The organism is Streptomyces sp. NPDC052101 (assembly GCF_040680235.1).
Taxonomy (GTDB): domain Bacteria; phylum Actinomycetota; class Actinomycetes; order Streptomycetales; family Streptomycetaceae; genus Streptomyces.
The window spans coordinates 744,883-860,225 of sequence record NZ_JBFAWH010000001.1 but is presented as its reverse complement, the minus strand read 5'-3'; the positions used below and the strand labels follow the sequence as shown (position 1 = coordinate 860,225).

The window sequence follows — 115,343 nt, the reverse complement described above, 5'->3', positions numbered from 1 at the left end:
TCGCCCCAGAGGACCGTGAGCGCGTCTTCGAACGCTTCGTCCGCCTCGACGAGGCCCGCAGCCGCGATGACGGCGGGGCCGGCCTGGGCCTCGCCATCGCCCGCGACGTCGTACGACGGCATGGCGGAACGCTCACCCTCACGGAGGGGCCCGACGGCGGTGCCGCCTTCCGCGTCACTCTGCCGCAGGCGCGCCACTGACTGATCGATCCACGTCCTGGGTTCCTTTACGGCAACCCTGGATTCAGGAAGATCACGACGGCGATCACCCCTCCTGCCTGCGGATACACTTCCGCTCACCCCACGCGGTCCGATCCCGAACTCGCAGGGCCGCCTATCCCCAACTCCCCGAAGAAGAGCCGCAGATGACCCGGACCGATTTCCCGTCCCCGTTCCCTTTCTCCCGGCGCCGCCTGATGGCCGCTGTCGGGGCGGCGGTAGCGCTGGGAGCGATGCTGTCGCTGTTCGTCATGGTCGCCGACCTGCTGGCGGAGCGTCATGCCGGGCTGATCGACCGGACGGTGCTGGGTGAGGCCGTCGAGCACCGCAGCCCGGCGCTGACCTGGTTCATGCAGGGGGTGTCCACGGCGGCGGAGGTGCCGCTGCTGGCGCTTCTGGTCCTGGCGGCCTTGGGCCTGGCCTGGCGCGGGCGGACCTGGCGTCCGCTCGTCCTGGGCGCTGCCGCGACCGGACTGTCCGTGCTGCTGGCCACGCTGGTGAAGAACGTCGCGGCACGGACCCGGCCTCCGGTGGCCACCGCGGTCGTCCACGAGACCGGCTACTCCTTCCCGTCCCGGCACACCACCGTGGCCACCGCCCTCCTGTTCATCCTCGCGTATCTCCTGGCACGGCACATCCGCTCCCGCCTTGCCGCCGTGGCGCTGTGGGTCGGCGCAGCGGGCCTGGCCTGGCTCGTGGCGGCCAGCAGGGTCTATCTCGGTGTGCACTGGTCCACCGACGTCACCGCAGGCTTCGCCCTCGGCGCCGCCGCGACGCTCACCCTGGTCACCCTCGACCAGGGCCGCCACCTGCTCACTCGCGACCCGTCACGGCCCGCCGCCTGACTCGGGAACCCGCACACCACCACCGCCCGCGAGCCGCTGACCACGGCTGGCACCCCATCAACAACCGGGGCCACTGCCACTGGACCCTTTTGCTCGCGCCGCGTGCTCCGGTCCTCCGGTCCGCGGCGGGAGTGGCAGGGCTCTGTCGGCGGCTCAGCTCAGGCCGACGGCCTGGAGCGCGGTGGTCCAGTCGGTGGCGATGGCCCTCTGCGCCGGGGCGAGCCGGATCGTTCCTGCGCAGACCGCCTTGTACAGCTTGTACTCGACGGTGTCCTTGTCGGTGGCGGCGTACCCGCCCACGTCGTAACGGGGTTCGGGCCACAGGTTCTGCGCACTGGTCGGGTTGCCGCCCAGTGACAGCGGTATGAGGTGGTCTTCCTCGTAGTCGGCCGTGCTGGTGTCGCTGTAGCCGTACTCGGCGATCTGCTTCACCTTCAGGGCGTTGGTGTAGCTCGTGGAGGGGCGGATCGAGGAGCTGTAACCGGGCACGCAGATCGTGGAGTTGATCGTGGACTGGGTGACCGCGGAGTTGAGCGCGCCGGGCTGGCAGGCGGCGTCCTGTATCGGCAGGTAGGACTGCGAGCAGCTGGCCGCATGGGCGGTGCCGGTGGTGGTGATGATCAGACCACCCGTGGCAAGGGCCAACGACGATACAGCTACGGCGAGTTGACGCATGCGGGGCATGGGGTCTCCCGGTGTAGGACGCACCCCGACGAGGCATCGGAGTGTCGCCGACATGACAACACCGGATCATCTATGCGGGTAGATAGTTGAAGTGAACAATTCATTGCCGACTGGTTACTTCACCCGGGTCGGCGCACCACGCGTCCGATCGTCGCGTCCTGTGCCCAGACTTGTGCCCTTGCGACAGGGGTCCGAGTTCTTCTTGACGAGTGTGCGGGCGGTGTCCACCACCTCCCCCGACGTTGCCCGGCGCACCCTCCCCCCTCCCGCCCCGTAGAACCGTCTCGCCGGCGGGACAAGGCAAGTTCGGTGGGGGCTCGGCTTCGTCGGCATCGGGGATGTCTTGACCGGGTGGTTCGGGTCCGTGAACGTGGAGGGGATTCAGGGACGTCAGAGGCGCAGTGGAAGGTAGGGGGAAGCGACGTGGGACACACCGGCATGGACGCGGACGTGGTGATCGCGGGCGCCGGGCCGACGGGCTTGATGCTTGCCTGCGAGCTGCGGCTGGCGGGCCTCGACGTGATCGTGGTCGAGCGGCTCGCGGAGCCGACGGGCGAGTCGCGAGCCGGCGGGATGCACTCCCGCACCCTGGAGGTGCTGGACCAGCGCGGAGTCCTGGACCGCTTCCTGGCGCTCGGCGAACTGCAGTCGGTGGGGCACTTCTCCGGACTCTGGCTGGACTTCGACGAGTCCGACTCCAGGCACCCCCGCCCGCTGATGATCCTGCAGAACGTCGTCGAGCGACTGCTGGAGGAGTGGGGCACCGAGCTGGGCGTGCGGGTGCGCCGTTCGTCCGAGGTGAGCGGGATCCGCCAGGACGGGGACGGTGTGACGGTCGAGCTGCAGACGGGGGAGGCGGCACCTGCGACGCTGCGCGCCAGCTACCTCGTGGGCTGCGACGGCGGGCGCAGCACGGTGCGCAAGCTGGCGGGCATCGACTTCCCCGGAACCCCGGCGACGATGACCGCGCTGATCGGTGACGTCGAACTCCCCGATCTGCCCGAGGACTACATCTGGGTGCGGCGCGTTCCCGGCGGCGACTTCTCGGTGATCGCCTTCGAGCCGGGCTGGTACCGGGTCATCACATCCGAGTACGACCACGTCGTGAACCGCGACGAACCCGCGACGTTCGAGCAGCTCCGGGACTCGCTGATCAGGCTCGCCGGCACCGACTACGGCATGCACAGCCCGCGGTGGGTCTCCCAGTTCGGCGACGCCGCACGGCAGGCCGCCCGGTACCGGGACGGCAGGGTGCTGCTCGCGGGCGACGCCGCGCACATCCACTTCCCGGCCGGCGGGCAGGGGCTGAACATGGGGGTCCAGGACGCGGTCAACCTCGGCTGGAAGCTCGCCTCGGTGGTCCGCGGCCAGGCGCCGGAGAGCCTGCTGGACAGCTACCACGCCGAGCGCCACCCCGTGGCGGAGCGCGTTCTGCACAACACCCGGGCGCAGGCGGCCCTGAACCGCCCCGGCATCGACACGGACGCGCTGCGCGACGTGTTCGGCTCGCTCATGGTGTTCGACGACGTCAACCGGTATCTGGTCGGCATGCTCACGGCGCTGGACATCCGGTACGCGGTCGACGGCGATCACCCGCTGGCGGGCCGCCGGGTCCCCGACGCCGACCTCAAGACGCCCGACGGCGACACCTGCGTCTACGAGCTGCTGCACGCCGCCCGTCCCGTACTGCTCGACCTGCGCGGCAGTGCCGCGGTCGCGGCGGCCGCCGAGGGCTGGGCCGATCGCGTCGACCTCGTCGAGGCGCGGAGCGAGGACGACCGCTGGACGGTCCCGGCCGTCGGTGAGATCCCCGCTCCCGATGCGCTCCTCGTCCGCCCCGACGGCCATGTCGCCTGGGTGGCCGCCGCCGGCGGCGCGCCCGACGTCTCCGCGCTGCGGACCGCCCTCACCACCTGGTTCGGCCCGGCCCTGAAGGGGTGAGGCACCCGCCCTCCTGCCCCCGGCCGAAATAGACGGTCGGGGGCAGTTCTCATTGTGCAATCAGGCCGTCGCGCAATCAGGCCGTCGTGCAATCCGGGCGACGGCTTTATGCGGCTATATTCTCTCGGTGTAGAAATCAGGTTTCCATTGCATTGGGTCATGCAGGTAATGGTATTCTGAATAGGTCTTCGGGCAGTAATTCGGCGTACTGGGCCGACTGTCCCGTCACCAGGACAGGGCTGGTCAGAGTGGGTGCCCTTCTGGGAATTTCGCATTCGATGCCATGAAATGCGATGCGCCACGGAATCACGTCACTGTCCACAGTCGAGCGCGAGGAAAGGGGATCCGAGTGCGCCAGAACAGCAACGGCGGCGGAACCAATCAGAAGCGGCAGGCCCGTTCGCGGCACTACCTCATGTGCGAGCCGACATTCTTTGACGTCACCTATTCCATCAATCCGTGGATGGACCCGTCGCTCCCCACGTCCACGGAGCGTGGACTCTCCCAGTGGAAGACGCTGCACGACCTGCTGGTCGACCTGGGGCACACCGTTGAGCTGATCGAGCCCGTCGCCGGGCTGCTGGACATGGTGTACTCCGCCAACGGCGCGACGGTCGTGGACGGCCGTGCGCTGGTCGCCCGCTTCCGGCACGAGGAGCGCGCGGACGAGTCGGCGGCGTATCTGGACTGGTTCCGGGTGCAAGGCTGGGAAGCGCAGCAGGCCGAGTGCGTCAACGAGGGCGAGGGAGACTTCCTGTGCGCGGGTGACGTCATCCTGGCGGGCACCGGATTCCGCAGCGAGCCGAAGTCGCACGACGAGGTACGGGAGTTCTTCGGCAAGCCCGTGCTGGGCCTGACGCTGGTCGACGACAGGTACTACCACCTCGACACGGCGCTCGCCGTGCTCGACGGCGACGAGATCATGTACCACCCCGAGGCGTTCTCGCCCGAGAGCAGGGCGCTGCTCGCGGAGCGGTTCCCGGACGCCGTCCTGGTGGACGCGCCCGACGCGGCGGTCTTCGGTCTCAACGCCGTGTCCGACGGCCTGCATGTGATCATCCCGCAGCAGGCCGAGCGGCTGCCGGACCAGCTCAGGGAGCGCGGCTTCGAGCCCATCGGCGTCGACATGACCGAACTGCTCAAGGGCGGCGGCAGTTCGAAGTGCTGCACCCTGGAACTCCGCCCGCGTCCCTGAGAAGAGGCCGCACCGACAGCCTGCGCAGGCTCTCGGGCCCGCTGACGGAACGCAGCCGTCAGCGCGACTCGGGAAGCCTCCGCAGGCTGTCGGCGTTGCCGTTGGCGTGCTCCGACACACCGGCACCACCGGGCCGGCGCCGGACGTGGAAGGCCCCGGTGTCCGTGCCGGACACTGGGGCCGCTTCCTGTCGCCCCCTCGGGACGGTCAGAGAGGGTTCACGCGGTACATCGGGAAGTACGAGCCGATCCTGCCGTTCGCGTAGTCGTCGGCCAGCTCCGGCACCCGGTCGAAGTCGTAGATCACGTCCGAATCCTTCGGCGCCATCCAGCCCTCGGCCTCCTGGAAGTCCCGGATGCCCTCGGAGTCCTGCAGCCGCCACACATGCGTGTTCACATGGATGTGCCGGCTGATGCACTCGGCGCCCCGCAGATGCGACAGGCGCATCCCCGCCTTCCAGCCGCACGTGGTGACGACTCCCTCGCGGGCCAGGGTCGTCAGGGTGATGTCGTACAGGGGCTCGCCGATGTTGTCCACGAAGATCCCGACTCCGTGGCCGTCGGTGAGGTCGTTGACGAGGTCCTGGAAGGCCGCGACCGATGTGCGGCGCCGCTGGTGGCGGTCCCGGTCCGTCCGCTGCCGCCGGGTGGGCAGCGAGAGGTCGGGGAACAGGCGGCGGTCCACCGGGGTGATGCCGTTCTCCCGCAGGAACTCGACCCGCTCGTCCGAGCCCGCCGTCATCGCCACCCGGAACCCGTACCGCTTGGCCAGCATCAGCTCGGCGAAGGCCACACCGCCGCCCCACCCGAAGACCAGGTGGTTGGCCGGATCGTCGTCGGGGACCTGCGTCCGCCAGCACCCGTACGCCTTGCGCCAGTTGTCCCAGGCGGTGAAGTACCGCCCGTACGTGGCCCACTGGGGCAGCGAGTACGCCGTGCCGTCCGGGATGGGCAGGAGCAGCCGTGCGTCCATCTTCGACCGCTTGGCGAGCAGGCCGATGGTGTGGGGGGCGTCGTAGGCGTAGGCGAGTTCGGCATAGCCGAAGCGGTCGAGCACGCCGAACGGCAGGAGCAGGCACAGGTCGCCCTCGCGGACCTGGACGTCCCGGCTGCTCGCGTTCACCTTGAGCACGCGCACCACGCCCAGGTTGCCTAGGACCACCGCGTCCTCGCCGCGGCTGCTGCACACGTCGATCGGTGAACGGGCCATCGCATGGTCGATGTTGGCCTCCCAGGAGCCGAGGATCGGCTCCACCAGCGCCTCACCCTCATCCAGCGGGCCGAAGGTGAACTGTTCATGTCGCAGCACGCTGCCGAGGCCGCCGTCGTGACGGCCGGCCAGCGCACCGGAGCGCAGGACCCAGGCTTCTGGCGAGTAGATGACAACCTCCTGTGATCGAGTACGTTCCCGGGTTCCCCGCCCGTCAGGCGGTCGTGACGGCCGGCACCCGGTAGTCCACCGAGATGCCGCCCCACGCCTCACCGGCGCCGTAGGCCACGGCCCCGAGCCGGCCCGCGGCGGGCAGGGAACCGGCGTCCAGTTCCTCGGCGAACGCCAGCGGGATCGAGGCGGACGACGTGTTCCCGGAGTTCTCGATCCGGTTCACGAAGGGCACGCCGAGATGGGTGGTGAAGCTGCGGACCTGTTCCAGGATGCGGCCGTTCGCCTGGTGGCCGACCAGGACGGTCGGTGCCGGGCCGTTGTCGAAGAGGTACTGCGCGGACTCCGACATCCGGCGCACGGCGCGGTCGTAGACCTGCGTCCCGTCGAGATGGATGCCGCCCTCGTCGGTCTCCCGCATGAGCGCCTCCTGGGTGCCGTCGCAGCCGGCGACCTGGCGGAAGTCCTCGAACTCAGCGCGGTCCTGGAGCAGGACGGCCGCGGAGCCGTCGCCGAAGATGCACGCCGTCTGCCGGTCCGTGCGGTCCACCAGCCGGGACATGGCCTCCACCGAGCACACCAGGACCGACCGGGCCTGTCCGGCCTCGCAGAGTGAGAGGCCGGTGATCAGCCCGTAGACGAAGCCGCTGCAGGCCGCGTTCATGTCGAAGGCCAGCACCGAGGGGCCGAGCCCGATGAGCTGTGCCACCTTCTGCGCGATGCCCGGCACGCGCTGCCGTACCGACGTGCTGACGACGACCAGGGCGCCGATCGAGGAGGGGTCGTCCATCCTGGTCACGATCGGCGCGCAGGCCTCCGCCGCCACCTCCGCCAGCGGGGTCTCGTCCGGCAGCCAGCAGCGGGAGGCGATGCCGCTGCGGCGCCGGATCCACTCGTCCGTGAGACCGATCGACGCGAAGTGGTCGTTGTCGATCACCCGGCCCGGCTTCGCGGTGGCGATGTCGACGATGCCAGCGCTCATCGCTGGGTCGCCAGCTTCACGAAATAGGTGCTGAAGTCGTCCAGGAAGGCGAAGCCGGCGGTCTCCCTCAGGTCGCCCTTGACCTGGAGTTCGCGCTCCAGCTGCTGGTGCAGCTCGACCAGGTCGAGGGAGTCGAGGTCGAGGTCGCCGACCGGCCGGGCGAGGTCGTCGGGGCCCAACGACGGGTCACGCTCGCGCAGCTTGGCCAGCATGGTGTCCGCGATACGGCTTTCGATGTCGCTCATGTTCCTTCTCCGTTCAAGTGGCGGGGTCTGTGGGTCTCGGCGGGGGGGCTAATCAGCCGCCAACTGGTACAGCACCTCGCCGGACCTGAGGATCGTGCCGGTCGTCGCGGAGTGGGCCGTGACCTGTCCGCCGCGCTCCGCCACGATCTCCGTGCTGGCCTTGTCGGTCTCGACGACCGCGATGACGTCCCCCCGCTCGACCCGGTCACCGACTTCGGCGACCCACTCGATGAGCAGGGCCTCGCCGAGGCTCTGCCCGAAGCTGGGAACGTGCATGTCCACCGGGGATTCGCTCACTTCGTCATCTCCAGCACCTCGTCCTTGATCTCCTGCACACCGATCAGGTAGTCCTTCTCGAAGTCCGCCGGGGGATAGACACGGCGCTCGGGCGCCAGCCGGCGGACCGGTCCCCGCAGCGAGTCGAAGCCGCGCTCGGCCACGGACGCGGCGATCTCGGCACCGATGCCGACGTCCTTGGACCCCTCGTGCACGACCAGCAGCCGCCCGGTGCGGGCGACGGACTCCAGGACCGTGTCCATGTCGAGCGGGGCCACCCAGCGCAGGTCCACCACCTCGACGTCCACCTCGGGGCTGAGCGCCTGCGCCGCTTCCAGCACCTCGTTGGTGATCGCGCCGAACGTGGCGACGGTCAGGTCCGTGCCACGCCGTACGACCCGGGCCGCGCTCGGCGACCTCGCTGGCTCGGGGTCCCGGGCGGGCGTGCTCCGCCGCCAGTACAGGCGGATCGGCTCGTACATCACCACGGGTGAACCGAGGGTCACCGCGTACCGCAGGATCTGGTCGGCGTCCTCGCCCGTGGAGGGGCATGCCACCGAGATCCCCGGGAAGTGCGCGAAGAGCGCCTCGTTGGACTCGCTGTGGTGCTCGACGCCCCGGCCCCCGCCGCCGGTCGGGATCCGCACCACCAGGCTCGGGCTGACCTGCCCGTTCCACCGCTCGCCGATCCGGGCCGCCTGGGTCACCAGCTGGTTCACCGCGGGATAGGTGAACCCGTCGAACTGGATCTCGCAGATCGGCACCAGACCGCTCATCGCCATGCCGACGGCCTGGCCGATGATGGTGGACTCGGCCAGCAGCGAGTCGCGCACCCGGTCCGCGCCGAAGCGCTCTCGCAGCCCCCGGGTCACCCGGAACACGCCGCCCATGCGTCCGACGTCCTCGCCGAGCACCAGCAGTCTCGGATCCTGTTCGAGCAGGTCGGCGAGGGTCGCGTTGATCGACTCCGCCAGACGGGCGGACTGCACGGTGCTCATCACGCGTACTCCTTCATCAACCGCTCGCGCAGCTCCCGCACTTCCGCGTCGACGGCGTCGAACCACGCGGTGTCCACCAGGCCCAGGTCGCGCAGCCGGGCCGCATAGGCGGTCACCGGGTCCGCGGCCTTGCTCCGCGCGATGTCGTCGCGGCTGCGGTACACCTCCTGGGCGTCGGAGGTCGAATGGCCTTGGATGCGGTCCACTTGGATCTCGACGAGATACGGCGCCCGCTCGCCGCGGATATGGGCGGCGGCCCGGGAACAGGCCGAGAAAACGGTTTCCGGGTCCTGCCCCGGGATCCGCACCGACTCGATGCCGAAACCCCGGGCGCGCTCGGCCAGCGAGGTGCGCATCTGCTCCCCGGCCGGTTTCGAGATGGCCCAGCCGTTGTTCTGGCAGACGAACATGACGGACGCCGACTCGACGGCGGCGAGGTTCATCGCCTCCGACATGTCGCCCTCGCTGGTGGCGCCGTCGCCGATGTACACGACGACGAAGTCCTCCCGCCCCTGCAGCCGCTGCCCGATCGAGTAGCCGACGCCGTGCAGCGTCTGCGCGGCCAGGACCAGCGTGTAGGGGAAGAACCGCACCCGGCGCGGGTCCCATCCGCAGAAAGTGCGGCCGGCCCACTGCTCGAGCAGCTCGTCCGGTGCCACACCGCGCAGGAGGGCGACCGCGTGCTCGCGGTAACTGGGAAAGATCGTCGGGGCCGGGCCCACGGCGAGCGCGGAGCCCACCTGCGCGGCCTCGTGACCCATGCAGGACGGCCAGAGGTCGAGTGCGCCCTGCTTCTGCAGCTGATGGGCCTCCTCGTCGACGCCTCGCGTCACCAGCATGTGGCGCAGCAGCGATCGCCGTGTGTCGTCGTCTGGATCTGTTCCGTACTCGGATTCTGACTTCAGGACCATTGATCACCAGTCGCAGGTTCGTCGATGAGCTTTCTGTGGTCGAAGGCGAGCCGCACACCGGCGGCCCTGTCAGGCACGTCCGCCCGGGCCGGTTCGTCCGCCCGGGCCGGTTCGTCAGGCGAAGCACCCGCGAGCACGGCTTCGGCCCATGCGTCCATCAGGAATTCCTTTGCCCTCGTTGTGGCGTAGGCGGGGTCGCGCTGCGCGACGGTGTTCGGCTGGGGTGGGGCTTTTCCGTCGGTTCTCCACTCGGGAGACCGGGCCTTGGCGGGCCGGCCGCGCAGGACCGTAATCGACCGCGCGCTCCCGATCGCCTCGGCGGGAGGAGAATGGCTGAACCCGAATTCGAGCAGGCCCGTCCACGGGCCACTGCCCGGCCATCGTGGCACAGGACCACAGTGGGGTACAGGTGCGGCCCGACGACCGGCAACCGGTCGACCGGCGGTCTAGCCGCCCTTGTGGCGTCGGTGCTCGGGCTCTTAGCGTGGCGTCAGCGACCAGGCCGGCTGCGGATGCCGGGTGTCCTGTCGACAGGACGACGCCGAACGGCGAACCCCCGTCCGGCACCGGTGATTTGCAATTCCGAGTCGCTCCATGACGGTCCGGGGTCGCCCGGACCCCGGCGAATTGCAATCCTGAGTTGTCCCGTGATGGATAGGGGCCACTCGGTCCTGGTGTTTTCCAATCCCGAGTTACGGCGTGACGATTAAGGACGGTGCGCGTGAGCACGAACCCCTTCGACGACGAAGACGGCCGTTTCTACGTCGTGATCAACGACGAGGAGCAGCACTCCCTGTGGCCGGCGTTCGCCGAGGTGCCCGAGGGCTGGCGAGTGGTCTTCGGCGAGGCGGCCAGGGCCGAGTGCCTGGAGTACGTCGAGCAGAACTGGACCGACATGCGTCCGAAGAGCCTGCAGGAGGCCATGGCGGCGGACTGACCGCCGTTCGGATCCACCGGGGGAGTGGAACACGATGTCCGTATCTCGCATGTGCCCAGAGCCCGCCGCACAGCGGGTCGTCCAGTCCGTGCGGCGAAACCCGCCGGACCCGCGGCTGCCCGGGCGGCCGGTCGGTCTACGCGCAGGCAAACACTCTGGTGGGGAGATGACGGTTGTGGGTGGCGTCCTGTGAGCACGGTGAGCAGCTACAAGGCGCGGCCGGTGCGCACCAGCGGTGAGCCCGTGCAGCGCGACGGGGTTCTGTCCTTTGTGGAGAAGGAAGCAAAGGTGCAGAAGTCGGGGATGACCTTCCCGCAGAACCTGTCGGAGCGGGCCTGGGAGCGGATCGGGACCGGCCTGCGCGAACTCACCAATTCCTCGGCCTGGTGGCTCGCCGACTGGCTGATCTTCGGGGAGGCCGCCTACGGGTTGCGGCGGTACCGGGAGGCGATCGAGAGGACGGGGCTCGACTACCAGACCCTGCGCAACTACGCGTGGGTGGCCCGGCGGTTCGAGCACCACCGCAGGCGGGACAGCCTCAGCTTCGCCCACCACGCCGAGGTGACCCGGCTGTCGCCGGCCGAGCAGGACTACTGGCTGCGCAAGGCCGAGCAGCAGAAGTGGTCGCGCAACGAACTCCGCAAGGCGGTCCGTGCCAGCCTGGCCGAGCAGTCCGGGCAGTCCGACACTCCCCCGAGTGGCGGCAACGAGAAGCAAGAGGTGCCCCGGCCGGTCGAGTTGGCGGGCGCCGACCAGCGCCGGCGGAAGGTCACCACGCTCACCATCGAGCTGGACGCCGGCCAGCTGGACTACTACTCGAAGGTGGCTGCCGCGCACGGTCTGCCCGTCGACAAGTGGGTGACCCAGGTGCTCGACGCAGCCGAGCGGCGCACCGCCTAGCGGCGTACCGCCGAGCGGCGTACCGCGGAGTGGCACATCGCCCACGGGCGTACCGCCCACAGGGGACATGTGGCCCACAGGGACACCGTCCACAGGCACACGGCCCGGAGGCGCCGGACAAGCCCCGTTTTCGTGGTGTGCCGGCGGCCCGGCCCACCGGACACCCGTCACATCGGAGTCAGTTGATGATCCTTCAGGGAAAGCGGGTCGCCCTGCCCTCGGCGCCCGTCGTCCACAGGCAGTTCGAGGCCCATGCGCAGGCCGCCCCCGACGCCGTAGCCGTCGTCTGCGCCGGACAGCAGGTGACGTACGCGGAACTGGACGCGAGGGCCAACCGGTTCGCGCACTTCCTCATCGCGCGCGGACACGGCCGGGGTGCGAAGGTCGGTGTCTGCCTCGACTACTCGATCGACATGGTCGTCGCAATCCTCGGCACGCTCAAGGCCGGTGCGGCCTATGTGCCGTTCGACCCGGCCTACCCGGCGGCGCGGCTCCAGCTGCTGCTGGGGCAGATCCCCGATCTCGCCCTGATCGTGACCTCCCCGGCCACGGCCGCACTGGTCGAGTCGGCGTCCGCCGAGGCCATCGACCTGGAGCAGCTCTCCGATCACCTGGCGGGCCTGTCGGCGACCGGCCCCGACGTCCAGGTCACCGGGGACGACGTGTGCTACGCGGTCTTCACGTCCGGGTCCACCGGTACACCGAAGCTGACCGCGGTGCGGCACGAGGGCTGGTTCAACCTGATGAACTGGCTGATGCTCGAGTACGGCCTGCATTCCGGGTCGAACAACCTGGTCGTCAGCGCGTTCGGGTTCGACCTCTCCCAGCGCGCCCTGATGACGCCGCTGTTCTGCGGTGCCACCCAGCACCTGCTGGCGAGCCGGAACTTCGACGCCGCGATGGCCTACCGCATACTGACCAAGCACGGGATCCGCACGGTGCACTGCGCCTCCAGCACGCTGTACCTGCTGGTGGACTGGGAGACCGCGCGGGGCGGCGAAGCGCTCACCCGGCTCGACTACGTGCTGTTCGGCGGCGAGCCGCTGCACGTCGAACGGGTCGCGGACTGGGCCCGGCGCGAGGGAAACACCTGCGTTCTGCTGCACCAGTACGGCGTCGCCGAGTGCACGGACGTCGCCTCGTCGTACGACCTCGCCGACTACCGTCCCGGTGAGCACGACATCGCTCCGGTCGGCAAGCCGGTCTACAACACCGAGATCCACATCCTCGACGAGGGGATGCGCGGTGTCGCGCCGGGGGAGTCCGGGGAGATCTGCATCTCCGGGGCCAGCGTCGGCGCGGGCTACCTCAACGGCACCGGTCCCGAGTCCGAGCGGTTCACGACGGTCGAGGTCGACGGCGTACCGCGCCGGCTGTACCGCACGGGTGACCGCGGCCATGTGAACGAGGCCGGTGACCTCGTCGTCGCCGGCCGGATGGACGCGCAGGTGAAGGTGCGGGGCATGCGTATCGACCCCACCGACATCGAGCGCGCGCTCGGCAGGCTGGCCGGGGTCCGGCAGGCCGCCGTGGTGGTCGGCCACACCGACTCCGGCGACACCGAGCTGATCGCGTTCATCGTCCCGGCCGGGGACGACCTCGCCGAGAACGACGTGCGCACCCGCCTCCTCGAAACACTGCCGCGGAACATGGTTCCGGCGCGGTTCGTCAACATCCCGCGGATTCCGCTGAGTCCGCACGGGAAAGTGGACCGCGCGGCGCTGGCCGAGGAGTTCCGGAAGCAGTACGCCGAGAGCGCGACGACGGCATAGTCGACGGACCTTGATGACCAACGAAAGGACTGTGATGATTGCCGAAAGGGTGCGCACCATCTGGTGCCGGGAACTCCAGCGCAATGACATATCGGTCGACGACAACTTCTTCGCCCTGGGCGGCCAGTCCGTAATCATGGCCAAAATCCAAGGGGCCTTCATCGAGGAACTGGACGTCGAAGTCCCGGTGGACCAGATGTTCCTCAACCCGACCGTGGCGTCGATATCCGCGTACATCGAATCCCTCGGTGTGACCACCTCATAGCGCACGAAGGCACTTCCGGCTGCGGCCGCATTGGGATCCAGAAAACTACCGGTTAGAGAGGCGCCATGTACGACGTCATTGTCATAGGTGCCCGTTGTGCGGGTTCGCCAGCGGCCATGTTGTTCGCGCGGCAGGGATATCGCGTCCTGCTCCTGGAGAAAGCGCGGTTCCCGCAGGACACGCTGTCCTCGCATTACATCCACCAGCCGGGCGTGGCGCTGCTCGGCCGCTGGGGGCTGCTCGACAAGCTCGCGGCGACCGGCTGCACGCCGATCAACCAGGAGAGCTACGAGGGCCCCGACGTCCAGCTGAAGGGCTTCTCCGTGCCGGTCGACGGCTACCGGACGACCTATGCGCCGAGGCGGTTCGTGCTCGACCCGATCCTCGCCGACGGCGCCGTGGCGGCCGGCGTGGATTTCCGGGAGTCCTGCGCGGTCACCGACCTGGTGTTCGAGGGCGACCGGGTCGTCGGGGTGCAGTACACGACGCCCGAGGGCACCGCGGCGACGGAGCGGGCGCGGCTGGTCGTCGGCGCGGACGGCATGCGCTCCCTGGTGGCCCGCAAGGCCGGTGCGCAGAACGTCATCGAGCACCCGCGGATGACCTGCGTCTACTACAGCTACTGGGCCGGGGTCCCCGCGGGCTTCGAGCTGTACGAGCGGCCGGGGCGCTGGGTCGCGACCCTGCCCACCAACAACGACCTCACGCTGATCATGACGTACTTCCCGCAGGACGAGTACAACGAGGTCCGCAAGGCGGTGGAACCCGCCTATCTCGAAGCCGTCCGCACGACGGCCCCCGAGCTGTACGAGCGGATGTCCGCGGGCGAGCGCGTGGAGCAGATGTACGGCACGGGGCACCAGGAGAACTACTTCCGCAAGGCCTACGGGCCGGGGTGGGTGCTGGTCGGTGACGCGGTGCACCACAAGGACTCCATCACCGCACGCGGTATCACCGACGCCTTCATCCAGGCGCAGTCGCTCATCGACCACATCGGGGAGGGACTGCACGACGACGCCGCGCTCAACGCGGCGCTGAGGCGCTACGAGAACGACCTGAGCAACAACTTCCTCAACCTCTACCAGGGCGTGCTCAACGTGGCCGAGCTGAAGCCCGAGGGGCGGACGGAGATGCTGCGGAAGCTGGTCGGTCACCAGGAGCTGATCGACCGGTACTTCTCGACGGTGTCGGGCGCGTGCTCCCTCGACGACTTCTACAACGCCGACCTCTTGACGGTACTCGATCAGGACTGAGTGGCGGATTGCTCACTGGTAGCTCTGCCGATTTGGAGACACAATGATCCCGTTGTCGTTCGCGCAGCGCCGGCTGTGGTTCGTGGACCGGTTCGAAGGCCCGTCGCCGACCTACAACGGCGCTTTCGCCCTGCGGCTGACCGGTGAGCTGAGCGTGAGTGCGCTGCAGGCGGCGCTCCGCGATGTCATCGACAGGCACGAGGCCCTGCGCACGGTGATCGTCGAGGACGACGACGGGGTCCCGCACCAGCAGGTGCTGCCCTCCGATCAGAAGCCGTTCGACCTGCCGGTCGTCGAGGTCACGGAGGAGGAGCGGGCCGCGGCGGTCGACGCGGTGGCCACCGAGTGCTTCGACCTGGCCGCCGACATCCCGATCCGCGCCAGGCTGGTGCGCTGCGGACCGCAGGACAACACCCTGGTCCTGGTGGCACATCACATCGCCGTGGACGGCGAGTCCTTCGGGCCGCTGTTCCGCGATCTCACCACGGCCTTCGCGGCCCGCAGTGAGGGCATGGCCCCGGCGTGGGAGCCGCTCCCGGTGCAGTACGCGGACTACACGCTGTGGCAGCGGGACCTGCTCGGTGAGGAGTCCGATCCGAAGAGCATGGCTGCCAAGCAGCTGGAGTACTGGCGGCAGGCGCTGGCCGACATGGCACAGCCGCTGGCCATACCGACCGATCACCCGCGCCCGAAGGTGATGAGCCAGCGCGGCGATCTGGTCCGGTTCTCGATCGACCCCGACCTGCTCCGGTCCGTGGAGAAGCTGGCCGCGCAGGCGGACACCACCGTCTCCATGGTCATGCACTCCACGCTGGCGGTCCTTCTGCACCACCTCGGCTGCGGTGACGACGTGCCCATCGGCGCACCGATCGCGGGGCGCACCGACGAGGAACTGCGGGACCTCATCGGGTTCTTCGTCAACACCTGGGTGCTGCGTATCGACCTCTCCGGGAACCCGACCTTCCGCCAGCTGCTCCAGCGGGTGCGGGACACGTCCCTCGCCGCGTACGACAACCAGGACATGCCGTTCGAGCGGCTGGTGGAGCTGCTGAACCCGGACCGGTCCACCGCCTACCACCCGTTCTTCCAGGTGATGCTCTCCTGGCAGCCCCCCGTGCCGGATCTGGAACTCCCCGGCCTCGGTGTCGAGGCCGTGAAGCTGGAGACCCAGACGGCCAAGTTCGACCTGTTCTTCGACATGCTCCCGAACAACTCGGGCGGGGCCGAGTGCCGTCTGGAGTACGTCGCCGACCTGTTCGACCGGGACACGGCCGAGGCCATCGCGGACCGGTTCGTCCGCGTCCTGGGCCGGCTCGTGGCCGACTCGGGGCACCGGATCGGCGGCATCGACGTGCTCGACGCGGCCGAGCGGGACCTGTTGCTCAACCGGTTCAACGACACCGCCACAGCGGTGCCCGAGCTGACGGTCCCGGCCCTGTTCGAGAGGCAGGTGGCCAGGACGCCGGACGCCGAGGCGATCGTGTGCGGCGACCGGACGCTGACCTACCGGGAACTCGACGACCGGGCGAACAGCGTCGCGTGGGAGCTGGTCCGGCGCGGTGCCGGGCCGGAAGACCTGGTGGTGCTGGCGCTGCCGCGCACGGAGGACCTGGTGGTCGGCCTGCTCGGCATCCTCAAGTCGGGTGCCGGGTACCTGCCGATGGACCCGCAGTACCTCGGCGGGCGCGCGGAGAGCGTGCTGTCCGAGGCACGCCCGCGTTTCGTCGTCACCGACACCGCGACCTCGCAGGACCTGCCGCAGAACGACATGGCGAGCATCAACCTCGACCACCGCGCGGAGTGGGACCCGGCCACGGGGACGCTGGACGACGCGGGCCGGATCGCGCCGCTGGGACCGGACAACCTGGCGTACGTGATGTACACCTCCGGCTCCACCGGCAAGCCGAAGGGCGCGGCGATCACCCACCGCAACGTCGTCAACGGCGTGCAGGAGCTGGTGCGCGTCCTCGACGCACCGCCCGGATGGCGGATGCTGGCCGGCACCTCGGTGAACTTCGACGTCTCCGTCTTCGAGCTGCTGACCACCCTGTCCACCGGCGGCACGGCCGAGGTGGTGCCGAACGCGCTGGCGCTCGGCGAGCGGGACAGCTGGGACGGCCATGTGATCAGCGCGGTCCCCTCGGTGCTCGGCGAACTGGTGGGTCACCTGGAGAAGGCGACCGACGTGCGCACGGTCGTGTTCGCGGGCGATGTGCTCCCGGCCCGACTGGTGCAGCAGGTGCGTGAGGCCCTGCCCGGGGTGCAGGTCGTGAACTCCTACGGGCAGAGCGAGAGCTTCTACGCCACCACGTTCTCCCTCGCGGCGTCCGAGGAGTGGGCGGAGAACGACGTCGCGCCGATCGGCACCCCGCTGGGCAACATGCGTGCCTACGTGCTGGGCCCGGGACTCGCCCCGGTGCCGCAGGGCGTGATCGGTGAGCTGTACGTCGTCGGGACCTGCCTCGGCCGCGGCTACCACGGCCGCCCGGGCCTGACCGCCGAGCGCTATGTGGCGAACCCGTTCGGCCCCGCGGGCGAGCGGATGTACCGCACGGGCGACCTGGCCCGCTGGAACGCGCGTGGCCGGCTGGAGTGCGTCGGCAGGGCCGACGGCCAGGTGAAGGTGCGCGGCTTCCGCATCGAGACCGCCGAGGTCGAGGCGGCATGCCTGCAGCACCCCGGCATCAGCCAGGCGGTGGTCATCAGCCGGGAGGTGCCCTCGGGCGGGCGGCGGCTCGTCGCGTACGTGGTGCACACCGGCGAGGGAGCCGTCGGTGACGACGGCGCCGGTGGCATCGGCGATGTGGATGTGCTGGCCGGAGCCTCGTCCGCCGAGCTGCGCAAGTTCGTCGCGGCCCGGCTGCCCGACTACATGGTGCCGTCGGCCTTCGTGGCCCTCGGCCGGATGCCGCTCGGGCCCACCGGCAAGCTGGACCGTTCGGCGCTGCCCGAACCGGAGTTCCTGGGCGAGGCCTACCGGGAGCCGCGTACCGAGGCCGAGAAGGTCATCACCGCGGCGTACGCGGACGTGCTCGGTGTGGACCGGGTCGGTGTCGACGACGACTTCTTCGCGGTGGGCGGGGACAGCCTGCGCTCGATCCAGGTGGTCGCGCGGGCCCGGGCCCGCGGCCTGGACCTCACCACGCGGGAGATCTTCGAGTGCCGCACGGCGGCCCGGCTGGCCGAGGTGGCCGCCGCCCGCAAGGACCGGGTGCCCGTGCTCGCGGAGGATGAGAGCGGCGGCGTGGGCCCGATGCCGCTGCAGCCGGTGGCGCGGCATGTGTTCGAGCACGGCGGCGGGACGAACCGTTTCGCCATGGCGATGGCGCTGGAACTCCCCGCCGGCATCGACGCGGACGGGCTGGCCGCGACGCTGGACGCCGTGCTCGACCGGCACGACCTGCTGCGCGCGCAGCTGGTGCGCGGCGACGAGCTGTCCCTCGTCGTGCGTCCGGCGGGCACCGTGCGGGCCGCGGACCTGATCCGCCGGGTCGCCTGCGACGACCGGTGGGACGAGCCGTCCTCGCTGCGGACGGCGAAGGCGGAGCTGGACGACGCGGTCGGGCGGCTCGACCCGGAGGCCGGGACCATGGCGGACTTCGTCTGGTTCGCCGCGGACTCGGGTGCGGGCCGGCTGCTGGTGGTGCTGCACCACCTGGTGGTGGACGGTGTCTCCTGGCGCATCCTCATGTCGGACTTCGCCGAGGCGTGGCAGCAGGTCCGCTTGGGCAAGGAGCCCGAGCTGCCCGCGGTCGGCACGTCGGCCCGCCGCTGGGCGTCGGCGCTCGAGACGGAGGCGCTGACCCCGGAGCGGGAGGCGGAACTGGCGTACTGGCGGGACCTGCTCGCCGCGCCGAACCCGCCGCTGGGCGCGCGGGCGTTCGACCCGGCGGTGGATGTGTGGTCCACGGTCGACACCGTGCAGGTGGAGCTGCCCGCGGAGGTCACCGAGGCGGTGCTGACCAGGCTGCCCGCGGCGGTCAAGGGCACCGGCACCGATGTGCTGCTCGCCGCGCTCGCCCTGGCGGTGAACCGGTGGGCCGGTGCGGACCGCTCGACCCTGGTCCGCCTGGAGGGACACGGCCGTGAGGAGGACGTCGTCCCCGGGGCCGACCTCTCCCGGACCGTCGGATGGTTCACCAGCATGTACCCGGCCCGGGTCGACGTGGGCGGGGTGGACCTGGCCGAGGTGCTGGCCGGCGGCCCCGCCGCCGGTAAGGCGGTCAAGCTGGTCAAGGAGCAGCTGCGCGGGGTCCCGGACAAGGGCGTGGGCTACGGACTGCTGCGCCACCTGAACCCGGAGACCGCCTCGCAGCTCGCCGAGTACCCGGTGCCGCAGATCGGCTTCAACTACCTCGGCCGGATCTCCGACAGCGACGTGCCCGAGCACCTGCGTGCCGACGGGTGGGGACCGGCGTCCTGGTCCACCGAGCTGATCCCGGCGCCCGACCCGGACCTGCCGGCGCTGTCCGCGCTGGAGGTCAACTCGGTCGCCACGGACACCGCCGACGGCACCCGGCTGCAGGCGGCCTTCATGTTCCCCACCGGGGTGCTGTCCCGCGAGCGGACCTCCGAACTGGCCGAGCTGTGGGTCGAGGTGCTGCACGGCATGGCCGCGCACGCCGCACAGCCGGAGGCCGGCGGGCTGACGCCCTCGGACGCCCCGCTGGTCTCGGTGCGGCAGGACGAGATCGAGGCCTGGGAGCAGCGCTACGGCCGCCTGGTCGAGGTGTGGCCGCAGGCCCCGGGGCAGTCCGGGATCCAGTTCCAGGCCGCGCTCGCCGACGGCTCCTTCGACGTCTACCACATGCAGTTCGTACTGCATCTGTCCGGGCAGGTGGACCCGGCGCGCATGCGGTCGGCCGGGCAGGCACTGCTCGACCGGTACCCGAACCTGCGCTCCGCGTTCCTCGCCGGAGCCGGCGGCGATCCGGTGCAGGTCGTGGCGGAGCATGTCGCCCTGCCCTGGCGGCACATCGACCTGACCGGTCGGACCGAGGCCGAGCAGGACGCGGCGCTCGACACCTTCCTCGCCGAGGACCGGGCCGCCCAGCTCGACCCCACCCGGCCGCCGCTGATCCGCCTGGCTCTGCTCAGCTGCGGGCCGCAGCAGGCGAAGCTCATCATCACGGCGCATCACACCCTGTTCGACGGCTGGTCGTCGCCGCTGGTGATCACGGACCTGATCCGGCTGTACTCCGGGACCTACGAGCTTCCCCCGGTGCGCAGTTACGGCGACTACCTGGCCTGGCTGTCCACGCGAGACCGGGAGGAGTCGGCCGCCCGGTGGGCCGCCGAGCTGGCCGGATTCGACCAGCCGACCCTCGTGGCGCCGAACGCCCCGGTCCAGGAGGCGGCGTCCGCCCTCGGGCGGGTCGAGGTACCGCTCTCGATCGACAAGGGACGTGAACTCGCCCGGCGCGCCGCGGAACTCGGGGTCACGCTGAACACGCTCCTGCAGGGCGCGTGGGGGATCCTGGTCTCGAAGCTGACCGGACAGCAGGACGTGGTGTTCGGCGCCGCCGTCAACGGTCGCCCGGCCGATCTCCTCGGTTCGGACGAAATGGTCGGCCTGTTCATCAACACCCTGCCGACCAGGGTGTTCTGCCGGCCGGACCAGAGCTTCGGCGAGGTCATCACCGAGCTGCAGGACCGGCAGACCGCTCTGCTCGACCACCACTACTACGGCCTTGCCGACATCCAGCGCGGCGTCGGGCTGCCCGCCCTGTTCGACACGATCGTCGTGTTCGAGAACTACCCGGTCGACCGTGAGGGCATGGTCGACGCGAACCTCTCGGCGGGCTTCACGATCGACGCCATCCGGCCGTTCGCCGGCTCGCACTACCCGCTCACCCTCAACGCCTCCGACCCCTACCTGAGGCTCTCCCTCGACTACCAGAACAACCTCTACGACCGCGACGCGGCCGAGGAGATCGCCGCCCGCCTCGTCCGGGTGCTGGAGCAGCTGCTCGACGACCCGACGGTGCCGGTGCGTGCCGTCGAGGTGCTCGCGGAGGACGAGCGGGACTGGCTGGTGCGGCGGGTCAACGACACGGCGCATCCGGTGGCCGCGGACACTCTGCCCGGCGCGTTCGAGGCTCAGGTGGAGCGCGACCCCGATCGCGTGGCACTGATCGGCGAGCAGGAGACGCTGACCTACCGGGAGTTCGACCGGCGCGCCAATCAGCTGGCGCACTGGCTGGTCGAACAGGGTGCGGGCCCCGAACAGCTGGTCGCGGTGCGGATCCCCCGTTCCGTGGACCTGATGGTGGCGATCTACGCGGTGGGCAAGGCGGGTGCGGCGTATCTGCCGGTGGACACCGACCTGCCCGAGGACCGGGTGCGGCACGTGCTGGACAGTGCCAAGCCGCTGCTGGTGCTCGACGAGGAGCTTCCGGACGTGTCCGGGTACCCGGTGGTGCGGCCGGAGCGCGCGCTGTCGCCGGACAACGCCGCGTACGTCATCTACACCTCCGGGTCCACCGGTGGCCCCAAGGGCGTGCAGGTGGCGCACCGGTCGATCATGAACCGGCTGAAGTGGGGTCTGGCGCACTTCGACGTCGGCGTCGAGGACCGCGTGCTGCTCAGCACGTCGGCGAGCTTCGACGTGTCGGTGCCGGAGCTGTTCGCCCCCCTCCAGGTCGGTGCGGCTGTGGTGATCGCGCGTCCGGACGGGCGCCGCGACCCGGCGTATCTGGCCGAGCTGATCCGGCGGGAGCGGGTGACCGGCGCGGACTTCGTGCCCTCCCTGCTGGAGGCGTTCCTCGCCGAGCCCTCGGCCAAGGAGTGCACCAGCCTGCGCTGGATCGAGGTCGCGGGCGAGGCGTTCCCGCCGGCGCTGGCCAACAGGGCCACCGACGTGCTGCCCGACTGCGGTGTGCACAACCTGTACGGTCCCACCGAGGCGTCGGTGGAGGTCACGGCGTGGCAGCACGTGCCGGGCGCGGACCGGGTGCCGATCGGCGCACCGGTCTGGAACACCCAGGTGTACGTGCTGGACACGGACCTGCGTCCGGTCGCGCCCGGGGTCGCCGGCGAGCTGTATCTGGCCGGCGCCGGCCTGGCGAGGGGTTACCTCGGGCAGACCGCGCTGACCGCGAACCGGTTCGTCGCCTGCCCCTACGGCGCGCCGGGGACCCGGATGTACCGCACCGGCGATGTCGTGCGCTGGAACCAGGACGGCCAGGTCGAGTACATCGGGCGGTCCGACTACCAGGTCAAGGTCCGCGGGTTCCGTATCGAGCTGGCCGAGGTGGAGTCGGCGCTGACCGCGCACCCGGACGTCGACAGCGCGGTGGCCGTGGTGCGCGAGGACCGCGCCGATGACCAGCGGCTCGTCGCGTACGTGGTGCCGGGCAACGGCGGGACGGACGCGGGCGGGCTGGACATCGCGGCCCTGACGGACCTGGTCCGGGAGCATCTGCCGGAGTACATGGTCCCCTCGGCGATCGTGCCGCTCGCCGCGTTCCCCACGACACCGAGCGGGAAGCTCGACCGCAACGCGCTGCCCGCACCGGACCACGCGGAAGCCGCGACCGGCCGAGGGCCGCGCAACCCCACCGAGGAAGTCCTCTGCCGGCTGTTCGCCGAGCTGCTCGGTGTGGAGGAAGTCGGCATCGACGTCGACTTCTTCGACCATGGCGGGCATTCGCTGCTGGCCACCCGGCTGACCGGCCGCGTCCGCAGCGAGCTCAACGTCGACGTGAAGGTCACGACGGTGTTCCGCAACCCGACCGTCGCCCAGCTGGCGGCTCAGCTCCAGAAGCTGGCCACGTCGAAGCGCCCCCAGCTGCGACCGATGAACGTGCAGGAGTAGCGTCGATGATCCCGTTGTCCTTTGCCCAGCGTCGGATGTGGTTCCTCCACCGTCTGGAGGGCCCGTCCGCGACCTACAACATCCCGTTCGTGCTGCGCCTGGAAGGGCCGCTGGACACGGCGGCCCTGGCCGCGGCGGTGACGGATGTCGTCACCCGGCACGAGAGCCTGCGTACCCTGATCGTGGAGGACGCGGACGGAACGCCGGAGCAGCGGGTCCTGACCCCGCAGGAGGCGGACCTCCGGGTCCCGGTGGTCGACATGGCCGCGGACGCGGTGGACGCCGCGCTGCACGAACTCGCGTCCCGGGGCTTCGAGCTGGACACGGACCTCCCCCTGCGGGCGACCGTCTTCCGGGTCGCCCCGCAGGAGCACGTGCTGGTGTTCGTGTTCCACCACATCGCCGCGGACGGGTCGTCGATGGCGCCCTTCCTGCGGGATCTGATGTCGGCGTACGCCGCCCGCCACCGGGGGAGTGCGCCGCAGTGGACACCCCTCGCGGTGCAGTACAAGGACTACACGCTGTGGCAGCAGCAGCTGCTGGGCGACGAGGACGACCCGGAGAGCGTGGCCGCGGAGCAACTGGCGTACTGGAGCCAGGAGCTGGCCGAGGTGCCGCAGCCGCTGCAGCTGCCGCTGGACCGGCCGCGGCCGACGGTGGCCGGCCACCGGGGCGGCCATGTCTCCTTCGAGCTGGAACCCGAACTGGTCGCCCGGCTGGGCAAGCTGGCCGCCGACCGCGGCGCCACGGCGCCGATGGTGGCCCAGGCCGCGCTCGCGGTGCTGCTGCAGAAGCTGGGCGGCGGCGAGGACGTGACGATCGGCAGCCCGATCGAGGGGCGCACCGACGAGGCGCTGGCCGATCTGGTCGGGTTCTTCATCAACACCTGGGTGCTGCGCGCCGACCTGTCGCGCAACCCGTCCTTCGGCGAACTGCTGGAGCAGGTGCGGGACAAGTCCCTCGCCGCGTACGACAACCAGGACGTCCCGTTCGAGCGGCTGGTGGAGCTGCTCAACCTGGAGCGTTCCACCGCGTACACACCGCTGTTCCAGGTCATGCTGGCCTGGCAGTTCGTGTGGCCGGAGATCGAGATGCCGGGACTGCGGGTCACACCTGTCCCGGCGGGCACCGAGACGGCCATGTACGACCTGTACTTCAACATCGTCCCGGACGCGACCGGGCGCGCGCACGGGCGGCTGGAGTACGCGACGGAGCTGTTCGACCACAGCACGGCCGTCGACATCGTCGACCGTTTCGTGCGCATCCTGGAGCAGGCGGTCGCCGATCCGGGTGTGCGTGCCGCAGACGTCGACGTGCTCGGCGGGGACGAGCAGGAGTGGTTGCTGCGCACGGCGAACGACACGGTCGAGCCGACGCTGGACGCGGGCCTGGTGGAGACGGTGCGCCGGCACGCGGAGGCGACACCGGACGCGCTCGCCGTCATCGGCGAGGAGAAGTCGCTGACCTACGGGCAGCTGGACGCGCGGGCCGACCGGCTCGCGCACTGGCTCATCGGTCGCGGCGTGCGGCCGGAGTCGCTGGTCGCCGTCTGCCTGCCCCGGTCCACGGACCTCGTGGTCGCGCTGCTGGCGGTGCTGAAGACGGGTGCGGCGTACATCCCGATCGACCCGGACCACCCGCGCTCCCGGATCGACTACATCCTTCAGGACTCCCGCCCGGCGCTCGTGCTGGACGCCGACGCGCTGGCCGGCGCCGGTGCCGATGACGCCGCATGCGCGGAGTCGGCGCCGGCGGTGCACGTCGCGCCGGAGAACACCGCCTACGTCATCTACACCTCCGGTTCGACCGGGAACCCGAAGGGTGTCGCGGTCCCGCGCGGCGCGCTGGCGAACTTCCTGGCCACGATGGGCCGACGGGTCCCGCTGTCGCCCGCGGACCGCTTGCTCGCGGTGACCACGGTGTCGTTCGACATCGCGGCACTGGAGCTGTACCTCCCGCTGGTCTCCGGAGCGGCGGTGGTGCTCGCGGGCAAGGACACCCTTTCCGATCCGTCGGCCGTCGTGGCGGTGATGCGCCGCCACGAGGTCACCGCGGTACAGGCGACTCCGGCCTTCTGGCAGATGCTGGTGACGCACGAGCCGGGCGCCGCCGAGGGCCTGCGGGTCCTGGTCGGCGGCGAGGCCCTGCCGACCCGGCTGGCCGAGACACTGGCCGACCAGGCCGCCGAGGTGTCCAACGTGTACGGCCCGACCGAGACGACGATCTGGTCGACCATGGCGGCCGTCGAGGCCGGAGCGGGCGTGACGATCGGGGCGCCGATCGGCAACACCCAGGTGTACGTGCTCGACTCCGTGCTGCGCCCGGTCCCGCGTGGGGTGCAGGGCGACCTGTACATCGCGGGCGACGGCCTGGCCCGGGGCTATTTCGGCCGCCCCGGGTTGACCTCGGAGCGGTTCGTGGCCTGCCCGTTCGGTCCTCCCGGTGCGCGGATGTACCGCACCGGCGACCTGGTGCGCTGGAGCAGGGACGGCCGGCTGGAGTACGTCGGACGGAGCGACTTCCAGGTGAAGGTCCGGGGTTTCCGGATCGAGCTGGGCGAGATCGAACATGTGCTGGCCGGGCACCCCGGTGTGGCACAGGCCGTGGTCGTGGTGCGCGAGGACCAGCAGGACGACAAGCGCCTCGTCGGCTATGTGGTGCCCGAGTCGGACGCTGAGGCGGCCGACCGGCCGGACGGGATCAGCGCGCTGCTCGCCGAGCTGCCCGAGTACGTGCGCGGGCGCCTTCCGGACTACATGGTGCCTTCCGCGCTGGTGCCGCTGGCCAAGATCCCGCTGACGCCGAACGGGAAGCTGAACCGGCGGGCGCTGCCGGTGCCGGACTACGCCCAGGTCTCGACCGGCCGCGCGCCGCGCAACCAGCGTGAGGAGACCCTCTGCGCGCTGTTCGCCGAAGTGCTCGGTATCGAGAGCGTCGGCATCGACGACGACTACTTCGCACTCGGCGGGGACAGCATCCGTTCCGTCCAGGTCGTCGCGCGGGCCAAGGCCCGCGGCATGGCGGTCAGCGTGCGGCAGATCTTCGAGCACCGCACGGTCGCCCGGCTCGCGGAACTGGTCGAGGGGCAGGAGGAGGACCGCCTGACCCTGGCCGAGCTGCCCGGTGGCGGCGTCGGCTGGGTCCCGCTGCCGCCGATGGCGGCGCATGTGCTCGCGCTGGGCGGTGACATCGGCCGGTTCTCCATGGCCGGGATGCTGACCCTGCCCGAGGGCGTCGACCGTGCGGGGCTGCTCGCCACCGTGCAGTCCGTGCTGGACCGGCACGACGCGTTGCGTTCCCGGTACGACCGGGCGCGGCCGGGCCTGTGGATCGAGCCGCCCGGCAGCGTGGACGCCGGCCCGCTGCTGCGGGAAGTCCCCGGCGACGGCGCCGATGTGAACGCCGAGCTGGACGCGGCCGCGGGCCGGCTGGACCCGGACGCGGCCGTCATGGCGCAGTTCGTGTGGTTCACCTCCGGCACGGGGGTGGACCGGCTGCTGATCGTGCTGCACCACCTGGTCGTCGACGGGGTGTCGTGGCGGATCCTGGTCCCGGACCTGATCGCTGCCTGGCAGCGGGTCCGGGAGGGCCGCACCCCGCAACCGGCGGCGGGTACCTCGCTGCGCCGGTGGGCGCATGCCCTGGTCGACGAGGCGGCCCGTCCGGAGCGCGTGGCGGAACTGCCGGTGTGGCAGGAGATCCTGCGCGGGGACGAGCCCGTGCTGGGAGCGCGGGAGCTGGACCGGACGCGCGATGTCGCGGCCACCGTGGACACGGTGCGGGTCCAGGTGCCGGCGGAGGTCACCCAGACCCTGCTGGACGTGCTGCCCTCGGTGTTCCGTGCCGGTGCCGACGACGGCCTGCTCACCGGACTGGCGCTGGCGCTGGCCCGCTGGCGCCGGACGCGGGGCGTGTCCGGCTCCTCGGCGCTGGTGCGCAGGGAAGGGCACGGCCGGGAGGAGCACGTGGTGCCCGGCGCGGACGTGTCGAGCACGCTCGGATGGCTCACCTCGCTGTTCCCGGTCCGCCTCGACCTGGCCGGCATCGACGTGGCGGACGCGTTCGCCGGCGGTCCGGCCGCCGGCCGGGCCGTCAAGGCCGTCAAGGAGCAGCTGCGGGCGGTGCCGGACAACGGCATCGGCTACGGCCTGCTCCGCCACCTCAACCCGGAGACCGCCGGCGTGCTGGCCGCGGAACGGGAACCGCAGATCGGGTTCAACTACCTCGGCCGGACCTCCCGTGCGGACATCCCCGAGGACCTGCGTGGCCTGGGCTGGGCACCGGACACCACGCACCAGGACCTGATCGCCGCGCCGGACGAGGACATGCCGGTGCTGTCGGCCCTGGAGATCAACGCGGTCGCCACCGCCACCGCCACCGGCGCAGACGAGCTGACCGCCTACTTCGCCTTCCCCACCGGTGTGCTCACCCGTGAGGAGGTGACCGAGCTGGCCGGGCTGTGGGTCCAGGCGCTCACCGCCCTGGCCCGGCACGCCGCGACACCTGACGCCGGCGGGCTGACGCCGACCGACGCCCCCCTGATCGAGGTGCGCCAGGACGAGATCGACACCTGGGAGGCCCGGTTCGGCAGGCTGACCGAGATATGGCCGGTGACCCCGGCCCAGTCCGGGATGCTGTTCCACACCACGATGCTGGCTGGAACGTCGTTCGACCCGTACCACATGCAGTTGGTGTTCCACCTCTCCGGCCCGGTCGATCCGGACCGGATGCGCCGGGCCGGAGAGGCACTGCTGGATCGCTACACCAACCTCCGCGCGGCATTCGTCAACCGGAGCGACGGCGACGTCGTGCAGGTGGTGACGGCGTCGGGGGCGACCCTGCCCTGGCAGCACCTCGACCTGACGGCGGTCGGCGAGGCGGAGCGGACCGAGGCCTTCGAGCGGTTCCTCGCCCAGGACCGGGCCGCCCACTTCGACGTGGGCACCACACCGCTGATCCGGCTGGCACTCGTCGTCCTGGAGCCCGGCCGCGCCGAACTCGTGATGACCTGCCACCACGTGCTGCTCGACGGCTGGTCCATGCCGTTGCTGATGCGGGACATGCTGCTGCTCTACGCGTCCCACGGCGACCCCGCCGGTCTGCCCGGCACGCGCGGCTACGGCGAGTTCCTGGCCTGGCGCGCCCAGCAGGACGAGGAGGAGTCCGCACGCGTGTGGGCGGCCGAACTCGACGGGGTCGAGGAGCCGACCCTGCTCGTACCCGGCGCCGCGGACACCGGCGAGGAGGGCATCGCCGAGGTCGAGGTCCCGCTCCCGCTCGACGAGGCGGTCGAACTGGCCCGGTGTGCGGCCCAGTTGGGCGTCACGGTCAACACCCTGGTGCAGGGTGCCTGGGCGCTGCTGCTCGGCCAGCTCACCGGCCGCCAGGACGTGGTGTTCGGCGCCACCGTCTCCGGGCGCCCGCCCGCGGTGACGGACGTCGACTCGATGGTCGGCAACTTCATCAACACCCTTCCCGTACGCGTCCAGTACGCGCCCGGCGACACCCTCGCCGAGGTCCTCACCCGGCTGCAGAGCCGGCAGGCCGGTCTGGTGGAGCACCACCACTACGGGCTCACCCAGATCCAGCAGTCCGTCGGCCTGCAGTCCCTCTTCGACACGCTGGTCGTCTTCGAGTCGTACCCGATCGACCGGGAGGGGATCAGCGCCGCCACCGACGCCGCGGACGGGATCGCCTTCACCGGCCTCCGCCCGTCCACGGCGACCAACTACCCGCTGGCCCTGATGGCGGCGGTGGACCCGCACCTCCAGCTCATCCTCCAGTACGCGCCGGGTGTCTTCGGCCGGGACCGGGTGGAGCTGCTCGCGGCCCGCCTCGTCCGCGTCCTGCGGCAGCTGGCGGCCACCCCCGGGCTGAAGGTCGCACAGGTCGACGTCCTGGAGCCGGCCGAACGCGGCCGGCTGCTCGCCGAGTTCAACGACACGGCCGTACCGACCCCGGACGTCACGATCAACGGGCTCGTCGAGGCACAGACGGCGCGGACCCCGGACGAGGTCGCCGTGGTCAGCGAGGGCGAGACGCTCACGTACCGCGAGCTGGACACCCGGGCGGTCCGCCTGGCGCGCGAACTGGCCGGACGCGGTGTGGGCCCGGAGTCGGTGGTCGCGCTGTCGCTGCCCCGCTCGGCGGACCTGGTCGTCGCACTGCTCGCGATCCTGAAGGCGGGCGGCGCGTATCTGCCGGTCGACCCCAAGTACCCGAGCCACCGCCTCGCGGCCATCTTCAAGGAGGCGCGGCCGCACCTCGTCCTGACGGACTCCGCGACCGTCGCGGTGCTGCCGGAGCACGACGCCCCGGACGTCCTCCTGGACACGCTCGACCTGTCCGGTGACGAAGACGGGCTCGAACTGCCGGTCCACGCGGAGCAGTTGGCGTACGTGATGTACACCTCCGGCTCCACGGGCAAGCCCAAGGGCGTCGCCATCACCCACGCGAACGTGGTCAACGGCGTGCTGCGGCTCGCCTCCACGGTGCGCATGGAGCAGGGCAAGCGGCTCCTCGCGGGCACGTCGATCAACTTCGACGTCTCGGTGTTCGAGATCGTCACGACCCTCGCCACCGGAGGCGTCGTCGAACTGGTCCGGGACGTCCTGGTCCTCGGCGAGCGGAAGGGCTGGAGCGGCAGCGTCATCTCCACCGTGCCCTCGGCCTTCGCCGAACTCGTCGACGACATCTCCGGCCGCACCAGCGTGGAGACCGTCGTCTTCGCGGGCGAGGCCCTGCCCTCGTCGCTCATCGAGAAGGTGCGAGGCGCCTTCCCGGGCGTCCGGGTCGTCAACGCCTACGGGCAGAGCGAGTCGTTCTACGCCACCACCTACACCGTCTCCGGTGAGACGCGGAGCCAGGCGGGCAGCGCGCCCGTCGGCACCCCGCTCGGCAACATGCGGGCCTACGTCCTCGGTCCGGGCCTGGCTCCGGTGCCGCCGGGCGCGGTCGGCGAGCTGTACGTCGGCGGCAACGTGGGCCGCGGCTACCAGGGCCGCGCCGAGCTGACCGCCGAGCGCTTCGTCGCCGACCCGTTCGGCCCCTCCGGCTCGCGCATGTACCGCACCGGTGACCTGGCCCGCTGGAACGGCGAGGGTCAGCTGGAGTACGTGGGCCGCGGAGACGCGCAGGTCAAGGTGCGCGGCTTCCGTATCGAGCCCGGCGAGGTCGAGGCCGCGCTCACCGCGCACCCCGAGGTCGCCCAGGCCGCCGTCATCGCCCGGCAGGCGGCGGGCAACAGCAAGCAGCTCGTCGCGTACGCGGTGCCGTCGGGGGAGACCGACTCCGACGAGATCCGCCGGTTCGTCGCCGAGCGGCTGCCCGAGTTCATGGTGCCGTCCGCCTTCGTGCTCCTGGACCGGCTGCCGCTGATGCCCAACGGCAAGCTGGACCGGGCCGCGCTGCCCGAGCCGCAGTACGCCGGCACCGCCTACCGCGCGCCCCGCAACCCCCGCGAGGAGGCCCTGGCCGGGCTGTTCGCCGAGGTGCTCGGCCTGGACCGGGTCGGTATCGACGACAGCTTCTTCGCGCTCGGCGGGCACTCCCTGCTCGCCACCCGGCTGATCAGCCGCATCCGCGCCGAGATGGGGATCGAGATACCCATCCGAAAGATCTTCGACCTGCCGACGGTGGCCGCGCTCGCGCCGTGGTCGGAACAACCGACCGCTCCCCGTCGCCCCCGTCTGCGCAAGATGATCGTAGAGGAGTAAAGCAATGATCCCGCTGTCATTCTCACAACGCCGTTACTGGTTTCTGCACCAGCTGGAGGGCGGGGAGACCTGGAACATGTCGGCGGCGTTCCGGCTGACCGGGTCACTGGACCAGGACGCCCTCGCCGCGGCGATCCGCGACGTGGTCGAGCGGCACGAGATCCTGCGCACCACCTACGTGGCGGATGACGACGGTGAGCCCCATCAGCGGATCCTGCCGGTGGCGGAGGCGTTCGAGCAGGCACAGCTGCCGGTGGTCGAGGTGGCGTCCGAAGACGTGTCAGGCGCGGTAGACGAAGCCGTCGCGCACGGATTCGACCTGGCGACCGAAATCCCCTTCCGGGCGAGCCTGTTGCGCTGCTCGCCCCAGGAACACGTCCTCGTCATGGTCATCCACCACATCGCCACGGACGGCAGCTCGGGCGCGCCGCTGGCCCGGGACCTGGCCACGGCCTACACCGCCCGCCGGGACGGCCGGGCGCCGGAGTGGGAACCGCTGCCCGTGCAGTACAAGGACTACACGCTGTGGCAGCGCGAGGTGCTCGGCGACCTGGCCGATCCGGACAGCCTCGCCTCGGCGCAGCTCGCGTACTGGCGCAGGGAGCTGGCCGGGATCCCGCAGCCGCTGAGCCTGCCGCTGGACCGCCCGCGGACCGACGACGTCAACACCCAGGGCGACGCGGTCGGCTTCACGGTGGATCCGGAGGTGGCGGCCGGGCTGGAGAAGCTGTCCGCCGAGCGCGGAACGTCCATGTCGATGATCCTGCAGGCCGCGCTGGCGGTGCTGCTGTGCAAGCTCGGTAGCGGCGAGGACGTGCCGATCGCCACCCCGATCGCCGGGCGGACCGACGAAGCGATGGCCGACCTGATCGGCTGCTTCGTCAACAACCTGGTGCTGCGCGTGGACCTCTCCGGTGACCCGTCGTTCGCCGACCTGCTCACGCAGGTGCGGGACAAGGCGCTGGCGGCCTACGAGCACCAGGACCTGCCGTTCGACGTGCTGGTCGAGTCGATCAACCCGGACCGCTTCCTCTCGCACCGGCCGCTGTTCCAGGTGATGTCCGGCTGGCAGAACTACGAGAGGCCGACCCTCCGGCTCCCCGGGCTCGAGGTGGAGTTCCAGCAGGCCCTCACCGCGAAGACCATGGTCGACATCTACTTCAGCATGGGCCTGGACGAGTCGGGCACGGTGCACGGCGACATCCAGTACGGGACCGACCTGTTCGACCGGGACACGGTCGAATCCATGGCCGCTCGGTTCGAGCGTGTCCTGGAGCAGCTGGTTGCCGATCCGGATGTGTGCGTCGGGGATGTCGACGTGCTGACCGCGGCCGAGCGGGAGCGGCTGCTGGTGGAGGTGAACGACACCGCCGAGCCGACCCTGGAGCCGGGGCTGGTGGAGGCCGTGCGCCGGCAGGTCCAGGCGACACCGGACGCGCTCGCCATCATCGGTGTGGAGGAGTCGCTCACCTACCAGGAGCTGGACGCGCGCTCGAACAGGCTGGCGCACTGGCTGGTCGACTGCGGTGTGCGGGCCGAGTCGCTGGTGGCCGTGTGCCTGCCGCGGACCGTGAATCTGCTGGTGGCGCTGTTCGCGGTGCTGAAGGCCGGCGGGGCCTACGTCCCGATCGATCCGGACCACCCGCGTTCCCGGATCGACTACGTCCTCCAGCAGGCGGATCCGGTGCTGGTGCTCGACGCCGACATGCTGGCCGGCGCGGACTACGAGGACTATCCGGATTCGGCGCCGGAGGTGGTCGTCCGTCCGGAGAACACCCAGTACGTGATCTACACGTCCGGTTCGACGGGGGCCCCGAAGGGCGTGGCGATCCCGCGCGGCGCGGTGGCGAACTTCCTGGCCTCGGTGCAGCGGCGGTTCCCGCTCACGCCGCAGGACCGGATGCTGTTCAGCACGACGGTGTCCTTCGACATGGCGAACACCGAGTTGTACCTCCCGTTCATTTCCGGCGCGACCATGGTGATGGCGAGGAAGGGCACGGTCACCGACCCGAAGTCGGTGGTCGAGCTGACGCGCCGCCACGGGGTCACCGTGGTGCAGGCCACGCCCGCGTTCTGGCAGATGATGCTGACGCGTGAGCCGGAGGCCGCGAAGGGCCTGCGGATCATCACCGGCGCGGAGGCCGTGCCGCTGCGGCTGGCCGAGGCACTGGCGGACCAGGCCGCCGAGGTGGGCAACTGGTACGGCCCGACCGAGACGACGACATGGTCGACCATGGCGCCGGTGAAGGCGGGAGCGGGGGTCGCGATCGGAACGCCCCTAGGGAACACCCAGGTGTACGTGCTCGACTCGCGGTTGTGCCCGGTTCCGCCCGGGGCGCAGGGCGAGCTGTACATCGCCGGCGACGGGATGGCCCGCGGATACCAGGGCCGGCCGGACATGACCGCGGAGCGGTTCGTGGCGTGCCCGTTCGGGCCTTCGGGCGCGCGGATGTACCGCACCGGAGACCTGGTGCGCTGGAACAAGAACGGCCAGCTGGAATACGTCGCCCGTTCCGACTTCCAGGTGAAGATCCGCGGTTTCCGGATCGAGCTGGGCGAGATCGAGCATGTGCTGGCCGGGCACCCCGGTGTGACCCAGGCCGTGGTCGTGGTGCGTGAGGACCAGCCGGACGACAAGCGCATCGTGGGCTACGTGGTGCCCGAGGCGGACGCTGCGGCGGCTGATGCCGGCCCGCTGCTCGCCGAGCTGTCCGAGTACCTGCGTGGGCGTCTCCCGGACTACATGGTGCCGTCCGCGCTGATTCCGCTGGCGGAGATCCCGCTGACCCCGAACGGGAAGCTCGACAAGCGGGCACTGCCCGCGGAGTACACGGACACCGTGGTCAGCGAAGGGCCGCGCGACGCTCACGAAGAGAAGCTGTGCGCCCTGTTCGCCGAGTTGCTCGGCAAGGAGGAGGTCGGTATCCACGACGACTTCTTCGGGCTCGGCGGGCACTCGCTCATGGCCACCCGGCTCAGCGTCCGCATCCGCAACGAGTTCGGCGTCGACATGCCGCTCAGGACGATCATCAAGTACCCCACGGTGGCCGAGCTGGCCTCGCTGGTGCTGATCGGCGGCATCCCGGTGGACAACCCCGACCCGTTCGCGGTCGTGCTGCCGTTGAACACCGACCCCGGCACGGGGAAGGAGCCCCTGTGGTTCTTCCACGGGGGAGGTGGCCTGGGCTGGGCGTACTTCAGCTTTGTGACGCATGTGCAGGACCGGCCGGCCTACGCCCTGCAGTCCCGCGGCTCCGACGGCGCGGACAATCTGGCGGGGTCGGTGGAGGAGATGGTCGACGACTACATTTCCGAGATGCTGAAGATCCAGCCGGAAGGGCCCTTCTACCTCATCGGCTGGTCCTACGGCGGCACGCTGGTGCAGGCCGTCGCGGAGGGCCTCGACCGGCGTGGTCACCAGGTCGCCCTCGCGGCCATCCTGGACTCCATGCCGGGCGGGCACGGGTTCACGGAGGTGCACGCCGGCAAGACCCTGCCGGACTACCGGGAGGAACTCGAGGAGTTCTTCGGCCAGTACATCGGCACCGACAACCAGCAGGACTTCCTGGACAGGATGTCGAAGGTCCTGGCCAACAACACGAACCACATCATGCACTTCGAATCGCCGGTCTACCGCGGCGATGTGCTGTTCTTCAGCGCGACCAACAAGGACGAGTTGTACGGGCACCTGTGGCGGCCGCACGTCCTCGGCGAGATCGAGGTGCATGACGTGTACGCCATGCATCACGACATGAACATGCCCGCACCCGTGGCGGAAGTCATGGAGGTCATCAACCGCAAGCTGGCGGCGCAATGACCGGACATCGCTCTCCCGGAACCGGTTCAAGGAACCATCGAATGGATGATTGGGGTTGGTCGGGATGAGAGAACCCGGCATGTCCGCGAAGGACCAGGACCGGACCACGCTGCTGTGCGTGCCGTTCGCGGGAGCAGGACCGTCGTTCTTCCACCCGTGGCGGGACCTGGCCGGCGACCGCTGGCGGGTGGCCTCGGTCGAACTGCCCGGCAGGGAACGGCGGATCCTGGAGACGCCGTACCGGAACGTGGTCGAGGCGGCCAAGAACTCGATCGACGACATCGTCGCGGACCTCGGCCCGGGGGCGCGGACCGTGCTGTTCGGGCACAGCCTGGGCGCGGTGCTCGCGTACGAGCTGGCGCATCTGCTGAGCACGCGTGATGTGCACGTCGAGCGGCTGGTCGTCAGCGGCTCGCCCGGGCCGTGGACACAGCGCGAGAGGCGGGCGACGGGACTCCCGGACGAGGAATTCCTCGCCAGGGTCGAGGAGTTCGCGGGATTCCGGCACGAAGCCCTTGACCACCCGGAGATGCGGGAACTGATTCTCCCCGTGCTGCAGGCCGACTGCGAGATGCACGAGAACTACGTCCCGAGCACCGACGAACTGGTGTCGGTGCCGATCTGCTCGCTGCGGGGCAGCTCCGACGGCCTGGTCACCGCGGAGGAGGCGCAGCAGTGGCGGGACGCGACCACGAGTGAATTCAGCTACGTCGAGTTCCCGGGCGATCACATGTACCTGGTCGATCTCGGCCGGGAGGTGCTGGACGTGATCGAGGCGCAGTCCGCAGACGGTCGTTAGCGCGTTGGAGGGCTGTCACCCGCGTTCTGCGTACCGCTCTGACCAGGGGCGATGCAAGGGAATGCGGTGTCAGCGGCCGTGTCAGCGGTGTGACAGGCGGGTGACAGGCCCGATGGGAACGGTGGACACATGAGAAGTTCAGCAATCGCAGTTTCAGGGCTGCGCAAGGCATACGGCGACAAGGTCGTGCTCGACGGCATCGACTTCGAAGTCGCCGCGGGAACCATTTTCTCCATGCTCGGCCCCAACGGGGCGGGCAAGACGACGACGGTGAACGTCCTGGCGACGTTGCTGAAACCCGACGCCGGGACGGTGCACGTCGCCGGGCACGACGTGGCGACCGCGACCAAGCAGGTGCGCTCGGCCATCGGCGTGACCGGTCAGTTCGCCGCGGTGGACGAGCTGCTGTCGGGCCGGGAGAACCTGCAGCTGATGGCGGCCCTGAAGCGCGTGCGCTCCGCTGACCAGGTGGTCACGCGGCTGCTGGAGCGGTTCGACCTGGCGGAGTCGGCGGACAAGAGGGCGTCGGCCTACTCCGGCGGTATGCGCCGCAAGCTGGACCTGGCGATGACCCTGGTCGGCAACCCGCAGATCATCTTCCTGGACGAGCCGACGACGGGTCTGGACCCGCGCAGCCGGCGCACGATGTGGGGGATCGTCCGCGAGTTGGTGGCCGACGGCACCACCATCTTCCTCACCACCCAGTACCTGGAGGAAGCCGACCAGCTCGCCGACCGGATCGTGGTGCTCGACCAGGGCCGCCTGGTCGCCCAGGGCACTCCCGAGGAGCTCAAGCGCCAGGTGCCCGGTACCCACGTCCGGCTCCGGTTCTCCGACCTCGACGAACTCGACGCGGCGGCACGGATCCTGGCCGGGGCCACCAGGGACGACCAGGAGCTGACCCTGCGGGTGCCCAGCGACGGTCAGTCGAGGACGTTGCGGGCCCTGCTGGACCGGCTCGACCAACACATGATCAATGCCCAGGAGTTCTCCGTGCACACGCCGGACCTGGACGATGTCTTCCTCGCCCTGACCGGGCGTACGAGCGCAGAGGTGGTCGCACAGTGAGCAGCGTCTCGACGGCGTTTGCCGACTCGGCGATCATGTTGCGCCGCAACCTGAAGCACACCTTCCGGAACCCGCTCGTGCTGTTCAACGCGGTCCTGTTCCCGATTGTGATCATGGTGATGTTCGTCAAGGTGTTCGGTGGCGCCTTCAGCGTCGGCGAACACTACGTCGACTACGCGACGCCGGGCATGCTCGTGATGGCCGTCAGCTACGGGCTGGGGTCCACGGCGACGGCCGTGAACGACGACATGAGCAAGGGCATCATCAACCGGTTCAAGACCATGGACGTCTCCCGCGGCGCCGTGCTGACCGGGCAGGTCTTCGTCACCACGGTGCGCTGCCTGCTGGCCAACGCGGCCATCATCGGGGTGGCCTTCGCGATGGGCTTCGACCCGGGCGCGAGCGCCCTCGACTGGCTCGGCGTGCTCGGTCTCGTCGTACTGCTCACCGTCGCGGCCAGCTGGCTCACCGTCGCCCTGGGACTTGCCTCGAAGACCGCGGAGTCGGCGGGCCTGGCCACCGTGCCGCTGATCATGCTGCCCTTCCTGAGCAGCGCGTTCGTGCCCGCCGACACGATGGGCGCCGGCGTGCGGCAGTTCGCCGAGTACCAGCCCTTCACCCCGATCATCGAGACGCTGCGCGGGCTGCTGTCGGGCCACCACGCGTCGACCGGGCACACGGTCGCGGCCCTCGCCTGGTGCGCCGGGTTCGCGATCGTCGGGTACCTGTGGGCGATCTCCACGTTCAAGAAGCGAGCGTGACCTCGACCAGCTGAGACCAGCTGGTCCGCGTCCCCTCCCGAGCCGCCTCGGCGAACCGCGCGTCGCCGAGGCGGCGCCGTGCGGTCTGCTCGATCCGGGCCACGTCCGGATGGGAGCGGTCCTGCAGCCCGCGTACGCCCGCGCTCGCCGCGAGCAGCCGCGCGGCCTGCTCGTGCTCGTCGCGGCGCAGCGCCAGGTCCGCGACCCCGACGATCACCTGCGCGATCAGCGGTGCGTGGCCCGCCTCGGACGCCGCCTCGCACGCCGCCGCGCGGTACGCCCGGGCCTCGTCGAGGTCGTCGACGAGATAGCCGAGCAGGTCGTGCGTCACCGCGCGGATGCTCGCCTGCTCCGCCTCGTCGCCCAATATGGCCGTCGCGACACCGAGTTGCTTGAGCGCCTCCTCGGCATCGCCGCCCCACCGGGCCAGTTCCGCCTTCGACAGGGCCAGCTCGGCCAGCGCATCCGGCCAGGCCACCCGCTCCGCGTACCGTTGCGCCTCGGCGATGGCGGCCGCGCTGGCGTCCTCGTCGCCCAGCAGCCAGTACAGCTGCGCCTGCCGCGACCGCATCCGGATGACGTCCTCGGTGGCACCGACCTCGGTGACGACCGCGATCGCCTGCTCGTAGTGCTCGCACGCGCCGGCGAACTCGCCGCGCACGGCTATCCGGTCCGCCAGCTCCGTCAGGGCGAACGAGATCCCGAACCGCTCACCGAGAGCCCGGAATTCGGCGAGCGCTCTCTCCAGGTACGCGTCCGCGTCCCGCCCGTCCTGGCCGAGCATGATCCGCATCTTGCCCAGGTGCAGCCGGGCCAGCGCACGCGCCCAGGGGTCCTCGTCGTCCAGCAGCGGTTCGAACGCGGGCAGGAACGCGTCCGGCGCCTGCAGCATGCGTTCCAGCGGGGCGACGAACCCCAGCAGAGGGTGGCTGCGCCGGCTGCGCTGGCTGAACTGGTAGGCCTTGTGGATCCACTCCGCGGCCTGGTGCTCGTCACCCCGGCCGGAGTTCACGAACATCGTGACCAGGGCGTACACCGTGGCCCGGACCTCGTCGGTCACCTCGCCGGGCGTTCTGGTGGCCGCGGTGAGCAGCTCCATGCCCTCGGTCTTGTGCCCGCTGAGCCACCAGTACCAGCCGGCGCCCGCCGCGAGCCGCATCGCGCCCTGCGCCGCGCCCGCCGCCAGCGCGCCGCGCATCGCCGCGCCGATGTTGTCGTGCTCGGCCTCGAGCGTGGCCAGCCAGTCCAGCTGCTCGGCGCGGCGCAGGTGCGGCTCCGCGGTCTCGGCCAGCTCGGTGAAGTAGGCCAGGTGCGCGTTGCGCGCCCGGTCCGTTTCTCCCGCTTCCGCTAGCCGGTGCCGGGCGTACTCCTTGATCGTGCCGATCATGCGGTAGCGCGGGGCGCCGTCGCCCTCGGCGAGCAGCAGCGACTTCTCGGCCAGCGCGGTGAGCAGTTCGAGCACCTGCTCCTGCTCGACCGCGTCGCCCGTGCAGACCCGTTCGGCCGCCTCCAGGCTCGCCCCGCCGGAGAACACCGAGAGCCTGCGCAGGACCATCCGCTCGGCCTGGGCGAGCAGCTCCCAGCTCCAGTCGACCGCCGCGCGCAGCGTCTTGTGCCGCGGCAGCGCGGTCCGGCTGCCGCTGGTCAGTAGGCGGAACCGGTCGTCGAGCCGGTTGGCGAGCTGCTCGATGGACATGGTGCGCAACCGGGCCGCGGCCAGTTCGATCGCCAGCGGCATCCCGTCCAGCGCCCGGCAGATACGCGCCATCGTCGCCAGCGTGTGGGCGTCGACCCCGAGATCCCGGCGCACCTTCCCGGCCCGGTCCCGCAGCAGCTGGACGGCGGGCGAGGACTCGATCTCGCCGGGGCTCGCGTCCGCCTCCGGCAGGCTCAGCGGCTCGACCAGCCACAGCGCCTCCCCGGTGATGCCGAGCGGTTCCCGGCTCGTCGCCAGGATCCGCAGCCGCCGGCACTCCCCGAGCACCCGGTGGGCGAACACCGCCGCGGACTCGATCACGTGCTCGCAGTTGTCCAGGATCAGCAGCGCGTCCCGCTCGCGGATCGCGGCGATGAGCCGGTCCGTCAGCTCCGCGTTCGGGGCCCCGCCGAGCAGGGCGTCCCGCAGGCCGAGCCCGGCGAGCGTCGACTGCGCCACGTCGGCCAGGTCGCCGTTCGCGCGGATGGCGGCGAGTTCCACCAGCCAGGCCCCGTCCGGCAGATCGCCGAGCAGCATGCGCGCGGTCTCCGTGGCCAGCCTGGACTTCCCCGCGCCGGCCGGCCCGATCACGGTGGTCAGCCGGTGCTCGGCGATGAGCCCGCGGACCGCGGCGACATCGGCGCCCCGGCCGACCAGGGTGGTCAGCTCGGCGCGCAGGTTGGTCCTGCGGCTCTCCTCCCGCCGCCCCAGCTCGCCCCGCAGCAGCGCGACATGCAGCGCGGCCAGCTCCGGCGAGGGGTCGACGCCCAGCGCGTCGGCCAGGGCCTCCCGCGCGCGCTCGTACACCAGCAGCGCCTCGCTGTCGCGGCCGGCCGCCGCGAGGGAGCGCATCAGCGCGGCGACGAGCCGTTCCCGCATCGGGTGCGCGGCCACCAGGTCGGTCAGCTCCGTGACCATCTCGGCGCCGCGCCCGAGGGCCACCTCGGCCTCGACCCGCTCCTCGGTGGCGGTCAGGCGCAGTCCGTCGAGCCGTACGACCGCGGCGTCGAACGCGGCGCTGTCCTCCAGGCCGACGTCCTGCATGGCCGCACCGCGCCACAGCTCCAGGGCCTCGCGCAGCAGCTGCGCCCGCCGGGAGGAGTTCTCGGCGCGGGCCTGGCCCGCGACGACGAGGCGTTCGAACCGCACGGCGTCCACGGCGTCGGGCTCCACCGCCAGGCGGTAGCCGTCCGTCTGCCCCTCGATCACGCCGTCCGGCAGTGCCTTGCGCAGCCGGGAGGCCAGGCGCTGCAGGGCGTTCGTCGCATCGGCGGGCGGGTGCTCGCCCCAGATCCAGTCGACGAGCGACGCCTTCGGGACCGCGTGCCCGGGTCTGAGCGCGAGGGCGATCAGCAGTCCGCGCAGTCGTGCGCCCGGTACGTCGACCAAGCCGCCGTCGTCCGCGCGAACCTCGAATGGACCCAGTATCCCGATGTGCACCTGCTGATTTTGCCATGGTCATTCGACAGGCATGCACGTGCCGAGGTGCCGCGGGAAATTGGCGGGATATCGATGGTGAACTGGTGTGGGAGAAGGCTGGAACCCGGCGCCGGAAAAGCAACAAGTCCGGGAAAGTGTGCGAATTGGACGCCGCTGAAAGGTTTGTGCGTCATGCCCGGAGTTCGAGCGTGCAGCACTTGACGCTTCCCCCCGCCTTCAACAGCTCGGTGAGATCGGCGCCGATGGGGTGGTATCCGCGCTCGCGGAGCTGCGCCGCGAGGCCGGTGGCCGCCCGGGGCAGGACGACGTTGCGGCCGTCCGACACCGCGTTGAGGCCGAACGCGGTGGCATCGGCCTCCGAGGCGAGGATCGCGTCCGGGTACCGCTCGGCCAGCTCGCCCCGGCTCTGCGGGGAGAACGCCCCCGGGTAGTACATGACCTCCTCGTCGCCGAGCACCGCCAGTGCCGTGTCGAGGTGGTAGAACCGCGGATCGACGAGGGTCAGGCCGAGCACGGGACGGCCGAAGAACTCGCGCACCTCGTCATGGGCCCGCGGGTCGGAGCGGAATCCGGTGCCGGCCAGGATCTCCTTGCCCGTGCAGGCGAAGTCGCCCTCGCACTCGTTGACGTACTCCGCCTGCCGGACCGCGGACCAGTCGCCGCGGCCGAACCACTCCAGATAGGCCGCGGACTCCTCCTGGCGCTGGGCGTGCCGGAAGCGCGCGACGAGCACCTTGCCGTCCACGACGAGGGCGCCGTTGGCGGCGAAGACCATGTCGGGAAGTCCCGGTACGGGCTCGATCAGCTGTATGTCATGGCCCAGCTCGACGAAGGTGTCGAACAGCCCCTTCCACTGGGCCAGTCCGGTCTCCGCCGAGGTGGGGCTGTCCGGATCCATCCACGGATTGATCGAGTAGGTGACGTCGAAGTATGTGGGGCGGCACATCACGTACTGTCGGGGCGACGCCTTTCGCTGTTCCTGCGCCGTCGTCTCCGGCTGTATGTGCGACACCTTGACTCCCTTGTGCTGAGGAAATGCCGAGAATTCCGGAATCCATTCCGGAGCGGTCCAGGATGAGCATGGAATAACGCGGCGACACCGGAGTCAACGTGCCCAGGGGTGTCCGCGGCAGTGGCCGCCCGCCACGCTCGACAACACCGCCGAGCAGATCCCGGACGAGTACGGGACCACGGCAACGGCACGGCCATAGACGCAGGTCGGCGACGTCCGGCCTGTCCTGTCGGCGGGACAGCCGGTGCCCGGCGGGGGGTCCGCACTGCCGTCCCTTGCACTGGGTTTCCCCGGCCAATTACCGTGGCGTCGCGAGAATGCTTCAACAGCCGCTCACCGCGGCGTTCTTCGAGCGGCAGCCCGCCTACGGCTGACAGACCTCACAAATATGCTGCCTGCGAGTGGGGTCACCATGCCGGTTCGCTGCGTGAGCGGACAAAGAATCACGACACATTCGTTTCGGTCCGGAATGGGGCCGGCACCGGCGTGGGCAGGCGCGCACTCCCGTTCGGCGGAGGAAAGAGAGGCTGGCAATGGAAAAGATGTCGGAGGGACAGGCCGCGCCGTCGAGTCTGCCGACGACCCTCGTGCAGGAGATGTCGGCACTGTGGGAAGAGCATCTCGACGGTCGCGAAGTCGGGGCGGACGACGACTTCTTCGAGCTGGGCGGCAATTCGCTCATCGGGATCAAAATCATCGACCGGGTGTCCCAGGACTACGGCGTCCAGCTGTCGGTACGCGACTTCTACCTGGCGCAGACCCCGACCCGGGTCGCCGAGCTGGTCGAGCAGGGGAGGGCACGGACGTGAGGTTGACGCCGGGTGACGGGCGCGACGTCGACCTCGACCGCGTCGACCTGTTCGACCTGGACCTCTACACGTCGGGCGATCCGCACCCGGTCTGGGACGTGATGCGGGCGAAGGCGCCTCTGCACCACCAAGTCCTGCCGGACGGCCGCGAGTTCTGGTCGGTCACCCGCTACGACGACGTCTGCCGCGTGCTCGGCGACCACCGGGAGTTCACCTCGGAGCGCGGCACCGTGGTCACCCACCTCGGCGTGGACGACCCCGCGGCCGGCGTGCTGATGACGTCCACCGACCCGCCGCGGCACACCGAGGTGCGCCGCCCGCTCGGCTCCAAGCTCACCGCGCGTGCGGTGAAGTCCTGGGAGGACCGGATCCGCGGCACGATCGTGCGCTTCCTGGAACCGGCGCTCGACGGTGGGACCTTCGACCTGGCCGAGCGGGCGCTGCTCCTCCCGGCGATGGTCACGGGCCCGCTGCTCGGCATCCCGGAGAAGGACTGGGAAGAACTCGTCCAGCTGACCGCGATGGTGACGGCCCCCTCGGACCCGCACTTCAAGACGGGCAGCGAGGCCGCGACCCTGGCCATCTCCCACCATGAGCTGGTCACCTATGTCAAGGAGTGGGTGAAGCGCCGGCGGGCCACCGGCGACGAGGACGAGAGCCTGCTCCACCACCTCATGAGCGTCCGCCCGGCAGGCGAGCCGCTGACCGACGAGGAGATCGCCCTCGACGGCTACAGCATTCTCCTGGGCGCCAACGTGACGACGCCGCACACCGTCTCGGGCACGGTGCACGCGCTCATCGAGCGGCCCGAGCAGTTCCGAAAGGCGCAGGCCGACCCGTCGCTGATCCCGAACCTGGTCGAGGAAGGGCTGCGCTGGACTTCGGCCGCCTGTAACTTCATGCGGTACGCGGTGAGCGACGTCGAGATCGCCGGGGGCACGATCCCGGCCGGCGGGGCGGCCGTCGCATGGATCGGGTCGGCCAACCGGGACGAGTCCCAGTTCACCGATCCGCACACCTTCGACATCACGCGCAGCGGCGCGAACCGACAGGTCGCCTTCGGGTTCGGCGCGCACTACTGCATCGGGGCCCCGCTGGCCCGGATGACCCTGCGCATCTTCTTCGAGGAACTGCTCCAGCGGTTCGAATCGCTCGAACTCGACGGCGAGCCGCAGCATCTGCGGTCGTACTTCATCGCCGGGATGACCCACCTCCCCATCGTCGCCAAGAAACGAATGACGCCATGACATCCGGCTCCACCACCGCCACGTCGCCGTGGTTCGTCCGGCCGCCGTCCACCGACCACGCCGCCCGGGTCTTCTGCTTCCCCTACTCCGGGTCCGGGGCTTCGGCCTTCAGCGCCTGGCCGGCCGCGATCGACGACGTCGAGGTCTGCCCGCTGCAGTTCCCCGGCCGCGAGAACCGGCTGGCCGAACCCCACTACGGCACCTACGAGAACCTCGCCGCCGGCCTGGTCGACCCCCTGGTGCCCTGGCTCGACCGGCCGTTCGCGTTCTTCGGGCACTGCGCGGGCGCGCTGCCGGCGTTCGAGACCGTGGTCCGGCTCGCCGAACTGGGCCTGCCCGGGCCGGAGTTCCTCTTCGTGTCGGGCCAGGCCGCACCGCACGACGCCGCGAGCGACCGTATGCTCACCATGAGCGAGGCCGAACTCCGCGCCGAGCTGGAGTCCGTCATCCGCAGCCGGGGGATCGAGCCGCGGCCGGACATGATCGAACTGGGCATGGTCGTGCTGCTCCGCGACCTCGCCGCCGCGCGTGAGTACCGCCGCGCGGAGCCGGTCAAGGTGCGCTGCCCCATCGTCGTACTGCACTGGCGGGACGACCCCGATGTCAGCCTCGACCAGCTGGAGGAGTGGCGTCAGTACGCGGATTCGGTCGAGATCCAGGTTGTCGACGGCGGCCACCACGACTTCATGAACGCGCCGGACGAACTGCTGAAGCTGCTGTCCTCCTGGCGGTGAGAGCAGCGCAGTCCGACAGAGCCGTACGCCGAGGAAACCGGAAGGAATTCGTATGAGTGGCGCAGCCACCGATATTGCCGTGATCGGGATGTCGTGCCGCTTTCCCGGCGTGCACAACCTGGGCGACTTCTGGCGCTTGCTGCTCGACGGGAAGTCGACCGTCGGAACGTTTCCCGAGCAGCGGGCCGTCGACCCGAAGCACCCGTCCCACCCCGACGCCGCCACCGTGAACGCGGGGTCGTTCTTCGACTCCATCGACGGGTTCGACGCGGAGTTCTTCGGTATGGGTGCGGCGGAGGCGGCCGCCATGGACCCCGTGCAGCGGCTGGGGCTGGAGTTGGCCTGGGAGGCCGTCGAGGACGCCCGCGTCCCGGCGGCAGCGCTCGCGGGCCGCGAGATCGATGTCGTGGTCGGCGCCGCGCCCTCCGGGTATGAGCTGCTGCGCAGGCAGTCCGGCAGCGACGAGGACGACCACTACGCCGCGCTCGGCTCCAGCGCCGCGCTGATCGCGAACCGGATCTCGAACCTGTTCGACGTCCGCGGCATGAGCCTGTGCGCGGACTCGGGCCAGTCCTCCTCCCTCGTGTCGGTGGCGCTGGCGTGCGACCGGATCCGCAGCGGCGCGGTCGACATGGCGCTCGCGGGCGGCGTGCACCTGATCGTCGACCCGGAAGCGGGCCTCGGCCTGGCGAACCTGGGTGCCCTGTCGCCCGACGGCCGCTGCTTCACCTTCGACGAACGCGCCAGCGGTTTCGTCCGGGGAGAGGGCGGGGGATTCGCCCTGCTGAAGCGGCTCGACCTCGCCGTCGCCGACGGTGATCACATCTACGCGGTGGTCCGTGGCTGGAGCGTCGGCAGCGGTGGCGCGTCCTCCCGGATGCCGGATCCCAGCCCCGGTGCGCAGGCGGCAACCGTGCTGTCCGCTCTCGATCGCGCGGCCGTCGCGTTCGACGGCGTCGACTACGTCGAGGCCCACGGCACCGGTACCCGACTCGGCGACCCGGCTGAGATATCCGGCCTGCGCGAGGTGTTCCGGGAGACCGGCCGAAGCCGTCCCCTGGTCATCGGCTCGGCCAAGACGAATGTCGGGCACCTGGAGCCGGCCGCGGGAATCGTCGGCTTCGTGAAGGCGGCCCTGTGCGTGGACCGTGCCCAGCTGGTGCCGAGCCTGAACTTCCGCGCCCCGAACCCCGGCATCCCCGACTTCCAGCAGGACTTCGACGTCCCGCAGGCCGTGCGGCCCTGGCCGGGCGAGCCCGGCCGGCCGCGGCGGGCCGGGGTGTCGGCGTTCGGCCTGGGCGGCACCAACGCGCATGTGATCCTGGAGCAGGCCCCCGACGGACAGCCGGAACTCCGCGCCACAGGTAAAGACGTGGACCCTGCGGGCGCTTTCGGGGTGGTGCCGTGGGTGCTGTCGGCGCGGAGCGAGCCGGCACTGCGGGAGCAGGCGGCGCGGCTGCGGGACCTCGTGGCCGCGGACGCGTCGCTGTCGGCGGCCGACGTGGGGCACTCGCTGATGTCGACCCGGTCGTCGTTCGAGCACCGTGCGGTGGTGCTGAGCGGTGGCCGCGAGGAGGCGCTGGCCGGTCTCGACCTGGTGGCGGCGGGCGGTGATTCCGCGCGGGCGGTTCGCGGGACGGCCGGCGGGTCGGCGGGCCCGGTCGTCTTCGTCTTCCCCGGCCAGGGCTCGCAGTGGCTGGGCATGGGCCGGCAGTTGTACGCCGAGTCGGAGGTGTTCGCGCGCGCGATCGACGAGTGCGCGCAGGCTCTGGCGCCCTGGCTGGACTGGTCTTTGGTGGACCTGGTGACCGGCGCGGAGTCGGCGCCGTCCCTGGAGCGCGGGGACGCGGTGGTCCAGCCGGCGCTGTTCGCGATGATGGTGTCCCTGGCGCGGGTGTGGCGGTCGCTCGGAGTGGTCCCCGACGCGGTGGTGGGGCACTCGCAGGGAGAGATCGCCGCGGCCTGTGTGTCGGGTGCGCTCTCCCTCAAGGACGCGGCGCGGATTGTCGCCCTGCGCAGCCAGGCACTGACCGAACTGGCCGCCCTGGGCGGCATGAACGCGGTGTTCGCGACCCCCGCGTGGGTCGAGGAGCGGTTGGGGAAGTGGTCCGGGCGGCTCTCCGTGGCCGCGGTCAACGGGCCGGCTTCCGTGGTGATCTCCGGGGACCTGGAGGCACTGGACGAGTTCGCCGCGACGGCGGCCGAGGACGGTGTCCGGGTGCGCCGGGTCAGAATCGAGTACGCGTCCCACTCCCACCAGGTGGAACGCATCCGTGACCGGGTACTTGAGGCCGCCGCGGGTGTGTCGCCGAGGGACACACCGGTGGAGTTCCACTCCACGGTGACCGGGGGACTGCTCGACCCCCGCCGGCTCGACAGCTCGTACTGGTACGACAACCTGCGCTCGAAGGTGCGGTTCGGCGAGGTCGTCGCCTACCTGATGCGTGACCGCGGTGGTGTGTTCGTGGAGGTCAGTCCGCATCCGGTGCTCGCGGTGGCGATGGCGGAGACAGCCGACGCGCTGACGGCCTCGCCGGTCGTGGTGGGCACCCTGCACAAGGACGACGGCAGCGCGGGCAAGGTCCTGGCGTCGCTGGCCGAGCTGCATGTGCGCGGGGTACCGGTGGACTGGGCGGCGGTGTTCGCCACGGACCGGCCCCGCCGGATCGGCCTGCCGACCTACGCGTTCCAGCGGCAGCGGTACTGGCTGACAGCACCCGACGGCACCGGCACCACGCACGCGGACTCCCCCGGGCAGGCCGGCGGACGGGGCCCCGGCACCAGGGCGGCGGAGCTGGGTTCGGAACTGGCGGTCCGCAATCTCGTGTGCGCCGAGACGGCGGCGGTGCTGAGCGCGAAGGACACGGAGCTGACGGGCGCCGATCTCGCCGCGCGGTCGACCGAGACCTTCAAGGATCTGGGGTTCGACTCCTCGATGGCGGTGCGCCTCCGCAACCGGCTCACCGCGGCGGCCGGAGTACGGCTCCCGGCCACCGTCGCGTTCACCTACCCCACTCCGCACACGCTCGGTCGCCACCTCTTCTCCCTCCTTGAGCCGGAGGCACCCGATGCCCCGGAGACGGTGGAGGAAACAGGCCTGGAAAGTCGCAGTGATGATGATCTGTACGAATTGATCGACCGCGGATACGTGTAGCCACACCCGTTCTTCTGAGCAACCTTTGGGGGAGGCCCTGGTGGAGGATGTCGACAAGCTCCGGTCCTACCTGCGACGCGCCGTCGGCGACGCGCAGACGCTCCGCGAGCGAGTACGCGAGCTGGAGCAGTCCGCTCGCGAGCCGATCGCGGTCGTGGGTGCGGGGTGTCGCTTCCCGGGTGGAGTGACGTCCCCCGAAGGGCTGTGGGACGTCGTGTCCGACGGTGTGGACGCGATGGGGGACTTCCCGCGGGACCGTGGGTGGGACCTGGATGGGCTGTACGACCCGGATCCCGAGGCACAGGGGAAGACGTACACGCGCTCGGGCGGATTCCTGCCCGACGCCGCCGAGTTCGACGCGGCGTTCTTCGGGATCAGCCCGCGAGAGGCGCTGGCGATGGATCCCCAGCAGCGGCTGATGCTGGAGACGTCGTGGGAGGCGCTGGAACGGGCGGGTATCGACCCGGCCGCCTTGCGCGGTTCGGCGACCGCGGTGTTCACCGGGATCTACGGCGTCGACTACGGCCCGCGGCTCGGCGGCGGGGCGGCCGGCGAGGTGGAGGGCTTCGCGATCGCGGGGACGTACACCAGTGTGGCCTCGGGCCGGGTGGCGTACGTGCTGGGCCTGGAGGGCCCGGCGGTGTCCACCGACACCGCCTGCTCCTCGTCGCTGGTCGCGGTGCACCAGGCCGTGCGGTCCCTGCGTTCCGGGGAGTGCACGCTGGCGTTGGCCGGCGGGGTGTCGGTGATGCCGACCCCGGGGATGTTCGTGGAGGTCGCCCGCCAGCGGGGCCTGTCGGCCGACGGACGGTGCAAGTCGTTCGCGGAGGCGGCCGACGGCACCGGCTGGGGCGAGGGCGCCGGCGTGCTGGTGCTGGAGCGGTTGTCGGACGCGCTGCGCCACGGGCGTCGGGTCCTGGCGGTGATCCGGGGCTCGGCGATCAACCAGGACGGGGCGTCCAACGGGCTGACCGCGCCGAGCGAACTGGCGCAGCAGCGGGTCATCCGGGCAGCCCTGGCCGATGCCGGGCTGTCGTCCGGCGAGGTGGACGCGGTGGAGGCGCACGGGACCGGCACCAAGCTGGGTGACCCCATCGAGGCGGAGGCGCTGCTGGCCACCTACGGGCAGGACCGGGATCCCGGCAGCCCGCTGTGGCTGGGCTCGCTGAAGTCGAACATCGGGCACACGCAGGCGGCCGCGGGCGTCGGCGGCATCATCAAGATGATCATGGCGATGCGCCACGGGGTGCTGCCCAGGACGCTGCACGTGGACCGTCCGACCCCGCATGTCGACTGGTCGTCCGGGGCGGTTGAGCTGCTCACCGAGGCCAGGGAGTGGCCCAGCACACCGGGGCGGCCCCGGCGCGCGGGCGTGTCGTCCTTCGGAGTCAGCGGCACGAACGCTCACCTCATCCTTGAGCAGGCACCCGGGACCGAGACCCACGAGCAGGCACCGGAGGCCTCCGGCCAGGCACCCGAGGCGGAGGCGGCCCCGGCTCGCCCGGCCGTGGACTCCGCCACCGGCCTGGTCTCCGCCGATGCCGCCGGGACGGTGCCGTTGGTGCTGTCGGCGCGGTCCGCGCAGGCGTTGCGGGAGCAGGCGCTGCGGCTGCGGGACCACGTGGCCGCGGACACGGACCTGCCCGTCGCGGGCGTGGGGCATGCGCTGGTGGCGACCCGATCGCTGTTCGACCACCGCCAGGTGGTGATCGGCGCGGACCGGGACGAGCTGCTCGTCGGCCTGACCGCCGTCGCCGAGGGGACCAGGCCGCCCGCCGGTGTGGTCTCCGGCGTCGCGAAGCCGGTCGGCAGGACGGTGTTCGTGTTCCCGGGCCAGGGGTGTCAGTGGGTCGGCATGGGGCGGGAGTTGTGGGACACGAGCCCGGTCTTCGCCGAGCAGATGCGCGCGTGCGCGCAGGCCCTGGAGCCGTGGGCGGACTGGTCGCTCATCGACACCGTGACCGGGGGACCGGAGGCGGCTGACCTGGACCGGGTCGACGTCGTCCAGCCCGTGCTGTTCGCGGTGATGGTGTCGCTGGCACAGGTGTGGCGCTCGCTGGGCGTGACACCGGACGCGGTGATCGGCCACTCCCAGGGTGAGATCGCCGCGGCCTGCGCCGCGGGCGCCCTGACCCTGCAGGACGCGACCAAGATCGTGGCCCTGCGGTCCCGGCTGCTGGCCACGGCCACCCAGGACGGCGGCATGGCCGGGATCGTGGCGACCGAGCAGCGGGTGCGGGAGCTGCTGGAGCGGACGGGGAACCGGGCCGCGATCGCCGCGGTCAACGGACCGTACTCGACGACGGTCTCGGGTGAGGCCTCGGCGGTCAGGGAGCTGGTCGCGACCTGTGAGGCCGAGGGCATTCGCGCGCGCTGGATCCCGGCGAGCGTCCCCGGGCACTCACCCGTGATGGACCAGTTCGAGGACAGGCTCCGCGACGAGCTGGGCCGGATCACGCCCCAGCCCACGCCGGTGGCGTTCTACTCGACGGTGACCGGCGGGCTGATCGACACCGTGGAGCTGGACGCGGCCTACTGGTTCCGCAACATGCGGGAACCGGTCCAGTTCGAAGCCACCATGAAGAGCCTCCTCGACCAGGACCACGGCGCGTTCATCGAGGTCAGCCCGCACCCGCTGCTCACGGTCAACATCCAGGGGATGCTCGACACCACCCCCGGCGCCGCCCGGGTCGTGGTGGGTTCGCTGCGCCGCGGCAACGGCGGTCTCGCCCGGTTGTACCGGTCGGCGGCCGAGGCCTTCGTGGCGGGCGTCGCGGTGTCGTGGGAGCCGGCGTTCCCGGGCCGGGACGGCCGGTGGGTCGAGCTGCCCACGTACGCCTTCCAGCGGCAGCGCTACTGGATGAGCACACCCCGCGAGACCACCTCCGAGAGCACCTCGGACCACCCGCTGCTCGACGCCGTGATCGATCTGCCCGACGACGCGGAGCGCGGCGGAGTGGTGGGCAGCGGACGCCTGTCGCTGGAGCGTCACCCGTGGCTCGCCGACCATGTCGTCCACGGCGCCGTCCTCGTGCCGGGAACCGTGCTGGTGGAGATGGCGGCGTGGGCGGCGCGCAAGGCGGGCTGCGACGTCGTCGACGAACTCACGCTGGAGACACCGCTGGTGCTGTCCCGTACGGCCGATCGCGAGATCCGCGTGGTGGTCGACGGCAAGCGGGTGATCAGCGTGCACTCACGGGGTGAGGGCGAACCCGAGTGGACGCGCAACGCCATCGGGGTCGTCGGTTCCGGCACCGCGGCGGCCCGCCGTGCGGACGACCTCGTCGCATGGCCTCCCGCGGGCGCGGTCGGCGTGCCCTTCGAGGACGAGTACGCCCGGTTGTCCGACCTCGGGTTCAGCCACGGGCCCCTGTTCCGCGGCCTGAAGGAGGTGTGGCGGCGCGACGACACCCTGTTCGCGGAGGTGGAGCTGCCCGCGCACGACGGCGCGGACCAGGGCCGGTTCCGGATCCACCCGGCGCTGCTGCACGCCGCGCTGCTCCCGACCGGCCTCGGGCGGATCGCCGACGGCTCCGAAGGCTTGCTGCCGCACCGCTGGACGGGGATCCGCCTGGACTCGGCCGAGCCGAACCTGCTGCGCGTCCGGCTCACGCCCACCGGGGAGAACACGCTGTCCGTGGCCATCGCGGACCGGAGCGGAGCACCCGTCGGCGGCGTCGAGTCGCTGACCCTGCGGCCCGTGGACGTCGGCAAGCTGACCGAGCTGAGCTTCGACCACCAGGACTCGCTGTTCCAGGTGGACTGGGTTCCCTTCCCGATCCCGTCCGGCACAGCCGCCGGCCGGTACGCGGTGCTCGGCGCGGACGGCGCGGTCACCGCATCCCTGGGACGGGGCGGACCGGTCTTCGCCGGCCTAGAGGAACTCGCCGCCTCCGGTGAGGCGATACCCCCGGTCGTGATCGCCGCCGTCGAACGGGCGGACGTGGGCGCGGGCGCCGGCGACACGCCCGCGGCCGTCGAGCGGAACCTCCACCGTGTGCTGCGGTGGACGCAGGGCTGGCTCTCCGACGACCGGTTCTCCGACTCCCGCCTGGTCATCGTGACGCGGCAGGCGATCCACGACGACCAGGTCCCCCACACCGACCCCGCGACGGCCGCGGTCTGGGGACTCGTACGCACCGCGCAGACCGAGAACCCGGACCGGCTCACGCTCGTGGACACCGACGACCAGCCCGCTTCGTGGGCGGGCATCCCGGCGGCGGCCGCGACCGGAGAACCCCAGCTCAAGATCCGGGCCGGCCTCGTGACCACCCCCCGACTGGCCCACGCCTCCGGCGCGTCCGCCGGTCGCGGATCCCTCGGTGAGGCGGCGGACGGCCCCGGTCTCGGGTCCGGGACGGTGCTGATCACAGGCGGTACCAGCGGCCTCGGGGCGATGCTGGCCCGGCACCTCGTGCAGCGGCACGGCGTGCGCCGGCTGTTGCTGACCAGCAGGCGAGGTCCGGCGGCCCCGGCGGCGGCCGGGCTGCGCGAGGAGCTGACCGCGGCGGGCGCGCGGGTCGAGGTCGTGGCGTGCGATGTCACGAACCGCGACTCCGTCGCCGAACTGATCGCCGCGGTACCGGACGAGTACCCGCTGACCGGGGTGATCCACTGCGCGGCCGCGCTGGACGACGGCGTCGTCGAGGCGCTGACCGAGGACCGCGTGGACGCGGTGCTGGCGCCGAAGGCGCACGGCGCCTGGCACCTGCACGAACTGACCCGACACCTGGACCTGTCCGCGTTCGTGCTGTTCTCCTCGATCGCGAGCGTGCTCGGTACGGCGGGCCAGGCCAACTACGCGGCGGCCAACGCGTTCCTCAACGGCCTGGCGGAGGCCCGCCGCGCCGAGGGGCTGGCGGCCAGCTCCTTGTGCTGGGGTTACTGGGCCGAACGCAGTGAACTGGGCGCCGGCCTCGGTGCGGCGGACATCGTGCGCCTGCAACGCCAGGGCGTGCAGCCGATGGCGTCGCACGAGGGGCTCGCGCTCTTCGACGCGGCGATCTCGCGGGACGAGCCGGTGCTGGTGCCGGCGCGGCTGAACCTCTCGGCGCTGGGCGCGTCGCAGGCCGGCCAGGCGGGTTCACCGCTGCTGCGCGATCTGGTCGGGGCGCCCGCGGGCCAAGGCGGCCCGGCGAGCCGGGAGGCCACCGAGGCCGACATCGCGGAACAGGTCAGGTCGCTGTCGCCGGCCGACGCGGAGATGGTGCTGCTCGATGCCGTACGGGCGCAGACCGCGGTCGTCCTCGGCATCGCCGACACCGGGCGGGTCGGTCCCGTCGTGGCGTTCAAGGATCTCGGGATCGACTCGCTGATGGCGCTGGAGCTGCGGAACAAGCTGGCGGCGGTGACCGGCCTGAAGCTGCCCGCCACGCTCGCGTTCGACTACCCGAACCCGAGCAGCCTCGCGCAGTTCCTGAGCGCGAGCATCACCCCCGACTCCGCAGGCGCCCCGGAATCTCCGGCCGACCGCCTGACCAAGGAGATCGAGGGACTGGGCGCTCGGCTGGAGGACGCGTTCCTCACACTCGCGGACGAGGACAAGGCCACCATCTCCACGCTGCTCGGCGAACTGCAGGGCCGCGTGCGTTCGATGGCGGGAGATGGATCACCGGCCGGCATCGTCGACCGGATCAGTTCGGCATCAGCTGGAGAGCTTCTCTCCCTGCTGGACAAAGAGCTCGGCTAGGGGAGAACGATGACAAACGACAACAACGCCGATGTTCTCGACTACCTCAAGCGGACATCGATCGAGCTGATCGAGACACGTCGGCGCCTGAACGAGCTGACGGAGGCCGCGGCCGAGCCCATCGCGGTCGTGGGTGTCGCCTGCCGTTACCCCGGCGGGGCGGCGTCCCCGGAGGCGCTGTGGGACCTGGTGCAGGAAGGCCGGGACGCGGTGTCGGACTTCCCGGACGACCGCAACTGGAACCTGGAGACCCTGTTCGACCCGGACCCGGACCGGCCCAACTCCTGCACCACGCGCTCGGGCGGGTTCCTGTACGACGCGGGTGACTTCGACGCCGAGTTCTTCGGGATCAGCCCGCGCGAGGCGCTGGCCGCCGACCCGCAGCAGCGGTTGCTGCTGGAGTCCTCGTGGGAGTCCCTGGAACGGGCCGGTATCGACCCCCATACGCTGCGCGGCAGCGACACCGGTGTCTTCGCCGGCCTGGCGTACTTCGGGTACGGCAACCACTTCTTCACCCCCGAGGCCATCTCGGGCTACGGACAGACCGGCGCCCTGCTGAGCATGGCGTCCGGGCGTGTGGCGTACGCACTGGGCCTGGAGGGCCCGGCGGTGTCGACCGACACCGCGTGCTCGTCGTCGCTGGTGGCGGTGCACCAGGCGGTGCAGTCGCTGCGGCAGGGCGAGTGCGCGCTGGCTCTGGCCGGGGGCGTCACCGTCCTGGGGACGACGCAGGTGTTCCGGGAGATGTCGCGGAACCGGGGCCTGGCGGAGGACGGCCGGTGCAAGGCGTTCGCCGACGCGGCGGACGGCACCGGCTTCTCCGAAGGCGTCGGCGTCCTGGTCCTGGAGCGGCTGTCGGACGCGCGGCGCAACGGGCGCCGGATCTGGGCGGTGATCCGCGGCACGGCGATCAACCAGGACGGCGCGTCCAACGGGTTGACCGCGCCGAACGGCCCGGCGCAGCAGCGGGTGATCCGCGCGGCGCTGGCGAACGCGCGGGTGCAGGCGACCGACGTGGATGTGGTGGAGGCCCACGGAACGGGTACGACGCTGGGCGATCCGATCGAGGCGCAGGCGCTGCTGGCCACCTACGGGCAGGACCGGGATCCCGGCAGCCCGCTGTGGCTCGGGTCGTTGAAGTCGAACATCGGGCACACGCAGGCGGCCGCGGGCGTCGGCGGCATGATCAAGATGATCATGGCGATGCGGCACGGGCTGCTGCCCAGGACGCTGCACGTGGACCGCCCGTCGACGCATGTGGACTGGTCGTCCGGGGCGGTGGAGCTGCTCACCGAGGACCGGCAGTGGCCGAGCACACCGGGGCGGCCCCGGCGGGCCGGCGTGTCCGCCTTCGGCGCCAGCGGCACCAACGCGCACGTGATCCTGGAGGAGGCGCCCGAGGAGGAGACGACGCCCGACACGGCCGCTCAGGCGCCCGGCGCCGCCGGCGGGCTGGTGCCGTGGGTCGTCTCGGCGCGCTCGGAGGGGGCGCTGCGGGCCCAGGCGGAGAAGCTGCGCGCATTCGCCGCCGCCGATGCGGACCTGGACGTCGTGGACGTCGCGTCGTCGCTGGTGTCCAGCCGGGCGCGGTTCGAGCACCGTGCGGTGGTGCTGGGCCGCGGCCGGGACGAACTGCTGGGCGGCCTGGCGGCGTTGGGCGACGGCGCCGAGTCCGCCGCCGTGGTGCGCGGTGTCGCCGGCGGCCTCGGTGGCACGGTCTTCATGTTCCCGGGGCAGGGATCGCAGTGGGTCGGCGTGGCACGGCAGCTGTACGACGCCTTCCCCGTCTTCGCGCAGAGCCTCGACGAGGTCTGCGAGCGCTTCGACACCCATCTGCCCTACGTCCTGAAGCCCCTGCTCCTCGCCGGTGAACTCGCACCGGACCAGGCCCAGCGGACCGACATCGCGCAGCCGGCGCTGTTCGCCCTGCAGGTCGCCCTGTACCGGCTCATCGCGCGGTACTGCGGGCAGCCGAACCACCTGATCGGCCACTCGGTCGGCGAGATCGCCGCCGCGCATGTGTCCGGCGCCCTCGACCTGGACGGCGCGACCAGGCTCGTGGCCGCCCGCGGGCGGGTCATGCAGACGGTCACCGAGCAGGGCGCCATGCTGGCGGTGCGCGCCTCGGAGGACGCGGTGAACGCGCTGCTCGGCTCGTCCGACCGCATCGGCGTCGCCGCCGTCAACGGCCCGGAATCGGTGGTGGTCTCGGGCAACCGCGACGAGGTCCACGCACTGCGGGACCGGCTCGTCGCCGATGGCACGTCGGCGAAGCTGCTCGACGTCGACCACGCGTTCCACTCCCCGCTCATGGACCCGATCCTGGACGAGTTCGCGGGATCGGTCGACGAGCTGCCCGCGGGCCGCCTCTCGATCCCGGTCATCTCGACCAGGCTGGGCCGCGAGGCCACCATCGAGGAGCTGACGTCGGTCACCCACTGGGTGAACCACGTCCGCGAACCCGTTCGCTTCTTCGCCGCGGTGGAGTGCGCCCGTGCGGCCGGTGCGAGCGTGTTCCTCGAAACGGGGCCGGGGTCGGCCCTCGCGAGCATCACCAAAGAGGCATTCGCCAGTGTGGGCGTGGACGACGCGGTGGTCCTGTCGTCGTCGCGGCGGGGCCGCGGGGCGGTGGAGACGCTGGTCGGCTCGCTGGCCCAGTTCCATGTCCGGGGCGGGGCCGTGGACTGGAGCGCCCTGTTCGGGGCGCGCCGGTCGGTGGACCTCCCCACGTACGCGTTCCAGCGGCACCGGTACTGGCTGGACCTCCTGGCCGGGATGGGCAGGGCGGACGTGGCCTCGGCCGGGCTGTCGACCCCGGAGCACCCGCTGCTGGGCGCCGTGGTGGACCACCCCGGTACCGACGAGGTGGTCTTCACCGACCTGTGGTCCCTGCGGACCCACGACTGGCTGGCCGACCACGCCGTGTTCGGCGCGGTCGTCGTACCGGCGACCGCCTACATGGACCTGGCGCTGTCGGTGGGCGACTTCGTCGGATGCGCGGCGATCGAGGAACTCTCCCTGGAAGTTCCCCTGATCCTTCCCGACTCGGGCGATGTGCAGGTGCGGATCGTCGTCGGCGCGGCGGACGAGACGGGACACCGCTCCCTGGACGTGTACTCGCGTCCCGGCGGCGACGACCGTACGACCGGCGGCTGGACCCGGCACGCGACGGGAAGCCTGGCACCGAGCACGGCGCGGACGGCCGGCTGGCCCGAGGACGCGCAGTCGCTCGCCGTGTGGCCGCCGGCCGGGGCGGGGCAGCTCGACTTCGGCGGTCTCTACGACGACTTCGCGGACGCGGGCTTCGACTACGGGCCGGCCTTCCGCGGGCTGCGAGAGGTGTGGCAGCGCGGTGACGACCTCTTCGCCACGGCCACGCTGCCGATGGGCGAGGACGGCTCGGCCGGTGCCGGGTTCGCCCTGCACCCGGCGCTGATGGACTCCGTGCTGCACGCGGTGGTGGTCGCCGGTGTCCTCGAGGTCACAGGCGACCAGGGCTGGATGCCCTTCTCCTGGTCCGGGGTGGACCTGGCCGGGCAGTCCGGATCGACCGTGCGGATCAAGGTCTCCCGGGCCGGCGACGCCGCCGTGTCGGTGGCCGTCGCCGACGAGCACGGCCGCAAGATCGCTCACATCGGGGCGCTGACGTTCCGGCCGGCGAGCCCCGAGCAGCTGCGCGCGGCGCGCGGCGGACACGGCCACCCGCTGTACGAACTGGCATGGCGGCCGGTCCAGCACAGCGAGCGGGAAACCCACCGCGGGCGGTGGGGCGTTCTCGGCGCGAAGGACGGCCAGGCCTCGCGCCTTGCCGAGACGGGTGACGACAGCGTCGAGTTCTACGCGTCGCTCGACGACGTCCTCGCAGGGGAGGCACCCCGGCACCTCGTCCTCTGCCTGGACGATCTCGTGGACGACGGCCCCGATCTGCTCGCCGCGGTCGCCGGCGCGGACACCCAGGTGCTGGGCCTGGTCCAGCGGTTCCTCGCCGAGGAGCCGCTCGCCGGATCCACGCTGGTGGTCCTCACCCGCCTGGCCCTCGCCACCGGTGGCGAGGAGAGCGTCGAAAGCCTCCCCGGCGCGTCCGTATGGGGCCTGATCCGGTCCGCCCAGACCGAGCACCCCGGCAGGTTCCGGCTCGTGGACGTCGACGACGAGGAGGCGTCCTGGGCGAACCTCCCGGGCGCGCCCGCCCTCGGCGAGGACCAACTGGCCCTGCGGGGCGGCGCGTACCTCGTGCCCCGTATGACGGCGACCTCACCCGCGCACCACCAGATCGAGCCCCCGGCGGCAGGCGCCCACCGGCTGGGCATCCCGAGCAAGGGGACGCTGGAGAACCTGATGTGGGTCCCCTGCCCCGAGGTGGAGGCGCCCCTGACGAGCGGCCAGGTACGCATCGCCGTACACGCCGCGGGACTCAACTTCCGGGACGTCACCATCGCCCTGGGACTGGTGGACAGGACGGCCATCGACGCCGGGATCGGCAGCGAGGGCGCCGGAACCGTGCTGGAGGTGGCGGACGACGTCACCGGCCTCGCACCGGGTGACCGGGTGATGGGCATCTTCACCGGCGCCTTCGGCCGGGTGGCCGTGGCGGACCACCGCCTGCTCATGCCCGTCCCCGAGGGATGGACCTACACCGAGGCGGCGTCCGTGCCGGGCGCCTTCCTCACCGCGTACTACGCCCTCTTCCGGGTGGCGAACCTCGACAAGGGCCAGCGGATCCTCATCCACGCCGCGGCAGGCGGTGTGGGCATGGCCGCCGTCCAGCTGGCGAAACACGCCGGTGCCGAGATCTACGGAACCGCGAGCCCCGCCAAGTGGCCCACCCTGCGCGCTCTGGGTCTGGACGACGCGCACCTGGCGTCGTCGCGCGACCTGGACTTCGCGGACACCCTCCTGGAGTCCACGGACGGCCGCGGTGTGGACCTCGTCCTGAACTCCCTCGCGCACAAGTTCGTCGACGCCTCACTGCGGCTGCTCCCTGAGGGCGGCAGCTTCGTCGAGATGGGGAAGACGGACATCCGCGATCCCCAGCAGGTGGCGGCCGACCACCCCGGAGTCGACTACCAGGCCTTCGACCTCTACGAGGCGGGCCCGGACGTCATCCACGAGATGTTCCGCGCCGTCATGGAGCTGTTCGCCGACGGGCGGGTGCACCTGAACCCGGTCGCCGTCTGGAACATCCGCGACGCGCGCAAGGCGTTCCGCGAGATGAGCCAGGGCCGCCACGTCGGGAAGATCATTTTCGATATGGGCAGCGGCTTCGGCGGCGGCACCGTACTGGTCACCGGCGGCACCGGGGGAGTGGGCTCCCTGGTGGCACGGCACCTCGTCGCCGAGCACGGCGTGCGCAGCCTGGTGCTGGCGAGCCGTCGGGGCCCGGCCGCCGACGGGGCCCCCGAGCTGGTCTCGGACCTGGAAGGGGCGGGCGCGGCCGTGAAGGTCGTGGCATGCGACGTCGCGGACCGGGCCGCCGTGGCGGACCTGCTCGCGGACATGCCCCCCGCGCACCCGCTGACGGCGGTCGTGCACGCGGCGGGCGTGCTGGCGGACGGCACCGTCGAGTCGCTGACCGCGGAGAGCCTCGACCGCGTGCTGGGCGCCAAAGCCGGCGGCGCCGTCCACCTGCACGAGCTGACCCGGGATCAGAACCTCTCGGCGTTCGTCCTGTTCTCCGCGCTGGCGGGCACGCTCGGCACCGGAGGACAGGCGAACTACGCCGCGGCGAACGGTTTCCTGGACGGCCTGGCGGCACAGCGCAGGGCATCCGGCCTGGTCGGTACCTCGCTGTGCTGGGGCTGGTGGGAGGAGAGCAGCGGCATGACCGCGGAGCTGGACCAGGTCGACCTCTCGCGGGTCCGGCGGCTCGGCCTCACCGCGATGCCGACACCCGAGGCACTGGCCCTGTTCGACTCGGCGTGCGCGCTCAACGACCCGGTCATGATCCCGGCCCGGGTGGACGTCGCCGCGCTGCGGAACAAGACCGGCGACGAACTGCCGCTCCTGCTGCGCGACCTCGTCGACGCCGGTCGTCCGCTCCGCAGCAGGCCGGGCACGACCCGGGACGCCGGCCCGCTCGGCCTGCCCGCCAGGCTGGTCACGCTGTCCGAGGGCGAGGCGGAGGCGGCCGTACAGGACTGGGTCCGTGACCAGGTCGCCATCGTGCTCGGACACCCGTCCAGTGCGGCCATCGACGCCGACCAGGCCTTCACCCACCTCGGGTTCGACTCGCTGACCTCGGTGGAACTGTGCAACCGGCTGGCGTCCTCGACCGGACTGCGCCTGCCGTCCACGCTCGTCTTCAGCTACCCGACACCACGCCAGCTGAGCGAGCACCTCTTCGGCCTGCTGCGTCCGGAGCCGGCGACCCGCACCGGCCCGGACGAGGACGCGGAGATCAGGGAAGCGCTGCGGAACGTCTCGATCGACAGGCTGCGCAGCGCGGGCATCTTGGAGCTGGTTCTGGAGTGCGCCGACCCGTCCGGTGCGGACGGCGGCGGTCAGGTGCCGGACGCGGACACCGGCGCGGACGAACTGGCGGCCCTGGACCTGGACGCACTGGTCGACCTGGCTCTGGACGAGAGGGGTAACTGACATGGGCAACTCCGCCGACAGCACAGCGGACAACCGGGTCGAACGGGCGCTGCGCGCACTGCTGGAGGAGCGCGACCGCCTCCGGCAGGAGAACGACGCCCTGAAAGCCGGCCGCGGCGAGCCGATCGCCCTGGTGGCCATGGCCTGCCGCTACCCGGGAGGCGTGTCCTCGCCCGAGGACCTGTGGAACATGGTCCGCGACGGCGTGGACGCCGTGGACGAGTTCCCGGCGGACCGCGGGTGGCGGGACGTGTACAACCCGGATCCGGACGTGGTCGGCAGCTCCTACGTCCGCCAGGGCGGGTTCCTGACCGACGTCGCCGACTTCGACGCGGACTTCTTCGGCATCAGCCCGCGCGAGGCGCTGGCGGTCGACCCGCAGCACCGCCTGCTGCTGGAGACGTCGTGGGAGGTCTTCGAGCGGGCCGGCATCGTTCCCGCCGGTGTGCGCGAGACCGACGTCGGAGTCTTCACCGGCGTCAGCTCCTCCGAGTACGGCGCGCGCTTCCTGGAGGGAAGCAAGAGCGAGTTGGAGGGCTACCTGCTGCACGGCAGCGCGATGAGCGTCGCGTCCGGTCGGGTGGCGTACGAAATGGGACTGACCGGGCCGGCGGTGTCGGTGGACACGGCATGTTCGTCGTCGCTGGTGGCGCTGCACCTGGCGGTGCAGTCACTGCGCTCGGGCGAGTGCTCGCTCGCGCTGGCGGGCGGGGTGTCGGTGATGTCGACGCCCGCGATCTTCGTGGAGTTCGCCCGGCAGCGCGGGCTGTCGGCCGACGGCCGCTGCAAGTCCTTCGCGGACTCGGCCGACGGAACCGGCTGGGCCGAGGGAGTGGGCGTGCTGCTGCTGGAGCGGCTGTCCGACGCCCGCCGCAACGGCCACCCCGTGCTGGCCGTCGTCCGCGGTTCCGCGGTGAACCAGGACGGCGCCAGCAACGGGCTGACCGCTCCCAACGGCCTCGCCCAGGAGAAGGTGATCCGGCAGGCCCTGACGAACTCGGGGGTCGCGGCCGGCGAGGTGGACGTGGTCGAGGCCCACGGCACCGGAACCGTGCTGGGCGACCCCATCGAGGCGGGTGCCCTGTTCGCGACCTACGGGCGGGACCGGAGCGAGGGCAGGCCGCTCTGGCTGGGGTCCATGAAGTCGAACATCGGTCACGCCCAGGCCGCCGCCGGGGTCGCCGGCGTGATCAAGATGGTCATGGCCATGCGCCACGGGTTCCTGCCGAAGACCCTGCACGTGGACACGCCCTCACAGCATGTGGACTGGTCCTCCGGCACGGTCGAACTGCTGGTGGACGGACGGGAGTGGCCCCGGCCGGACGGTCCGCGGCGGGCCGGGGTGTCGTCGTTCGGCGTCAGCGGCACCAACGCGCATGTGATCCTGGAGGAGGAACCGGCGCCGGAGCGGGCGGACGAGCGCGGCCCGGGCGCGGCGGTGCCCGGCGGCCTGGTGCCGTGGGTGCTGTCGGGCAAGAGCGCGGCGGCTGTGGAACGCCAGGCACGCAGGCTGCGCGATTTCGCCGCCGCCGATGAGGGCCTCGATCTCGCCGATGCCGGCTGGTCGTTGGTGTCGAGCCGGACGGCGTTCGAGCACCGCGCGGTGGTGCTGGGCCCCGGCCGGGACGAGCTGCTGAGCGGTCTGACGGCGTTGGGCGAGGGCGCGGAGTCCCCCGCGGTGGTGCGCGGTGTCGCCGGGAACCTCGGTGGCACGGTCTTCATGTTCCCGGGGCAGGGATCGCAGTGGGTCGGCATGGGCCGGCAGCTGTACGAGGCCTTCCCCGTCTTCGCGCAGAGCCTCGACGCGTGCGCGGCCGCGTTGGCCGAGTTCGTCGACTGGTCGCTGCTCGACGTGGTGCGCGGTGTGGCGGGGGCTGCCTCGCTGGACCGGGTGGACGTGGTGCAGCCGGCGTTGTTCGCGGTGATGGTGTCCACGGCCGCCCTGTGGCGGTCCTGGGGTGTGGAACCGGCCGCCGTGGTGGGACACAGCCAGGGCGAGATAGCCGCCGCCTACGTCTGCGGTGCGCTGTCGCTGAGCGACGCCGCCAAGGTCGTGGCGCTCCGCAGCAAGGCGCTGCTGGATCTGATCGGGCACGGCGGGATGGCGTCGGTCGCGGAGTCCGCGGACTTCGTGGCCGCGCATCTCGCTCCGTGGAAGGACCGGGTGAGCGTCGCCGTCGTCAACGGACCCCGCTCCGTTGTCGTGTCCGGGGAGCCCGAAGCACTCGACGAATTCGTCGAGAAGATGAAGGCCGAAGGCGTACAGGCCCGGAGAATCCCGGTCGACTACGCCTCCCATTCGGCGCAGGTGGCCCGGGTGCGCGACCAGGTGCTCGAAGCGCTGTCCGACGTACGCCCGAAAACCTCGACGCTGCCCTTCTATTCGACCCTGGCCGGCGAAATCATCGACACCGCCCGGCTGAACGGCGAGTACTGGTACACCAATCTGCGCGAGAAGGTCCTTTTCGAAACAGCCGTCCGGCAGCTGGCCGAGGACGGTTTCCGGGTGTTCATCGAGATGAGTCCGCACCCCGTGCTGACCGTCCCGGTGCAGGAGATCGTCGAGGACGTCGGCGACGCGGTGGTCCTGTCCTCGTCGCGGCGGGACCGGGGCGAGGTGGAGGCCGTCCTCGGCTCGCTGGCCCAGCTGCACGTCCGGGGCGGGACCGTGGACTGGGACGCCCTGCTCGGGGCCCGCCGGCGCGTGGACCTTCCGACGTACGCCTTCCAGCGGCAGCGGTACTGGCTGAACTCCACGCACGCGGCAGTGGTGGCGGAGGTGCCCCCGACGGAGCCGCCCGCAGGCGAGGAGGAGCCCGTCGCCCTGCCGGACCAGCTCTCCGCCCTCCCCGACGACGAGGCGGCGGCACTCGTCCTGGACCACGTCCTCCAGAAGGTCGCCGTCGTGCTCGGACACCCGTCCAGCGAGACCATCGACCCCGACCAGGAGTTCAGGAACATCGGGTTCGACTCGCTGCTCTCGGTGGAGCTGAGCAAGCGCCTGGCCGCGACGACCGGGCTCCGGCTGCGGGCCAACCTGGTGCTGCGCAACCCGACACCGAGACAGGTCGCCGGGCACATCATGACCGCGATGGCCGGCCGCGACCGGCAGTGATCCCGTCGCGTTCCGGGCGCCGCGTGCGCCATGGGGCCGTCCCGCCGGCGGGACGCAAGGCCGGCAGCGGCCGGCCCCGTCCCGCCACCCGGTTGCGTTGACCGGTTGTTCCACTTCCGTGAGGGTGGAGGCCATCTGTGAATTCCTCCAATTCCTCGCCTGTTTGCTGAGGGGATGATCTCTTTGCGTTCGTTCGGTGCGTCGTCTGCGCATGAAGGGTTGTGGCGGGCGCAGAAAATGACTCCCGACACGCTGAACCATGCGACGGCCATGTGGGATGTGGACGGCGAGCTCGACGTGGCGGTCATGGAATCCGCATTCCGCCATGTGCTCGGCGAGGCGGAGATATTGCGCGTCAATTTCGTCGACGACGGCAACGGACTGCGGCAGGTGGTCCGGGAACCGGGGGACTGGCAGCCCTTCTTCCTGGATGTCAGCACCGCGGCCGATCCCGAGCAGGCGGCACGCGAAGCGCTGGCCGAAGTGCTGCGGCAGCCGTTCGACCTGGAGCGGGATCTGCTGCTCCGGCTGGGCGTGGTGAAGCTCGGGGCGGCCCGCTCTCTCATGGTGATCGTCTACCACCACCTCGTGTCGGACGGTTACGGCGCGGGCGGCCTGCTGTCGCGGCGCCTCGCCGAGGTGTACACGGCGCTGGCGCGGAACGCGCAGGTGCCGGAGCTGCCGCACCCGTGGGACGCGGAGTCGTTCGCGGCGGAGGCGGCCGAGTACCGCGCCTCCGAGGAGTTCACCGAGGACACGGCGTTCTGGCGGGAGTACCTGGCGGACGCTCCGCCGCCCGCGCAGGTTCCGCGCGTCCACCTGCCCGAGGAGACCCGGTCCGCGCTCTCCGAGCCGACGGGCAGGGCCGACCGCTGGTGCCAACTGGCCGACGCCATCGGCATAGCGAGCCGGACGCTGAGCGTTCCGCGCGCCGAGGCGGACGCCTGGACCGAGACCGCGAAGTCCCTGGGCGTGTGGATGTCGACGCTGTGGACCACCGCGGCGGCGGTGGTCTTCCGGCACCGCTGCGATCACCCGGAGTTCCTCCTCTCGCTGGCCGTGGCCAACCGGTCCGGGGCGGCGAGCAGGACGCCCGGCCTGGCGGTGAACGTGGTGCCGGTGCGGGTGAAGGTTCCGCTCGGCGCGACCTTCGCCGAGATCGCCGACGCGGTGGTGGACGAGACGTACGAGATCTTCGATCACACCGCCTGCCACTACTCGGAGATCCAGCGCGCGAGCGGCACCGGCCTGAGCGGTCGCGGCAGCTTCGGCGCCGTCGTCAACGTCGTCGAGTTCGCGGAGCAGCTCGACTTCGCGGGCAGCACGGCACGCCACCTCGCCGGGACGACCGGGGCCTTCGACGAACTGTCGATCGGCGTCTACACCGACGGGACCGCCGACAGCGACCTGTACCTCCGGCTCGACGCCCCCGCGGGCCTGTACTCCGGCGCGGAGCTGCGCTTCATCGGCGAGGAGCTGATCGCGTACATCCGTGCCGTGATGGCCACCGAGGGGCAGCTGCCGGTCGGTGCCCTGGACGTGCTGGGCGGTGCCGAGCGGGACCGGGTGCTGACGGCACCGAACGACACGGATGTGCCGCTGCCGGGGCTGACGGTCCCGGAGCTGTTCGCCCGCCAGGTGGAGCGCGCCTCCGACGCCGTCGCGGTGGTGTCCGGGGACTCGGAGGTCTCGTACCGGGAGCTGGACGAGCGGTCGAGCCGGCTGGCCGAGGCGCTGCGGCGCCGGGGCGTCGGACCCGAGACGGTCGTGGCGGTGGCACTGCCCCGCTCGACGGAGCTGGTCGTCGCCCTGCTGGGTGTGGTGAAGGCGGGCGGAGCCTATCTGCCGGTCGACCCGGCGTCCCCGGCGGAGCGGATCACGCCGGTGGTGAGCGACGCCTCGGTGCGCGCACTGCTCACCGATGCCGCGACGGCCGACATGCTCCCCGCCGGCCTGGACGTTCCGGCGATCCTGCTCGACGACATCCGGCCGGAGACCGCCGACGGCGGCGACGGGGTGCGGGAGGCTTCGGTCCCGGTGCACCGGGACGGCCTGCTGGCCGTGACGCACGGCTCCGCAACGACCGGCGCGGCCACGGGAGTTGCCGTGACGCACCGGAACATGGAGCGGTTCGTCCTGGACCGCCAGTGGCAGGAGGGCGGCCGCGGCGCCGTGCTGTGGCACGCGCCGCACACCTCCGACGCGCTCGCCCTTCAGGTGTGGGTGCCGCTGCTGAACGGCGGCCGGGTGGTCGTGGCTCCCTCGGGGGAGCTGGACGCCGCCGCGCTGACCGAGGCGCGAGCGACGCACGAGATCTCCGCGGTGTGGCTGCCCGCCGACCGGTTCTCGGCAATCGCGGCCGAACGCCCCGAGGCCCTGGCCGGGTTGCGCGAGGTGTGGACCGGTGGCGACCGGGTGTCCGCGGCCACGGTGCGACGGGTACGGGAGGCCGGCCCCGAGCTGACGATCGTGGGCGGCCACGGTCCGACGGAGACGACCGGGTTCGCCGCGTGCCGGCGCCTGGCGGCGGGCGAACCGGCGCACCACAGCGGCGTGCTCGGCCGCCCGATGGACAACACCGCCCTCTACGTGCTGGGCCCCGGGCTGGCCCCGGTCCCCGTCGGCGTGGCCGGAGAGCTGTACGTGGCCGGACCCGGCGTGGCTCGGGGTTGTCCGGGCCGCCCCGGGCGGACCGCGGAGCGCTTCGTGCCCTGTCCCTTCGGTCCGGCGGGCGGGCTCATGTACCGCACCGGGGACCGGGTGCGGTGGGGTACCGACGGCCGCCTGGAGTACGTCGGCCAGGTCGAGGCCCAGGCACAGATACGCGGTGTCCCGATCGAGCCGGCCGAGGTCGAGGCGGTGCTGTCCGAGCACCCCGGCCTCGCACAGAACGTGGTGGTCGTCCGGGCGGACGACTCCGGGCAGCAGCGGCTGGTGGCCTATGCGGTCCCGCTGGACCCCGGGTCCGGCCTCTCGGACGAGGAGCTGCGCCGGTTCGCCACGGAACGGCTGCCGGACTTCATGGTGCCGTCGGTGTTCGCGGTGCTGGAACGCCTCCCGGCGACGGCGGACGGGAGGGTGGACCGGGCGTCGCTACCGGAGCCCGAGTTCGGTGACGGACGGTACCGGGCGCCGCGCAACCGCACCGAGCGGGTGCTGGCCGAGGCGTTCGCCGACGTGCTCGAGATGGAGCGGGTGGGCATCGACGAGGACTTCTTCGATCTCGGTGGCAACTCGCTGCGGGCGATCAGGCTGGTCGGCCTGATCCGGGCGGAACTGAACCAAGAGGTGTCCATCCGCCGGTTGTTCGCGGCACGCACCATCGCCGGTCTGTCGGACATGTGGAAGGACCTCGACCAGTCGAGCAGGCCGACTCTTCGCAGGAGGACGAGGGACGGCCAAGTCCTCTGAGCGTTGTACGGGTTCTGTCGGCCCATGTGCGCGACACGAAGGGCTCCGGAGAGATCCCGGAGCAGAAGATTGCCGGTCGAAGATGCGAACAGCGCATCGCGAAGCCATGCCAGCGGGAGAATCTCTATGAGTAATCGTGAACACGAGACCTACGACGTGGTCGGCATCGGGTTCGGTCCGTCCAACCTGTCGCTCGCCATCGCCCTGGAGGAACACCGGGCGCATGGTCTGGAGAACGACGTCAGCAGCCTGTTCTTCGAGCGCCAGTCCTCCTTCGGCTGGCACCGCAACATGCTGCTGCCGACGGCGACCATGCAGATATCCTTCCTCAAGGACCTGGTCACCTTCCGCAACCCGACCTCGCGTTTCAGCTTCATCGCGTACCTGCACGCGTCGGGGCGGCTCCCGCAGTTCGTCAACAACCAGGACTTCTTCCCCACGCGCCAGGAGTTCCACCAGTACCTGGAGTGGGCGCAGGCACAGGTGGCCGATCACGTCGCGTACGGCTCGGAGGTGACGTCGATCCGGCTGGCGCCGGGCACCGATCCGGAGTCCTCGGACCGTCTGCGCCTGGAGGTGGCGGATGCCACCGGCCGGCCCGGGCGCGTGGTCGAGGCACGGAACGTGGTGATCTCGACGGGCCTGGTCCCGAGCATGCCCGAGGGAGCCGAGCGCGACGAACGGGTGTGGCACAGCTCCGAGTTCCTGGAGAAGTACCGCCGGATGAACCCCGGGGAGCTGCGCCGGGTGGCGGTGGTCGGTGCGGGCCAGAGCGCGGCCGAGATCACCAGGTTCCTGCACGACGAGCTTCCGCACGCCGAGGTGTGGGCGATCATCCCGTCCTACGGCTACTCCGTCGCGGACGACACCCCCTTCGCCAACCAGATCTTCGACCCGGCGGCCGTCGACGACTACTACTTCGGCACCGACCAGACACGGGAGGCGTTCTGGCGGTACCACCGCAACACCAACTACTCGGTCGTCGACGACGACGTGATCAGGGACCTGTACCGCAGGTCGTACGACGAAGAGGTGCGCGGCGACAGGCGCCTGCAGTTCCTCAACCTGACGAGGGTCACCGGCGTGAAGCGCGCCGGCGCCGAGACCCGCGTCTCGCTGCAGGTGGGCCCCGACGCCGAGGTGCGTGAGGTCGACTTCGACGCGCTCGTCTGCGCGACCGGCTACCACGGCATGGAGCCCACGCGCCTGCTCGGCGACCTCGACCGGTACTGCCTGCGCGACGAGGAGGGCCGATACCGGGTGGAGCGGGACTACCGCATCGTCACCGAACCCGAGATGCGGTGCGGCATCTATCTCCAGGGCGGCACCGAGCACACCCACGGCCTGACCTCCTCGCTGCTGTCGAACATCGCTGTACGAAGCGGTGAGATCGCCGACTCGATCGTCACCCGGCGTGCGGGGCAGAGCGCCGAGCACGCCGTCCTCGCCAAGGCCGGAAGCGACGTCCTTCGATGACAAGTGCGGTGGAAGAGCTGTGGGTACGCCGCTTCCGTGACGACGACGGGTGCGAGACGAAGCTCGTCTGCTTTCCCCACGCCGGCGGCTGGGCGAGCGCGTACCGCACCTGGGCTGCGGGACTGCCCTCGGACATCGGCGTGCTCGCCGTCCGGTACCCGGGCCGGGAGGACCGGCTCAGCGATCCGTTCCCGACCGGGCTGGAGAGCCTCGCGGACGACATAGCCGAGGCGCTCGGCGAGCTGACGCGGCACCGGCTGGTGCTGTTCGGCCACAGCATGGGGGCTTCGGTGGCGCACGAGGTGGCGCTGCGCCTGAAGGCGCGGGGATGTCCGCCGGCCGCCCTGTGCGTGTCCGGCCGACGGCCGCCGCACGCGCTGGACGGCATGCGCAGGCTCTCCGGCACGGACGAGGAGATCATCGCGGATGTCGTGCGCTTCGACGCGAGCCGTGCCGCGGTCTTCGCGGACCCGGGCCTGCGGGAGGTCGTGCTTCCCGCGGTCCGCGCGGACTACCGCCTGGTGGACGACTATCCCGGTGGCCGCCGTCCTCCGCTCGACTGCCCGGTGTACGGCTACACCGGTGACAGCGACTCCGAAGTGACCCCGGAGCAGATGCGCGGCTGGGCGGACATCACGCATGGCTCCTTCCGGCTGCGGGTGCTGCCCGGTGGGCACTTCTACCTCAGGCCCGAGGAGGACGCGCTGCTGGCGGACCTGAGCGAGGTACTGGGCCACGTCACCTCCCGTACGAAGGCCGCCTGATGATGTCGAAGCCCTGATTCCTCGTACCGCACACCGCGAGCGGCACCGCGGGCGCCTCCCATGGCATGGATCGCCATGGGGGCGCCCGCGGTGCCGCTCGCGTCGTGTTTCCGGTCCTGGTGGCTTGTTCGGTCACCCACAAGGCTTGAATGGCACCTCCGGTGGTGCAGCAACTTGTGATGGCGCAACTTATGCGCCATGATGGCGCCATGGATGTAAGCCCGTTCGTAGACAGACTCGGGCGCGAGTTCGTGGCGCTTGCTCGGATCGACAGTGAAGATGCCCGTGCGCTGGCGGCACAGCTTGAGTCGGCGATCCGACTCACGTTGGTCGACACGCTGGCAGCCGCCGCGGACGAGATCAATCGTGACCTCGCCCAAGGCTCCGTTGAACTTCGTCTCCGTGGAGACGAACCGAACTTCGTCGTGACGCCATCGTCGCCCGACCGGTCGTCCGAGACCGCGGCGGCCAGCGACGTGCCGACCGCCGAAGAAGGTGCCACCGCACTTGTCACCGTGCGCTTCCCCCAGCAGCTGAAGGCGGCCATCGAGCGGGCCGCAGGCTACGAAGGGCGTTCGGTGGACGCGTGGTTGGCACAGAGGGCCTCCTCCGTGGTGCAGAAGGACCGCGCCTCCTGTACCGCCCATCGGCGCGGCAAGCGGTGCCGGCAGCGCTACACCGCCTGGGTGCGCTGAAGCAACCCGAGCGTCAGCTCACTCGTCCCGATGTGCGGGGACGCCCGACAGAATTCATGAGAGGGGCAGCCATGCCTGTGTTCGACACTCCTGGACCGATCTCCGTCACGCTCGAAATCGGTGCCGGTGACGTGCAGATCACCGCCGAGGACCGCACCGACACCGTTGTCGAGGTACGGCCGACCGACGAGAACGACGACTCGGATGTGAAGGCCGCCAAGCAGTCGAGCGTCGAGTACGCCGACGGCGTACTGGTGGTCAGGACGCCGAAGCCCCGGGTCATGGACTTCTCCCGGAAGAGCCGCTCGGCGGATGTGTCGATCGTGCTGCCCATCGGCTCTCATGTGCGTGGCGAGGCCTCGATGGGGGACCTGCGCTCCTCCGGCCGTCTCGGCGAGTGCACGTACAAGACCCCCACGGGGCACATCCAGGTCGAGCACGTCGGTCCGTCCCGCCTCAAGACATCGGCCGGGCACATCACCGTGGGCCGCATCGAGGGTGACGCCGAGGTCAGGACGGGCACCGGGCAGATCCGCATCGGAGAGATCGGCGGCGCGTCCGTGGTCAAGAACTCCAACGGCAACACGGAGATCGGCAAGGTCTTCGGCGACGTCCAGGTCCGCGTCTCCAACGGCGACATCTCCGTCGAGCAGGCATCGGGTTCCAGGATCGACGCCCAGACCGCCAATGGCAGCATCAGTGTGGGCGCGGCGACCCGCGGCGCGGTCGTGCTCAAGACCGGGAACGGTGACCTGGAGATCGGCATCGGTGCGGGTCACCCGGCGAAGCTGGATCTGACCACCGGGTTCGGGCGGGTGCACAACATGCTGGAGAGTGACGCCGAGCCGGCAGAGAAGTCGCTCGGGTCGCCCGAGGAGTCGATCGACGTGCGGGCGCAGACCTCGTTCGGGGACATCACGATCCACCGCATCTGAGGGAGGGTCCCCTGCGCGGTCCCCCTCGATGGGGACGACGGGCCCCCGCTGTCGGCGGAAACGGCAGCGGGGGCCCGTCTGTGTCGCTACGGCTACCGCACCCAGCCGTTGAACTGCTGCCTGCCGCGAGGGGATCGCCTGCTGTTGGCCAGCGCTGCGGCAGAGGCCCGGACCATCCACGCGTTGACCGAGATGCCCTGCCTGGACGCCGCCTCCTCGATCTGCTCCTTCATCGCCTGCGGAGGCCGGAAGTTGATCCGGGCCGTGGCGCCGCTCATGGCGCCACTGAGCGCTCCGGTCGACCAGTCGCTCGCCGCGTCACCGGTCTCATCCGCGGTGTCCTCGACCTGGCTGTCGTCGCCCGAGGGCGGGGTCACCACAAAGCTGGGCTCCATGCCCCGCAGGCGCAGGTCCACCGATCCAGGCGCCAGGTCCTGAGTGATCTCCTCGGCCGCGGCAGACAGCACCTTGAGCAGCGTGAGCCGGACGGCCGAGTCCAGCGGAGCGACGAGTCGCTCGGCAACCGCGCGGGTCTCGGCATCTCCTGCTGCACAGGCTGCGACCAACTCATCGCGCAGCGCCTCGACGTACTCCCGTAGTTCCACGAAACCATCATGGCACATAGGTTGCGCCGTGCGGCGCCTGCTCGGCCCAACAATCACACGCGACCCTTAGTCCAGGTGAAGCAAGGGATGTTTCGCGTGGCATGGGTCCACTTGTCACAGTGGGTTCGAGTGATGCGCCGCCATGGGGGCTCGGTCTAGCGCCAGAATGGCGCCGGATCGGGGCGCGTGAAAAAGGTGCAGGCCCCGGAGAGCGGGGGATTTTTCCTCTCCGGGGCCCGCTGAGGCGGCACCGATGACCGACGGGGGACGGCATCGGTGCCGTGATCGTGGCCAGCTCTCAGCTGGTGGTGCCATCGGCCGCAGTGTCGGTCGGTGTCGGTCGTGACCTGGGCCGGGCCGCCGGCCGCTCGGAGAGAAGGTCACCCTCGCTCTCCGCCTCGCCGGCGACTGGGATCTCGCACTCGGATTGCCGTGTAACGGCGGTGGATCCTGTGGCGCCAGTATGGCATCGCTTTGGCTCCGATGCAAGCCTCGGCTTGCGCCCCACGGGGGAAGGGCAAAGCCCTGACCGGACGAACAGCGCCCGAACAGCGGCCGAGCGGCGGCGAAGTGCCGCTGGCGCCATGGGTGTGGCGATGTGGCGCTATGCCGGGTGGGAAGCTCCTGGCGCAAGCGTGCGCCCGGCTGCGATCGGGTTCATCCCCCGCAGGAGCGCTCCACGACGACGTCACCGATCACGGTCCGGGCCTGGACGCGCACGACGTCGTCGGCCGGCTCGTGCGCGCCGAGGAGCGAGAGGGACGTGTAGACCGTGCCCGCGGCGGAGTCGAGGGACAGATGGGCGCTGCTGGTCGCGGCCACACCGACCCGGATGCTGCCGAACGTGGTGGCGGCGACCACGGATCCCTGCACCACTTCCCCGACGTCGATGTCACCGTCGGTCGTCCGGGCCTCCGCGTCGGCGTGTGCCCGGCCGATCCTGATGGCCCCCTTCTCGGCCTGCAGGCTGGCGACGCCCGACACCTCTCCCACGGTGACGTCGCCCTCGCCCTTCGCGCTGACCGTGGCCCTGCCCTCGATCCGCCCCAGGTGGACGTCGCCGCAGTCCGCCGTGGCCTCGACGGTGCCGACCGCGCGGTCGACCGTGATGTCGCCGAGGGCGGCGGTCAGTTGCAGGCTGCCGGTATGGTGGAGCCTGATGTGTCCCAGGCCCGTGCTGAGCCGGCACTCGCCCAGCTCTCCCACTCCGAGGAAGTCCGCCGCCGTACCCCGGCCGCGCAGGCTCGATCCGGTGGGCACGGCTATCACCACGATGACCGCGCCACCGTTCCCACCCGGCTCCGGGACGTCCACGAGCAGCCGGCCGTCGGCGTAGTCGATGCGCAGCTGCTCGGCGGTCCGCACGTCGTTCTGGTCGTCGTGGTCGCGCGGGTACGCCTCGACCATCGTCTGGGCGCGGTCACTCGCGAGGATCCGGACCTGGCCGAACACCAGGCTGAGCACCACCCTGACAGGTGAGGGCGTGTCGAACGTCGGCATGGCGGGCCGCCTTCGGAATGTCTGCGGCCGCCGGTCTGGTCCAGACGGCAGCCCGAACGACGCAGATGCGCGCTTCGTCGCGGGGGCTCGTCCTGGGCCCCGGGACGCGAGCCACCGGGGCACGGGCCCGTACCGCCGGGGAACACAGCAGATCCTGTCCCGCCCTCACCACGTCGGACACCTCGTCCTTCGCCCTTCGCCGTGCGCGCGTCGCGTCGGACCGCGCGTCCTGTGCTGGCTGTTTCTCGATCGCCCAGCGTGCGAGTTCCCTATGGCACTGGGGGGAGGGAACCGGTGGGGGCGCCCCGCGGTTCGGGGCGCAATTCTCCGCCGATGCCATAAGGGGCCACATTAACGCCATGGCGGGATGTCCGCGCAGGGAGTGGCTTTGAACTCCCTGTGACAGCGACCGGAATGGGTCACGGGCGCTCGGGCGTCGCCCCGCCGGTTCATGCATCGACGGGTCTCGGCAGCCCGGTAGTTGGTTGCCCGCGAAATTTGCGCACTGCCGAGTTTACGCGAGCAGACAGGCCTTTGGGGTGTCATCGAGCGATGAGATGACGCCAAAGTCAGGTGGTCCGGCCTGCCCTGGTTCCCGAGTGCTAACGGCGGCGCCGGACCACCGCCACACCCCGCGGCGCCATCCTTGTACGACACGGCCCCACGAGGGCGTCACGGAGGGCCTGCGCCTGCTGTCGTTCGCCTGGTCAGGCGGCGGCTCCGATGCCTTCCGGCCAACGTGAGGCGGTGGCCGACCCACCGTCCACTCTGTCCTGTCGAGGCGTATCCGCAGGTCACAGCGGTGGAGTCAAGGTGAGTCGCCCGCCCGGTGTCCCGGCGCCGCCGGTCGCGCGCCAGGGTGGCACAGGTCGGCGATGGACATGGCGCCAAAGTGATGCCATCATGACGCTATGGCTGCTTCCTTCCGGCTCCCCGAGAGCCGGCCCGCCGGGCCGGGCGAGCACAAGGAGCAACACGAAGAGACGGAACACGAAGAGGAGGGACCGGGCGTGCGGAACATCCACGGATACCCCCGAACCCCCGGCTGCCTCCCCGCTCCGGGAGAGTTCCGCACCGAGCAGGTGGCGCCGTGAGCCAGGCAGCGACCGCCGCGGGGCCGCACCCCCCGCTCCCCGGAGCGCAGGGCCCCTCGGCCATCCAGGTCCGGGGGCTGCGGAAGTCGTACGGAAGGACGACCGCCATCGATGACTTCCACCTGGACGTCCCCCACGGCACCGTCTTCGCCCTGCTGGGGCTCGACGACGCCGGCAAGACCACCGTGATGCGGATCCTCTCGGCGCGCACCGCCGCCGACGGCGGAGACATACGCGTCGCCGGGTACGACCTGCCCGCGGACGCCGCTGCGGTACGCGCCGCCGTCGGACTTGTCGGCCGGACCTCGGCGGTCAACACCCGCCGCACCGCTGAGGAGAACGTGCGGCTGACACCGGCTCTGCGCCGGCTGCCGGCCCACGAGGGCAGGTCGCGGGCGGCCGAACTCCTGGCACGGCTCGGCCTGTCACGGGTCGCCGCCGAGCCCGCGGCCGCACTCTCCAGCGGCCAGCGGCGCCAGCTCGACCTGGCGATGGTGCTGGCCGGGGATCCGGGAGTGCTCCTGATGGACGAGCCCACCGCGGATCTCGACCCGGTGGGCCGCCGCATCGTGCGGGACGTGGTGCGTGAACTCGCCGCGGACGGCATCACGGTGCTGTTCACCACTTGCTCGCCGCAGGAGGCGGGCCTGCTCGCCGACCGGATCGGCGTCCTGCACCGCGGTCGGCTCGTCGCCGAGGGCACGCAGGACGCTCTGCTGCGGCTGGTCCCCGGTGGTCACATCCGGCTGCACTTCGCCGACGCAGCCGAACTGGCCACCGCCGCCGCGCTGTTCAGCCTGGACACGGCCGTCCGGGACGACACCGCGCTCAGCCTGCAGATCCCCGGCGACGGCAGCGTCGGCCTGATGCGCGCCGTCCTCGACATCCTGGACGGCGCCGGTGTGGAGCCCCTGCGGCTCGCGGTGCACAGTCCCGGCCTGGAGGACGTCTTCACCGCGCTCGTGGACGGCGGCTCGCAGGGTCCGCAGCCCACCGACCGCGCCGTGCACCCGCCCGGGGAGGAACCGCGCGACAGCAGGTCCATGTGGCAGGAGTCCCTGCCCGTCCTGGCCGCGGCGCTGCTGCTCCCCGCGTACGTCGCGGAGGTCGGGCTCGCCGCCCTGCCCGGCGTGCTTCTGACGGTCCTCGTATGCGTCGCGCTGGCGCTCTCGGGGTGCCGCAGACGCGCCGGCCGCCGCGCGCCGCAACGCCGCGGCCCCCTCGCGTAGCCCGGACCGGCCCGGTGTGTGACCGAGCCGGCCTCGTCCGCCCCGCCCAAGTCCTTTTCACAGACCTTGTCTTCGGCACGTACTCACAGGAGTTGGATCACCTTGGCCACCTTGCTCTACAGAATCGGCCGCTTCGCCTTCCGGCGACGAGGCCTCACCCTGCTGCTCTGGATCCTGGTCCTCGGCGGGGTCGCGGTCGCCGCGTCGACCGCGCCGCCGCCGCCCACCGACACCTTCTCCATGCCGGGCACGGAGTCCCAGAAGGCCCTCGACCTGCTGAAGGACAAGTTCCCGGCCGTGAGCGCCGACGGCGCCTCGGCCCGGGTCGTGGTCCGCGCACCGGCGCACGAGAAGATCTCGGATCCCGCGCCGAAGACGAAGGTGGCCGCTCTCGTCGCCCAGCTGTCCAAGGGCCCACAGGTCGTCGGGACCTCCGATCCGTTCACCACGGGCGCCGTCAGCAAGGACGGCACCACGGCCTACGCGATCGTCACGTACAAGGTCACCGCCCTGAAGGTGTCCGACGCGGCGCACAAAGCCCTGACCAAAGCCGCCGACGACGCCCGCGCTCAGGGGCTCAAGGTCGAGATGGGCGGTGACGCGGTCCCCGTGAAGCAGGACGCCGGCGGTTCCTCCGAGGCCATCGGCATCGGCATCGCCGCCCTGATCCTGCTGACCACCTTCGGTTCGCTGGTGGCGGCGGGCATGCCGCTGATCACCGCCATCATGGGGGTCGGTATCGGCGTCGCCTCGATCGGCGCCCTCGGCAGCACGCTCGGCCTGTCCACGACCACCACCACCCTGGCCATGATGATCGGCCTGGCCGTGGGAATCGACTACGCCCTCTTCATCATCTCCCGCTACCGCGCCGAGATGGCCGAGGGCCGGGAGCGGCAGGAGGCCGCCGGCCGGGCGGTCGGCACCGCGGGCTCCGCCGTGGTCTTCGCCGGTCTCACCGTCATCGTCGCCCTCGCGGGTCTCACCGTCGTCAATGTCCCGATGCTGACGAAGATGGGCCTGGCCGCGGCGGGCACCGTCGCGATCGCCGTCCTGGTCGCCGTCACGCTGGTGCCGGCGCTGCTCGGCTTCGCCCCGTTCAAGGTGCTGCGCCGCAGGGACCGCAAGCTGATCGCGGGCAAGCCGCTCTCCGATCGCCAGCGCCGCAAGGCCGAGAAGCGGGCTGCGCGGCAGCGGCCGAACCTGGGTGCCCGGTGGGCGAGTTTCGTCGTGCGCCGTCCCGTCCTCGTCCTGCTGTTCGGTGTGCTCAGCCTCGGCGCCGTCGCCGCTCCCGCGGCCCGGCTGGAGCTGGGCCTGCCCGGCGAGGGCACCATGGCCCCCGACACCACCCAGCGCAAGGCGTACGACATGTTGTCGGACTCCTTCGGCCCCGGCTTCAACGGCCCCCTGATGATCACCATCTCGGCCCATGACGCCAAGTCCGTGGGCAAGGTCGTCGCCACCAGGCTGTCCCACGAGCCCGGCGTCGCCGACGTGGGCGCGGTGACCCCGAACCAGACGGGCGACACCGCGATCGTCAACGTCGTACCGGACAAGGGACCGCAGGACGACAAGACGAAACAGCTGGTCAAGAACTTGCGGGGCGACCTCCACGGTCTCGGGCGGGCCAATGGCGCCGAGGTCCTGGTGAGCGGGCAGACGGCCATGTTCATCGACTTCTCGCAGACCCTCCAGGACGCGTTGCTGCCCTATCTCGGCCTCGTGGTCGGTCTCGCCTTCGTGCTGCTGATCCTCGTCTTCAGGTCGTTCCTCGTGCCGCTGAAGGCGGCCCTCGGATTCCTGCTGTCGGTGTCGGCGTCCCTCGGTGCCCTGGTGGCGATCTTCCAGTGGGGCTGGTTCGCCGACATCGTGGGGGTCGACCAGCCTGGCCCGATCATGAGCCAGCTGCCGATCATCATGATCGGCGTGGTCTTCGGTCTCGCCATGGACTACGAGGTCTTCCTGGTGACCCGGATGCGCGAGGCCTACGTCCACGGGGAGTCGACCCACCAGGCGGTCGTCACCGGCTTCCGGCACGGTGGCCGCGTGGTCAGCGCGGCCGCGCTCATCATGACGAGCGTGTTCTCCGGCTTCATCATGCAGGACAACGTCTTCGTCCGGATGATCGGCCTCGGCCTGGCCTTCGCGGTCGTCTTCGACGCCTTCGTCGTCCGCATGGCCATCATCCCGGCGCTCTTCGCCCTCCTCGGCAACCGCGCCTGGTGGCTGCCGAGGTGGCTCGACCGCATCCTGCCCGACATGGATGTCGAGGGCGAGAAGCTGTCGCGCCGGCTCGCGGCCCCGCAGAACCAGGGCCCGGTGTACGAGCACGAGTACAGCCGCTGATGCCCGAAGTGGGGGGCCGGTACCGGGATCGGACCGGCCCTTCACGCTCGGGCGGGCCGCGTGCCGTGCCGCTACGGCACTCGCTGTGCCGTGTCGCGGGACGGCACAGCGGTGAGTCCGTGCAGGCGCCCGTAGGTGTACGCGGCCGAGACGAGGGCCATGTGGTGGTACCAGCCGGGGAACGAGCGCCCCTCGAAGTCCAGCAGTCCGAAGTCCTGCTCCATGGAAGCGATCGCGTCCGTCGTGCCGGTGTTCAGCGCGGCGATCGAGCCGACCTCCGCGAGGGTGTCGTGCGCGAGGCTGGTGAGCCACAGCGGACCCGGGGCCTGGGTGGGGTCCACTTCGGTGAAGAGCCGGTAGGGAGGTCCGGGGGAGCGCCCCTGGGAGCCGCCCGGCAGATAGACCAGCGATGTCTGGAGGTGGGTGATGCGCCGTCGTCCGTCGGGCAGCGGGACGACGGCCGTCTCCAGGCTCTGCGCGGAGACCAGGGTCCTCGCGCTCACCGGTGCCGAGGCGCCCTCGCCGGCGGGCAGCACCGCCAGGTGCGGCGGCACCGCTACGACGAAGTCCCGGCGGCGCTTGGCGAGTCCGAACAGCAGGTGCCCCACGTCGGGTTCGTCGCTCATGTCGACGAGGACGACGGAGGACGTGGAGTGCGTGCGGGCCGACAGCCGGTCGACGAGTCGGAGCGTGTGCGCCCACAGCGGCCGGTACTGCTCGGCGTCCGGTATGCGTGCGTCCCTGCGCCGCCCGGAGTCCTGCGTCCAGGTCGTCGGCAGGTGCAGGCACCAGTCGACGGGAACCTGCGCGTCGCCCAGGCACAGAAAAGAGCCCAGTCCCAGCTGGCAGTTGAGGGTGCGGCCCGAGGAGAGGTCGAAGTAGCGGTGGACACCCACCGACCGGTCACCGCGCTTGGGCAGGACGGCCCGGCCGAGGGACCACACGGGGTCGGGTCGTCGGCCGGCCACCCAGTGGGTGAGTTCCTCCATGATCTCATCGAAGTCCCACGGACTGAGACTCACGAACTGGCGCAGCGACTGCACGACGGACGGGTCGTGGGAGACCGCGGTGGCAAGCCGGCGCACCGACTTCTTGCCCGACGTGACGAGCAGCGCTTTCAGATAGGCGTGCGCCCACTTGCGTTGATCGACCCGACGTAAGCTCTTGAAGATCGTGCTGCTGAAATGGTCCAGAGGCAAGTCCGAGTTGCTGGCGTACGTCGCGTCCTGTGAAGTCGACGACGTGTCCGCTTGGGTCAGGTGCATGCCGCAATAACTCCCCCGACGTTACTGAGCGTTGTGCAGAGAGAGTGTAGGTCGCCGTCCAGCGTGGCACCACTGCCGGTGGCTGGATGACTTGTTGTGGCGCCTCGAGTGGCACATCGCCTCGCGGGCGCCTGGCGACAGGATGAAGGCTGGATTCCGCTGATGTCGCCAAGAGGTAAGCTACTCGGTCTCAACGGCGGTGGTGATCTCGGTACTTCGCAGCCGTGGGGCTATGACCTGCAAGGATGTCAGGTGTGTGGGCCCTGTCGAGGCAGTGGCGGAAAGGGGCGTGGGTGGCGTCCGGGGATGTCGTGACGCATCGCGGCGCCTGGTCCAGGGTGGCGCCGACCCCACCGGCACACGCAAATCACGCCAAGAAGTGGACTAGACCACTGAGGGAGCGTGTGTTCGAACTCTGCAAAGTAGTGCTCGATGGCGCCAAGATCCTTGAACTGGTATCGATGTCAGGATCTACTCGAGAGCGCGGCAGTTGGCCATACCGACCTCAATGAGTAACCGAGCAATGCTCAGTTCATTCGAGGTTCATTCAAGTCGGGCGCACTACTCTGCGTGCGGTGGTCGCTGCGTGCCAAAAAACGGGGTGAACGCGCTTTCTTTATTCGATGAGGGTACCGCGGAGCCGCCCAGTCGATACGCGCGTTGATACGGAGGCGTGATGATGAATCAGGTCGAGGACTGCAAAGACTCCAAGGCGCTCTTGTTCGGCAGGACCGCAGAGGCTGTGTCGAGAACCCAAAGAGTCAGCGGGGTGGAGGCGCGACGCGATCAAGTACTCACCACGAAGGTGGGGTTGCATATACCCACGGGGCTCGCCTTCGAGGAGTGGGAGAAGGCCGGACGCCAGCTCTCCGGGCTGCTCAACTCGTCGTCCTGGTGGCTCGGAGACTGGCTCGTGTACGGAAAGGACCACTACCAGGACCGCTATGAACGCGGCATCCGCGCGGCCGGGCTGCAGTACCAGACGCTGCGCAACTACGCCTGGGTCTCCCGGCGGTTCGAGCTGCACCGGCGGCGGCCCGCGCTCAGCTTCCAGCACCACGCCGAGCTGGCGTCGCTGCCGGCCGACGAGCAGGAATCCTGGCTCGATCGCACCGAGCGGATGAAGTGGAGCACCAAGCAACTGCGCAACGCCATCCGGGCCCAGCGCGAGGGCACCTCGGAGCAGTCGGACGCCGTGGCGGCGACGCGCCGGCTCGCCGTGCCCGACAACCGGCTTCAGTGGTGGCACAAGGCGGCGGCCCAAGCCGGCACCGAGTTGGGGGAGTGGGTGATGGCCACGCTCGACGCCGCTGCCGACCAGGTACTGAAGGAGGCTGACGGGCAACCGCCGCTCGCCTGACCGGTTCATCGGTACCGGCTGCTGCGACGGTCGCGCCGGAGACGGGCGGGGGAGTCCGTCCGGGGCGGTGAAGTCACGGGGTCCGCACTCGTCAAGGGGTGCGGACCCCGAGTCGCAGGGAAAGCCATTACGGCAGACGGTTCATGAGATCCGCTGTCTGTTCGTGCCGGGTGCATCCGCGTCCGGCGAACGACTTCACCACCCGCTCGCGCACCTCGGGGCGCTGTTCCTGGCTGAGTTTGAACATTCCCTCGGCCTTGGTCACCTGGACGCGGAAGGCGCCGACGTCGGGCACTATCTTGCGGAAATACTCAAGGGATTCGGTCATGTCCCAGCTGTCGCCGAATTTCCCCTCGTAGGCCCGCACCGTCGCCTTTACGACATCCAGCGTCTCCTCCAGCGACTCGATCTTCTCCACCACTCCGTGTACGTGCACCGAGGTGAAGTTCCAGGTCGGGGCGGCGGGCGTGATGTCGTAGACGGTGGGCGAGACATAGGCGTGCGGACCGGTGAACGTCAGCAGGATCACCGTACCCGTGTCCAGTGCCGCCCAGTGCGGATTGTTGCGATTCATGTGGCCCAGCAGCGGCATACCGGCCAGGTCCGGAGCGGCTTGTCCGTCCCACCCGGGCTCGGTGATGACCGGAAGGTGGGTGGCGAACGGCCCGTCGGCGGGAGCCCCGTTGCTGGCCATCAGCGCCAGCGGGTTCCCACGCATCAGATCGACCATCCATGACGCGTCCGGTTCCCGGTAGTGGCTGGGGACGAACATACGGCACTCACCTTTCGTGGTGTGACGGAAACAGGCCTGCCCGGCATCGAGGCCTTGGGGTGCGGCAATGATGCGGCGAATGGTCGACGACACCGCCGTACTGTCCTGTTGGCAGGACAACGGGGTCCTCCATCGTGGCCCGCTGTCGGCTCCGGCGCAATGAAGCGAGGAACCAGACCTGGAAACTCCCGCCGGGAACGGAAAGAAAAGGCCCCATTTAGCGCTCGGGAGTAATTGAAACGCGATGCGGTGACCGAACTGCGGTGCTTTTTGGGTCTGTTGGCGCCGCCGTCGTGGCTTTACCGGGCGTCCTGGCCGCGGGTGGTGAGTACCGCATGGACGGCGGCGCGGACCCTGGCGTCGACGGCGGCGGGGTCGGTGGCGTCGAGTTCGCCGTCCAGGTGCAGGAAGGCCAGGCCGTGGACCAGGGCCCAGACCGCCGTGGCCAGGGCGTCGGGCGCGGTGGCGCCGGGGAAGGTGTTCTGGACCAGTGCGGTGACGTACGCGGAGAAGGTGGCCGTCGCGGCGGCCCGCTCGGCGTCGCCCGGATCGCAGGGCTCCGCGAACATCACCCGGAACAGCGCCGGATGCGCGAGCGCGAACCGGACGTAGGCGACGGCGACGGCGGTCAGGTCGTCCGGGGCCGCCGGTGCCGGGTGCGCCGCGGCCAGGAACCCGGCGAGTTCGCCGTAGCCCTCGCTCGCCACGGCCGTGAGCAGTGCGTCGCGGTCGGCGTAGTGGCGGTAGGGGGCGGTGGGGGAGACACCGGCCCGGCGGGCCACCGCGCGCAGCGACAGCCCCGCGCTGCCGTCCTCCTCCAGCAGCTCCCGGGCCGCACGCAGGCATGCGCCCCGCAGGTCGCCGTGGTGGTACGGGCTGCTCGGCTTCGGCATGGAGCACCTCATGAGGTTGGCGCTGCTTACATTCGCGGCCCCAATGTGAGCGGTGTATACATTCAGCGGGGGAGCGGAGGTCCTGGGCAACCGGATCGCCAAGGCGGCCATGGAGGCAGGGATGGCCGGCGCCGGGCTGTTGCGGCGCGCGCCGAGCAGGCCGGATTCGGCGGCGTGGAGATCCACGCCGCCCACGGCTACCTGCTGTCACAGTTCCTGTGATCGGGCTGCTCGCACCGCTCGGCGTCGACCTGGTCGAGTTGTCCGGCGGCAGTGATGAGAGCCCGGCCATGTCGGGCCGCCCGGCGGACTCCCGCACACAGGCACGCGAGGCCTACTTCCTGGACATGGCGACCGACCCGGTCGCCAGCAGTCCGCTCCCGCTGATGCTGACAGGCGGGATCACCCGGTGGGAGCCCGCCGAGCAGGTGCTCCCCGGCGGCCCGCCCTCGCACTCACCCCCTGGCGCTGGTCCCCCACCAGATGCACCGCCTCGCCCGCGGCGCCGAACCGGCCCCGGCCACCGCGTCCGCCCTACGCCCTCGTCTCCGACCAGGTCGTCCAGCGCCGCGCCCGCCTCAGGCCCCGCCCGGAGGAGCCGTACGCCTCTCGAACGCCTCCAGGATGCGTTCCGCCGCCAGGGTCGCGGTCAACTGGCCCTCCCTGACCTGCCGTTCGAGGTCCGGGGCGGCGTCGCGCACCGCCGGGTCGGCGTGCAGCCGGCCGAGGAGTTCGTCACGGACCATCGCCCAGGTCCAGCCGACCTGCTGATCGCGCCGCTTGGCGGTCAGCCGCCCGGCGGAGTCGAGCAGCGCACGGTGCTGTTCGAGGCGCTCCCAGACCAGTTCGAGGCCTGTCGACTCACGGGCGCTGCAGCTGAGCACCGGCGGAGTCCAGAACGCTTCCTTGCCGTGCATCAGCCGGAGCGCGCCCGCCAACTCCCGTGCCGCACCCCGAGCGTCGCGCTCGTGCGGACCGTCCGCCTTGTTGACGGCGATCACGTCGGCCAGCTCCAGGACGCCCTTCTTGATGCCCTGCAGCTGGTCGCCGGTGCGGGCCAGGGTCAGCAGGAGGAAGGAGTCGACCATGTCGGCGACCGCTGTCTCCGACTGCCCGACTCCGACGGTCTCCACCAGGATCACGTCGTAGCCCGCCGCCTCCATCACGACCATCGACTCCCGTGTCGCCTTCGCGACCCCGCCCAGCGTGCCCGCGCTGGGGGACGGCCGCACGAAGGCGTTCGGGTCGACCGCGAGGCGCTCCATCCGGGTCTTGTCACCCAGGATGGAGCCACCGGTGCGCGTCGAGGACGGGTCCACGGCGAGGACGGCGACCCGATGGCCCAGTGAGGTCAGCAGGGTGCCGAACGCGTCGATGAACGTCGACTTACCGACACCCGGCACCCCGCTGATGCCGATCCGCCGCGCCCGGCCGCTGTGCGGAAGGAGCTGTGTCAGCAACTCCTGTGCCAGCGACCGGTGCGCGGGGCGGATGGACTCGACGAGCGTGATCGCACGGGCCACGATCGCCCGCTTTCCGTCGAGCACACCCTTCACATATGCGTCGAGTTCGATCGCTGCCATCGGCGCCCTACAGCTCGTGGCCGAGGTCGGCCGACAGCCGCTTCACCAGGTCGTGCGCCGCGTCCGGGATCACCGTCCCCGGCCCGAACACGTCCGCCGCGCCCATCTCCAGCAGGGTCGGCACGTCCTGCGGCGGGATCACCCCGCCGACCACGACCATGATGTCCTCACGGCCCTCCTCGGCGAGCTTCTCGCGCAGCGCCGGGACGAGCGTCAGATGGCCCGCGGCCAGCGAGGACACACCGACCACATGGACATCCGCCTCGACCGCCTGCCGGGCGACCTCCTCCGGCGTCTGGAACAGCGGGCCGACGTCGACGTCGAAGCCGAGGTCGGCGAAGGCGGTCGCGATCACCTTCTGGCCGCGGTCGTGGCCGTCCTGGCCCATCTTGGCGACCAGGATGCGCGGCCGGCGCCCCTCGGCCTCCTCGAAGGCGTCCACCAGGGCACGGGTGCGGTCCACGTTCGGGGACTGGCCTGCTTCGTTGCGGTACACGCCGGAAATCGTACGGATCTGGCTCGCGTGCCGGCCGTACACCTTCTCCAGTGCGTCGGAGATCTCACCGACGGTCGCCTTGGCGCGGGCCGCGCGCACGGCCAGCTCCAGCAGGTTCTCCTTGCCGTCGGCCGCCCGCGTGAGCGCGTCCAGGGCGTCCTGGCAGGTCCGCTCGTCCCGCTCGGCGCGCAGCCGCCGCAGCTTCTCGATCTGCTGCGCGCGTACGGAGGAGTTGTCGACCTTGAGGACCTCGATCTGCTCGTCGCTGTCCACGCGGTACTTGTTGACGCCGATCACCGGCTGCCGGCCGGAGTCGATCCGGGCCTGCGTACGGGCCGCCGCCTCCTCGACGCGCAGCTTCGGGATGCCGGCGTCGATGGCCTGCGCCATGCCGCCCGCCTGCTCGACCTCCTGGATGTGCTGCCAGGCCTTGCGGGCGAGGTCGTACGTCAGCTTCTCCACGTACGCGCTGCCGCCCCACGGGTCGATGACCCTCGTGGTGCCCGACTCCTGCTGGATGAGCAGCTGGGTGTTGCGGGCGATGCGCGCCGAGAAGTCCGTCGGCAGCGCGAGCGCCTCGTCCAGGGCGTTGGTGTGCAGCGACTGGGTGTGGCCCTGGGTCGCCGCCATCGCCTCCACGGCCGTACGCGTGACGTTGTTGAACACGTCCTGCGCGGTCAGCGACCAGCCCGAGGTCTGCGAATGGGTGCGCAGGGAGAGGGACTTGGAGTTCTGCGGCTCGAACTGCGAGACCAGCTTGGCCCACAGCAGCCGGGCCGCGCGCATCTTGGCGATCTCCATGAAGAAGTTCATGCCGATCGCCCAGAAGAACGAGAGCCGGGGCGCGAACGCGTCCACGTCCAGGCCCGCCTCCCGGCCCGCCCGGATGTACTCGACGCCGTCCGCGAGCGTGTACGCCAGCTCCAGGTCGGCCGTGGCACCGGCCTCCTGGATGTGGTAGCCCGAGATGGAGATCGAGTTGTAGCGGGGCATCCGCTGTGAGGTGTACGCGAAGATGTCGGAGATGATCCGCATCGACGGCTTCGGCGGATAGATGTACGTGTTGCGGACCATGAACTCCTTCAGAATGTCGTTCTGAATGGTTCCGGCCAGCTTCTCGGGCGGTACGCCCTGTTCCTCCGCCGCCACGATGTACAGCGCGAGCACGGGCAGCACCGCGCCGTTCATCGTCATCGACACGGTCATCCTGTCCAGCGGGATCCCGTCGAACAGCTGCCGCATGTCGTAGATCGAGTCGATGGCCACGCCCGCCATGCCGACGTCGCCGGTCACGCGCGGGTGGTCGCTGTCGTAGCCCCGGTGCGTGGGCAGGTCGAAGGCGACCGACAGGCCCTTCTGCCCGGCCGCCAGGTTGCGCCGGTAGAACGCGTTGGACTCCTCGGCGGTGGAGAAGCCCGCGTACTGGCGGATCGTCCAGGGCTGGTTGACGTACATCGTCGGGTAGGGGCCGCGCAGATACGGTGCCATGCCCGGGTAGGTGCCCAGGAAGTCCAGGCCCTCCAGGTCACGGCCGGTGTACAGCGGCTTGACCCCGATGCCCTCCGGGGTCTCCCACAGCGGCGCTTCGCTCCCGGTCGCCCGCTCGACGGCCGCACGCCACTGATCGGCACTGCCGTCGGCGGCCGGCGTCCCCAGCTCGATGCCGGAGAAGTCGGGGATTCCCATCAGGACACTCCCATGCGGTCGAGAGTCGCGGACAGGACGTCGATGGCGTCGCAGCCCGCGAAGACGTACGAGTCGATGCCGGCGTAGTCGCCCCGGCCCGCCAGGAACACCTGCCGGGCGCCGGCCGCGCGCAGCGACTCGGCGGTCTGCGCGGCCTGTTCGGCGTAGCGGGCGTCGCTGGAGCAGAGCACGGCCTCGGTGGCGCCGCTCTCCTCGAAGCTTCCCTCGGTGACCGGCTCGATGCCGCCCGCCTGGAAGAGGTTGGCGGCGAAGGTGGCGCGCGCGGTGTACTCGGCGGCCGAGCCGAGCGTGGCGAGGAAGACGCGGGGGCGGGCGCCGGTCGCCGCGAGATGGGCGTCGGAGCGGGCGCGCAGCTCCTCGTACGCCTCGTCCCGGCGCACCCGAGGCAGCCCGCCGGACGGCGGCTCGGGCGCGGGCTCGCGCTCCACCGGCTTCTCGGCGAGCAGCGGGAACTCGCTGACACCGGTGATGGGTTCGCGCCGCTTGGCGAGCTTCTTGGAGCGCTCCGCCCAGGTCGTCGCGAGGTCGGTGCGCAGCCGGCCGGAGCGCAGTACGGCCGCCTGGCCGCCGTCGCGCTCGATCGAGCGGAAGAACTCCCAGGCCGCGCGGGCGAGTTCGTCGGTCAGCGTCTCGACGTACCAGGAGCCGCCCGCCGGGTCGATGACCCGGGCCAGGTGGGACTCCTCGATGAGGATCGTGGAGGTGTTGCGGGCGATACGGCGGGCGAACGCGTCGGGCAGGCCGAGGGCGTGGTCGAACGGCAGCACGGTGACGGAGTCGGCGCCGCCGACCCCGGCGGCGAGCGTGGCGACGGTCGTGCGGAGCATGTTCACCCACGGGTCGCGGCGGGCCATCATCACGGGCGAGGTCACCGCGTGCTGCACCTGCGCACCCGGGGCCCCGCAGACCTCGGCGACCCGGGCCCACAGCCGGCGCGCGGCGCGCAGCTTGGCGATGGTGAGGAACTGGTCGGCGGTGGCGGCGTAGCGGAACTCCAGCTGCGCGGCGGCCTGTTCGACGCTCAGCCCCGCCGCGGTGAGGTCACGCAGATACGCCACACCGGTGGCGAGCGAGGCGCCCAGCTCCTGCGCGGCCGATCCGCCCGCCTCGTGGTACGGCAGCGCGTCCACGGTCAGCGCGCGCAGACCGGCGTACTGCTCAGCGCAGCGCGCGGCCAGGGCGGCGTACGGCGCGAAGTCCAGCGCGGTGCCGGTACGGGCCTCGTACCCCAGCGGGTCGCTGCCCAGATTGCCGCGTACGGCCGCCGCGTCCACGCCCTTGTCGGCGTACAGCCGCAGCAGCGCCTCGGCGGCCTGCTCGGTGTCCCGGCCCGCGTCCAGGACGACCGGCGCCAGGTCGAGGTAGACGCCCTCCAGCGCCCGGCCCAGCCCGTCGACCGGGATGCCGCCCTCGCCCAGCACGAGCCACAGCGAGGTGCCGCCGTTCTCCAGGTCGGCCAGGGCGGCGTGCTCCGCGAGGGCGGTGTGCCGCTGCCGAACGTCCCAGCCGCCCGCGGTGTTGCCCTCGGGGCGGCCGCCGCGCAGATACGGCGCGAAGCCGGGCAGGCCGGGGTCGGGCGCGTCGTCGCGCGCGGTGTAGAGGGGCCGGGTGCGCAGCCCGTCCTCCAGCGTCGTGGACAGGGCGTCCTCAGCTGCCGCGCCCGAGACTTCCTTGCCCGACTTGCGCAGCACACCTTCGACCAGGCGTTGCCACTGCTCATGCGTCGCGAAAGGGAACTCGGCGGCCAGTGAGAGCCCGTCGTCAGGCAGGACCGTCATGGCTCGGATGCTAGGGCAGGCTGCTTGAGCGCGAGTAAACGACGGCCTGTGAGGTTTCTCCACTTGCGCGTGCGACCTGCGCCGCTCAGTCGCCGGCGGGCTCGCTCTCCAGGTCCGGAAGCTCCGGTACGAGCGCGCACATGGCGGCGCGCTGATCGGGGCCCATGGAGTCGTCGAGGGCCTGCCGGACGGTCCCGGCGAGCAGGGCCGAGGTCTCGCCGAGCAGGTCGCGCGCCTTGTCGGTGAGGGTCACCTGCACGCCGCGCCGGTCGCCGCACACGGACGTGCGGGTGACGAGCCCGGCCCGCTGCAGGCAGGCGATCTGGTAGGTGAGCCGGGTCTTGGGGCGGCCGAGGAGGTCGGCGACCTGGGTCATGCGCAGTCCGGTACGCGGCTGCTCGGCCAGCAGGCACAGGATCAGGAACTCGTCGTGGGAGACGTCGAGGGTCTCCTTCACGACCGAGCGCAGCCGCTGCTCCACGGCGCCCGTGGCGGCCAGCAGGATCATCCACGCCCGCAGCTCGTCGGGCAGCAGCCCGCTCCCTGCGGCGGGACATTCGAACTGGTCGGCGGGGTGCGCGTCGGGTGCGGACATGGGTCGAGTCTACCCGTTGTCCAATTTTGGATGAGTGGGTTGTCCAAATTTGGATGAGGCGCTAGCGTGCTCCTCGTTGAGGTCATCCAAAATTGAACCAATGAGTGGGAGTACGACCATGACCGTCGCCGTGCAGACAGGCACCTGGCAGCTCGACCCCGCCGCGTCCACCGTGGGACTGCGGCACAGGACCATGTGGGGCCTGGTCACCGTGAAGGGCACGTTCACCACCGTCTCGGGCACGGGCGAGGTACGGCCCGACGGCTCGGCGGCCGGCACGGTGACCCTGGACGCCGCCTCCCTGGACACGAAGAGCGCCAAGCGGGACACCCACCTGCGGTCGGCCGACTTCTTCGACGCCGCCAACCACCCGGAGATTACCTTCGCCGTCCGCGCCGCCGACCGCCTCGACGGCGACGGCGTGCGGGTCACCGGTCAGCTGACCGTGCGGGGCATCAGCAGGCCCGTGACCCTCACCGCGCGCCTGACCGACGCGAGCGCCGAGGCGCTCACCCTGGACGCGGAGTTCACCGTGGACCGCGAGCAGTTCGGCATGGGCTGGAACCAGCTGGGCATGATGCGCGGCCTGACCACGGTGACCGCCGGACTCCGCTTCACCCTGACGGCGGGCTGAGCGCCGGCGTGCTCAGCCCTTGATGCCCAGGTCGGCCTGGTTCACATCGATCGTGGAGAGCGTCTGCGGGGTCGCCGTGAAGGCGCGCAGCCGGAAGTGCGTGCTCTTCTTCGCGGGCAGCGGGAACCCGCCCTTGGGCGCCCGCAGCACCACGGTCGCCGTGCTGTGCGCGGGGATCGTGGCCGGGCCGTGCGCCAGCGACCAGTACTTGTCCATGCCCTGGCCGGTCGTCAGCATGTAGTGCGGCGTCAGCGCGGCGCTGCCGGTGTTGGTGACCCGCAGGGTCAGGGTCGACAGGGAGCGCGCCGAGCCGTGCCGGGCGGTGATGTCCATCCGCAGCGGCGGCTTCCCCGTCACCGCGAGCGTCGCGCTCACCAGCGCGGGCAGTACCAGCAGCGCCACGGCCGCGGCCAGCGCGGGCCGGCGCCGCCGGCCCGTCAGCCACTGGGGCCGCGGCTGCCACGCCTGCGAGAAGTCCGACAAGGGCACGGTGATCGCCGCCGCCAGCCACAGCGGCGTCATCATCAGGTAATAGCCGTCCTGGGACCGGGTCGCCAGGTAGAAGGCGCACCAGGGCAGCACGGTCGCGGCCGGGCCCAGCCGCCGTACGAACAGCACGAACAGCGCCAGCAGGGCCGCCGCGAGCAGCATGCTCGCATGGCCGTACCAGTCGAGCCGGTCGCTGCCGTGGGTGAAGTACAGCGAGATGCCGACCAGGCCCTGACCGTGCAGCACCGCGCCCTGGGTCAGCGGCAGGGCGATGCCCTCCAGCCACGGACCGGGCTCGGTCACGATGAAGTACGTGTTGATCAGCAGCCAGGTGAGCACGGCGATCCCGGCGATCCGCAGCACCACCCGCACGGCCTCCCGGCCGCCGAGTTCGCCTCGGCGCACGGCGTAGATCCCGGCCAGCAGGAACGGGGTGACGAACCAGGGGAGTTGCTGGGCCGCGCACGCGGCGCCGAGGCATGCGGCCCGCGCGATCCCGGCGGCGCCCAGCCGGCCCCCGGCGCCGAACCGCGACCAGCGCACCACCACCGGTACCAGCAGGACCAGGCCGACGATCGCCGGGTAGCCCTGGCGGGCGTACATCGGCAGGAAGCTGAAGCCCAGGCAGACCATCGTGGCCGCGGAGCGCCACGGAGCCGGCAGCAGCCGCCACAGCACGACCGTGCCCACGATCAGTACGACCGTCGCCGCCGCCGTCGCCGGGGCGCCGTTGTGGCCGAGCCACAGGAAGGGCGCGGTGAGCAGTGGCGTCAGCGGGGGATAGCCGTACGTGAAGTCGTAGCCGCCGGTCGTCGTCGCCGTCAGGGCGACGCCCTTGATGTGGAAGAGCCACGGCCACGGGTGGTCGTAGACCTGGTGGCCGCCCATCAACTCCTTCGCGGCCTGCGTGGTCAGGACCGCCTCGTCGCCGCCCGCGTGGTTCAGCGCCCAGGTGCACAGGGTGAGCGCGATCGCGGTCACGAGCACGATCACGTCCAGGCGGGCCAGCGAGCGGGCGCGGCGGACGGTCAGCGTCAGCACGCCGGTCACCAGGATCGAGGCGTAGCAGACGGAGATGATCCCGGCGAGGACCAGCTTGTGGGTGGCCGCCTGCGTCCACACCGTGCGCGTGCCGATGAACAGGCTCACGTCGGCGAGCAGTGTCAGCACACGGTGCCACTGCGCGGGAGCCTCATGGACCTCCGGGCGGGCGGCCCGGGCGGTGGACACCGCCGACTGCGTCCGCCGGCCGGCTGTCACCTGCTGTGTTTCTGCCAAGTGCACGGGACCGGACGCTATCGGGGACGCATGAGCAGTCAGTGTCCGGAAGTGAAGAGAACGGTGTGAGCGAGGTAAGAAGCAGGCATATTCGTAAATGTTTCCTAGGTTCGGTCCCGGGGCGGGGCCGATCCGGTCTGTCGCGCACCGTGTCGTTGTTGGGCCGAACGGGTGACTTGGCGTAAGAATTGGCTGGTGCAGGCATGGAACGCGAGTCAGTTCGGGGGGAGCCGGTGAACCGCTACGACGTCACCGATGAACAGTGGGAGGGGCTCGCCCAGGTCGTGCCGCTGCGCGGCCGGGACGCCTGGCCGTCCGCGGTGAACCACCGCTCGCTGCCGGACGCCGAGACGGAGACGCGGCGCCGGTTCGTGGTGCTGCGGGTCAACGTCTTCGCGGACGCCCGGGAGGTCGCCGAGACCCTGATGGCAGGCGCGCCCGTCCTGCTCGACCTGACCGGCGCGGAGACCGAGGTCGCCAAGCGCGTCCTCGACTTCAGCACGGGCGTGGTCTTCGGCCTGGGCAGCGGCATGCACCGCGTCGACCGCAATGTGTTCCTCCTCACCCCACCCGGCACCGAGGTAAGCGGCCTACTGGAGAACGCGGGCGCCTCCGGCGGCTGAACGGGGGCTCGGGGCGGGCGTGGCTGTGCGGGTGCCTCCGGCGGTTGGACCGGCGGGTTCCTGGCGGAGCGGGGCTGCGCGGGTGCCTCCGGCGGCTGATGCGGGGGCTTCAAGCGGGCAGGCTGTGTGGGTTTCTCCGGTGGCTGATGCGGGGGGCTCCAAGCGGGCAGGCAGTGCGGGCGTCGGGCTGTGCGAGTGCCTTTGCCGGTTGGATCGGGGGCTCCGGGCTGAGCGGGGCCGTGCGGGCGTCGTCCGGGGCTGAAGCGGTGGGTTCCTTGCGGAGCGAGGTCGGCTGGGCGTCTTCGGGCTGAGCGGGTTCCTCCGGTGGCTGGATCGAGGGCTCCAGGCGGGCGGATGTGTGGGCGCGTTGGGCTGTGCGGGTGCCTGTGGCGGCTGAGGCGGCGGGTTCCTGGCGGAGCGGGGCTGTGTGGGCGTCGTCCGGGGGCTGAAGCGGCGGGTATCTCGCGGAGCGAGGTCGGCTGGGTGTCGTCGGGCTGAGCGGCGGAGGCGGTGCAGGTGCCTTTCGGCTGCCCGGAGGTGCGCTGGTGGCTTCGTGGGCCGAGCGGGCGGCGCTTGGGGCTGTCTCGGTCCGGCTGGCCGGCCGGTGTGCTCCGGCGGCGGTGGCCGGGGCCGTGTGCGTCGCGCGGCAGGTCCCGTGGATGTCCGTCCGGTCCATGTCGGCCCATGTCGTTCGGCGCCGTTCGGTGCTGTTGGGCGTCGTTCGGTGGGCGGTCGGGGTGTCGGGGCGGTGTCGTCCAGGGAGGGGTACTCGGGCGGGTGGTTCCGGGTTCCGTTGCTGGCCGTCCGTCCCCCGATCGTGGGAAGGCGCGGACGGGAAAACGGTTCGCCGGTGCGGTGGAGTCCTACCGTCCGCACATGGCCGTGCCTTCCGTGTCCGCTGAGTCCCCCGCCGCCGCGTCCGTCGCAACCGTCCCCGCACAGTCCCGGCGTTCCCCCGATCTGCGGGCCCGGATCACCGAGCTGCGGCTGTCGGCGTTCGCGGGGCACCGGCGGGCCGGGTTTCCGCTGGGGTCCGTCACCTTGTTCGCGGGGCCCAGCGGGACGGGGAAGACGACCGCGATCGCGGCGTACGAGGCGCTCGCGCGGCTCGGCGGCGGAGCGTCGCTCCGCGAGGCGTTCCGGGACCCGGTCGCCTGTGTGCCGCAGCGGGCGCGCCCCGATGCCGGCGGACGCCGGGGCTTCAGGATCGGGTGTACGGCCGACGGCGCCGAGGGACCCGTCCGGCTCGACCTCGCCGTACAGGCCGAGCCGGACCTCAGGATCGTGGGCGAGCGGCTGACCGCGGGCGGGGTCGTCCTGCTGGAGACCGCGCTGCGCGACCCCGGGCGCCGGACCGTCCAGGCGGCCTGGCACACCGCGGGCTCCGCCCCGGTGACGCGCGCCCCGCTCCCCGACGACCGCCTCGGCACCGCCCTGCTGCCGCTGCGCGTGGCCGGCAAGACGGACGGGCAGCGGCAGGTGCTCGCCGCGGCCGAGCAGATGGTGGTCGCTCTGCGCTCGGTCTTCGCCTGCGACCCCCGCCCGGAGTGCATGCGCACCCCCGTTCCCACCGGCTCCGGCCGGCTGCTGCCCGGCTGCGACAACCTCGCCGACGTGCTGTGGCGCACCCGCGCCGAGTGCGGCCGCCGGCACGCCCTGCTGGTCGAGGCGGTGCGCGCGGGCTGCGCCGGCCCGGTGGCCGACCTGATCGCCGAACCGCTGCAGGACGGCACCGTACGGGCCCTGCTCGACCGCGGCGACGGCCCGCGCAGCGAACTGGCCCGGCTGGGCGACGGCGAACTGCGCTATCTCGCGCTGACCCTGGTGCTGCTGACCGGACCCGGCGTCCTGGACCTGGACGCCCCGGGCGAGGTGCCCGACGCCCTGCGCAGCCTCACCGTCCTCGCCGACGGCTTCGACCGCTGCCTCGACCCGTGCCAGCGCCGGGAACTGCTGCGGACGGCGGCCCGGATGGGCGAGCGCGGGCACATTCGGTGTGTGGGCGCGGTGAGCGACGCCTCGTGGGCCGCCGGGATCGAGGGTGTCACAGTGGTACACCTGGACGCGTGACGGAACCTCTCGACCTGGCCCGACTCCAGCGCAGGCTCGCCGAGTTCGCGGCCGCGCGGAACTGGCAGCCCTACCACACGCCCAAGAACCTCGCCGCGGCCCTCTCGGTGGAGGCCTCCGAACTGGTCGAGATCTTCCAGTGGTTGACCCCGGAGGAGTCGGCCCGTGTGATGGACGACCCCTCCGCCGCGCACCGCGTCACGGACGAGGTCGCCGACGTCCTCGCCTATCTCCTGCAGTTCTGCGAGGTGCTCGGCGTCGATCCGCTGACCGCTCTCGACGCCAAGATCACCCGCAACGAGCAGCGTTTCCCGGTGCCGGGGCGCGAAGACGGGTCCGAGCGCCGCCAACGGCCGGAATCCTGAACTCCGTTATTACTCTCCGCAATCAATTCGCCTGTAGAATCCGAATTGTTGTCCACAAATTTCCGCCCACCTCTGGCTTTTCGTCCCACGCACCCTCACTCTGGGTAGTGGACAGGTAAGTTCGAGAGGGCGTGCGCGGAGGCACGCGGAAGGACGGGGGCGACGCATGGATGCGGTTCGGCTCATCCTCACAAGCAGGCGTGCGCTGGCGGGCGGCGCCGACGCCCGAGAGATCATGACGGAGGTGTGGCAGGCACAGGCCCTGGCCCAGGCGATCGGCAGCAGGCTCGCGGTCTCCGGCCCGCCGGAGCTGCGCGGCGAGGCGCTCGGCCTGACCGAGCTGGCCGGCCGGGGCTGCGGAGTCCTGGACCCGCCCGAGATCGACCTGGGCGACCTGCGTGCCGCCCAGCTCACCGAGCTGGACGACGCCCGCGAAACCCTGCTCTGCCTCGGGGGTCTGCTCGGCGAGGTCGGCATAGCCCTGGTCGGCCTGGCCAGCGGCGCGGCCGACGAGACGACGTACTGGCAGTGCATGGAGGCCATCGACGCGGCCGACGAGTCCCGCGACCGCGTCATGGAGATGCTGCGCAAGCTGGCGGCGCGGGAGGAGACGTTACGGGACGACGACGGCCACAACAGTCCGAACGGCAACCAGAACAGCCCGTCGGGTGCCCTGTAGAGAGGACCCGTCAGGTACCTGGAGAACCTGGAGAGCAATGACCCGTCAGGTGCCCCGCGGAGCAGGGGGTGACACCGTCAGCTCGTCCCGGACTCCTCGGCACCGCCCGCAGCGCCCTGCAGATCCGCCAGCTCCGACAGATCCGCGTTCAGAGCCGCCATCAGCTCCTCCATCTGCTCCAGCAGCCCCTTCGACTGGCCATCGGAGCAGGTCCGCCGACCGGCGGAGCCAAGTTCCTCGTACATGACGGCCTCCTCGGCCCCCGGCCCGGCCGGGCCGACACGAAGACGCGCGCGACGGTGACCACCGTCCGGCGCGGGGGCCGGACGGTCCGGCTCCGACGTCCCAACGATCACCACCGGGGCCGGTCACTGGCCCGCAGGGCTCCCGGCGTGCCCCTCATGCGATTTTCACCCGACCGTGGACGGCCGTGCCGGGCCGTACCGGCGCGGTTGACGCGGCGTGCGGCATGCAGGATAGGTGTATGGACCTTCGAATCTTCACCGAGCCCCAGCAGGGGGCCACGTACGACACCTTGCTCACCGTGGCGAAAGCCACCGAGGATCTCGGTTTCGACGCTTTCTTCCGCTCCGACCACTACCTCCGCATGGGCAGCGTCGACGGCCTGCCCGGACCCACGGACGCCTGGATCACCCTGGCCGGCCTGGCCCGCGAGACCAAGCGCATCCGCCTCGGCACGCTGATGACTGCCGGAACGTTCCGGCTGCCCGGCGTGCTCGCCATCCAGGTCGCCCAGGTCGACCAGATGTCCGGCGGCCGGGTGGAGCTGGGCCTCGGCGCGGGCTGGTTCGAGGAGGAGCACAAGGCGTACGGCATCCCGTTCCCGAAGGAGAAGTTCGCGCGGCTGGAGGAGCAGCTCGCGATCGTCACCGGGCTGTGGGCGACCGAGGTCGGCAAGACCTTCGACTTCCACGGCACGTACTACGACCTGACCGAGTCGCCGGCGCTGCCCAAGCCCGCCCAGCGGAAGGTCCCGGTGCTCATCGGCGGCCACGGCGCGACCCGCACACCGCGGCTGGCCGCCCGGTACGCCGACGAGTTCAACATCCCCTTCGCCTCCGTCGAGGACAGCGAGCGGCAGTTCGGCCGGGTGCGGGCCGCCGCCGAGGAGGCCGGCCGCGGCGCGGACGCGCTGACGTACTCCAACGCGCTCGTCGTCTGCGTCGGCCGGGACGAGCGGGAGGTCGCCCGGCGGGCCGCCGTGATCGGCCGTGAGGCCGACGAGCTGAAGGCCAACGGCCTGGCCGGCTCCCCGGCCGAGGTCGTCGACAAGATCGGCCGGTACGCCGAGATCGGCTCCCGGCGGATCTATCTGCAGGTCCTGGACCTTGACGACCTCGACCACCTGGAGCTGATCTCGGCCCAGGTCCAGTCGCAGCTGTCGTAACACCGTTCGGAACCCCGCGCGTTCGTGCGATTAGGTGACCGCTATGGGGCACGCCATCCACCTCCACACCTTCCGCGACGGCGACAGCGTCCCGCTGGACGCCTCAGTCGTCCGGGAGGTGCGGGCCGCCGGAAAACGTGACCGGCGAGAGCGCCTCCGGCCCGGACCCGGCCTGCTCCTTGTCCAGCGAGGTGCCGACGACAGCCCTTCAGGCCGGTGGGCAGCTTGTGCCGGAACTATGGGCTCCATCACAGCGCTCATGATCCGGGCCTGATCGGATGGCCCGGTGCGCAAAGCCCTTCCTCTCGCCCTGACCGGCCTGTTCGCCCTGTCGGCGTGCCAGTTCGCCGCCACCGACGACTCCGCCGACGAGGCCCGCCGCCTCAACACCATGACCGCGCTCCCGCTGCACGCCTACCTCCCGGACCCCGCGTCGGACGGCGCGAAGGCCGTGATCAGGGCCCAGTGGACCCTCGGGAAGAAGTGCATGGTCGGGCTGGGATTCACCGGCTTCGCGGCGCTCGACACCAAGGCCTTCGACTCGACCTACCCGGTCCGGCAGGGCACGCTCACGGACGGGGACATGCCCGGTGACGACAGCCCGTACGGCGTCGTCGATCCCGACCTGGCGTCCGAGCACGGCTACCACAACCGGCAACCGGACGTCTCCGCCCAGCCCCAGGAGTGGCCCGCCGACCAGTACGCCGCCCTCACCGGCACCTTCGAGTCCGGCGACAGCCACCTCGCGCACGGGCACCGCATCCCCGAGGGCGGCTGCCTCGGCCAGGCGACCCGGAAGATCTACGGCCCGCCGCCCAGGGCGACGAAGGTCAACGGCGTGAAGCTGTCCGGCTATTACTCGCTCGCCATGCAGCTGTGGTACGAGTCCCACAAGACGGCGAGCAACGGCCCCGCCTGGAAGAAGGCCGATCGCGCGTGGTCCGACTGCATGAAGAAGAAGGGCTTTCGCTACTCCGACCCGGACAAGGCGTCCGTGGACTCCGACTGGTTCGGGCACGAGAAGCCGACGGACAAGGAGCGGAAGACCGCGGCCGCCGACGCCCGGTGCAAGCTCGACACCGGTTACGTCCCGGCCGTGCACGACCTCGAAGCGCGCACGCAGAACACCGTCATCGGCAGGAACAAGGAGAAACTGGAGGCCATGCGGACGGCGGACGAGCGGGCGGTGAGGAAGGCACGGACGATCATCGGCGAGGCGTCATGAGGCACGCCAGGGGTGCGGCGACGACCGCCCTCGCGGCGGCGGTCGTCCTCGTGCTCGCCCTCGCCGGCTGCGGCGCGGAGCGTCCGGGCCCCGGGGGAGGCACGAACACCGACGCCGGACACGGCACCGGCACCGGCACCGGGTCCGGGCCCGTCGGCGCGGAGACCCTGTGCCCCTCCAGCATGCCCGGTTACGGCGCCCCGCCCGCCGAAACCCCGTCCGCGAGCCGCGCTCCGCACTCCTCCCTGACCCCGCTGCCCCTCTCCACCGGCCTCCCGGCCCGGGACGGGGTGCGGGTCACCGGCCTGTACGCCCTGCCCCAGCGCCAGAGCCAGGACTGCGAACCCGCCCGTGTCTCCGTCGACTTCACGGTCACGAACCATGAGAAGACGGCGATGAGCTACACGATCACCCTCGGCCTCCGGACGGATTCCCGGGGCGCGGCCGACACCGTGACGCAGACCGTCCCCGCGGTCGGTCCCGGCCGGACCGTGAAGGGCACCGTCGTCACCGGGGAACTGTCCGCGCCGGCCTCGGCGGTGACGGACGTGTCCGTCCTGAAGGTGCGCGGCGTCCCCGCCGACGAGGCCCCGTCGGGGAGCGGCCCGTGCCCGGCCTCCGGGGTACGCCTTAGCCCCGACCGGGGTGACGCCGCCATGGGCCTGCGCGTGCTGACCCTGTACCTGGAGAACTGCGGCAAGGGCGCCTACCGCCTCGACGGCCGCCCGGAGCTGCGCGTCCTCGACCCCGGCCACGCCCCCGTCCCCGGTGTCCAGGTCGTCCCCGGCGACCGGATCGCCACCGGCACCGGCGCCGACGGCGCGCCCCGGCCCCTGGTCCTCCGACCCGGCGAGCGTGCCTACACCGTCCTCGTCTGGCGCGACACCACCGAAGCCGGTGCCCCCGTCGACGCCCCCTACGTGCGCGTGTGGCCGCGCCCCGGAGCCCGCCCGGTGACGCTGACCCCGGAGCTGGACCTCGGCACGACCGGGAGACTCGGCGTCGGACCGTGGAAGAAGGACCCCGGCCGCTGACGGGTCCTGGGAGAAAACGGGTGGTCAGCGGGGACCGATACCGGAAGACTCGGACGTGTGTTCCTGACGATCTCCACGCGCGGCGACGCCGCCCATCCGGCCACCGACCTCGGGTATCTGCTGCACAAGCACCCCGGCAAGGCGCAGAAGTTCTCCACGTCCCACGGCACGGCGCACGTCTTCTACCCCGAGGCGGACGACCGGCGCTGCACGGCCGCGCTGCTGCTGGAGATCGACCCGGTCGCGCTGGTCCGGCGGGGCAGGGGCAAGGGCCGCAGCGGCGCGCCCGACGCGGCGCTCGCCCAGTACGTCAACGACCGTCCGTACGCGGCCTCCTCGCTGCTCGCGGTCGCGCTCAGCGGTGTGTTCTCCAGCGCCCTGCGCGGGGTCTGCGCCGCCCGCCCCGAGCGGACCGCCACCCCGCTGCCGCTGCGCATCGAGGTGCCCGCGCTGCCCGCCCGGGGCGGCCCGGACCTCGTACGCCGCCTCTTCGAGCCGCTCGGCTGGGCGGTGACCGCCGACCCCGTCCCGCTCGACACCGAGTTCCCGCAGTGGGGCGACTCGCGGTACGTCCGCCTCGTCCTGGAGTCGCGGGCGCTGACCCTCGCCGAGGCGCTGCGCCATCTGTACGTCCTGCTGCCGGTCCTGGACGACGCCAAGCACTACTGGGTCTCCTCCGACGAGGTCGACAAGCTGCTGCGGGCCGGTGAGGGCTGGCTGCCCGGCCACCCGGAGCAGAAGCTGATCACCAGCCGGTACCTCACCCGCCGCTGGTCGCTGACCCGGCAGGCGATGGAGCGGCTGGAGCTGGTGCGGCTCGCCGAGGCCGACGACAGCGCGGTCGAGGAGATCGACAACGCGGTCGAGGAGGAGACGGAGGCGGAGGAGAAGCCGGCCCCGCTCGCCGTGCTGCGGCGGGAGGCGATCGTCGCCGCCCTGCACGCGTCCGGCGCCGCCCGGGTCCTCGATCTGGGCTGCGGACAGGGCCAGTTGGTGCAGGCGCTGCTCAAGGACGTGCGGTTCACCGAGATCGTCGGTGTCGACGTGTCCGTGCGGGCGCTCACCATCGCCTCCCGGCGGCTGAAGCTGGACCGCATGGGCGAGCGGCAGGCCTCGCGCGTCAAGCTCGTCCAGGGTTCGCTCGCCTACACCGACAACCGGCTCAAGGGCTATGACGCGGCGGTGCTCAGCGAGGTGATCGAACACCTCGACCTGCCCCGGCTCCCGGCCCTGGAGTACGCCGTGTTCGGGCACGCCCGCCCGCGCACGGTCCTCGTGACCACCCCGAACGTCGAGTACAACGTCCGCTGGGAGTCGCTGCCCGCCGGCCATGTCCGGCACGGCGACCACCGCTTCGAGTGGACCCGCGAGGAGTTCCGCACCTGGGCGCGGGCGGTCGCCGAGCGGCACGGGTACGACGTGGAGTTCGCACCCGTCGGGCCGGACGACCCCGAGGTCGGGCCGCCCACCCAGATGGCCGTGTTCCACCGTGACGACACCGAGAAGGAGGCGAAGGCGGCATGACCGAGGCAGCAGAGCACAACGGACGGGTCCTTCCCGTCACCGACCTCTCCCTGGTCGTCCTCGTCGGCGCCTCCGGCTCCGGCAAGTCCACCTTCGCCCGGCGGCACTTCAAGCCCACCGAGGTGATCTCCTCGGACTTCTGCCGCGGCCTGGTCTGCGACGACGAGAACGACCAGAGCGCGACCCGGGACGCCTTCGAGGTCCTGCACTACATCGCCGGCAAGCGGCTGGCCGCCGGCCGCCGCACCGTCGTGGACGCCACCAGCGTGCAGCAGGACGCCCGGCGTCAGCTGATCGAGCTGGCCAGGAAGTACGACGTGCTGCCCATCGCCATCGTGCTGGACATCCCGGAGGAGGTGTGCGCCGAGCGCAACGCGGCCCGCACCGACCGCGCCGACATGCCCCGCCGGGTCATCCAGCGGCACATCCGTGAACTGCGCCGCTCCCTCAGGCACCTGGAGCGCGAGGGCTTCCGCAAGGTACACGTCCTGCGCGGTGTCGAGCAGGTGGAGCACGCCACGGTCGTCACCGAGAAGCGCTTCAACGACCTGACCCACCTCACCGGCCCCTTCGACATCATCGGCGACATCCACGGCTGCTCCGCCGAACTGGAGGCGCTGCTGGCGAAGCTGGGCTATGCGGACGGCGTCCACCCCAAGGGCCGTACCGCCGTGTTCGTCGGCGACCTGGTCGACCGCGGCCCGGACACCCCGGGCGTCCTGCGCCGGGTGATGACCATGGTCGAGGCGGGCAACGCGCTGTGCGTGCCGGGCAACCACGAGAACAAGTACGGCCGTCACCTCAAGGGCCGCAAGGTCCAGCCCACCCACGGGCTCGCCGAGACCATCGCGCAGATGGAGGGCGAGAGCGAGGAGTTCAAGGACCGGGTCCGCGGGTTCCTCGAAGGGCTCGTCAGCCACTACGTCCTCGACGGCGGCAGGCTGGTCGTCTGCCACGCGGGCCTGCCCGAGAAGTACCACGGCCGCACCTCCGGCCGGGTCCGCTCGCACGCCCTGTACGGCGACACCACCGGCGAGACCGACGAGTTCGGGCTGCCGGTGCGCTACCCCTGGGCGGAGGACTACCGGGGCCGCGCGGCCGTGGTCTACGGCCACACCCCGGTCCCCGAGGCGACCTGGCTCAACAACACCATCTGCCTGGACACGGGTGCCGTCTTCGGCGGCAGGCTGACCGCGCTGCGCTGGCCGGAGCGCGAGCTGGTCGACGTACCGGCCGAGCGGGTCTGGTACGAGCCGGCGCGTCCGCTGCGCGCCGAGGCGCCCGGCGGGCGGGACGGCCGGCCGCTGGACCTGGCGGACGTGTACGGCCGCAGGGCCGTGGAGACCCGGCACGCGGGCCGGGTGGCGGTACGCGAGGAGAACGCGGCGGCCGCCCTGGAGGTCATGAGCCGGTTCGCGATCGACCCGCGCCTGCTGCCGTATCTGCCGCCGACCATGGCACCGACGGCGACTTCGCAGGCGGAGGCCCGCGGCGGAGCCGCTGATGGGCACTTCCTGGAGCACCCGGTGGAAGCCTTCGCGCAGTACGCGGCGGACGGGGTCGAGCGGGTCGTGTGCGAGGAGAAGCACATGGGCTCGCGGGCCGTGGCCCTGGTGTGCCGGGACGCCGGGGCGGCACGGAGGCGCTTCGGAACGGACGGCCCGACGGGGTCCCTGTACACCCGTACCGGACGCCCGTTCTTCGACGACGCGGCGGTGACCGAGGAGATCCTCGGCCGGCTGCGCTCGGCGATCACGGAGGCCGGACTCTGGGACGAACTCGCCACCGACTGGCTGCTGTTGGACGCCGAGCTGATGCCCTGGTCGCTGAAGGCCTCGGGGCTGCTGCGCAGTCAGTACGCGGCCGTCGGCGCCGCGTCCGGCGCGGTGTTCCCGGATGCGCTGGCCGCCCTGGAGTCCGCCGCGGCGCGCGGCGCCGACGTGGCCGGCCTGCTGGACCGGCAGCGGGAGCGCGCGTCCGACGCGGTCGCGTTCACCGCCGCGTACCGCCGCTACTGCTGGACCACGGACGGCCTGGACGGCGTACGCCTGGCCCCCTTCCAGCTGCTGGCCGTCCAGGGCCGCAGCCTCGCCGCGCTGCCGCACGACGAGCAACTGGCCCTGATCGACCGGCTGGTGGAGCACGACGGCTCCGGACTGCTGCAGACCACGCGGCGGCTGTACGTCGACACCGGCGATCCGGAGTCGGTGCGGGCGGGTGTCGACTGGTGGCTGGAGATGACCGGCCGCGGCGGCGAGGGCATGGTCGTCAAGCCGGTCGGCGCGCTGGTCCGCAACGGGGACGGCCGGCTGGTGCAGCCCGGCATCAAGTGCCGGGGCCGTGAGTACCTGCGGATCATCTACGGTCCCGAGTACACCCGGCCGGACAACCTGGCCAAGCTGCGGCAGCGGTTCCTGAACCACAAGCGGTCGCTGGCGATCCGCGAGTACGCCCTCGGCCTGGAGGCCCTGGACCGGCTCGCGGACGGGGAGCCGCTGTGGCGGGTGCACGAGGCGGTCTTCGGGGTGCTGGCCCTGGAGTCGGAGCCGGTGGACCCGCGCCTGTAGCCATGACCGCGTCCACCCCTTCTCGTCAATGCGATGAGAACGGGAAGGGGTGGAAACGGCCGACAAGGGGGTGCGGACGGGCGGCGGCGGCCAGGATGGAGGCATGGCATACCACGTCGACTCCGAGGCCGGGCGCCTGCGCCGCGTGATCCTGCACCGGCCCGACCTGGAGCTCAAAAGGCTCACCCCCAGCAACAAGGACGCCCTCCTCTTCGACGACGTGCTGTGGGTGCGCCGGGCGCGCGCCGAGCACGACGGGTTCGCCGACGTGCTGCGTGACCGGGGGGTGGCCGTCCATCTCTTCGGCGACCTGCTGGCCGAGACCCTGGAACTGCCCGAGGCCCGCACCCTGGTCCTCGACCGGGTCTTCCACGAGAAGGAGTACGGCCCGCTCGCCACCGACCATCTGCGCGCCGCCTTCGCCGCCCTGCCCGCGCGCGAGCTGGCCGAGGCGCTGGTGGGCGGCATGACCAAGCGGGAGTTCCTGCAGGTCCACGAGGAGCCGACCTCGGTCCGCTTCCATGTGATGGACCTCGACGACTTCCTCCTCGGCCCCCTCCCCAACCACCTCTTCACCCGCGACACCTCCGCCTGGATCTACGACGGGGTCGCCATCAACGCCATGCGGCTGCCCGCACGGCAGCGCGAGAGCGTCCACTTCGAGGCGATCTACCGGCATCACCCGCTGTTCCGTGACGAAACGTTCCACGTCTGGTCCCAGGGGCAGGCCGACCACCCCTCCACCATCGAGGGCGGCGACGTCCTGGTGATCGGCAACGGCGCCGTCCTGGTCGGCATGAGCGAGCGCACCACCCCGCAGGCCGTGGAGATGCTCGCCCACAAGCTGTTCGCGGCCGGCTCGGCCCGCACGATCGTCGCGCTCGACATGCCCAAGCGGCGCGCCTTCATGCACCTCGACACCGTGATGACCATGGTCGACGGCGACACCTTCACCCAGTACGCCGGGCTCGGCATGCTGCGCTCGTACACCATCGAACCGGGGGTCGGCGAGCGGGAGCTGAAGGTCACCGACCATCCGCCGGAGCACATGCACCGCGCGATCGCCGCCGCTCTCGGGCTCGGTGAGATCCGGGTGCTGACCGCCACCCAGGACGTGCACGCCGCCGAGCGCGAGCAGTGGGACGACGGCTGCAACGTGCTCGCCGTCGAGCCGGGCGTCGTCGTCGCCTACGAGCGCAACTCGACCACCAATACACATCTGCGCAAACAGGGTATCGAGGTGATCGAGATCCCGGGCAGCGAGCTGGGCCGGGGCCGCGGCGGACCCCGGTGCATGAGCTGTCCGGTGGAGCGCGACCCCGTATGACCCGTATGACGGGTATGACCGAATGGACTCAGGCCAGTGTGACCGAAAGGACCCCACCCCGCCGCATATAAATTCTGCTGGGCGTATAGAATTCCAACGTCCCTGTCCCCCCGTCCCACCGGAGCGCCCCCATGGCGACAGTCCCGACCGCCCTCGCCGGCCGCCACTTCCTCAAGGAGCTGGACTTCACCGACGACGAGTTCCGCGGCCTGGTCGAGCTGGCCGCCGAGCTGAAGGCCGCCAAGAAGGCCGGGGCCGAGACGCAGTACCTGCGCGGCAAGAACATCGCGCTCGTCTTCGAGAAGACCTCGACGCGCACCCGCTGCGCCTTCGAGATCGCCGCCGCCGATCAGGGCGCCCACACCACCTACCTCGACCCGTCCGGCTCGCAGATCGGGCACAAGGAGTCGGTGAAGGACACCGCCCGCGTCCTCGGCCGGATGTTCGACGCCATCGAGTACCGCGGCCATGGCCAGGGCGTCATCGAGGAGCTGGCCACCTACGCCGGGGTCCCCGTCTACAACGGCCTGACCGACGAGTGGCACCCCACCCAGATGCTCGCCGACGTGCTCACCATGACCGAGCACACCGACAAGCCGCTGGCCGAGGTCGCCTTCGCCTACCTCGGCGACGCCCGCTACAACATGGGCAACTCCTACCTGGTCACCGGCGCCCTGCTCGGCATGGACGTGCGGATCGTCGCCCCGCGGGTGCTGTGGCCGGACGAGACGATCATCGAGCTGGCCCGGCAGCTCGCCAGTGCCACCGGCGCCCGGATCGCGCTCACCGACGACGTGAAGGAGGGCGTGCGGGGCGCGGACTTCATCGCCACCGACGTGTGGGTGTCGATGGGCGAGCCCAAGGAGGTCTGGGACGAGCGGATCGCGCTGCTCGGCCCGTACGCCGTGACCATGGACGTCCTCGCCGCCACCGGCAACCCGGGCGTGAAGTTCCTGCACTGCCTGCCGGCCTTCCACGACCTCGGCACCGCCGTCGGCCGCGAGATCCACGAGCGGCACGGGCTCACCGAGCTGGAGGTCACCGACGAGGTGTTCGAGTCCGAGCACTCCGTCGTCTTCGACGAGGCGGAGAACCGGATGCACACGATCAAGGCGGTCCTCGTGGCCACCCTGGCGGGTGCGTCACACAGCGTTGCCTGACCCGCGTCACCAGGCCTTATCCTGACCGGCGGCCCGGAACCACCCCACCCGGCGCCGTCGCCGCGACCTCATCCGGTCGCCCGCACCACCCAGAAACGAGCACCACCCGCATGCCCGCTCCCCGCATCAAGTCCCCGCACCTGCTCGTCGCCGAATCCGGCGCCGACCGCGAGGGACACGGCCTCAAGCGCACGATGGGCCTCTTCCAGCTCATCTGCTTCGGCGTCGGCGCCATCGTCGGCACCGGCATCTTCGTCGGCCTCTCCGACTCCGTCGCCCAGGCCGGCCCGGCCGTCGTCGTCTCCTTCATCCTCGCCGCGATCACCTGCGTCTTCACCGCGTTCTCCTTCGCGGAGCTGGGCGGCGCGATCCCGGTCTCCGGCTCCTCGTACTCCTTCGCCTACGCCGGCCTCGGCGAGTCCACCGCCTTCCTGGTCGGCTGGTGCCTGCTGCTGGAGTACGGCATCTCCATCTCGGCCGTCGCCGTCGGCTGGAGCCAGTACGTCAACGAACTGCTGCACAGCCTCACCGGCGTGCAGCTCCCGGCCGCGCTGTCCGCCGGGCCCGGCGACGGCGGGATCATCAACCTCCCCGCCGTGATCGTCATCGCCATGGCCTCCGTGCTGCTGGTGCGCGGGGTGCGCGAGAGCGCCCGGGCCACGGCCGCCATGGCCGCCGTGAAGCTGGTCATCCTGGTTGCCTTCTGCGCCATCGGCTACAGCGCCTTCAAGCACGGCAACCTCACCCCGTTCTCGCCGGCCGGCCTCGGCGGCATCGGCGCGGGCACCACCGCCGCGTTCTTCTCGTACATCGGCTTCGACGCGATCACCACGGCGGGCGAGGAGGCGAAGAACCCGCGCCGGGACATCCCGGTCGCGATCATGGTCTGCATGGGCATCGTGACCCTGCTGTACTGCGCGGTCGCGCTCGCCGCGATCGGCGCCATCGGCGGCAAGCAGGTCGCCGGCCGCCCCGCCGCCCTCTCCTACGTCGTCAACGAGGTCACCGGCTCGGCCGTGGGCGGCGGCGTGATCGCCTTCGGCGCGGTCGTCGCCATCGCCTCGGTCGTCCTCGCCGTGATGTACGGCCAGACCCGCATCCTGATGTCGATGTCCCGCGACGGCCTGATCCCGCGCGTCTTCGAGAAGGTCAACCCGAAGACCTCCACGCCGGTCGCCGGCACGCTGATCGTCGCCGTCGTCTTCGCCGTCCCGGCGGCCTTCGCCTCCCTCGACGCCGTGATGAACCTGTGCACCATCGGCACCCTGGCGATCATGGCCGTGGTGAACATCGTGGTGATCGCCCTGCGCCGCCGCGAGCCGGGCCTCACCCGCAGCTTCCGGGTGCCGCTCTACCCGGTGGGCCCGCTGCTCGGCGTCGCCTTCTGCCTGTACCTGATGTACGAGACCGGCTGGCAGACCTGGCTGCAGTTCGCCGTGTTCCTCGCGGTGGGCCTGCTGATCTACGCCGGCTACGGCCGCCGGCACTCCACGCTGGCCACGGCGGGCACAGCGGCCACGGCGGCCGCCGAGGTCACGCAGAGCGCCGACGCTGAGCGGGAACCGCAGGCAGTCTGAACCACACCGCCTTGCCCGACGGGGTGGGGCGGTGACCGCAGGACGAGCTGAGGGCGCGGATCAGCAGCAGCCCGCGCCCGCCCTCCTGCCAGGGGTCGGGCTCCTCGATCACCGGCCGGGTCAGATGGCCGGGCGGCGCCGGGTCCGGGTCGTGCACCTCGACCTGGCAGCCGGTCGGCAGCAGCTCCACCACCAGCTCTATCGGGCCGCGCCCGGCGGTGTGCTCCACCGCGTTGGCCACCAGCTCCGCCGTGAGCAGCTCCGCGGTGTCGCAGTCGGCCGGGTGCTCCACCTCGGCGAGTGCCGTGCGCACCAGGGCACGGGCCACGGGCACCGCCGCCGCGGTGTGCGGCAGCGCGATGCGCCAGGAGGCCGATTCGGCGGGGCGTTCGTGCAAGGCGAGTCCGTTCATGGAGCAGGCTGTCCTGCTTTCGACTGTAGGAATGGTACGGGCCCGGCCGCAGAGGCCGCCGACGGGCTTCGCCCGGGACCTTCGGCCCCGGTACCGGGCGGTCTACCCCCGTGAACGGCCCGCCTCGCCTGCCCGCGCCCACTGTTACGGCCCTGTCGACGAGCGGTGACGCACGTGACCGGATCCGGCCGAACCGGCACGCCGTGTCGCGTACTCATGACGACAGTCACAAACAAGTGATAACTTCATGGGACAGTGCAACGTACGGCACCGCCGCCCTAGGAGGCCGCACGTCATGAGTCCCTTCACCGGCTCCGCCGCCCGCACCGCCGACTGGGAGCACCTACGGGTGCGGCTCGCCGACGGGGTCGCCACCGTCACCCTCACCCGCCCCGAGAAACTCAACGCGCTCACCTTCGGCGCCTACGCCGACCTGCGCGATCTGCTGGCCGAGCTGTCCCGGGAGCGCGCCGTACGCGCCCTGGTGCTGGCCGGCGAGGGGCGCGGCTTCTGCTCCGGCGGCGACGTGGACGAGATCATCGGCGCCACCCTCGCCATGGACACGGCCCAGCTGCTCGACTTCAACCGGATGACCGGCCACGTCGTCCGGGCGATCAGGGAGTGCCCTTTCCCGGTGATCGCCGCGGTGCACGGAGTGGCGGCGGGCGCCGGAGCGGTCCTGGCGTTGGCGGCCGACTTCCGGGTGGCGGACCCGACCGCCCGCTTCGCCTTCCTCTTCACCCGCGTCGGCCTGTCCGGCGGCGACATGGGCGCGGCCTATCTGCTGCCCAGGGTCGTCGGCCTCGGCCACGCCACCCGCCTGCTCATGCTGGGCGACCCGGTCAGGGCCCCCGAGGCCGAGCGCATCGGCCTCGTCAGCGAGCTGACGGAGGAGGGCCGGGCCGACGAGGCCGCCGCGGCACTGGCCCGCCGCCTCGCCGACGGCCCGGCCCTGGCCCACGCCCAGACGAAGGCCTTGCTGACGGCCGAGCTGGACATGCCCCTGGCGGCCTCGATCGAGCTGGACGCCTCGACCCAGGCCCTGCTGATGAACGGCGAGGACTACGCCGAGTTCCACGCGGCCTTCACGGAGAAGCGCCCGCCGAAATGGCAGGGGAGGTGACATGAAGGTCGCAGTCATCGGTGGCGGGCCCGGTAGCCTCTACGCCGCCGCCCTGCTCAAACGCCTCGACCCGGACCGGGAGATCACCCTCTGGGAACGCAACGCCCAGGGCGACACCTTCGGCTTCGGGGTCGTCCTCTCCGACGAGACCCTCGGCGGCATCGAACACGCCGACCCCGTGGTCTACGAGGCCCTGCAACGGGGATTCGTCCGCTGGGACGACATCGACATCGTGCGCCGGGGCACGACGCACCGCTCCGGAGGACACGGCTTCGCCGCCCTGGGCAGGAAACGCCTCCTGGAGATCCTGCACACACGCTGCCACGCCCTCGGCGTGGACCTCCGCTTCCGCACCGAGGCGCCCTCCCCGGACCGGCTGTCGGCGGAGTACGACCTCGTCGTCGCCGCCGACGGAGTGCGCAGCACCACCCGCGAGACCTACGCCGAGGTGTTCCGCCCGCAGGTGACCGAACACCGCTGCCGCTACATCTGGCTCGCCGCCGACTTCGCCTTCGACGCCTTCCGCTTCGAGATCGCCGAGACCGAGCACGGCGTACTGCAGCTGCACGGCTACCCGTACGCGGCCGACGCCTCCACCGTGATCGTCGAAATGCGGGAGGAGGTCTGGAAGGCGGCGGGATACGACGAACTCGCCCCGCACGAGTCCATCGAGCGCTGCGCCAAGATCTTCGCGGACGCCCTCCGCGGCCGCCCCCTGCGCTCCAACAACTCCGCCTGGACGACCTTCCGCACGGTGGTCAACGACCGCTGGTCGCACGGCAACGTCGTCCTCCTCGGCGACGCCGCGCACACCGCCCACTTCTCCATCGGCTCGGGCACCAAGCTCGCCGTCGAGGACGCCCTCGCCCTCGCCGCCTGCCTGCGCGAACAGCCCACGCTGGAAGGCGCGTTGAGGGCATACGAGGAAGAGCGCAAGCCGGTCGTCGCCTCCACGCAACGGGCCGCCCGGGCCAGCCTCGAATGGTTCGAGAACCTCCCCCTGTACCTCGACCAGCCGCCCCGCCAGTTCGCCTTCAACCTGCTCACCCGCAGCCGGCGCGTCACCCACGACAACCTCCGGCTGCGCGACGCCCGCTTCACCGGCGCGGTCGAGCGCGAGTTCGGCTGCCCGCCCGGCACGCCCCCGATGTTCACCCCGTTCCGGCTGCGCGGCCTGACCCTGCGCAACCGGGTCGTGGTGTCGCCGATGGACATGTACTCCGCCACCGACGGCGTCCCCGGCGACTTCCACCTCGTGCACCTCGGCGCCCGCGCCCTCGGCGGGGCCGGGCTCGTCATGACCGAGATGGTGTGCGTGAGCGAGGAGGGCCGCATCACGCCAGGCTGCGCCGGTCTGTACACCGGCCGGCAGGCCGAGGCCTGGCGGCGCGTCACCGACTTCGTGCACACCCGGGCGCCCGGCACCGCGATCGGCGTGCAGCTCGGCCACGCGGGCCGCAAGGGCTCCACGAAGCTGATGTGGGAGGGCATCGACGAGCCGCTGCCCCGCGGCAACTGGCCCCTGGTCGCCGCCTCCCCGCTGCCGTACAAACCGGGCAGCCAGACCCCGCGCCAGCTCACCCGGGCCCAGCTCACCGACATCCGCGAGCAGTTCACGGCCGCCGCCTGGCGGGCCGCGCGGGCCGGATTCGACCTGCTGGAACTGCACTGCGCGCACGGCTATCTGCTCTCCGGCTTCCTCTCCCCGCTCACCAACCGGCGCACCGACGCCTACGGCGGCTCTCCGGAGCGGCGGCTGAGGTTCCCGCTGGAGGTCTTCGACGCCGTGCGCGCGGTGTGGCCGGCCGAGCGGCCCATGACCGTCCGTATCTCGGCCACCGACTGGGCCGAGGGCGGCACGACGGCCGAGGACGCGGTCGAGATCGCCCGCGCCTTCGCCGCGCACGGGGCCGACGCGATCGACGTCTCCACCGGGCAGGTCGTGGCCGAGGAGCGGCCGGAGTTCGGTCGGTCGTACCAGACGCCGTTCGCCGACCGCATCCGGCACGAGGCCGGCGTCCCGGTGATCGCCGTCGGCGCGATCTCCTCCTGGGACGACGTCAACTCGCTGATCCTCGCCGGGCGTACGGACCTGTGCGCGCTGGCCCGTCCGCACCTGTACGACCCGCACTGGACGCTGCACGCGGCGGTCGAGCAGGGTTACGAGGGGCCTGGCGTCGACTGGCCCGCGCCCTACCGTGCGGGCAGCAGGCGCCCGCAGACCGGACGCACGGACGCCCCGAAGCCCAGGCTGACCCTGGAGAGCTGACGGCCGGTGCCGTCTGCCGTACCCGGTCCGTGAGCGCTGTACTGCCGGTTCTGGGTCCGGCCCGCCTCACAGCCCCACGAACTCGGCGCCCGCGTCCCGCAGCCGCTTGTGCAGCCCCCGGAACACCTCCGCCGAGCGCACCCCCGGCCAGCTTGCGGGCAGCAGCTCGGTGGGCAGGCCGGGGTCGGTGTAGGGCAGATGGCGCCATGAGTCGAGGGCGAGGAGATAGTCGCGGTAGGCCGCCTCGGGCGGGGTGTCCGCCCGGCGCTCCCAGGCGCTCAGCACCGGGGCGTGCGCGTCCAGGAAACGCTCGTGCTCCTTGGCGATCGCGGCCAGGTCCCACCAGCGGGCGACCGCGTCGGCCGTCGGCGCGAAGCCCAGGTGCTCGCCGCGGAAGAAGTCGACGTACGGGTCGAGCCGTAGGCGGCGCAGCGTGTGCCGGGTCTCCTCGTAGAGGCGGGCCGGGGCGATCCACACCCCGGGGGCCGCCGTGCCGAAGCCCAGCCCCGCCAGCCGGGAGCGCAGCACATGCCGCTTCTGCCGCTCCGACTCGGGCACGGAGAACACCGCGAGCACCCAGCCCGCGTCCGCCACGGGCGTCGTCGCGTAGATCCGCCGGTCGCCGTCCTCCAGCAACTGGCGGGCCTCGGGAGAGAGTTCATAGCCGGCCGCGCCCTGCTCCGTACGGCCCGGCAACAGCAGGCCGCGGCGTTTGAGCCGGGACACCGAGGACCGGACCGAGGGCGCGTCCACGCCGACCGCGGCCAACAGCCGGATCAGCTCGGCGACGGGCACCGGGCCGGGCATGTAGCGGCCGTACGCGCCGTAGAGCGTGACGATGAGGGACCTGGGGGCGTGCTGCTCGGACACGTTGATCATTTTAGGTCGTCGGCATCACTGCCGGTCACCTTCGCTGCGCAGCCGGAACCGCTGGAGTTTGCCGGTGGCGGTGCGGGGCAGGGCGCCGAGGAAGACGAACTCGCGCGGGCATTTGTAGGGCGCCAGTTCGGCCCTGAGGAAGGCCTGCAGCGACTCCGGGTCGCGCGGGGCTCCCTCCCGCAGCACCGTGTAGGCCACGGCCACCTGTCCGCGCGCCTCGTCGGGCCGGCCCACGACCGCCGCCTCCACCACGTCCGGGTGCCGCAGCAGCGCGTCCTCCACCTCCGGTCCGGCGATGTTGTACCCCGCGGAGATGATCATGTCGTCGGCGCGGGCCACGTAACGGAAGTAGCCGTCGGGCTCGCGGACGTAGGTGTCGCCGGTGATGTTCCAGCCGCCGTGCACATACGCGCGCTGGCGGGGATCGGCGAGATAGCGGCAGCCGACCGGGCCGCGCACGGCGAGCAGGCCCGGTTCCCCGTCGGGCACCGGTGTGCCGTGCGCGTCCTGCACCCGCGCCTGCCAGCCCGGCACCGGCACGCCCGTGGTGCCCGGCCTGATGGCGTCGTCGGCGGCGGAGACGAAGATGTGCAGCAGCTCGGTGGCGCCGATGCCGTTGATGAGGCGCAGGCCGGTGCGCTCGTGCCAGGCCTGCCAGGTGGCCGCGGGCAGGTTCTCGCCCGCCGACACACAGCGCCGCAGCGACGAGAGGTCGTGGCCGTCCAGCCGCTCCAGCATGGCGCGGTAGGCGGTCGGGGCGGTGAACAGGACCGAGACGCGGTGCTCGGCGATCGCGGGCAGCAGCTGGCGGGGGCCCGCCTGCTCCAGCAGCAGGGAGCTGGCGCCGGCCCGCATCGGGAAGATCACCAGCCCGCCCAGGCCGAAGGTGAAGCCGAGCGGAGGGCTGCCCGTGAACACGTCGTCCGCCCGGGGCCGCAGCACATGCTTCGAGAAGGTGTCGGCTATGGCCAGCACATCCCGGTGGAAGTGCATACACCCTTTCGGGTGACCCGTGGTCCCCGAGGTGAACGCGATCAGGGCCACGTCGTCGGCCGCGGTGTCGACCGCCGGGTACGGCGTGCCGGGGCCGGGGCGGCCGAGGAGGTCGTCGGGGCCGTCGCCGCCGTACGTCGTGATCCGCAGCCCGGGAATGTCGGCCTTCGCCAGGTCGTCCACCGCCCGGATGTCGCACAGCGCGTGCCGCACCAGCGCGATGTCGCACAGCGTGGCCAGCTCGTGCGGGCGCTGCTGGGCCAGCACGGTGACGGCTATCGCGCCCGCCTTCAGGACCGCCAGCCAGCAGGCCGCGAGCCAGGGCGTGGTCGGGCCGCGCAGCAGCACCCGGTTGCCGGGGACCACGCCCAGGTCGCCGGTGAGGACGTGGGCGATCCGGTCGACCTGGCCGCGCAGCTCGCCGTACGTCCAGGTGGGGCCGTCCGGGGTGTGGAAGACCGGGCGGGCCGGGTCGGCGTGGTCCAGCAGCTCCGCGGCGCAGTTCAGCCGGTCGGGGTAGCGCAGCTCCGGCAGGTCGAACCGCAGCTCGGGCCACTCGTCCGGCGGCGGCAGATGGTCGCGCGCGAAGGTGTCGACATGGGCCGAGCGATGCATGGCGGTTCGCCCCCTTGCCGTGACAAACGTCGAAACGGGCGTCGTGGTGGGACCGGCGTCCTGGGCTCGCGGATCGAGCGTATCGTGTTGGTGACGGCAGTCAAGCTTGCGCGATAGCGTCGGAAGGGTGATGAGGGGGCGGGACCGCGGCCCCCCGGACAGCGACGGGGGCGGGTCCGCGGCCCCCGGGACGGCGACGGGAAGGGCCGTGGTGGCCCCTCCCGGAGGGAGGACCGGCAGTGCCCGCATTCTCGCTCGAACCGGAGCAGACCGCTTGGTGCGCCGAGCTGCGCACACTGGCCGCCGAGCGGTTGCGACCGCTCGCCGACAAGGGGGAACCAGGCCACGTCAACAGGCCGCTCCTCGCCGAACTCGGCCGACTCGGCCTGCTGGAGCGGCTGTTCACCTCCGGTGCGCTCGACCTGTGCCTGATGCGCGAGTCCCTCGCCCAGGCCTGCACCGAGGCCGAGACCGCCCTCGCCCTGCAGGGCCTCGGCGCCCATCCGGTGCACGCCCACGGCACCCCCGCCCAGAAGGAACGCTGGCTGCCCCGGGTCGCCGAGGGCAGCGCGGTCGCCGCCTTCGCGCTGAGCGAGCCGGGGGCCGGTTCGGACGCGGCCGCGCTGTCCCTCGCGGCCGAGCCCGACGGCACAGGCGGCTGGCGGCTCACCGGCGCCAAGCGCTGGATCTCCAACGCCCCCGAGGCCGACTTCTACACCGTCTTCGCCCGCACCACCCCCGGCGCCGGAGCCCGCGGCGTGACCGCCTTCCTCGTCCCCGCCGACCGGCCCGGACTCACCGGCAGCCCACTGGAGATGCTCTCGCCGCACCCCATCGGCGCCCTCGACCTCGACGCCGTACCGGTCACCGCCGACGATGTGCTCGGCGCGAGCGACCGCGGCTTCGCCGTCGCCATGGGCACCCTCAACCTGTTCCGCCCCAGTGTCGGCGCCTTCGCGGTCGGCATGGCCCAGGCCGCGCTGGAGGCCACCCTCGGACACACCGCCCGGCGCGAGGCGTTCGGCGGCCGGCTGCGGGACCTGCAGGCCGTCTCCCACCAGGTCGCCGAGATGGCCCTGCGCACGGAGGCGGCCCGGCTGATGGTGTACGCGGCGGCGACGGCGTACGACGAAGGGGCCGCCGATGTGCCGGGGCGCGCGGCGATGGCCAAGCTGCTCGCCACCGAGACCGCGCAGTACGTCGTCGACGCCGCCGTCCAGCTGCACGGCGCCTGCGCCCTGCGCCGCGGCCACCTCCTCGAACACCTCTACCGAGAGGTGCGGGCCCCGCGCATCTACGAGGGCGCGAGCGAGGTCCAGCGCGGCATCATCGCCAAGGAGTTGTACGCCCACGCCCGCGACCAGGAGGCCCCGTGACGACCGAGCGCGTCAACCCGCCCGAGCTGTCCCCGCCCACGGGCTTCTCGCACGCCGTCGTCGCCACCGGCTCCCGCGTGGCCTTCCTCGCCGGGCAGACCGCGCTCGACGCCGACGGCAAGATCGTCGGCGACACGCTCCCCGAGCAGTTCGAGCGGGCCCTCGGCAACCTCCTCGCGGCCCTGCGCGCGGCCGGCGGCACCCCCGCCGACCTCGCCCGCGTCACCGTCTACGCCACGGACGTCGCCGCCTACCGCGCCCACGCCGGGCAACTCGGCCGCATCTGGCGGGACCTGGCGGGCCGGGACTATCCGGCCATGGCGGTCGTGGAGGTCGTACGGCTGTGGGACCGGCAGGCGCTGGTGGAGCTGGACGGGTTCGCGGTGCTGCCCTAGGCCCCGCCGTCCGCTCAGGCCGCCACCGCGAGCCGGTCCGCCGGGAGGCGGCACGGCGGGACCACGCTGCCGTCCGGGTGCAGTTCGCCGGTGTCGTCGAAGACGATCGAGCCGTCGCACAGCAAGGTCCAGCCCTGCTCGGGGTGGGCGGCCACCGGGTGCCGCGGGGCGGGGCCGGACGCGGGGCACGAGGACTGGTGGGAACACATGGCGCACCTCCACATCGGGATGTGAGGGGCCGGCGGGTGCGGCCGCCGCCCGTCATGCATAGACCATGCTCCCGCCGTGAACGCACCGGAACCGCGCGCCGTGAAGCGTGACAACACCCGGACAACTCCCGGACGCTTCCATGACGCGCCACCGAAGGAGTGACGATCACGCCTTGCGGCCCGGCCGCCCGGTACCAGTGGAAGCCCTCAGCACACCCACTCCGGGAGGTACTCCATGCCAGCACGCCACGCCCTCGCCGCGGCCCTCGGTGCCGCCGCCCTGCTCTGCGCCGCCGTCGCCCCGGCCGCCGCCGACTCGACCGAGACCGTGACCATCGACAAGACCGGCCATGTCACCAAGGACGGCACCGTCACGCTCAGCGGCACCTACCGCTGCACCGGGGCCGGCGACATCGTCTTCGTCAGCTCCACCGTCAGCCAGGGCGACCGCACCGCGGTGTACGGCATCGGCGGCACCACCGCCCGGTGCGACGGCGCCGAGCACCGATGGGAGAACACCAGCAAGATCTCGCCGAACACGCTCAAGTCCGGCAAGGCCCATGTGCAGGCGACGGTCACGGAACTGCGCTCCGGCGGCCTGCTGTTGCTGCCGGACTTCCACGCCATCGAGGACCAGGACATCACGCTCGACGAGGCGTGAGGGGCGGATCCGCGCCGAGCGGCCGGCCGCGGGGAGCGCGGGCCGCTCGGGGAGCACCGGTCCTCAGGAGCGCTGCCAGCTGTGCGGCGGGTGAAAGGCGTGCGGACGCCACGAGGTGGTGCCGGGGGAGGCCGGCTCGGCGCCGGCCCCGGCGAGCGCGCCCCGGCTGAGCAGCAGTACCGCGAGGGCGGCCAGCTCCTCCTCGGTGGCCTCGCCCTTCTCGACCCGGATGGGGGGAGTGAGGGGGGTGGTGGGGGACACGGACATGGGGGCCTCCGTTACCGACGGGATGGTCACTGAGGGGATGGGTCACTGAGGGGGGTTGCCGTGCTTGCGGGCCGGGCGCTCGGCGTGCTTGGTGCGCAGCATCGCCAGTGCCCCGATGAGGACGGCACGGGTGTCGGCCGGATCGATCACGTCGTCGACCAGGCCGCGTTCGGCCGCGTAGTACGGGTGCATCAGCTCGGCCCGGTACTCCTTGACCAGCTCCGCCCGCACCGCCTCGGGATCCTCGGCCTCGGCGATCTGCCGGCGGAAGATGACGTTCGCGGCGCCCTCCGCGCCCATCACCGCGATCTCGTTCGTCGGCCAGGCATAGGTGAGGTCGGCGCCGATCGACTGGGAGTCCATGACGATGTACGCGCCGCCATAGGCCTTGCGGAGGATGAGGCTGATGCGCGGCACGGTCGCGTCGCAGTACGCGTAGAGCAGCTTGGCGCCGTGCCGGATGATCCCGCCGTGCTCCTGGCCGACGCCGGGCAGGAAGCCGGGCACGTCGAGCAGGGTGACGATCGGGATGCTGAACGCGTCGCACAGCTGCACGAACCGGGCCGCCTTCTCGGACGCCTCGATGTCCAGCACGCCCGCGAGGGTCTGCGGCTGGTTGGCGACGATCCCGACGACATGGCCGTCGAGGCGGGCCAGTGCGCAGATGATGTTGCGTGCCCAGCGCTGATGGACCTCCAGGTAGTCGCCGTCGTCGACGATCTCCTCGATCACCCGGGTCATGTCGTAGGGCCGGTTGCCGTCGACCGGCACCAGGTCCGCGAGCGCGGCGCAGCGGCGGTCGGCCGGGTCGTCGCAGGGCACTGCGGGCGGGTTCTCGCGGTTGTTGCGGGGGAGCAGGGACAGCAGATACCGGACCTCCTCCAGGCAGGTCTCCTCGTCGTCGTAGGCGAAGTGGCAGACGCCGGAGGTCTCGGCGTGGACGTCGGCGCCGCCGAGCCCGTTCTGGCTGATCTCCTCGCCGGTCACCGCCTTGACCACGTCAGGGCCGGTGATGAACATCTGCGAGGTCTCGCGGACCATGAAGACGAAGTCCGTCAGGGCCGGTGAGTACGCGGCGCCGCCCGCGCACGGGCCGAGCATCACGCTGATCTGCGGGATGACGCCGGACGCCTTGGTGTTGCGCTGGAAGATGCCGCCGTAGCCGGCGAGCGCGGAGACGCCCTCCTGGATACGGGCGCCCGCGCCGTCGTTCAGCGACACCAGGGGCGCGCCGGCCGCGATGGCCATGTCCATGATCTTGTGGATCTTGGTGGCGTGGGCCTCGCCCAGCGCGCCGCCGAAGATCCGGAAGTCATGGGCGTAGACGAAGACCGTACGGCCCTCGACCGTGCCCCAGCCGGTGACCACACCATCGGTGTACGGCCTCTTCGCCTCCAGCCCGAACCCGGTCGCCC

76 protein-coding genes and 1 pseudogene (2 of these 77 only partly in view) are annotated in these 115,343 nt (G+C 71.3%); 50 read left to right on the top strand and 27 right to left on the bottom strand.

The genetic code is table 11. The annotated features are described in order from the left end of the window. Positions 1-200, top strand: partial view of a HAMP domain-containing sensor histidine kinase gene (locus AB0L75_RS03605; RefSeq protein WP_365174763.1) — the 3' portion only. 1,240 nt of this gene lie to the left of the window's left edge; 200 of the gene's 1,440 nt are visible here — the last part of the coding sequence; its start codon lies beyond the left edge, outside the window; the stop codon is at positions 198-200. A gap of 164 nt (positions 201-364) precedes the next feature. After that, positions 365-1,063, top strand: coding sequence for a phosphatase PAP2 family protein (locus tag AB0L75_RS03600; RefSeq protein WP_365174759.1), 699 nt, complete (start codon positions 365-367; stop codon positions 1,061-1,063). A 153-nt stretch (positions 1,064-1,216) separates the two neighbouring features. On the opposite strand, the gene AB0L75_RS03595 is transcribed toward AB0L75_RS03600, so the two are convergent. Then, entirely contained in the window at positions 1,217-1,747 is a 531-nt protein-coding gene (locus tag AB0L75_RS03595) for a hypothetical protein (protein ID WP_365174756.1), read from the bottom strand. 423 nt (positions 1,748-2,170) lie between these two features. On the opposite strand from AB0L75_RS03595, the gene AB0L75_RS03590 reads away from it, so the two are divergent. Together AB0L75_RS03590 and ddaH (AB0L75_RS03585) are read left to right on the top strand one after the other, a co-directional pair. Continuing rightward, complete coding sequence (locus AB0L75_RS03590) at positions 2,171-3,688, top strand: FAD-dependent monooxygenase (RefSeq protein ID WP_365174754.1); 1,518 nt, start codon at positions 2,171-2,173, stop codon at positions 3,686-3,688. Between the two features lie 349 nt (positions 3,689-4,037). Then, positions 4,038-4,883: a dimethylargininase gene (ddaH, locus tag AB0L75_RS03585; RefSeq protein ID WP_365174752.1), complete on the top strand. Its 846-nt coding sequence runs from the start codon at positions 4,038-4,040 to the stop codon at positions 4,881-4,883. Positions 4,884-5,090: 207 nt separating this feature from the next. On the opposite strand, the gene AB0L75_RS03580 is transcribed toward ddaH (AB0L75_RS03585), so the two are convergent. From AB0L75_RS03580 to AB0L75_RS03550, 7 genes are all read right to left on the bottom strand, one after another. After that, positions 5,091-6,191, bottom strand: a complete 1,101-nt coding sequence (locus tag AB0L75_RS03580; protein ID WP_365174750.1) for a zinc-binding alcohol dehydrogenase family protein — start codon at positions 6,189-6,191, stop codon at positions 5,091-5,093. 115 nt (positions 6,192-6,306) lie between these two features. Continuing rightward, a complete protein-coding gene (locus AB0L75_RS03575) occupies positions 6,307-7,245 on the bottom strand; it encodes a ketoacyl-ACP synthase III (RefSeq protein ID WP_365174748.1) in 939 nt (312 codons plus the stop codon). Further along, positions 7,242-7,490 (bottom strand): phosphopantetheine-binding protein, encoded by a 249-nt coding sequence (locus AB0L75_RS03570; RefSeq protein WP_365174745.1) that lies wholly within the window; start codon positions 7,488-7,490, stop codon positions 7,242-7,244. Before AB0L75_RS03570 ends, AB0L75_RS03575 begins: the two co-directional genes overlap by 4 nt. 48 nt (positions 7,491-7,538) lie before the next feature. Further along, the gene (locus AB0L75_RS03565) at positions 7,539-7,787 is read right to left on the bottom strand and encodes a lipoyl domain-containing protein (protein ID WP_365174742.1); all 249 of its coding nucleotides are present in this window, start codon (positions 7,785-7,787) and stop codon (positions 7,539-7,541) included. After that, a complete protein-coding gene (locus tag AB0L75_RS03560; protein WP_365174740.1) occupies positions 7,784-8,764 on the bottom strand; it encodes a transketolase C-terminal domain-containing protein in 981 nt (326 codons plus the stop codon). The genes AB0L75_RS03565 and AB0L75_RS03560 overlap by 4 nt, the downstream gene beginning before the upstream one ends. Further along, the gene (locus tag AB0L75_RS03555; protein ID WP_365174738.1) at positions 8,764-9,603 is read right to left on the bottom strand and encodes a thiamine pyrophosphate-dependent enzyme; all 840 of its coding nucleotides are present in this window, start codon (positions 9,601-9,603) and stop codon (positions 8,764-8,766) included. Before AB0L75_RS03555 ends, AB0L75_RS03560 begins: the two co-directional genes overlap by 1 nt. A gap of 62 nt (positions 9,604-9,665) precedes the next feature. Further along, positions 9,666-9,833: a hypothetical protein gene (locus AB0L75_RS03550; protein ID WP_365174736.1), complete on the bottom strand. Its 168-nt coding sequence runs from the start codon at positions 9,831-9,833 to the stop codon at positions 9,666-9,668. A 563-nt stretch (positions 9,834-10,396) separates the two neighbouring features. On the opposite strand from AB0L75_RS03550, the gene AB0L75_RS03545 reads away from it, so the two are divergent. The 11 genes from AB0L75_RS03545 (at position 10,397) to AB0L75_RS03495 (ending at position 36,778) form a co-directional block, all read left to right on the top strand. Continuing rightward, the gene (locus AB0L75_RS03545; protein WP_365174734.1) at positions 10,397-10,612 is read left to right on the top strand and encodes an MbtH family protein; all 216 of its coding nucleotides are present in this window, start codon (positions 10,397-10,399) and stop codon (positions 10,610-10,612) included. Positions 10,613-10,810: 198 nt separating this feature from the next. Continuing rightward, positions 10,811-11,512: an LmbU family transcriptional regulator gene (locus AB0L75_RS03540; protein ID WP_365174731.1), complete on the top strand. Its 702-nt coding sequence runs from the start codon at positions 10,811-10,813 to the stop codon at positions 11,510-11,512. Positions 11,513-11,697: 185 nt separating this feature from the next. Next, positions 11,698-13,284, top strand: coding sequence for an amino acid adenylation domain-containing protein (locus AB0L75_RS03535; RefSeq protein WP_365174728.1), 1,587 nt, complete (start codon positions 11,698-11,700; stop codon positions 13,282-13,284). Between the two features lie 34 nt (positions 13,285-13,318). Beyond that, a complete protein-coding gene (locus AB0L75_RS03530) occupies positions 13,319-13,549 on the top strand; it encodes a phosphopantetheine-binding protein (protein ID WP_365174726.1) in 231 nt (76 codons plus the stop codon). 65 nt (positions 13,550-13,614) lie between these two features. Next, positions 13,615-14,802, top strand: a complete 1,188-nt coding sequence (locus AB0L75_RS03525) for an NAD(P)/FAD-dependent oxidoreductase (RefSeq protein WP_365174723.1) — start codon at positions 13,615-13,617, stop codon at positions 14,800-14,802. Between the two features lie 43 nt (positions 14,803-14,845). Continuing rightward, entirely contained in the window at positions 14,846-22,618 is a 7,773-nt protein-coding gene (locus AB0L75_RS03520) for an amino acid adenylation domain-containing protein (RefSeq protein WP_365174721.1), read from the top strand. Positions 22,619-22,623: 5 nt separating this feature from the next. Next, entirely contained in the window at positions 22,624-30,333 is a 7,710-nt protein-coding gene (locus AB0L75_RS03515) for an amino acid adenylation domain-containing protein (protein WP_365174719.1), read from the top strand. Positions 30,334-30,337: 4 nt separating this feature from the next. Further along, entirely contained in the window at positions 30,338-34,150 is a 3,813-nt protein-coding gene (locus AB0L75_RS03510) for an amino acid adenylation domain-containing protein (protein WP_365174716.1), read from the top strand. Positions 34,151-34,229: 79 nt separating this feature from the next. After that, complete coding sequence (locus AB0L75_RS03505; RefSeq protein ID WP_365174714.1) at positions 34,230-34,949, top strand: alpha/beta fold hydrolase; 720 nt, start codon at positions 34,230-34,232, stop codon at positions 34,947-34,949. Between the two features lie 129 nt (positions 34,950-35,078). Further along, complete coding sequence (locus AB0L75_RS03500; protein WP_365174712.1) at positions 35,079-36,017, top strand: ATP-binding cassette domain-containing protein; 939 nt, start codon at positions 35,079-35,081, stop codon at positions 36,015-36,017. After that, positions 36,014-36,778, top strand: coding sequence for an ABC transporter permease (locus AB0L75_RS03495; protein WP_365174709.1), 765 nt, complete (start codon positions 36,014-36,016; stop codon positions 36,776-36,778). Before AB0L75_RS03500 ends, AB0L75_RS03495 begins: the two co-directional genes overlap by 4 nt. Here AB0L75_RS03495 and AB0L75_RS03490 read toward each other — a convergent pair. Continuing rightward, entirely contained in the window at positions 36,762-39,914 is a 3,153-nt protein-coding gene (locus tag AB0L75_RS03490; RefSeq protein WP_365174707.1) for a BTAD domain-containing putative transcriptional regulator, read from the bottom strand. The genes AB0L75_RS03495 and AB0L75_RS03490 overlap by 17 nt on opposite strands. A 169-nt stretch (positions 39,915-40,083) precedes the next feature. Continuing rightward, entirely contained in the window at positions 40,084-40,926 is an 843-nt protein-coding gene (gene ddaH / locus AB0L75_RS03485) for a dimethylargininase (protein ID WP_365174705.1), read from the bottom strand. 533 nt (positions 40,927-41,459) lie between these two features. Here ddaH (AB0L75_RS03485) and AB0L75_RS03480 point away from each other — a divergent pair. The 12 genes from AB0L75_RS03480 (at position 41,460) to AB0L75_RS03425 (ending at position 69,549) form a co-directional block, all read left to right on the top strand. Continuing rightward, entirely contained in the window at positions 41,460-41,735 is a 276-nt protein-coding gene (locus AB0L75_RS03480) for a phosphopantetheine-binding protein (RefSeq protein WP_365174703.1), read from the top strand. Continuing rightward, the gene (locus AB0L75_RS03475) at positions 41,732-42,982 is read left to right on the top strand and encodes a cytochrome P450 (protein WP_365174700.1); all 1,251 of its coding nucleotides are present in this window, start codon (positions 41,732-41,734) and stop codon (positions 42,980-42,982) included. Before AB0L75_RS03480 ends, AB0L75_RS03475 begins: the two co-directional genes overlap by 4 nt. After that, complete coding sequence (locus tag AB0L75_RS03470) at positions 42,979-43,716, top strand: alpha/beta fold hydrolase (RefSeq protein ID WP_365174696.1); 738 nt, start codon at positions 42,979-42,981, stop codon at positions 43,714-43,716. The genes AB0L75_RS03475 and AB0L75_RS03470 overlap by 4 nt, the downstream gene beginning before the upstream one ends. Positions 43,717-43,768: 52 nt before the next feature. Next, a complete protein-coding gene (locus tag AB0L75_RS03465; protein ID WP_365174694.1) occupies positions 43,769-46,870 on the top strand; it encodes an acyltransferase domain-containing protein in 3,102 nt (1,033 codons plus the stop codon). 40 nt (positions 46,871-46,910) lie between these two features. Next, a complete protein-coding gene (locus AB0L75_RS03460) occupies positions 46,911-52,559 on the top strand; it encodes an SDR family NAD(P)-dependent oxidoreductase (RefSeq protein WP_365174692.1) in 5,649 nt (1,882 codons plus the stop codon). Positions 52,560-52,568: 9 nt separating this feature from the next. Further along, positions 52,569-59,153 (top strand): type I polyketide synthase, encoded by a 6,585-nt coding sequence (locus AB0L75_RS03455; RefSeq protein WP_365174689.1) that lies wholly within the window; start codon positions 52,569-52,571, stop codon positions 59,151-59,153. A 1-nt stretch (position 59,154) separates the two neighbouring features. Then, positions 59,155-62,268, top strand: coding sequence for an acyltransferase domain-containing protein (locus AB0L75_RS03450; protein WP_365174687.1), 3,114 nt, complete (start codon positions 59,155-59,157; stop codon positions 62,266-62,268). Positions 62,269-62,442: 174 nt separating this feature from the next. Beyond that, entirely contained in the window at positions 62,443-65,679 is a 3,237-nt protein-coding gene (locus tag AB0L75_RS03445; protein WP_365174684.1) for an amino acid adenylation domain-containing protein, read from the top strand. A gap of 126 nt (positions 65,680-65,805) precedes the next feature. Beyond that, a complete protein-coding gene (locus tag AB0L75_RS03440) occupies positions 65,806-67,155 on the top strand; it encodes a lysine N(6)-hydroxylase/L-ornithine N(5)-oxygenase family protein (RefSeq protein ID WP_365174682.1) in 1,350 nt (449 codons plus the stop codon). Further along, positions 67,152-67,919: an alpha/beta fold hydrolase gene (locus AB0L75_RS03435; protein ID WP_365174680.1), complete on the top strand. Its 768-nt coding sequence runs from the start codon at positions 67,152-67,154 to the stop codon at positions 67,917-67,919. Before AB0L75_RS03440 ends, AB0L75_RS03435 begins: the two co-directional genes overlap by 4 nt. A 149-nt stretch (positions 67,920-68,068) precedes the next feature. Further along, a complete protein-coding gene (locus tag AB0L75_RS03430) occupies positions 68,069-68,614 on the top strand; it encodes a hypothetical protein (RefSeq protein WP_365174677.1) in 546 nt (181 codons plus the stop codon). Between the two features lie 71 nt (positions 68,615-68,685). Then, positions 68,686-69,549 carry a DUF4097 family beta strand repeat-containing protein gene (locus tag AB0L75_RS03425; RefSeq protein ID WP_365174675.1) on the top strand — a complete coding sequence of 288 codons (864 nt, stop codon included), beginning with the start codon at positions 68,686-68,688 and terminating at the stop codon, positions 69,547-69,549. 92 nt (positions 69,550-69,641) lie between these two features. Here the strand turns inward: AB0L75_RS03425 and AB0L75_RS03420 are convergent, their stop codons facing one another. Further along, positions 69,642-70,154, bottom strand: coding sequence for a hypothetical protein (locus AB0L75_RS03420; protein WP_365174673.1), 513 nt, complete (start codon positions 70,152-70,154; stop codon positions 69,642-69,644). A gap of 657 nt (positions 70,155-70,811) precedes the next feature. After that, positions 70,812-71,654 carry a DUF4097 family beta strand repeat-containing protein gene (locus AB0L75_RS03415; RefSeq protein ID WP_365174670.1) on the bottom strand — a complete coding sequence of 281 codons (843 nt, stop codon included), beginning with the start codon at positions 71,652-71,654 and terminating at the stop codon, positions 70,812-70,814. Between the two features lie 911 nt (positions 71,655-72,565). Between AB0L75_RS03415 and AB0L75_RS03410 the strand changes: the two genes are divergently transcribed. The 3 genes from AB0L75_RS03410 to AB0L75_RS03400 all read left to right on the top strand — a co-directional run bounded on the left by AB0L75_RS03410 (position 72,566) and on the right by AB0L75_RS03400 (position 76,320). Then, a complete protein-coding gene (locus AB0L75_RS03410; RefSeq protein ID WP_365174667.1) occupies positions 72,566-72,748 on the top strand; it encodes a hypothetical protein in 183 nt (60 codons plus the stop codon). Further along, complete coding sequence (locus tag AB0L75_RS03405) at positions 72,745-73,977, top strand: ABC transporter ATP-binding protein (protein ID WP_365174664.1); 1,233 nt, start codon at positions 72,745-72,747, stop codon at positions 73,975-73,977. Before AB0L75_RS03410 ends, AB0L75_RS03405 begins: the two co-directional genes overlap by 4 nt. Before the next feature lie 102 nt (positions 73,978-74,079). After that, positions 74,080-76,320, top strand: coding sequence for an MMPL family transporter (locus tag AB0L75_RS03400; protein WP_365174662.1), 2,241 nt, complete (start codon positions 74,080-74,082; stop codon positions 76,318-76,320). A 71-nt stretch (positions 76,321-76,391) separates the two neighbouring features. On the opposite strand, the gene AB0L75_RS03395 is transcribed toward AB0L75_RS03400, so the two are convergent. Then, complete coding sequence (locus AB0L75_RS03395) at positions 76,392-77,585, bottom strand: transposase (protein WP_365174660.1); 1,194 nt, start codon at positions 77,583-77,585, stop codon at positions 76,392-76,394. Positions 77,586-78,390: 805 nt separating this feature from the next. Here AB0L75_RS03395 and AB0L75_RS03390 point away from each other — a divergent pair. Continuing rightward, positions 78,391-78,945 (top strand): LmbU family transcriptional regulator, encoded by a 555-nt coding sequence (locus AB0L75_RS03390; protein WP_365174658.1) that lies wholly within the window; start codon positions 78,391-78,393, stop codon positions 78,943-78,945. A gap of 127 nt (positions 78,946-79,072) precedes the next feature. Here the strand turns inward: AB0L75_RS03390 and AB0L75_RS03385 are convergent, their stop codons facing one another. Beyond that, positions 79,073-79,717 carry an FMN-binding negative transcriptional regulator gene (locus AB0L75_RS03385; RefSeq protein WP_365174655.1) on the bottom strand — a complete coding sequence of 215 codons (645 nt, stop codon included), beginning with the start codon at positions 79,715-79,717 and terminating at the stop codon, positions 79,073-79,075. A 299-nt stretch (positions 79,718-80,016) separates the two neighbouring features. Next, a complete protein-coding gene (locus AB0L75_RS03380; RefSeq protein WP_365174652.1) occupies positions 80,017-80,610 on the bottom strand; it encodes a TetR/AcrR family transcriptional regulator in 594 nt (197 codons plus the stop codon). Positions 80,611-80,751: 141 nt separating this feature from the next. Between AB0L75_RS03380 and AB0L75_RS03375 the strand changes: the two are divergent. After that, positions 80,752-80,963: pseudogene (locus AB0L75_RS03375) on the top strand (2,4-dienoyl-CoA reductase); the annotation flags it as partial. A gap of 225 nt (positions 80,964-81,188) precedes the next feature. On the opposite strand, the gene meaB reads toward AB0L75_RS03375, so the two are convergent. From meaB to AB0L75_RS03355, 4 genes are all read right to left on the bottom strand, one after another. After that, the gene (gene meaB, locus AB0L75_RS03370) at positions 81,189-82,193 is read right to left on the bottom strand and encodes a methylmalonyl Co-A mutase-associated GTPase MeaB (RefSeq protein WP_365174650.1); all 1,005 of its coding nucleotides are present in this window, start codon (positions 82,191-82,193) and stop codon (positions 81,189-81,191) included. Between the two features lie 7 nt (positions 82,194-82,200). Beyond that, on the bottom strand, positions 82,201-84,375 hold the full coding sequence (scpA, locus tag AB0L75_RS03365; RefSeq protein WP_365174647.1) for a methylmalonyl-CoA mutase: 2,175 nt from the start codon (positions 84,373-84,375) through the stop codon (positions 82,201-82,203). After that, on the bottom strand, positions 84,375-86,174 hold the full coding sequence (locus AB0L75_RS03360) for a methylmalonyl-CoA mutase family protein (RefSeq protein ID WP_365174644.1): 1,800 nt from the start codon (positions 86,172-86,174) through the stop codon (positions 84,375-84,377). Before AB0L75_RS03360 ends, scpA begins: the two co-directional genes overlap by 1 nt. Positions 86,175-86,259: 85 nt before the next feature. After that, positions 86,260-86,769: a MarR family transcriptional regulator gene (locus AB0L75_RS03355; protein ID WP_365174641.1), complete on the bottom strand. Its 510-nt coding sequence runs from the start codon at positions 86,767-86,769 to the stop codon at positions 86,260-86,262. 118 nt (positions 86,770-86,887) lie between these two features. Between AB0L75_RS03355 and AB0L75_RS03350 the strand changes: the two genes are divergently transcribed. Then, a complete protein-coding gene (locus tag AB0L75_RS03350) occupies positions 86,888-87,403 on the top strand; it encodes a YceI family protein (protein WP_365174888.1) in 516 nt (171 codons plus the stop codon). A gap of 12 nt (positions 87,404-87,415) precedes the next feature. Here AB0L75_RS03350 and AB0L75_RS03345 read toward each other — a convergent pair whose 3' ends face one another. Next, on the bottom strand, positions 87,416-89,122 hold the full coding sequence (locus AB0L75_RS03345; RefSeq protein WP_365174885.1) for a hypothetical protein: 1,707 nt from the start codon (positions 89,120-89,122) through the stop codon (positions 87,416-87,418). A 251-nt stretch (positions 89,123-89,373) separates the two neighbouring features. Here AB0L75_RS03345 and AB0L75_RS03340 point away from each other — a divergent pair, with 251 nt between their 5' ends. From AB0L75_RS03340 to AB0L75_RS03325, 4 genes are all read left to right on the top strand, one after another. Next, a complete protein-coding gene (locus AB0L75_RS03340) occupies positions 89,374-89,793 on the top strand; it encodes a cell division protein SepF (RefSeq protein ID WP_365174639.1) in 420 nt (139 codons plus the stop codon). Positions 89,794-90,669: 876 nt separating this feature from the next. Beyond that, a complete protein-coding gene (locus AB0L75_RS03335) occupies positions 90,670-91,863 on the top strand; it encodes an ATP-binding protein (protein ID WP_365174637.1) in 1,194 nt (397 codons plus the stop codon). Next, positions 91,860-92,228, top strand: coding sequence for a nucleotide pyrophosphohydrolase (locus tag AB0L75_RS03330; protein ID WP_365174635.1), 369 nt, complete (start codon positions 91,860-91,862; stop codon positions 92,226-92,228). The genes AB0L75_RS03335 and AB0L75_RS03330 overlap by 4 nt, the downstream gene beginning before the upstream one ends. A gap of 166 nt (positions 92,229-92,394) precedes the next feature. Beyond that, positions 92,395-92,907, top strand: a complete 513-nt coding sequence (locus AB0L75_RS03325) for a DUF6099 family protein (RefSeq protein ID WP_365174632.1) — start codon at positions 92,395-92,397, stop codon at positions 92,905-92,907. Between the two features lie 77 nt (positions 92,908-92,984). Here the strand turns inward: AB0L75_RS03325 and AB0L75_RS03320 are convergent, their stop codons facing one another. Next, entirely contained in the window at positions 92,985-93,152 is a 168-nt protein-coding gene (locus AB0L75_RS03320) for a hypothetical protein (RefSeq protein WP_365174630.1), read from the bottom strand. A 239-nt stretch (positions 93,153-93,391) separates the two neighbouring features. On the opposite strand from AB0L75_RS03320, the gene AB0L75_RS03315 reads away from it, so the two are divergent. From AB0L75_RS03315 to AB0L75_RS03280, 8 genes are all read left to right on the top strand, one after another. Then, complete coding sequence (locus AB0L75_RS03315; protein ID WP_365174627.1) at positions 93,392-94,315, top strand: LLM class F420-dependent oxidoreductase; 924 nt, start codon at positions 93,392-93,394, stop codon at positions 94,313-94,315. Positions 94,316-94,601: 286 nt separating this feature from the next. Further along, positions 94,602-95,540, top strand: a complete 939-nt coding sequence (locus tag AB0L75_RS03310; RefSeq protein ID WP_365174624.1) for a hypothetical protein — start codon at positions 94,602-94,604, stop codon at positions 95,538-95,540. Next, positions 95,537-96,574, top strand: coding sequence for a DUF4232 domain-containing protein (locus AB0L75_RS03305; RefSeq protein ID WP_365174621.1), 1,038 nt, complete (start codon positions 95,537-95,539; stop codon positions 96,572-96,574). Before AB0L75_RS03310 ends, AB0L75_RS03305 begins: the two co-directional genes overlap by 4 nt. 57 nt (positions 96,575-96,631) lie before the next feature. Further along, positions 96,632-98,098: a 3' terminal RNA ribose 2'-O-methyltransferase Hen1 gene (locus AB0L75_RS03300; RefSeq protein WP_365174618.1), complete on the top strand. Its 1,467-nt coding sequence runs from the start codon at positions 96,632-96,634 to the stop codon at positions 98,096-98,098. After that, positions 98,095-100,665: a polynucleotide kinase-phosphatase gene (locus AB0L75_RS03295; protein WP_365174615.1), complete on the top strand. Its 2,571-nt coding sequence runs from the start codon at positions 98,095-98,097 to the stop codon at positions 100,663-100,665. The genes AB0L75_RS03300 and AB0L75_RS03295 overlap by 4 nt, the downstream gene beginning before the upstream one ends. 103 nt (positions 100,666-100,768) lie before the next feature. Next, complete coding sequence (locus AB0L75_RS03290; RefSeq protein ID WP_365174613.1) at positions 100,769-101,992, top strand: arginine deiminase; 1,224 nt, start codon at positions 100,769-100,771, stop codon at positions 101,990-101,992. Between the two features lie 131 nt (positions 101,993-102,123). Next, positions 102,124-103,152, top strand: a complete 1,029-nt coding sequence (argF, locus tag AB0L75_RS03285) for an ornithine carbamoyltransferase (protein WP_365174611.1) — start codon at positions 102,124-102,126, stop codon at positions 103,150-103,152. Between the two features lie 110 nt (positions 103,153-103,262). After that, positions 103,263-104,729, top strand: a complete 1,467-nt coding sequence (locus AB0L75_RS03280) for an amino acid permease (RefSeq protein WP_365174609.1) — start codon at positions 103,263-103,265, stop codon at positions 104,727-104,729. Here AB0L75_RS03280 and AB0L75_RS03275 read toward each other — a convergent pair. Beyond that, positions 104,686-105,141: an ATP-binding protein gene (locus AB0L75_RS03275; RefSeq protein WP_365174607.1), complete on the bottom strand. Its 456-nt coding sequence runs from the start codon at positions 105,139-105,141 to the stop codon at positions 104,686-104,688. The two genes, AB0L75_RS03280 and AB0L75_RS03275, sit on opposite strands and share 44 nt — an antisense overlap. 295 nt (positions 105,142-105,436) lie before the next feature. On the opposite strand from AB0L75_RS03275, the gene AB0L75_RS03270 reads away from it, so the two are divergent. Together AB0L75_RS03270 and AB0L75_RS03265 are read left to right on the top strand one after the other, a co-directional pair. Continuing rightward, positions 105,437-106,264, top strand: coding sequence for an enoyl-CoA hydratase family protein (locus AB0L75_RS03270; protein WP_365174604.1), 828 nt, complete (start codon positions 105,437-105,439; stop codon positions 106,262-106,264). Position 106,265: 1 nt separating this feature from the next. Further along, entirely contained in the window at positions 106,266-108,533 is a 2,268-nt protein-coding gene (locus AB0L75_RS03265; protein WP_365174601.1) for a bifunctional salicylyl-CoA 5-hydroxylase/oxidoreductase, read from the top strand. A 66-nt stretch (positions 108,534-108,599) separates the two neighbouring features. On the opposite strand, the gene AB0L75_RS03260 is transcribed toward AB0L75_RS03265, so the two are convergent. Together AB0L75_RS03260 and AB0L75_RS03255 are read right to left on the bottom strand one after the other, a co-directional pair. Beyond that, positions 108,600-109,412 (bottom strand): PaaX family transcriptional regulator C-terminal domain-containing protein, encoded by an 813-nt coding sequence (locus tag AB0L75_RS03260; RefSeq protein WP_365174599.1) that lies wholly within the window; start codon positions 109,410-109,412, stop codon positions 108,600-108,602. A gap of 15 nt (positions 109,413-109,427) precedes the next feature. After that, positions 109,428-111,020 carry an AMP-binding protein gene (locus tag AB0L75_RS03255; RefSeq protein WP_365174596.1) on the bottom strand — a complete coding sequence of 531 codons (1,593 nt, stop codon included), beginning with the start codon at positions 111,018-111,020 and terminating at the stop codon, positions 109,428-109,430. A gap of 239 nt (positions 111,021-111,259) precedes the next feature. Between AB0L75_RS03255 and AB0L75_RS03250 the strand changes: the two genes are divergently transcribed. Beyond that, complete coding sequence (locus AB0L75_RS03250) at positions 111,260-112,396, top strand: acyl-CoA dehydrogenase (RefSeq protein ID WP_365174593.1); 1,137 nt, start codon at positions 111,260-111,262, stop codon at positions 112,394-112,396. After that, complete coding sequence (locus AB0L75_RS03245) at positions 112,393-112,791, top strand: RidA family protein (RefSeq protein WP_365174591.1); 399 nt, start codon at positions 112,393-112,395, stop codon at positions 112,789-112,791. Before AB0L75_RS03250 ends, AB0L75_RS03245 begins: the two co-directional genes overlap by 4 nt. Before the next feature lie 14 nt (positions 112,792-112,805). Here the strand turns inward: AB0L75_RS03245 and AB0L75_RS03240 are convergent, their stop codons facing one another. Continuing rightward, the gene (locus AB0L75_RS03240; protein ID WP_365174588.1) at positions 112,806-113,000 is read right to left on the bottom strand and encodes a DUF5999 family protein; all 195 of its coding nucleotides are present in this window, start codon (positions 112,998-113,000) and stop codon (positions 112,806-112,808) included. A gap of 235 nt (positions 113,001-113,235) precedes the next feature. Between AB0L75_RS03240 and AB0L75_RS03235 the strand changes: the two genes are divergently transcribed. Continuing rightward, positions 113,236-113,661, top strand: a complete 426-nt coding sequence (locus AB0L75_RS03235) for a DUF6299 family protein (RefSeq protein WP_365174585.1) — start codon at positions 113,236-113,238, stop codon at positions 113,659-113,661. A gap of 63 nt (positions 113,662-113,724) precedes the next feature. On the opposite strand, the gene AB0L75_RS03230 is transcribed toward AB0L75_RS03235, so the two are convergent. Beyond that, a complete protein-coding gene (locus AB0L75_RS03230; RefSeq protein ID WP_365174583.1) occupies positions 113,725-113,928 on the bottom strand; it encodes an acyl-CoA carboxylase epsilon subunit in 204 nt (67 codons plus the stop codon). 42 nt (positions 113,929-113,970) lie between these two features. Continuing rightward, positions 113,971-115,343, bottom strand: the 3' portion of a protein-coding gene (locus tag AB0L75_RS03225) for an acyl-CoA carboxylase subunit beta (RefSeq protein WP_365174581.1). The gene runs 172 nt beyond the window's last position; only the last 1,373 of its 1,545 coding nucleotides appear in the window; its start codon lies beyond the right edge, outside the window; it ends in the stop codon at positions 113,971-113,973.

What these genes read in the sequence shown, in the direction of transcription:
- AB0L75_RS03600 (WP_365174759.1), top strand. Translation starts at nt 365, where the DNA reads ATGACCCGGACCGATTTCCCGTCCCCGTTCCCTTTCTCCCGGCGCCGC.
- AB0L75_RS03595 (WP_365174756.1), bottom strand. Translation starts at nt 1,747, where the DNA reads ATGCCCCGCATGCGTCAACTCGCCGTAGCTGTATCGTCGTTGGCCCTT.
- AB0L75_RS03575 (WP_365174748.1), bottom strand. Translation starts at nt 7,245, where the DNA reads ATGAGCGCTGGCATCGTCGACATCGCCACCGCGAAGCCGGGCCGGGTG.
- AB0L75_RS03570 (WP_365174745.1), bottom strand. Translation starts at nt 7,490, where the DNA reads ATGAGCGACATCGAAAGCCGTATCGCGGACACCATGCTGGCCAAGCTG.
- AB0L75_RS03560 (WP_365174740.1), bottom strand. Translation starts at nt 8,764, where the DNA reads ATGAGCACCGTGCAGTCCGCCCGTCTGGCGGAGTCGATCAACGCGACC.
- AB0L75_RS03555 (WP_365174738.1), bottom strand. Translation starts at nt 9,603, where the DNA reads ATGCTGGTGACGCGAGGCGTCGACGAGGAGGCCCATCAGCTGCAGAAG.
- AB0L75_RS03550 (WP_365174736.1), bottom strand. Translation starts at nt 9,833, where the DNA reads ATGGACGCATGGGCCGAAGCCGTGCTCGCGGGTGCTTCGCCTGACGAA.
- AB0L75_RS03535 (WP_365174728.1), top strand. Translation starts at nt 11,698, where the DNA reads ATGATCCTTCAGGGAAAGCGGGTCGCCCTGCCCTCGGCGCCCGTCGTC.
- AB0L75_RS03530 (WP_365174726.1), top strand. Translation starts at nt 13,319, where the DNA reads ATGATTGCCGAAAGGGTGCGCACCATCTGGTGCCGGGAACTCCAGCGC.
- AB0L75_RS03525 (WP_365174723.1), top strand. Translation starts at nt 13,615, where the DNA reads ATGTACGACGTCATTGTCATAGGTGCCCGTTGTGCGGGTTCGCCAGCG.
- AB0L75_RS03520 (WP_365174721.1), top strand. Translation starts at nt 14,846, where the DNA reads ATGATCCCGTTGTCGTTCGCGCAGCGCCGGCTGTGGTTCGTGGACCGG.
- AB0L75_RS03515 (WP_365174719.1), top strand. Translation starts at nt 22,624, where the DNA reads ATGATCCCGTTGTCCTTTGCCCAGCGTCGGATGTGGTTCCTCCACCGT.
- AB0L75_RS03510 (WP_365174716.1), top strand. Translation starts at nt 30,338, where the DNA reads ATGATCCCGCTGTCATTCTCACAACGCCGTTACTGGTTTCTGCACCAG.
- AB0L75_RS03505 (WP_365174714.1), top strand. Translation starts at nt 34,230, where the DNA reads ATGTCCGCGAAGGACCAGGACCGGACCACGCTGCTGTGCGTGCCGTTC.
- AB0L75_RS03500 (WP_365174712.1), top strand. Translation starts at nt 35,079, where the DNA reads ATGAGAAGTTCAGCAATCGCAGTTTCAGGGCTGCGCAAGGCATACGGC.
- AB0L75_RS03480 (WP_365174703.1), top strand. Translation starts at nt 41,460, where the DNA reads ATGGAAAAGATGTCGGAGGGACAGGCCGCGCCGTCGAGTCTGCCGACG.
- AB0L75_RS03470 (WP_365174696.1), top strand. Translation starts at nt 42,979, where the DNA reads ATGACATCCGGCTCCACCACCGCCACGTCGCCGTGGTTCGTCCGGCCG.
- AB0L75_RS03465 (WP_365174694.1), top strand. Translation starts at nt 43,769, where the DNA reads ATGAGTGGCGCAGCCACCGATATTGCCGTGATCGGGATGTCGTGCCGC.
- AB0L75_RS03455 (WP_365174689.1), top strand. Translation starts at nt 52,569, where the DNA reads ATGACAAACGACAACAACGCCGATGTTCTCGACTACCTCAAGCGGACA.
- AB0L75_RS03450 (WP_365174687.1), top strand. Translation starts at nt 59,155, where the DNA reads ATGGGCAACTCCGCCGACAGCACAGCGGACAACCGGGTCGAACGGGCG.
- AB0L75_RS03445 (WP_365174684.1), top strand. Translation starts at nt 62,443, where the DNA reads ATGATCTCTTTGCGTTCGTTCGGTGCGTCGTCTGCGCATGAAGGGTTG.
- AB0L75_RS03440 (WP_365174682.1), top strand. Translation starts at nt 65,806, where the DNA reads ATGAGTAATCGTGAACACGAGACCTACGACGTGGTCGGCATCGGGTTC.
- AB0L75_RS03435 (WP_365174680.1), top strand. Translation starts at nt 67,152, where the DNA reads ATGACAAGTGCGGTGGAAGAGCTGTGGGTACGCCGCTTCCGTGACGAC.
- AB0L75_RS03430 (WP_365174677.1), top strand. Translation starts at nt 68,069, where the DNA reads ATGGCACCTCCGGTGGTGCAGCAACTTGTGATGGCGCAACTTATGCGC.
- AB0L75_RS03425 (WP_365174675.1), top strand. Translation starts at nt 68,686, where the DNA reads ATGCCTGTGTTCGACACTCCTGGACCGATCTCCGTCACGCTCGAAATC.
- AB0L75_RS03415 (WP_365174670.1), bottom strand. Translation starts at nt 71,654, where the DNA reads ATGCCGACGTTCGACACGCCCTCACCTGTCAGGGTGGTGCTCAGCCTG.
- AB0L75_RS03410 (WP_365174667.1), top strand. Translation starts at nt 72,566, where the DNA reads ATGGCTGCTTCCTTCCGGCTCCCCGAGAGCCGGCCCGCCGGGCCGGGC.
- AB0L75_RS03395 (WP_365174660.1), bottom strand. Translation starts at nt 77,585, where the DNA reads ATGCACCTGACCCAAGCGGACACGTCGTCGACTTCACAGGACGCGACG.
- AB0L75_RS03385 (WP_365174655.1), bottom strand. Translation starts at nt 79,717, where the DNA reads ATGTTCGTCCCCAGCCACTACCGGGAACCGGACGCGTCATGGATGGTC.
- AB0L75_RS03380 (WP_365174652.1), bottom strand. Translation starts at nt 80,610, where the DNA reads ATGCCGAAGCCGAGCAGCCCGTACCACCACGGCGACCTGCGGGGCGCA.
- meaB (WP_365174650.1), bottom strand. Translation starts at nt 82,193, where the DNA reads ATGGCAGCGATCGAACTCGACGCATATGTGAAGGGTGTGCTCGACGGA.
- scpA (WP_365174647.1), bottom strand. Translation starts at nt 84,375, where the DNA reads ATGGGAATCCCCGACTTCTCCGGCATCGAGCTGGGGACGCCGGCCGCC.
- AB0L75_RS03360 (WP_365174644.1), bottom strand. Translation starts at nt 86,174, where the DNA reads ATGACGGTCCTGCCTGACGACGGGCTCTCACTGGCCGCCGAGTTCCCT.
- AB0L75_RS03355 (WP_365174641.1), bottom strand. Translation starts at nt 86,769, where the DNA reads ATGTCCGCACCCGACGCGCACCCCGCCGACCAGTTCGAATGTCCCGCC.
- AB0L75_RS03350 (WP_365174888.1), top strand. Translation starts at nt 86,888, where the DNA reads ATGACCGTCGCCGTGCAGACAGGCACCTGGCAGCTCGACCCCGCCGCG.
- AB0L75_RS03340 (WP_365174639.1), top strand. Translation starts at nt 89,374, where the DNA reads ATGGAACGCGAGTCAGTTCGGGGGGAGCCGGTGAACCGCTACGACGTC.
- AB0L75_RS03335 (WP_365174637.1), top strand. Translation starts at nt 90,670, where the DNA reads ATGGCCGTGCCTTCCGTGTCCGCTGAGTCCCCCGCCGCCGCGTCCGTC.
- AB0L75_RS03325 (WP_365174632.1), top strand. Translation starts at nt 92,395, where the DNA reads ATGGATGCGGTTCGGCTCATCCTCACAAGCAGGCGTGCGCTGGCGGGC.
- AB0L75_RS03320 (WP_365174630.1), bottom strand. Translation starts at nt 93,152, where the DNA reads ATGTACGAGGAACTTGGCTCCGCCGGTCGGCGGACCTGCTCCGATGGC.
- AB0L75_RS03315 (WP_365174627.1), top strand. Translation starts at nt 93,392, where the DNA reads ATGGACCTTCGAATCTTCACCGAGCCCCAGCAGGGGGCCACGTACGAC.
- AB0L75_RS03305 (WP_365174621.1), top strand. Translation starts at nt 95,537, where the DNA reads ATGAGGCACGCCAGGGGTGCGGCGACGACCGCCCTCGCGGCGGCGGTC.
- AB0L75_RS03295 (WP_365174615.1), top strand. Translation starts at nt 98,095, where the DNA reads ATGACCGAGGCAGCAGAGCACAACGGACGGGTCCTTCCCGTCACCGAC.
- AB0L75_RS03290 (WP_365174613.1), top strand. Translation starts at nt 100,769, where the DNA reads ATGGCATACCACGTCGACTCCGAGGCCGGGCGCCTGCGCCGCGTGATC.
- argF (WP_365174611.1), top strand. Translation starts at nt 102,124, where the DNA reads ATGGCGACAGTCCCGACCGCCCTCGCCGGCCGCCACTTCCTCAAGGAG.
- AB0L75_RS03280 (WP_365174609.1), top strand. Translation starts at nt 103,263, where the DNA reads ATGCCCGCTCCCCGCATCAAGTCCCCGCACCTGCTCGTCGCCGAATCC.
- AB0L75_RS03275 (WP_365174607.1), bottom strand. Translation starts at nt 105,141, where the DNA reads ATGAACGGACTCGCCTTGCACGAACGCCCCGCCGAATCGGCCTCCTGG.
- AB0L75_RS03270 (WP_365174604.1), top strand. Translation starts at nt 105,437, where the DNA reads ATGAGTCCCTTCACCGGCTCCGCCGCCCGCACCGCCGACTGGGAGCAC.
- AB0L75_RS03265 (WP_365174601.1), top strand. Translation starts at nt 106,266, where the DNA reads ATGAAGGTCGCAGTCATCGGTGGCGGGCCCGGTAGCCTCTACGCCGCC.
- AB0L75_RS03260 (WP_365174599.1), bottom strand. Translation starts at nt 109,412, where the DNA reads ATGATCAACGTGTCCGAGCAGCACGCCCCCAGGTCCCTCATCGTCACG.
- AB0L75_RS03255 (WP_365174596.1), bottom strand. Translation starts at nt 111,020, where the DNA reads ATGCATCGCTCGGCCCATGTCGACACCTTCGCGCGCGACCATCTGCCG.
- AB0L75_RS03240 (WP_365174588.1), bottom strand. Translation starts at nt 113,000, where the DNA reads ATGTGTTCCCACCAGTCCTCGTGCCCCGCGTCCGGCCCCGCCCCGCGG.
- AB0L75_RS03235 (WP_365174585.1), top strand. Translation starts at nt 113,236, where the DNA reads ATGCCAGCACGCCACGCCCTCGCCGCGGCCCTCGGTGCCGCCGCCCTG.
- AB0L75_RS03230 (WP_365174583.1), bottom strand. Translation starts at nt 113,928, where the DNA reads ATGTCCGTGTCCCCCACCACCCCCCTCACTCCCCCCATCCGGGTCGAG.